The 114,028-nt window shown below is 73.6% G+C and carries 102 protein-coding genes (1 of these 102 running past the window's edge); 59 read left to right on the forward strand and 43 right to left on the reverse strand.

Annotated features, from left to right (window positions below; genetic code table 11):
- The first annotated feature begins 950 nt into the window (after positions 1 to 950).
- Positions 951 to 2,717: a ribonuclease Y gene (rny, locus tag GA0070562_RS11990; RefSeq protein WP_091420248.1), complete on the forward strand. Its 1,767-nt coding sequence runs from the start codon at positions 951 to 953 to the stop codon at positions 2,715 to 2,717.
- Between the two features lie 66 nt (positions 2,718 to 2,783).
- Here rny and GA0070562_RS11995 read toward each other — a convergent pair whose 3' ends face one another.
- The 4 genes from GA0070562_RS11995 to GA0070562_RS12010 form a co-directional block, all read right to left on the reverse strand.
- Entirely contained in the window at positions 2,784 to 3,659 is an 876-nt protein-coding gene (locus GA0070562_RS11995) for an amino acid ABC transporter permease (protein WP_091420251.1), read from the reverse strand.
- Positions 3,656 to 4,312 (reverse strand): amino acid ABC transporter permease, encoded by a 657-nt coding sequence (locus GA0070562_RS12000; RefSeq protein ID WP_091419857.1) that lies wholly within the window; start codon positions 4,310 to 4,312, stop codon positions 3,656 to 3,658. The genes GA0070562_RS11995 and GA0070562_RS12000 overlap by 4 nt, the downstream gene beginning before the upstream one ends.
- Positions 4,313 to 4,390: 78 nt before the next feature.
- Positions 4,391 to 5,323, reverse strand: coding sequence for a glutamate ABC transporter substrate-binding protein (locus tag GA0070562_RS12005; protein WP_091419859.1), 933 nt, complete (start codon positions 5,321 to 5,323; stop codon positions 4,391 to 4,393).
- Positions 5,324 to 5,373: 50 nt separating this feature from the next.
- Entirely contained in the window at positions 5,374 to 6,129 is a 756-nt protein-coding gene (locus GA0070562_RS12010) for an amino acid ABC transporter ATP-binding protein (RefSeq protein ID WP_091419861.1), read from the reverse strand.
- Between the two features lie 198 nt (positions 6,130 to 6,327).
- Between GA0070562_RS12010 and selD the strand changes: the two genes are divergently transcribed.
- Positions 6,328 to 7,317: a selenide, water dikinase SelD gene (selD, locus tag GA0070562_RS12015; RefSeq protein WP_091419863.1), complete on the forward strand. Its 990-nt coding sequence runs from the start codon at positions 6,328 to 6,330 to the stop codon at positions 7,315 to 7,317.
- A gap of 214 nt (positions 7,318 to 7,531) precedes the next feature.
- Entirely contained in the window at positions 7,532 to 8,011 is a 480-nt protein-coding gene (locus GA0070562_RS12020) for a hypothetical protein (RefSeq protein WP_091419865.1), read from the forward strand.
- Between the two features lie 78 nt (positions 8,012 to 8,089).
- Here the strand turns inward: GA0070562_RS12020 and GA0070562_RS12025 are convergent, their stop codons facing one another.
- On the reverse strand, positions 8,090 to 8,317 hold the full coding sequence (locus tag GA0070562_RS12025; protein ID WP_091419868.1) for a DUF2277 family protein: 228 nt from the start codon (positions 8,315 to 8,317) through the stop codon (positions 8,090 to 8,092).
- Between the two features lie 52 nt (positions 8,318 to 8,369).
- Between GA0070562_RS12025 and miaB the strand changes: the two genes are divergently transcribed.
- Positions 8,370 to 9,869 (forward strand): tRNA (N6-isopentenyl adenosine(37)-C2)-methylthiotransferase MiaB, encoded by a 1,500-nt coding sequence (miaB, locus tag GA0070562_RS12030; RefSeq protein WP_091419870.1) that lies wholly within the window; start codon positions 8,370 to 8,372, stop codon positions 9,867 to 9,869.
- Positions 9,870 to 9,916: 47 nt separating this feature from the next.
- Here miaB and GA0070562_RS12035 read toward each other — a convergent pair whose 3' ends face one another.
- Together GA0070562_RS12035 and GA0070562_RS12040 are read right to left on the reverse strand one after the other, a co-directional pair.
- The gene (locus tag GA0070562_RS12035) at positions 9,917 to 11,551 is read right to left on the reverse strand and encodes a cellulase family glycosylhydrolase (protein WP_091419873.1); all 1,635 of its coding nucleotides are present in this window, start codon (positions 11,549 to 11,551) and stop codon (positions 9,917 to 9,919) included.
- A 333-nt stretch (positions 11,552 to 11,884) separates the two neighbouring features.
- The gene (locus GA0070562_RS12040) at positions 11,885 to 13,093 is read right to left on the reverse strand and encodes a DUF349 domain-containing protein (protein ID WP_091419876.1); all 1,209 of its coding nucleotides are present in this window, start codon (positions 13,091 to 13,093) and stop codon (positions 11,885 to 11,887) included.
- A 205-nt stretch (positions 13,094 to 13,298) separates the two neighbouring features.
- Here GA0070562_RS12040 and GA0070562_RS12045 point away from each other — a divergent pair, with 205 nt between their 5' ends.
- Genes GA0070562_RS12045 through dapF form a run of 3 tightly spaced genes read left to right on the forward strand, consistent with a single transcriptional unit; the run spans position 13,299 to position 15,773 of the window.
- Entirely contained in the window at positions 13,299 to 14,018 is a 720-nt protein-coding gene (locus GA0070562_RS12045) for a class III extradiol ring-cleavage dioxygenase family protein (RefSeq protein ID WP_091419879.1), read from the forward strand.
- On the forward strand, positions 13,901 to 14,920 hold the full coding sequence (miaA, locus tag GA0070562_RS12050) for a tRNA (adenosine(37)-N6)-dimethylallyltransferase MiaA (RefSeq protein ID WP_372443395.1): 1,020 nt from the start codon (positions 13,901 to 13,903) through the stop codon (positions 14,918 to 14,920). Before GA0070562_RS12045 ends, miaA begins: the two co-directional genes overlap by 118 nt.
- 7 nt (positions 14,921 to 14,927) lie before the next feature.
- Entirely contained in the window at positions 14,928 to 15,773 is an 846-nt protein-coding gene (gene dapF / locus GA0070562_RS12055; protein WP_091419884.1) for a diaminopimelate epimerase, read from the forward strand.
- 180 nt (positions 15,774 to 15,953) lie between these two features.
- Here dapF and GA0070562_RS12060 read toward each other — a convergent pair whose 3' ends face one another.
- Complete coding sequence (locus tag GA0070562_RS12060; protein ID WP_091419887.1) at positions 15,954 to 17,426, reverse strand: NAD-dependent malic enzyme; 1,473 nt, start codon at positions 17,424 to 17,426, stop codon at positions 15,954 to 15,956.
- A gap of 196 nt (positions 17,427 to 17,622) precedes the next feature.
- Here GA0070562_RS12060 and hflX point away from each other — a divergent pair, with 196 nt between their 5' ends.
- Complete coding sequence (hflX, locus tag GA0070562_RS12065) at positions 17,623 to 19,086, forward strand: GTPase HflX (protein ID WP_091419890.1); 1,464 nt, start codon at positions 17,623 to 17,625, stop codon at positions 19,084 to 19,086.
- Positions 19,087 to 19,136: 50 nt separating this feature from the next.
- Positions 19,137 to 20,900, forward strand: a complete 1,764-nt coding sequence (locus tag GA0070562_RS30235; RefSeq protein WP_091419893.1) for a hypothetical protein — start codon at positions 19,137 to 19,139, stop codon at positions 20,898 to 20,900.
- Positions 20,901 to 20,955: 55 nt separating this feature from the next.
- Here the strand turns inward: GA0070562_RS30235 and lexA are convergent, their stop codons facing one another.
- The gene (lexA, locus tag GA0070562_RS12075) at positions 20,956 to 21,738 is read right to left on the reverse strand and encodes a transcriptional repressor LexA (protein ID WP_091419896.1); all 783 of its coding nucleotides are present in this window, start codon (positions 21,736 to 21,738) and stop codon (positions 20,956 to 20,958) included.
- Between the two features lie 489 nt (positions 21,739 to 22,227).
- Here lexA and nrdR point away from each other — a divergent pair, with 489 nt between their 5' ends.
- From nrdR to GA0070562_RS12100, 5 genes are all read left to right on the forward strand, one after another.
- Positions 22,228 to 22,728: a transcriptional regulator NrdR gene (gene nrdR, locus GA0070562_RS12080; RefSeq protein ID WP_091419899.1), complete on the forward strand. Its 501-nt coding sequence runs from the start codon at positions 22,228 to 22,230 to the stop codon at positions 22,726 to 22,728.
- A 34-nt stretch (positions 22,729 to 22,762) separates the two neighbouring features.
- A complete protein-coding gene (locus tag GA0070562_RS12085; RefSeq protein WP_091419902.1) occupies positions 22,763 to 25,660 on the forward strand; it encodes a vitamin B12-dependent ribonucleotide reductase in 2,898 nt (965 codons plus the stop codon).
- 100 nt (positions 25,661 to 25,760) lie between these two features.
- The gene (locus tag GA0070562_RS12090; RefSeq protein WP_091419904.1) at positions 25,761 to 26,696 is read left to right on the forward strand and encodes a DUF2332 domain-containing protein; all 936 of its coding nucleotides are present in this window, start codon (positions 25,761 to 25,763) and stop codon (positions 26,694 to 26,696) included.
- Positions 26,697 to 26,870: 174 nt separating this feature from the next.
- Complete coding sequence (locus GA0070562_RS12095) at positions 26,871 to 27,512, forward strand: class I SAM-dependent DNA methyltransferase (RefSeq protein WP_091419907.1); 642 nt, start codon at positions 26,871 to 26,873, stop codon at positions 27,510 to 27,512.
- 103 nt (positions 27,513 to 27,615) lie between these two features.
- Complete coding sequence (locus GA0070562_RS12100) at positions 27,616 to 29,043, forward strand: alpha/beta hydrolase (protein ID WP_091419909.1); 1,428 nt, start codon at positions 27,616 to 27,618, stop codon at positions 29,041 to 29,043.
- A 37-nt stretch (positions 29,044 to 29,080) separates the two neighbouring features.
- Here the strand turns inward: GA0070562_RS12100 and GA0070562_RS12105 are convergent, their stop codons facing one another.
- Both GA0070562_RS12105 and GA0070562_RS12110 read right to left on the reverse strand, forming a co-directional pair.
- Positions 29,081 to 30,034 carry a hypothetical protein gene (locus GA0070562_RS12105; RefSeq protein ID WP_091419912.1) on the reverse strand — a complete coding sequence of 318 codons (954 nt, stop codon included), beginning with the start codon at positions 30,032 to 30,034 and terminating at the stop codon, positions 29,081 to 29,083.
- Positions 30,031 to 30,627, reverse strand: coding sequence for an RNA polymerase sigma factor (locus GA0070562_RS12110; protein WP_091420253.1), 597 nt, complete (start codon positions 30,625 to 30,627; stop codon positions 30,031 to 30,033). The genes GA0070562_RS12105 and GA0070562_RS12110 overlap by 4 nt, the downstream gene beginning before the upstream one ends.
- Before the next feature lie 138 nt (positions 30,628 to 30,765).
- Between GA0070562_RS12110 and GA0070562_RS12115 the strand changes: the two genes are divergently transcribed.
- Together GA0070562_RS12115 and GA0070562_RS12120 are read left to right on the forward strand one after the other, a co-directional pair.
- The gene (locus tag GA0070562_RS12115) at positions 30,766 to 31,026 is read left to right on the forward strand and encodes a DUF5522 domain-containing protein (protein WP_091419913.1); all 261 of its coding nucleotides are present in this window, start codon (positions 30,766 to 30,768) and stop codon (positions 31,024 to 31,026) included.
- Between the two features lie 86 nt (positions 31,027 to 31,112).
- Entirely contained in the window at positions 31,113 to 31,658 is a 546-nt protein-coding gene (locus GA0070562_RS12120) for a hypothetical protein (protein ID WP_091419916.1), read from the forward strand.
- Positions 31,659 to 31,728: 70 nt separating this feature from the next.
- Here GA0070562_RS12120 and GA0070562_RS12125 read toward each other — a convergent pair whose 3' ends face one another.
- Positions 31,729 to 32,415: an iron-dependent transcriptional repressor DtxR gene (locus GA0070562_RS12125; protein WP_091419919.1), complete on the reverse strand. Its 687-nt coding sequence runs from the start codon at positions 32,413 to 32,415 to the stop codon at positions 31,729 to 31,731.
- A 97-nt stretch (positions 32,416 to 32,512) separates the two neighbouring features.
- Between GA0070562_RS12125 and GA0070562_RS12130 the strand changes: the two genes are divergently transcribed.
- The 3 genes from GA0070562_RS12130 to GA0070562_RS12140 are packed head-to-tail and all read left to right on the forward strand — an operon-like array spanning position 32,513 to position 37,180.
- Positions 32,513 to 33,370, forward strand: coding sequence for a sulfurtransferase (locus GA0070562_RS12130; RefSeq protein ID WP_091419921.1), 858 nt, complete (start codon positions 32,513 to 32,515; stop codon positions 33,368 to 33,370).
- A gap of 47 nt (positions 33,371 to 33,417) precedes the next feature.
- Entirely contained in the window at positions 33,418 to 34,599 is a 1,182-nt protein-coding gene (locus GA0070562_RS12135) for an acetoin utilization protein AcuC (protein WP_091419924.1), read from the forward strand.
- Between the two features lie 25 nt (positions 34,600 to 34,624).
- The gene (locus GA0070562_RS12140) at positions 34,625 to 37,180 is read left to right on the forward strand and encodes a bifunctional acetate--CoA ligase family protein/GNAT family N-acetyltransferase (RefSeq protein ID WP_091419926.1); all 2,556 of its coding nucleotides are present in this window, start codon (positions 34,625 to 34,627) and stop codon (positions 37,178 to 37,180) included.
- Between the two features lie 3 nt (positions 37,181 to 37,183).
- Here GA0070562_RS12140 and GA0070562_RS12145 read toward each other — a convergent pair whose 3' ends face one another.
- The 4 genes from GA0070562_RS12145 to sigB form a co-directional block, all read right to left on the reverse strand.
- Complete coding sequence (locus GA0070562_RS12145; protein WP_091419929.1) at positions 37,184 to 37,591, reverse strand: VOC family protein; 408 nt, start codon at positions 37,589 to 37,591, stop codon at positions 37,184 to 37,186.
- A complete protein-coding gene (locus GA0070562_RS12150; protein WP_091419932.1) occupies positions 37,588 to 38,079 on the reverse strand; it encodes an SRPBCC family protein in 492 nt (163 codons plus the stop codon). Before GA0070562_RS12150 ends, GA0070562_RS12145 begins: the two co-directional genes overlap by 4 nt.
- Entirely contained in the window at positions 38,076 to 38,411 is a 336-nt protein-coding gene (locus tag GA0070562_RS12155) for an ArsR/SmtB family transcription factor (RefSeq protein ID WP_091420255.1), read from the reverse strand. Before GA0070562_RS12155 ends, GA0070562_RS12150 begins: the two co-directional genes overlap by 4 nt.
- 109 nt (positions 38,412 to 38,520) lie before the next feature.
- Positions 38,521 to 39,507 carry an RNA polymerase sigma factor SigB gene (sigB, locus tag GA0070562_RS12160; RefSeq protein WP_091419934.1) on the reverse strand — a complete coding sequence of 329 codons (987 nt, stop codon included), beginning with the start codon at positions 39,505 to 39,507 and terminating at the stop codon, positions 38,521 to 38,523.
- 220 nt (positions 39,508 to 39,727) lie between these two features.
- Between sigB and GA0070562_RS12165 the strand changes: the two genes are divergently transcribed.
- Positions 39,728 to 40,516, forward strand: coding sequence for a sporulation protein (locus tag GA0070562_RS12165; RefSeq protein ID WP_091420258.1), 789 nt, complete (start codon positions 39,728 to 39,730; stop codon positions 40,514 to 40,516).
- Positions 40,517 to 40,522: 6 nt separating this feature from the next.
- Here the strand turns inward: GA0070562_RS12165 and dtd are convergent, their stop codons facing one another.
- On the reverse strand, positions 40,523 to 40,945 hold the full coding sequence (gene dtd, locus GA0070562_RS12170; protein WP_013474500.1) for a D-aminoacyl-tRNA deacylase: 423 nt from the start codon (positions 40,943 to 40,945) through the stop codon (positions 40,523 to 40,525).
- Positions 40,945 to 42,438, reverse strand: coding sequence for a DUF7782 domain-containing protein (locus GA0070562_RS12175; protein ID WP_175438705.1), 1,494 nt, complete (start codon positions 42,436 to 42,438; stop codon positions 40,945 to 40,947). Before GA0070562_RS12175 ends, dtd begins: the two co-directional genes overlap by 1 nt.
- Positions 42,439 to 42,619: 181 nt before the next feature.
- Here GA0070562_RS12175 and GA0070562_RS12180 point away from each other — a divergent pair, with 181 nt between their 5' ends.
- From GA0070562_RS12180 to GA0070562_RS12190, 3 genes are all read left to right on the forward strand, one after another.
- Positions 42,620 to 43,840, forward strand: coding sequence for a S8 family peptidase (locus GA0070562_RS12180; protein ID WP_091419936.1), 1,221 nt, complete (start codon positions 42,620 to 42,622; stop codon positions 43,838 to 43,840).
- A gap of 118 nt (positions 43,841 to 43,958) precedes the next feature.
- Positions 43,959 to 44,543, forward strand: coding sequence for an HhH-GPD-type base excision DNA repair protein (locus GA0070562_RS12185; protein WP_091419938.1), 585 nt, complete (start codon positions 43,959 to 43,961; stop codon positions 44,541 to 44,543).
- A gap of 72 nt (positions 44,544 to 44,615) precedes the next feature.
- Positions 44,616 to 45,848, forward strand: a complete 1,233-nt coding sequence (locus tag GA0070562_RS12190; RefSeq protein ID WP_091419941.1) for a low temperature requirement protein A — start codon at positions 44,616 to 44,618, stop codon at positions 45,846 to 45,848.
- A 21-nt stretch (positions 45,849 to 45,869) separates the two neighbouring features.
- Here GA0070562_RS12190 and GA0070562_RS12195 read toward each other — a convergent pair whose 3' ends face one another.
- Entirely contained in the window at positions 45,870 to 46,181 is a 312-nt protein-coding gene (locus GA0070562_RS12195) for a hypothetical protein (RefSeq protein WP_013284778.1), read from the reverse strand.
- Entirely contained in the window at positions 46,171 to 46,482 is a 312-nt protein-coding gene (locus GA0070562_RS12200; RefSeq protein ID WP_216932656.1) for a hypothetical protein, read from the reverse strand. Before GA0070562_RS12200 ends, GA0070562_RS12195 begins: the two co-directional genes overlap by 11 nt.
- Before the next feature lie 105 nt (positions 46,483 to 46,587).
- On the opposite strand from GA0070562_RS12200, the gene GA0070562_RS12205 reads away from it, so the two are divergent.
- Positions 46,588 to 46,944, forward strand: coding sequence for a DUF3099 domain-containing protein (locus GA0070562_RS12205; RefSeq protein ID WP_013284780.1), 357 nt, complete (start codon positions 46,588 to 46,590; stop codon positions 46,942 to 46,944).
- A gap of 39 nt (positions 46,945 to 46,983) precedes the next feature.
- Here the strand turns inward: GA0070562_RS12205 and GA0070562_RS12210 are convergent, their stop codons facing one another.
- Together GA0070562_RS12210 and GA0070562_RS12215 are read right to left on the reverse strand one after the other, a co-directional pair.
- A complete protein-coding gene (locus GA0070562_RS12210) occupies positions 46,984 to 47,880 on the reverse strand; it encodes a carbohydrate kinase family protein (RefSeq protein WP_091419946.1) in 897 nt (298 codons plus the stop codon).
- Positions 47,877 to 48,803: a pseudouridine-5'-phosphate glycosidase gene (locus GA0070562_RS12215; RefSeq protein ID WP_091419948.1), complete on the reverse strand. Its 927-nt coding sequence runs from the start codon at positions 48,801 to 48,803 to the stop codon at positions 47,877 to 47,879. The genes GA0070562_RS12210 and GA0070562_RS12215 overlap by 4 nt, the downstream gene beginning before the upstream one ends.
- Positions 48,804 to 48,891: 88 nt before the next feature.
- Between GA0070562_RS12215 and GA0070562_RS12220 the strand changes: the two genes are divergently transcribed.
- The 3 genes from GA0070562_RS12220 to GA0070562_RS12230 all read left to right on the forward strand — a co-directional run bounded on the left by GA0070562_RS12220 (position 48,892) and on the right by GA0070562_RS12230 (position 51,714).
- Positions 48,892 to 49,110: a DUF3039 domain-containing protein gene (locus GA0070562_RS12220; protein WP_091419950.1), complete on the forward strand. Its 219-nt coding sequence runs from the start codon at positions 48,892 to 48,894 to the stop codon at positions 49,108 to 49,110.
- Between the two features lie 40 nt (positions 49,111 to 49,150).
- Entirely contained in the window at positions 49,151 to 49,801 is a 651-nt protein-coding gene (locus GA0070562_RS12225) for a trimeric intracellular cation channel family protein (RefSeq protein ID WP_091419953.1), read from the forward strand.
- Positions 49,802 to 49,980: 179 nt separating this feature from the next.
- Complete coding sequence (locus tag GA0070562_RS12230) at positions 49,981 to 51,714, forward strand: DEAD/DEAH box helicase (RefSeq protein WP_091420262.1); 1,734 nt, start codon at positions 49,981 to 49,983, stop codon at positions 51,712 to 51,714.
- 105 nt (positions 51,715 to 51,819) lie between these two features.
- Here the strand turns inward: GA0070562_RS12230 and GA0070562_RS12235 are convergent, their stop codons facing one another.
- Together GA0070562_RS12235 and GA0070562_RS12240 are read right to left on the reverse strand one after the other, a co-directional pair.
- The gene (locus GA0070562_RS12235) at positions 51,820 to 52,053 is read right to left on the reverse strand and encodes a DUF7455 domain-containing protein (protein WP_013284786.1); all 234 of its coding nucleotides are present in this window, start codon (positions 52,051 to 52,053) and stop codon (positions 51,820 to 51,822) included.
- A gap of 244 nt (positions 52,054 to 52,297) precedes the next feature.
- Positions 52,298 to 53,899, reverse strand: a complete 1,602-nt coding sequence (locus tag GA0070562_RS12240) for an RNA polymerase sigma factor (RefSeq protein ID WP_091420265.1) — start codon at positions 53,897 to 53,899, stop codon at positions 52,298 to 52,300.
- A gap of 286 nt (positions 53,900 to 54,185) precedes the next feature.
- Between GA0070562_RS12240 and GA0070562_RS12245 the strand changes: the two genes are divergently transcribed.
- Complete coding sequence (locus GA0070562_RS12245; RefSeq protein ID WP_091419956.1) at positions 54,186 to 55,007, forward strand: inositol monophosphatase family protein; 822 nt, start codon at positions 54,186 to 54,188, stop codon at positions 55,005 to 55,007.
- A gap of 70 nt (positions 55,008 to 55,077) precedes the next feature.
- Here GA0070562_RS12245 and GA0070562_RS12250 read toward each other — a convergent pair whose 3' ends face one another.
- A complete protein-coding gene (locus tag GA0070562_RS12250; protein WP_175438727.1) occupies positions 55,078 to 55,593 on the reverse strand; it encodes a LytR C-terminal domain-containing protein in 516 nt (171 codons plus the stop codon).
- A gap of 439 nt (positions 55,594 to 56,032) precedes the next feature.
- Between GA0070562_RS12250 and GA0070562_RS12255 the strand changes: the two genes are divergently transcribed.
- Positions 56,033 to 56,329 (forward strand): DUF4193 domain-containing protein, encoded by a 297-nt coding sequence (locus GA0070562_RS12255; protein ID WP_013284790.1) that lies wholly within the window; start codon positions 56,033 to 56,035, stop codon positions 56,327 to 56,329.
- Between the two features lie 214 nt (positions 56,330 to 56,543).
- Complete coding sequence (locus tag GA0070562_RS12260; RefSeq protein ID WP_091419960.1) at positions 56,544 to 57,338, forward strand: hypothetical protein; 795 nt, start codon at positions 56,544 to 56,546, stop codon at positions 57,336 to 57,338.
- Positions 57,339 to 57,386: 48 nt separating this feature from the next.
- Here the strand turns inward: GA0070562_RS12260 and GA0070562_RS12265 are convergent, their stop codons facing one another.
- Positions 57,387 to 57,878 carry a DUF3093 domain-containing protein gene (locus GA0070562_RS12265; RefSeq protein WP_091419962.1) on the reverse strand — a complete coding sequence of 164 codons (492 nt, stop codon included), beginning with the start codon at positions 57,876 to 57,878 and terminating at the stop codon, positions 57,387 to 57,389.
- Between the two features lie 85 nt (positions 57,879 to 57,963).
- Here GA0070562_RS12265 and dut point away from each other — a divergent pair, with 85 nt between their 5' ends.
- The 4 genes from dut to GA0070562_RS12285 all read left to right on the forward strand — a co-directional run bounded on the left by dut (position 57,964) and on the right by GA0070562_RS12285 (position 60,333).
- Positions 57,964 to 58,461 carry a dUTP diphosphatase gene (gene dut / locus GA0070562_RS12270; protein ID WP_175438728.1) on the forward strand — a complete coding sequence of 166 codons (498 nt, stop codon included), beginning with the start codon at positions 57,964 to 57,966 and terminating at the stop codon, positions 58,459 to 58,461.
- A gap of 25 nt (positions 58,462 to 58,486) precedes the next feature.
- Entirely contained in the window at positions 58,487 to 59,107 is a 621-nt protein-coding gene (locus GA0070562_RS12275; protein ID WP_091419966.1) for a DUF3710 domain-containing protein, read from the forward strand.
- 168 nt (positions 59,108 to 59,275) lie between these two features.
- On the forward strand, positions 59,276 to 59,656 hold the full coding sequence (locus GA0070562_RS12280; protein ID WP_091419968.1) for an OB-fold nucleic acid binding domain-containing protein: 381 nt from the start codon (positions 59,276 to 59,278) through the stop codon (positions 59,654 to 59,656).
- Positions 59,653 to 60,333 (forward strand): DUF3159 domain-containing protein, encoded by a 681-nt coding sequence (locus tag GA0070562_RS12285; protein ID WP_091419970.1) that lies wholly within the window; start codon positions 59,653 to 59,655, stop codon positions 60,331 to 60,333. Before GA0070562_RS12280 ends, GA0070562_RS12285 begins: the two co-directional genes overlap by 4 nt.
- A gap of 10 nt (positions 60,334 to 60,343) precedes the next feature.
- On the opposite strand, the gene GA0070562_RS12290 is transcribed toward GA0070562_RS12285, so the two are convergent.
- Together GA0070562_RS12290 and GA0070562_RS12295 are read right to left on the reverse strand one after the other, a co-directional pair.
- Positions 60,344 to 61,033 (reverse strand): potassium channel family protein, encoded by a 690-nt coding sequence (locus tag GA0070562_RS12290; protein ID WP_091419972.1) that lies wholly within the window; start codon positions 61,031 to 61,033, stop codon positions 60,344 to 60,346.
- Positions 61,034 to 61,036: 3 nt separating this feature from the next.
- A complete protein-coding gene (locus GA0070562_RS12295; protein WP_091419974.1) occupies positions 61,037 to 61,702 on the reverse strand; it encodes a potassium channel family protein in 666 nt (221 codons plus the stop codon).
- A 158-nt stretch (positions 61,703 to 61,860) separates the two neighbouring features.
- On the opposite strand from GA0070562_RS12295, the gene GA0070562_RS12300 reads away from it, so the two are divergent.
- The 5 genes from GA0070562_RS12300 (at position 61,861) to GA0070562_RS30895 (ending at position 69,003) form a co-directional block, all read left to right on the forward strand.
- Positions 61,861 to 63,912: an APC family permease gene (locus GA0070562_RS12300; protein WP_091419976.1), complete on the forward strand. Its 2,052-nt coding sequence runs from the start codon at positions 61,861 to 61,863 to the stop codon at positions 63,910 to 63,912.
- A complete protein-coding gene (locus GA0070562_RS12305; protein WP_175438706.1) occupies positions 63,909 to 65,165 on the forward strand; it encodes a class I SAM-dependent RNA methyltransferase in 1,257 nt (418 codons plus the stop codon). Before GA0070562_RS12300 ends, GA0070562_RS12305 begins: the two co-directional genes overlap by 4 nt.
- A gap of 9 nt (positions 65,166 to 65,174) precedes the next feature.
- The gene (locus GA0070562_RS12310) at positions 65,175 to 66,341 is read left to right on the forward strand and encodes an anhydro-N-acetylmuramic acid kinase (protein WP_091419979.1); all 1,167 of its coding nucleotides are present in this window, start codon (positions 65,175 to 65,177) and stop codon (positions 66,339 to 66,341) included.
- 58 nt (positions 66,342 to 66,399) lie between these two features.
- Positions 66,400 to 68,343 (forward strand): 1-deoxy-D-xylulose-5-phosphate synthase, encoded by a 1,944-nt coding sequence (dxs, locus tag GA0070562_RS12315; RefSeq protein ID WP_091419981.1) that lies wholly within the window; start codon positions 66,400 to 66,402, stop codon positions 68,341 to 68,343.
- 153 nt (positions 68,344 to 68,496) lie between these two features.
- On the forward strand, positions 68,497 to 69,003 hold the full coding sequence (locus GA0070562_RS30895) for a GNAT family N-acetyltransferase (RefSeq protein WP_276526477.1): 507 nt from the start codon (positions 68,497 to 68,499) through the stop codon (positions 69,001 to 69,003).
- 192 nt (positions 69,004 to 69,195) lie between these two features.
- Here the strand turns inward: GA0070562_RS30895 and GA0070562_RS12325 are convergent, their stop codons facing one another.
- Positions 69,196 to 70,386 carry a hypothetical protein gene (locus GA0070562_RS12325; protein ID WP_091420271.1) on the reverse strand — a complete coding sequence of 397 codons (1,191 nt, stop codon included), beginning with the start codon at positions 70,384 to 70,386 and terminating at the stop codon, positions 69,196 to 69,198.
- Positions 70,387 to 70,770: 384 nt separating this feature from the next.
- Here GA0070562_RS12325 and GA0070562_RS12330 point away from each other — a divergent pair, with 384 nt between their 5' ends.
- Both GA0070562_RS12330 and GA0070562_RS12335 read left to right on the forward strand, forming a co-directional pair.
- Positions 70,771 to 72,492 (forward strand): DUF6311 domain-containing protein, encoded by a 1,722-nt coding sequence (locus tag GA0070562_RS12330; protein ID WP_254663787.1) that lies wholly within the window; start codon positions 70,771 to 70,773, stop codon positions 72,490 to 72,492.
- Positions 72,450 to 74,231: a hypothetical protein gene (locus GA0070562_RS12335; protein ID WP_091419985.1), complete on the forward strand. Its 1,782-nt coding sequence runs from the start codon at positions 72,450 to 72,452 to the stop codon at positions 74,229 to 74,231. Before GA0070562_RS12330 ends, GA0070562_RS12335 begins: the two co-directional genes overlap by 43 nt.
- A gap of 16 nt (positions 74,232 to 74,247) precedes the next feature.
- Here GA0070562_RS12335 and GA0070562_RS12340 read toward each other — a convergent pair whose 3' ends face one another.
- Positions 74,248 to 76,119, reverse strand: a complete 1,872-nt coding sequence (locus GA0070562_RS12340; protein ID WP_372443393.1) for a DUF6311 domain-containing protein — start codon at positions 76,117 to 76,119, stop codon at positions 74,248 to 74,250.
- A gap of 90 nt (positions 76,120 to 76,209) precedes the next feature.
- Between GA0070562_RS12340 and GA0070562_RS12345 the strand changes: the two genes are divergently transcribed.
- Both GA0070562_RS12345 and GA0070562_RS12350 read left to right on the forward strand, forming a co-directional pair.
- Positions 76,210 to 77,463 (forward strand): outer membrane protein assembly factor BamB family protein, encoded by a 1,254-nt coding sequence (locus tag GA0070562_RS12345; RefSeq protein WP_091419990.1) that lies wholly within the window; start codon positions 76,210 to 76,212, stop codon positions 77,461 to 77,463.
- Positions 77,460 to 78,752 (forward strand): outer membrane protein assembly factor BamB family protein, encoded by a 1,293-nt coding sequence (locus GA0070562_RS12350; RefSeq protein ID WP_091419992.1) that lies wholly within the window; start codon positions 77,460 to 77,462, stop codon positions 78,750 to 78,752. The genes GA0070562_RS12345 and GA0070562_RS12350 overlap by 4 nt, the downstream gene beginning before the upstream one ends.
- On the opposite strand, the gene GA0070562_RS12355 is transcribed toward GA0070562_RS12350, so the two are convergent.
- The gene (locus tag GA0070562_RS12355; RefSeq protein ID WP_254663781.1) at positions 78,753 to 79,958 is read right to left on the reverse strand and encodes a peptidase C39 family protein; all 1,206 of its coding nucleotides are present in this window, start codon (positions 79,956 to 79,958) and stop codon (positions 78,753 to 78,755) included.
- Between the two features lie 561 nt (positions 79,959 to 80,519).
- Between GA0070562_RS12355 and GA0070562_RS12360 the strand changes: the two genes are divergently transcribed.
- The 4 genes from GA0070562_RS12360 (at position 80,520) to GA0070562_RS12375 (ending at position 85,689) form a co-directional block, all read left to right on the forward strand.
- Positions 80,520 to 81,188, forward strand: coding sequence for a response regulator transcription factor (locus GA0070562_RS12360; protein ID WP_018788976.1), 669 nt, complete (start codon positions 80,520 to 80,522; stop codon positions 81,186 to 81,188).
- On the forward strand, positions 81,185 to 82,342 hold the full coding sequence (locus GA0070562_RS12365) for a sensor histidine kinase (RefSeq protein ID WP_175438707.1): 1,158 nt from the start codon (positions 81,185 to 81,187) through the stop codon (positions 82,340 to 82,342). Before GA0070562_RS12360 ends, GA0070562_RS12365 begins: the two co-directional genes overlap by 4 nt.
- Positions 82,343 to 82,547: 205 nt before the next feature.
- Positions 82,548 to 85,097: a malectin domain-containing carbohydrate-binding protein gene (locus tag GA0070562_RS12370; RefSeq protein ID WP_091419995.1), complete on the forward strand. Its 2,550-nt coding sequence runs from the start codon at positions 82,548 to 82,550 to the stop codon at positions 85,095 to 85,097.
- A gap of 205 nt (positions 85,098 to 85,302) precedes the next feature.
- Complete coding sequence (locus GA0070562_RS12375) at positions 85,303 to 85,689, forward strand: VOC family protein (protein WP_091419997.1); 387 nt, start codon at positions 85,303 to 85,305, stop codon at positions 85,687 to 85,689.
- A 57-nt stretch (positions 85,690 to 85,746) separates the two neighbouring features.
- Here the strand turns inward: GA0070562_RS12375 and GA0070562_RS12380 are convergent, their stop codons facing one another.
- The 4 genes from GA0070562_RS12380 to GA0070562_RS12395 all read right to left on the reverse strand — a co-directional run bounded on the left by GA0070562_RS12380 (position 85,747) and on the right by GA0070562_RS12395 (position 91,389).
- A complete protein-coding gene (locus tag GA0070562_RS12380; protein WP_091419999.1) occupies positions 85,747 to 86,520 on the reverse strand; it encodes a hypothetical protein in 774 nt (257 codons plus the stop codon).
- A gap of 188 nt (positions 86,521 to 86,708) precedes the next feature.
- Positions 86,709 to 88,772 carry a 3-hydroxyacyl-CoA dehydrogenase NAD-binding domain-containing protein gene (locus GA0070562_RS12385; protein ID WP_091420001.1) on the reverse strand — a complete coding sequence of 688 codons (2,064 nt, stop codon included), beginning with the start codon at positions 88,770 to 88,772 and terminating at the stop codon, positions 86,709 to 86,711.
- Positions 88,769 to 89,965 carry a thiolase family protein gene (locus GA0070562_RS12390; RefSeq protein WP_091420004.1) on the reverse strand — a complete coding sequence of 399 codons (1,197 nt, stop codon included), beginning with the start codon at positions 89,963 to 89,965 and terminating at the stop codon, positions 88,769 to 88,771. Before GA0070562_RS12390 ends, GA0070562_RS12385 begins: the two co-directional genes overlap by 4 nt.
- Positions 89,966 to 90,066: 101 nt before the next feature.
- Positions 90,067 to 91,389, reverse strand: coding sequence for a ribonuclease D (locus GA0070562_RS12395; RefSeq protein ID WP_091420007.1), 1,323 nt, complete (start codon positions 91,387 to 91,389; stop codon positions 90,067 to 90,069).
- Between the two features lie 234 nt (positions 91,390 to 91,623).
- Here GA0070562_RS12395 and GA0070562_RS12400 point away from each other — a divergent pair, with 234 nt between their 5' ends.
- Positions 91,624 to 93,099, forward strand: coding sequence for a S1C family serine protease (locus GA0070562_RS12400; RefSeq protein WP_091420009.1), 1,476 nt, complete (start codon positions 91,624 to 91,626; stop codon positions 93,097 to 93,099).
- Positions 93,100 to 93,186: 87 nt separating this feature from the next.
- Positions 93,187 to 94,002 (forward strand): hypothetical protein, encoded by an 816-nt coding sequence (locus GA0070562_RS12405; protein ID WP_091420011.1) that lies wholly within the window; start codon positions 93,187 to 93,189, stop codon positions 94,000 to 94,002.
- A gap of 82 nt (positions 94,003 to 94,084) precedes the next feature.
- On the opposite strand, the gene GA0070562_RS12410 is transcribed toward GA0070562_RS12405, so the two are convergent.
- Positions 94,085 to 94,657 (reverse strand): DUF3000 domain-containing protein, encoded by a 573-nt coding sequence (locus GA0070562_RS12410; protein WP_091420014.1) that lies wholly within the window; start codon positions 94,655 to 94,657, stop codon positions 94,085 to 94,087.
- Between the two features lie 138 nt (positions 94,658 to 94,795).
- Between GA0070562_RS12410 and hemE the strand changes: the two genes are divergently transcribed.
- Genes hemE through hemQ form a run of 3 tightly spaced genes read left to right on the forward strand, consistent with a single transcriptional unit; the run spans position 94,796 to position 98,004 of the window.
- Positions 94,796 to 95,887 (forward strand): uroporphyrinogen decarboxylase, encoded by a 1,092-nt coding sequence (hemE, locus tag GA0070562_RS12415; RefSeq protein ID WP_175438708.1) that lies wholly within the window; start codon positions 94,796 to 94,798, stop codon positions 95,885 to 95,887.
- 9 nt (positions 95,888 to 95,896) lie between these two features.
- Positions 95,897 to 97,306, forward strand: a complete 1,410-nt coding sequence (gene hemG / locus GA0070562_RS12420; protein WP_091420018.1) for a protoporphyrinogen oxidase — start codon at positions 95,897 to 95,899, stop codon at positions 97,304 to 97,306.
- Entirely contained in the window at positions 97,303 to 98,004 is a 702-nt protein-coding gene (hemQ, locus tag GA0070562_RS12425; RefSeq protein ID WP_091420020.1) for a hydrogen peroxide-dependent heme synthase, read from the forward strand. Before hemG ends, hemQ begins: the two co-directional genes overlap by 4 nt.
- Positions 98,005 to 98,050: 46 nt before the next feature.
- Here the strand turns inward: hemQ and GA0070562_RS12430 are convergent, their stop codons facing one another.
- From GA0070562_RS12430 to GA0070562_RS12445, 4 genes are all read right to left on the reverse strand, one after another.
- Positions 98,051 to 99,169: a lytic polysaccharide monooxygenase gene (locus tag GA0070562_RS12430; protein WP_091420022.1), complete on the reverse strand. Its 1,119-nt coding sequence runs from the start codon at positions 99,167 to 99,169 to the stop codon at positions 98,051 to 98,053.
- Positions 99,170 to 99,276: 107 nt separating this feature from the next.
- Complete coding sequence (locus GA0070562_RS12435; protein ID WP_091420024.1) at positions 99,277 to 99,720, reverse strand: GNAT family N-acetyltransferase; 444 nt, start codon at positions 99,718 to 99,720, stop codon at positions 99,277 to 99,279.
- Positions 99,721 to 99,808: 88 nt separating this feature from the next.
- Positions 99,809 to 100,486 (reverse strand): hypothetical protein, encoded by a 678-nt coding sequence (locus GA0070562_RS12440; protein WP_091420026.1) that lies wholly within the window; start codon positions 100,484 to 100,486, stop codon positions 99,809 to 99,811.
- 78 nt (positions 100,487 to 100,564) lie between these two features.
- Positions 100,565 to 100,825 (reverse strand): Prokaryotic metallothionein, encoded by a 261-nt coding sequence (locus tag GA0070562_RS12445; RefSeq protein ID WP_091420029.1) that lies wholly within the window; start codon positions 100,823 to 100,825, stop codon positions 100,565 to 100,567.
- A 155-nt stretch (positions 100,826 to 100,980) separates the two neighbouring features.
- Between GA0070562_RS12445 and GA0070562_RS12450 the strand changes: the two genes are divergently transcribed.
- Positions 100,981 to 101,256, forward strand: coding sequence for an isoamylase early set domain-containing protein (locus GA0070562_RS12450; protein WP_091420031.1), 276 nt, complete (start codon positions 100,981 to 100,983; stop codon positions 101,254 to 101,256).
- A gap of 8 nt (positions 101,257 to 101,264) precedes the next feature.
- Here the strand turns inward: GA0070562_RS12450 and msrB are convergent, their stop codons facing one another.
- Positions 101,265 to 101,675, reverse strand: a complete 411-nt coding sequence (msrB, locus tag GA0070562_RS12455) for a peptide-methionine (R)-S-oxide reductase MsrB (protein WP_091420033.1) — start codon at positions 101,673 to 101,675, stop codon at positions 101,265 to 101,267.
- Between the two features lie 47 nt (positions 101,676 to 101,722).
- On the opposite strand from msrB, the gene ligD reads away from it, so the two are divergent.
- From ligD to GA0070562_RS12480, 5 genes are all read left to right on the forward strand, one after another.
- On the forward strand, positions 101,723 to 102,748 hold the full coding sequence (gene ligD, locus GA0070562_RS12460; RefSeq protein ID WP_091420035.1) for a non-homologous end-joining DNA ligase: 1,026 nt from the start codon (positions 101,723 to 101,725) through the stop codon (positions 102,746 to 102,748).
- Between the two features lie 431 nt (positions 102,749 to 103,179).
- On the forward strand, positions 103,180 to 106,365 hold the full coding sequence (locus GA0070562_RS12465; protein ID WP_091420037.1) for an FtsX-like permease family protein: 3,186 nt from the start codon (positions 103,180 to 103,182) through the stop codon (positions 106,363 to 106,365).
- Positions 106,362 to 109,091, forward strand: coding sequence for an FtsX-like permease family protein (locus GA0070562_RS12470; protein WP_091420039.1), 2,730 nt, complete (start codon positions 106,362 to 106,364; stop codon positions 109,089 to 109,091). Before GA0070562_RS12465 ends, GA0070562_RS12470 begins: the two co-directional genes overlap by 4 nt.
- Position 109,092: 1 nt before the next feature.
- Positions 109,093 to 110,127, forward strand: a complete 1,035-nt coding sequence (locus GA0070562_RS12475; RefSeq protein WP_091420041.1) for an ABC transporter ATP-binding protein — start codon at positions 109,093 to 109,095, stop codon at positions 110,125 to 110,127.
- On the forward strand, positions 110,127 to 110,852 hold the full coding sequence (locus GA0070562_RS12480) for an ABC transporter ATP-binding protein (RefSeq protein ID WP_091420044.1): 726 nt from the start codon (positions 110,127 to 110,129) through the stop codon (positions 110,850 to 110,852). Before GA0070562_RS12475 ends, GA0070562_RS12480 begins: the two co-directional genes overlap by 1 nt.
- 82 nt (positions 110,853 to 110,934) lie before the next feature.
- Here the strand turns inward: GA0070562_RS12480 and GA0070562_RS12485 are convergent, their stop codons facing one another.
- Both GA0070562_RS12485 and GA0070562_RS12490 read right to left on the reverse strand, forming a co-directional pair.
- Positions 110,935 to 111,387: a GNAT family N-acetyltransferase gene (locus tag GA0070562_RS12485; protein WP_091420278.1), complete on the reverse strand. Its 453-nt coding sequence runs from the start codon at positions 111,385 to 111,387 to the stop codon at positions 110,935 to 110,937.
- 93 nt (positions 111,388 to 111,480) lie between these two features.
- Positions 111,481 to 112,629 carry an RsbRD N-terminal domain-containing protein gene (locus GA0070562_RS12490; RefSeq protein ID WP_091420046.1) on the reverse strand — a complete coding sequence of 383 codons (1,149 nt, stop codon included), beginning with the start codon at positions 112,627 to 112,629 and terminating at the stop codon, positions 111,481 to 111,483.
- Positions 112,630 to 112,801: 172 nt separating this feature from the next.
- Between GA0070562_RS12490 and GA0070562_RS12495 the strand changes: the two genes are divergently transcribed.
- Positions 112,802 to 114,028 carry the 5' portion of a YncE family protein gene (locus GA0070562_RS12495; protein ID WP_091420049.1) on the forward strand. The gene runs 48 nt beyond the window's last position, so the window shows 1,227 of its 1,275 coding nt (coding positions 1–1,227); its start codon is at positions 112,802 to 112,804; the stop codon falls past the right edge of the window.

A 114,028-nucleotide genomic window follows, 5' to 3' on the forward strand; every position in this document is an offset into this window, starting at 1 on the left:
GCCCGGCCCGGCCCGGCCCGGCCCGGCCCGTCGATCATGAAGTTGACGGCACTTCCCGTCCGTTTTGTCCAGGCCAACTTCATGATCGCACCCGTCAACCTCATGATCGTGCAGGGGGAGGCGGGGAGGGGCGGGCCGGAGGGTGTCGTGCCTCCCTGTGCCGGCGTGCCTGCGGCGGCCCGGTCGGCCCGGCGCGGTGATCAAGGAGTTTGTGTCACCGGAGGGCCCGTGGGGCGACGCCAACTCCTTGATCGTGCGGGGAGGTGGCGGGCGACGTCGATGGGGGAGGGGGCCTGAGCAGGTCGGGGGCGGCGAGAGGCGGCGCTGCGCGACGGGGTTTGTCCCGGCCTGTCCGTCATCTGATCACCAATGAGTGACGCTGCAACTTCTCTCCGTCCGGGTGGTTTGATCATGACTCCTTGACCGAACGGCCCCTCGCGACCTAGCCTCGCCATACAGGCTCACTTTGCCCGACCAGCGCAGGCTAAGCGCACAACATAGATCTCGTAACAGAACAGCATCACTTTGGCCAGCTACACCGGCCCTTGACGGGCGCTCCGGAGCCTCCGGAGCCTCCGACAACTGCAACCGGCCCGCCAGCGGTGCCCCGCAGGGGACACCGCCGACGGAAAGCTGCCCACAGCCAGCCGCTCCGGTCGGGCGTCCAGAGCCGCAGGCGCGTGTCCTTCGCGCGTGTCCTGCGGCGCCGACGTTCAGGGGGAGGCGGCCATGGCAGGGCGGCACAGGTTCACCGGCGGTCTGCCACACGGCCCCGATCCCTCCCGGGCGGGTGACAGCGTGACCACCGAGCCCAGACGGACCGGCGACGCCGCCCGGGCCACCGGAGCGGGGCAGCACAGCAACGCCGGTCGGGCCACCGGAGCAGGGCGGAAGTACGACGCCGGAGCCCGGCGGACGAGCGCGTCCGCGTACCGGTGCGGAGCGGCTCGATGAGCGCCTTCGACGTCGTCCTCCTTCTGGTCGTGCTGCTGCTGGTCGTGGTGGTGGTCGGCGCCGTGCTGTTCGGCGTGCGCACCCTCAAGCGGCTCAGCCTCGCGCCCGCACCGGAGGACCCGGCCTTCATCGCGGAGAAGGACCGGCAGGAGCAGTCCCTCGCGGCGTTGCGGACGGCCGCCGACGAGGTGAACAGCACCATCGACGTGGCGAAGTCCGCGGCGTCGGCGGCGCGGGCCGAGGCGGCTGCCGCCAAGGCGGAGGCGAAGGCGGCCCGGGCCGAGGCGCGGCGGGTGCTCGACGACGCCCGCACCGAGGCGGACACGGTGCTGGAACGGGCGCACAAGCAGGCTGAGGCGGACGCCGAGCAGTTGCGCGCCACCGCGCGGCGCAGCGGCGAGCGGGAGGTGGCGGTGCTGGCCGCCACCACCCGGGAGCAGGCGGCCGAGGTGGAACGCCGGGCCGCCCGGATGGACGAGCGGGAGCGGCTGCACACCGAGGAGGTGGAGCGGCTGGCCGAGCGGGAGCGGCAGCTCACCGCCGCGACCGCGGCGCTCGCCGACCGGGAGGCCGCCCTGGCCGAGCGCGAGCGGGCGCTGACCGAGGTGGAGGAGCAGCGCCGCCGGGAGCTGGAGCGGGTGGCCGGGCTGACCGCCGACGCGGCCCGTGTCGAGCTGGTCGAGTCGATCGAGGGGCAGGCGAAGCGGGAGGCCGCGCTGCTGGTCCGGGAGATCGAGGCGGACGCCCGGGGCAGCGCCGAGCAGCGCGCCCGCAACATCGTGGTGGACGCCATCCAGCGGGTGGCCAGCGAGCAGACCGCGGAGAGCGTGGTCAGCGTGCTGCACCTGCCCGGCGACGAGATGAAGGGGCGCATCATCGGCCGGGAGGGGCGCAACATCCGCGCCTTCGAGTCGGTCACCGGCGTCAACCTGATCATCGACGACACGCCCGAGGCGGTGCTGCTGTCGTGCTTCGACCCGGTACGCCGGGAGGTCGGCCGGGTCACGCTGGAGAAGCTGGTGCTCGACGGCCGGATCCACCCGCACCGGATCGAGGAGGTCTACGACCTGGCCCGGCAGGAGGTGGAGGAGCTGTGCCTCCGAGCCGCCGAGGACGCGCTGGTCGAGGTCGGCATCACCGAGATCCACCCGGAGCTGGTGACGCTGCTGGGCCGGTTGCGCTACCGGACGTCGTACGGTCAGAACGTGCTCAAGCACCTGGTGGAGACCGCGCACATCGCCGGGGTGATGGCCGCCGAGCTGCGGCTGGACGTGCCGACGATCAAGCGGTGCGCGTTCCTGCACGACATCGGCAAGGCGCTCACCCACGAGGTGGAGGGCAGCCACGCGATCATCGGCGCGGACGTGGCCCGCAAGTACGGCGAGAGCGAGGACGTGGTGCACGCCATCGAGGCGCACCACAACGAGGTGCCGCCGCAGACCATCGAGGCGGTGCTCACCCAGGCGTCGGACGCCTGTTCGGGCGGGCGGCCGGGCGCGCGGCGGGAGAGCCTCGAGGCGTACGTCAAGCGGCTGGAGCGGATCGAGGAGATCGCGGCCGGCAAGCTGGGCGTGGAGAAGGTCTTCGCCATGCAGGCGGGCCGGGAGATCCGGGTGATGGTCAAGCCGGACGACGTGGACGACATCGGCGCGGCGGTGCTGGCCCGGGACGTGGCCAAGCAGATCGAGGAGGAGCTGACCTATCCGGGTCAGATCCGGGTGACAGTGGTGCGCGAGTCCCGGGTCACCGAGATCGCCCGCTGAGCGGCGGCAAGACGGAGAACGGGCGGGTGGGGGAGAACCCCACCCGCCCGTTGCGTGTCCGTCGACTCACAGAGGCGTGACGCCGGTGCCGCCGTCGGTCTGCGTCGCCGGCAGCGGCTTGGCCGCGGTGCGCGGCAGCCGGGTGAGCCGCTTCTGCAGCCACCAGGCCAGCACCGACAGCAGGCCGCAGATGCTGATGTAGATGGCCGCGACGATCAGGTACGTCGGGACGTACGGCAGGCCGAACGCCAGCCGGCCGCCGATCTGCTTGCCCACGAAGAGCAGCTCGGGGTACGTGATGATGAAGCCGAGCGCGGTGTCCTTGAGCAGCACGACGAGCTGGCTCACGATCGCCGGGAGCATCGACCGGAACGCCTGCGGCAGCAGGATCAGCCGCAGCACCTGGTTCTTGCGCATGCCGATCGCGTACGCGCCCTCGGACTGCCCGTACGGCACGGCGTTGATGCCGGCGCGGAAGATCTCCGCCAGCACCGAGCCGTTGTAGAGCGTCAAACCGATGACCAGCGCCCAGAACTTGTCGATCGGCCAGCCGTACTGCAACGGCACGTAGTAGCCGAAGAAGATCAGGATCAGCAGCGGGATGGCCCGGAACAGCTCCACCACGAACGTGGCGGGCGCCCGGAACAACACCTTGTCGCTGAGCCGGGCGCTGGCGAAGAACGCGCCGAACAGCAGCGCCAGCACGGTGGCGACGGCGGCTACCTTCAGCGTGGCCCAGAGGCCGTTCAGCAGCTCCCGCTGTACGGCCGCGTACTGGAACTGTTCCCACTTGCGGGCCTCGAACTGGCCGGTCTGGTCGAACTTGTAGACCACGAAGGCGAGCAGCGCGACGATCGCGGCGATCGAGACGATGCCGAGGATCCGGTTGCGCAGCCGGGCCTTCGGGCCGGGGATGTCGTAGAGGACGCTGCTGCTGCTCATCGGGCCACCGCCCACTTGCGCTCGAGGATCCGCTGGAGCACCACCAGCGGGAGGATCAGGATGAGGAAGCCGATCACGATCCAGGTGAGCACGATGAACTGCGGCTCACCCCGTTCCGACATGTACGCCGGGATGGCGCCGGCCTCCAGCACGGAGAAGCCGGCGGCGATCGTGGTGTTCTTCAGCATGGCGATGAGCACGCTCATCATGGGCGGGACCATGGCCCGCAGTGCCTGCGGCAGCACGATCAGCGTCAGCACCTGGGCGAATGTCATGCCCAGCGCGCGGGCCGCCTCGGCCTGTCCGGTGGCTACCGTGTTCACGCCGGAGCGGACCACCTCGCAGATGAACGCCGAGGTGTACGCGGTCAGCGCGATGCAGGCGCTGTTGAAGTAGTCGATGTTGACGTCCAGCTTCGGCACCGCGAAGACGAGGAACGCGAACACCAGCGTCAGGGGAGTGTTGCGCACCAGGTTGACGTAGGTGGCGCCGAACGCCCGCAGCGCGGGGACGGGGGACACCCGCATCGCGCCGAGCAGCATGCCGAGGACGAGACTGCCGACGCCGGCGATCAGGAACAACTTGACGGTGTTGTAGAACCCCTCGCGGAACAGGCTCGCGTTGTCCGTCAGGACGCGGAAGAACTCGCCCATACCTCGCTCTCACTCTCTCCAGACGGGACCGGGCGGGGAGGAGGACCTCCCCGCCCGGTCCGACGTCGGTGCGGACCGTCAGTACCGCTCGAGCTGCGGCGCAGTGGCCGGCGAGCCGGACTTGCCGAGCGTGCCGTCGTAGATCTTCTTCCAGGTGCCGTCGGTGAACGCCGCCTCGATCTGGTCGTTCACGTAGTCACGCAGCGCCTTGTCGTCCTTGGGCAGGCCGATGCCGTACTTCTCGGTGCTGAACGGCTGGCCGACGACCTTGAGCTCGTCCGGGTTCTGCGCGGCGTAGCCCTTGAGGATGGCGTCGTCGGTGGTCACCGCGTCGACCTTCTTGTCGAGCAGCTGCGAGACGCACTCCGAGTAGGTCTTGAACTCGACGATGTTCTCGCCCTCGGTCAGGCCCTCGTCGCGGATCTTCTGGATCGGCGTGGAGCCGGTGGCCGAGCAGACCTTCTTGCCCTTGAGCGTGTCCTTGCCGGTGATCGACGACTCGTCCTTGCGGACCAGCAGGTCCTGGCCGGCGACGAAGTACGGGCCGGCGAAGGAGACGTCGTTCTTGCGCTTGTCGGTGATCGAGTACGTGCCGACGTAGTAGTCGATCTCGCCGCCCTTGATCGCGGTCTCCCGGTTGGCGGACGCGATCTCCTTGTACTCGATCTTCGCCGGGTCGACGCCGAGGGTGCTGGCGACGTACTGGGCGATCTCGATGTCGAAGCCGCAGCGCTTGCCCTGGGCGTCCTTGTAGCCGAGGTTCGGCTGGTCGAACTTGACGCCGATGACGACCTTGCCGGCCGACTTGATCTTCTCGAAGGCCGGGCTGCCGGCGACGTTGGCGTCCGTCTTGGGGGTGAAGGTGACGCCCGAGCTGCTGCAGTTGTCGCCCTGCGCTCCACCGCTGGCGTTGCCGCCGCTGGGAGCGGGGTCCCCCTCCTTGCCGCAGGCGGCCGCGGACAGGGCGAGCGAAGCCATCATGGCCACCGCAGCCACGCGCTTGTAACGCATACACATCTCCTTCTTCGACGGAGTCGACGGGACGACTCCACTACGGACGCTCAGTGGGTGAGGATCTTGGAGAGGAAGTCCTTGGCCCGCTCGCTGCGCGGGTTCGCGAAGAACTCGGTCGGCGGCGCGTCCTCGACCAGCTTGCCGTCGGCCATGAAAATGACCCGGTTGGCCGCGTGCCGGGCGAAGCCCATCTCGTGGGTCACCACGACCATGGTCATGCCCTCGCTCGCCAGCGACGTCATCACGTCCAGCACCTCGCCGACCATCTCCGGGTCCAGCGCGCTCGTCGGCTCGTCGAACAGCATCGCCTTGGGCTGCATGGCCAGCGCGCGGGCGATCGCCGCCCGCTGCTGCTGACCGCCGGAGAGCTGCGCCGGGTACTTGTCCGCCTGGTTGGCGATGCCGACCCGGTCCAGCAGGGCCAGGCCGCGCTCACGTGCGGCGGCCGGCTTCTCCTTGCGGACCTTGACCGGCCCCAGCGCGACGTTCTCCAGGATGGTCTTGTGCGCGAAGAGGTTGAACGACTGGAACACCATGCCGACCTCGCTGCGCAGCTTGGCCAGGGGCTTGCCCTCGGCCGGCAGCGGCTGCCCGTCGAACGTGATGGTGCCGGAGTCGATCGGCTCAAGCCGGTTGATGGTGCGGCAGAGCGTCGACTTGCCGGAGCCGGACGGGCCGATCACCACGACCACCTCGCCCCGGCCGACGGACAGGGACACGTCGTCGAGCACGTGCAGCGGCCCGAACCACTTGTTCACCCCGTCGAGCACGATCAGCGGGTCGCCCGTCGTCACGTCGTCCACCGTCCCTGTCGTCCATGGCGGAATTCGGGGGTCGGTCGACCCCCGGTTGGGCAACTGTAGGCGGGGTGACGTGGCAGAACGCAACTCAGATGGTCACGGAGCGGTAACACCGGTCACCGGCATACCGGCACGTCCGAATTTCGTCGTCGACGGGTGGGCCGATTGGCGTCGTCACCGCAGACCCGAGATCATGAGGGGATGACCGACGCGATCCGGCTGACCGACTACGCACGTGGTGGCGGCTGCGCCTGCAAGATCCCACCCGGCGAGCTGGAGGTGATGGTCGCCGGTCTCGGCGCCACCGGCGGCTCCGCCGACCTGCTGGTCGGCCTGGAGAACGGCGACGACGCCGCGGTGGTCCGGCTGGACGAGCGCACGGGCCTGGTGAGCACCGCGGACTTCTTCACCCCGGTGGTCGACGACGCCTACGACTGGGGGCGCATCGCCGCCGCCAACGCGCTCTCCGACGTGTACGCGATGGGCGGCACCCCGCTCGTCGCGCTCAACCTGCTCTGCTGGCCGCGCGGCGTGCTGCCGCCGGAGATGGCCCGCGAGGTGCTGCGCGGCGGTCTGGACGTGGCCCGGGAGGCGAACTGCCACCTGGCCGGCGGGCACAGCGTGGACGACGACAGCCCCAAGTACGGCCTGGCGGTCACCGGCGTGGTCCGGCCGGAAGAGTTGATCACGCTCGACGCCGGGCGCGCCGGGCTGCCGCTGTCGCTGACCAAGCCGCTCGGGGTGGGCGTGCTCAACACCCGCCACAAGCAGACCGGGCAGCGCTTCCCCGAGGCGGTCGAGTCGATGGCCCGGCTCAACCGGGACGCGGCCCGCGCGGCGGTGGCCGCCGGCATCCGATGCGGCACCGACGTGACCGGCTTCGGCCTGCTCGGGCACGCCTCGAAGCTGGCCCGCGCGAGCCGCCTGACGGTGGCGATCGACGCGGCGGCGGTGCCGTATCTGACAGGCGCGCGGGAGGCGCTGCGCGACGGGTACGTCAGCGGCGGCACCCGGCGCAACCTGGAGTGGGTCATGCCGTGGACCGACTTCGGCGGCGCGGACGAGGGGGAGCAGCTGCTGCTCGCCGACGCGCAGACCTCCGGCGGCCTGCTGGTCGCCGGTGAGGTGCCGGGCGGCACGGTGATCGGTGAGCTGCTGCCCGCTTCGGAGCACCTGATCCGGGTGCGCTGAGCCTCGGATGTCGCGGCGCGGCCGGGCCGTCGCCGCGGCACCGTACCCGATAAACTGTCATCTTCCAGCTACTCTGGGCAACGTCGCCCGAGGGAATTTTGCCCGGAATGGTCACAGACCGGTAACTTGCGCCCGGCTGAGGTCAAATGCACCCCACCATCGTCATTAAGGCCCGATCCGGAGGCCGGTGGAACGAGCGCAGCGAGGAGGCGGCATGACCGAGCTGTGGAACTGGAGAATCGACGGCGGCGAGCCGGTGGAGGTCTACCCGGCACTGGCCGAGGCGCTCGGCCGGGTGGTGATGCCCATGGCCGTCGCCGACCCGGTCCGGCTCCCCGCGTACGCGGTGGTCTGCGACGTGTGGGAGGCGCCCGGGCTGTACGGCACCGTGGTCGACTGTTACGGCGTGCCCGAGAGCCTGTCCGAGCTGCCCGCGATCGCGGCGCTGGCCCGGCTGCTGGGCCGCAACTGCCTGATGCGTGACGACACGCTCGACGCCGGCCGCCACCTGCTGGTCGCGCCGGACGGCACGATCCGGCCGGTGCACTTCGACGTGGCCGACACCGACGACGGCGAGGTGCTCAGCCACCACCGGCTCTGCACGGTCGCCGACGCGCGCTGCCGGGGCTGGTCGCAGTGCCACCGCTCCCGCTGGGCCCCCGACACGGTCGCCCCGGTGCTCGCCGCCGCCTGAGCGCGGACGCCGGCGGGCACCCCCGACAGGTGCTCGCCGCCGTGTCCCCTCCGGCGGCGAGCGGCGGCGGCCCCGGGCTCAGCCCTGGGCCGCCGGCTGCTGCCCCCGCACCACGAGCTGGTCGAGCAGCGTCGCGGTGGCGGCGGCCACGGCCTCCACCGCGGCGTCGAACGCGGCCGCGTTGTGCGCGGCAGGGGTACGGAATCCGGAGATCTTCCGGACGTACTGCAACGCGGCGGCGCGGATGTCCTCCTCGGTCACCACCGGGACGTACGGCTCACGCAGGGTCTTGATGCTCCGGCACACAGCTCCTCCTCGTTCGATCCGATCGGCTCCACCCGGATACGCTGTCCGGGTCATGACTACCGCAGCCGCGGGCAGCCCGCGCACCTATCAGGTGCGTACGTACGGCTGCCAGATGAACGTGCACGACTCCGAGCGCATCTCCGGCCTCCTCGAGGACGCCGGGTACGTGCGCGCCGCCGAGGCCGACGAGCAGCCCGACGTGGTGGTGTTCAACACCTGCGCGGTCCGGGAGAACGCCGACAACCGGCTCTACGGCAACCTGGGTCATCTGCGCCCCGTGAAGGCGAAGCACCCCGGGATGCAGATCGCAGTCGGCGGCTGCCTGGCCCAGAAGGACCGGGGCGACATCGTCCGCAAGGCGCCCTGGGTGGACGTCGTCTTCGGCACGCACAACATCGGCTCGCTGCCGGCGCTGCTGGACCGGGCACGGCACAACACCGCCGCCGAGGTGGAGATCCTGGAGTCGCTGGAGGTCTTCCCCTCCACGCTGCCGACCCGGCGCGAGTCGACGTACGCCGGGTGGGTCTCGATCTCCGTCGGCTGCAACAACACGTGCACGTTCTGCATCGTGCCCTCCCTGCGCGGCAAGGAGAAGGACCGCCGCCCCGGCGACATCCTCTCCGAGGTCCGTGCGCTGGTCGACTCCGGCGTGCTGGAGGTGACGCTACTCGGGCAGAACGTCAACTCCTACGGCGTCGAGTTCGGCGACCGGTACGCGTTCGGCAAGCTGCTGCGCGCCTGCGGGGACATCGACGGGCTGGAGCGGGTGCGGTTCACCAGCCCGCACCCGAAGGACTTCACCGACGACGTGATCGCCGCGATGGCCGAGACACCGAACGTCTGCCACTCGCTGCACATGCCGTTGCAGTCCGGCTCGGACGACGTGCTGCGGGCGATGCGCCGCTCGTACCGGTCGGAGCGTTACCTGGGGATCATCGAGAAGGTCCGGGCGGCGATGCCGGACGCGGCGATCACCACCGACATCATCGTCGGCTTCCCGGGGGAGACCGAGGCCGACTTCGCCCGCACGCTCGACGTGGTGCGGGAGGCGCGGTTCTCCTCGGCGTTCACGTTCCAGTACTCCAAGCGCCCCGGCACCCCGGCCGCGACCATGGACGGCCAGCTGCCCAAGCAGGTCGTGCAGGAGCGCTACGAGCGGCTGATCGCCTGCGTCGAGGAGATCACCTGGGCGGAGAACAAGAAGCTGGTCGGGGAGACCGTCGAGGTGCTGGTGGCAGTCGGCGAGGGTCGCAAGGACGAGCGCACCGGCCGGATGTCCGGCCGGGCCCGCGACGGCCGGCTCGTGCACTTCGCCACCGGTGAGCTGGCCGGGCGGATCCGCCCCGGCGACATCGTGCAAACCACTGTCACGTACGCCGCCCCGCACCACCTCAACGCCGACGGCGCGCCGCTGGCTCACCGGCGCACCCGGGCCGGGGACGCGGCCGAGGCGGGACAGGTTCCGCGTACCCCCGGGGTGCTGCTCGGACTGCCGACGGTCGGCGCGCCGGCCGCGGCGCCCGCCCCCGTCGGCGGCTGCGCCGCGAACTGAGCCGAGCGTGACGGCGGGGGCCGACCAGGGCCCCCGCCGTCACGGCCTCAGCAGGCGGTGCCGTTGAGCTTCACGCTGCCCGGCGTCGCGGCGGTGCCGTTGGCGGTGAAGCCGACGGTGACCGACGCGCCCGGCGCCAGCGACGACGCCCAGGCCGGCGCGGCCGCGGTGACAGTGGTGCCGGACTGCGTGACTGTGGCGTTCCAGCCGCTGGCCAGCGTCACCCCGGACGGCCAGGTCCAGGTGGCCGACCACGGGTTCACCGCGGCGGTGCCGGTGTTCTTGACCGTCAGCTCACCCTGGAAGCCACCCGCCCAGGAGTTGATCTGCTTGTAGCTCGCGGTGCAGCCACCGGTGGGCGGCGGCGGGGTGGTCGGCGCCGGGGTCGTGGGCGCCGGTGAGGTGTTCGGCGTGCCGGTCGGGGACGGGCTGCTGGTGCTGCCGCCACCGGTCGGCGGGATCAGGTACGGCGTCAGGATGTCCTGCTTCGGCTGGTTGATCGTGGTCCAGTCGTCGTTGGCGATGCCGCCGGTGTCACCGGAGTTCGGGTTCCACGACCAGTACGTGAACGACATGCCGTTCACGCCGGTGCCGGTGTACGCCATCAGGTTCTGCAGCCAGATCTTGTCCTTCGGGTCCTGGAGCGTGGTGCCGAACTCGCCCATCATGATCGGCGCGATGTTCTGCTTGTAGAGGTAGCCCCAGTACTTGTCCCAGATGGCCGGCATGTTCGCCGGGTACGACGGGTCGTCGAACCAGGCCTGCCGGTACACCGACGTGGCGTACTCGTGCGGCGAGTAGACCAGCCGGTTGGCCACGTTCAGCCGCACCGGGAACTGCCCGGCCTTGGACAGGTTGCCGCCCCACCAGCCGCAGTCCTCGTCGTTGCTGGGGTCGTTGTCCCAGACGTTCGACAGGCCGCCGCTCGGGCAGCTCACCCCCTCCACGAAGATCAGCCAGTTCGGCTGCACGCCGAGGATCGCGTTGCCGGCCCGCTCGGCGGCCAGCCGCCAGTCCCGGGCGGTGTCGCCGCAGCCCCAGCAGGCGCCGGTGGCGGCCGGGTTGGTGCCCTCGGCGTGCGGCTCGTTGTGCAGGTCCGCGCCGATCACAGTGGTGTTGCCGGCGTACCGCTGGGCGAGCATCTTCCAGTCGTTGATCCAGGTCGCCTCGGAGACGGTCGAGGTGTACCAGAGCGGCGACTGCCCGGCCGACGTCGGCCGGTGCCGGTCCAGGATGACCCGCATCCCCTTGCTGCCCGCGTAGTCGATGACCTTGTCGAGGATCTGCAACGGCGACAGCCCGATCAGGTCCGGGTTGACGAAGTCGTTGATGCCGGTCGCGGTCGCGCCGGCCTTGAGCGCGTCGTTCGAGTACGGGATGCGCAGCGTGTTGTAGCCCAGCCGGGCCATGGTGTCGAGCTGCGAGCGCCACGGGTTGCTCGACCACAGCCCGTGGAACGTCTTGTTGTCGGTCTCCATCCCGAACCAGTTGATGCCGGTCAGCCGGACGGTCGCGCCCGTACTGTCGACGATCTTGCTCCCGCTTGTGTGCAGGTAGCCGGTGCCGGTGCCACCGGCCGCCGCGGCGGCCGGTGCGGTGGAGACGGCGGCGGCGACGAGAACGCCGGCCGCTGCGGTGGCGAGCGCCGTCAGGGCGCCGCCGAGGGCGGTGCGTCGGTGCATGGAAGCTCCACTTCGGATGCCCGCGCCGCACGGGCGCCGCGGGCGGCAGGACCAGGAGGCACGAACCGCTCGTCATCGAGTACGCGCGCAGCGCGCGCCGGGCCGTGTCGTGTGGACGGCCACCCGCGAGAGATCGCACCGGCGATCGTCGACGGCGAGATCAGCCGTCGATGCCCTCGTGCCGGTGCCCGAACCTGGCTCCGACGCTCATTCTGATCAGCCCACCTCGATGCGTCAACCCGGGCGGTGGGAAGCCGGAGAGCCCCCGGCCGACCAGGCCGGGGGCTCTCCTTCAGATGTGTGTCCGCCGGCCGGCCGGCCGGGGTGCTGACGTCAGCCGGCCTGCTCGGCGAGCTGGAGGAACTGCCGCTTCGACGCGAGCGCCTGCTCGGCCTCCTTGATCCGGCGGGCGTCACCGGCAGCCTGGGCCCGGGCCAGCCGGTCCTCGGCCTCGGCGACCTGGGCGCGCATCTGCGCCAGCAGCGGGTTGTCCTCCTTGGAGGTGCGCCGCCACGCCGAGTCCATCACCTCGCGGACCTTGTCGTCCACGGCCCGCAGCCGGCGCTCCAGCCCGGCGGCGGCCTCGCGGGGCACCCGGCCGGCCTCGTGCCACTGCGCCTGGATCTCCCGCAGCTTCGCCTGGGCGCCCTTCGGGTCGCTGTCGACGTCCAGCGCCTCGGCCTCGGCCAGCAGCGCCTGCTTGCGCTCCAGGTTGGCGCGCTGCTCGTTGTCGCGAGCCGAGAAGACCTCGCTGCGGCGGGTGAAGAACTCGTCCTGCGCGGCGCGGAACCGTTCCCAGAGCTTCTGCTCGGCCTCCTTGGCGGCGCGCGGCGCGGCCTTCCACTGGGCCATCAGGTCCTTGAGCTGACCGGCGGTGACGCCCCAGTCGGTGGAGTCCTTGAGCTTCTCCGCCTCGGCGACCAGCTCCTCCTTGACCGTCTGCGCCTGCTTGCGCTGCTGGTCGAGGGAGGCGAAGTGGGCGCCCCGGCGGCGGGTGAAGCCGTCCCGCGCGGCGGCGAACCGCTTCCACAGCTCACCGTCGCTCTTCTTGTCGACGCCGCGGATGGTCTTCCACTCGTCGAGGATCTCCTTGAGCCGGTCACCGGCGGTCTTCCAGCCGGTCGACTCGGCGGCCAGCTTCTCGGCCTCCTCGACCAGGGCGGTCTTGCGCGCCAGCGCCTCGCCCCGGGCGGCCTCGCGGGCCGCCTTGGCCTCGCCGGCCTTCTCCTCGGCGACGGTGGCCAGCTTGTCCAGGCGTGCGGCCAGAGCGTCGATGTCACCGACCACGTGCGCCTCGGCCAGCGACCCACGGATCCGGCGGATCGTGGTCAGGGAGTGGCCGGCATCGGCCGCGCCCGAGTTGAGCCGAGCCTCGGTCAGGTCGACCTCGGTCACCAGGTCGGCGAAGCGCCGGGCGAAGTGGGCGAGCCCTTCCTCCGGTGCCCCTGCCTGCCAGGATCCGACCACCCGCTCGCCCTCGGCGGTCTTGACGTAGACGGTGCCGTCCTCGTCGACCCGTCCGAAGGCAGTCCAGTCGCTCATGTGCCCATCCTCGTTCTCCCGGCGTCGGGGGGACAGCCCTCCCGATCGCCGCCACGGCGCAGCAAACTTTCTCCCGGCATTGTCACAGGTCCGCCCCCGTCCGTGTCGAGCGCCTGTCGCCGACCGTGACCATACGGTGTTGTACGCCCCCGATGACCGGATCGGCGCGGGGACGCACCGGGGGATCGGCGATAGGTTTGGGGGCGTGTCCCTGGTCGCCGCCGCCGTCTGCCCCCACCCGCCGTTGATCGTGCCCGAGCTGGCCGGCGCCGCCGCGCCGGAGCTGGACGATCTGCGCGCCGCCGCCGACGCCGCGATCGCGCGGCTGCTCGCCGCCGCACCGGAGGCGATCCTGCTCGTCGGCGGCGGGCCGGAGACCGTCCGGTTCAACGCCGCCGATCACGGCTCGCTGCGCCCGTACGGGCTGGACCGCCACGTGCGGCTCTGGAAGGTCAACTGCGCCGGTGGGGACCGCCTGCCGCTGAGCCTGACCATCGGTGCGTGGCTGCTGAACCGCTCCGGCACCGAGCTGCCCCGCCTGGCCCGGTCGGTGGCGCACGACGCCACACCGGCCGAGTGCGCGGCGTTCGGCGCGAGCCTGATCCTCGACGACGATCCGCGGGTCGCGCTGCTCGTGCTCGGCGACGGGTCCGCCTGCCGGGGCGTCAAGGCGCCGGGGTACGACGACCCGCGCGCCGAGGCGTACGACGAGGGGGTCGCCGCGGCGCTCGCGGGCGCGGACGCCGACGCCCTGCTCGGCCTGGATCCGGAGCTGTCGGCGGAGCTGCGGGTCGCCGGGCGGGCGCCGTGGCAGGTGCTGGCCGGCGCGGTCGGCGCGGCGGGCGGCGACTGGCGCGGCGAGCTGAGCCACCACCGCGCCCCCTACGGCGTCGCCTACTTCGTGGCGAACTGGGAGCGGTCGTGACCGTCGTGGCGGTGGTCGGGCCGACCGCGGCCGGCAAGTCGGCGCTGAGCATCGCGCTGGCGCACGCGCTCGACGGCGAGGTGGTGAACGCCGACTCGATGCAGCTCTACCGGGGCATGGACATCGGCACCGCCAAGCTGACACCGGCCGAGCGGGAGGGCGTGCCGCACCACCTGCTGGACATCTGGCCGGTGACCGAGCCGGCCAGCGTCGCCGAATACCAGACGCTGGCCCGCGCGGCGGTCGACGACATCCTGGCCCGGGGACGGGTGCCGCTGCTGGTCGGCGGCTCCGGGCTGTACGTGCGGGCGGTGCTGGAGCGGTTCGAGTTCCCCGGCACCGACCCGGCGCTGCGGGAGCGGCTGGAGGTGGAACTCGCGGCGGTCGGCCCCCTGCCGCTGCACGCGCGGCTGACCGAGGCCGACCCGGGCGCGGCGGCGAGCATCCTGCCCACGAACGGCCGGCGGATCGTCCGGGCGCTGGAGGTGATCGAGCTGACCGGCGCGCCGTTCACCGCGTCGCTGCCGTCGCCGACGCCGTACTACCCGTCCGTGCAGCTCGGCGTCGACCTGGACACCGCCCTGCTGGACGAGCGGGTCGCGCTGCGGGTGGACCGGATGTGGGCCGACGGACTGGTCGACGAGGTGCGGGCGCTGGTCGCCGAAGGGCTGCCCGAGGGGCGGACGGCGAGCCGGGCGCTCGGCTACCAGCAGGTGCTGCGGTTCCTGGCCGGGGAGCTGACCGAGACCGAAGCGCACGAGGAGACGATCCGCGCCACCCGCCGGTTCGTGCGGCGGCAGCGCTCCTGGTTCCGGCGTGACCCGCGCGTCCACTGGCTGGACTCGGCGTCGCCCGCGTTTCTCGACACTGCCCTGCGGGTGGTCGCCGAGCATCGGCGATGATGGGGGCGTGGAGTTCACCAAGGGTCACGGCACCGGCAACGACTTCGTCATCCTGCCCGACCCGGACGGCACCCTCGACCTGACACCCGGCCTGGTCGCCGCGCTCTGCGACAGGCGGCGCGGGCTCGGCGGCGACGGCGTGCTGCGCGTCGTACGGGCCGCCAAGCACCCCGAGGGCGTCGCGCTGGCGGGCGAGGCCGAGTGGTTCATGGACTACTGGAACTCCGACGGCTCGTTCGCCGAGATGTGCGGCAACGGGGCCCGGGTGTTCGTCCGCTACCTGCTGGACCGTTCGCTGGCCGCCCCGTCGGGCGGGACGCTGCCGATCGCCACCCGCGCCGGCCTGGTGCGGGCCCGGGTCGAGGGCGCGGACGTGGCGGTCGAGATGCGCCGCCCCCGGCTGTACGACACGGCCACCGCCACCCTCGGCGGGCTGACGCTGCCCGGCACCGCCGTGGACGTCGGCAACCCGCACCTGGTGTGCCCGCTGCCCGCCGCGCTGGAGCTGACCGGCCTGGATCTCACCCGCGCGCCCGAGGTGGACGCCTCGGCGTTCCCGTCCGGGGTGAACGTCGAGTTCACCACGCCCGGCGAGCCGGTCACCGGCACCGACGGGCACGTGCTGATGCGGGTCTACGAGCGCGGTTCCGCCGAGACGCTCTCCTGCGGCACCGGCGCGTGCGCGGTGGCGGCGGTGGCGTTGCGCGACGCCGGCCTGGACACCGGCACGGTATCTGTGGACGTGCCCGGCGGTCGCCTCACCGTCACCGTGACAGCCGACTCCTGCTGGCTGTCCGGCCCCGCCGTCCTGGTGGCGACAGGCACCCTGACCCCCACCGCCCTGTCCCACTGACCCGCCTCCCGCGCGCCCGGGGCGCCGCCGGGGTCCGCCACGCCCGCCCGCCGGCGGGTTGATCAAGGAGTTTGCGGCGGATTCCAGGTGTCCCGGGGACGCGAACTCCTTGGTCAACACCGTGACGAGCGAGCGGGGCGCGGCTTCGCGCGAAGGCTCGCGCGAGCGGGTGGGAGCGGGTCAGGGGGTGGCGCTGGCGTTGGCGGCGATCTCGGGGAGGTCGGCCGGGCCCGGGTCGGCCGCGGGGGCCGGCGTCGCGGCCGGGTTCTGGGCGGCGGCGCGCACCGCGGCGGCCACCGCCGGGGCGACCCGGGAGTCGAAGACGCTCGGCACGATCACCGTCGGGTTGATCTTCTCCTCGCCGACCACGTCGGCGATGGCCCGGGCGGCGGCGAGCGCCATCTCCTCGGTGAACTCCTCGGCGTGCGCGTCGAGCATGCCGCGGAACACGCCGGGGAAGGCGAGCACGTTGTTGATCTGGTTCGGCTGGTCCGAGCGGCCGGTGGCGACCACGGCGGCGTACTTGCGCGCCTCCCGCGGGTCCACCTCCGGGTCGGGGTTGGCGAGCGCGAAGACGATCGAGTCCTTCGCCATCTGGGCGACGTCCTCGCCGGTGAGCAGGTTCGGCGCGCTCACGCCGATGAACACGTCCGCGCCGCGTACCGCCCCGGCCAGGTCACCGGAGTAGTTCTCCTTGTTGGTGTTCTCGGCCAGCCACTGCCACGCCGGGTTGAGGTCCGGCAGGCCGCGGTGCAGGGCGCCCTGGCGGTCGTACGCGATGATGTCGCCCACGCCCTGGCGCAGCAGCAGCTTCATGATCGCGGTGCCGGCCGCGCCGGCGCCGGAGACCACGACCCGGACGTCCGCGAGCTGCTTGCCCACGACGCGCAGCGCGTTCGTCAGCGCGGCCAGCACGCAGATCGCGGTGCCGTGCTGGTCGTCGTGGAAGACCGGGATGTCCAGCGCCTCGCGCAGCCGGGCCTCGATCTCGAAGCAGCGCGGCGCGGCGATGTCCTCCAGGTTGATCCCGCCGTACGCGGGCGCGATGGCCTTGACGATCGCCACGATCTCGTCGGTGTCCCGGGTGTCCAGCACGACCGGCCAGGCGTCCACCCCGCCGAAGCGCTTGAACAGCGCGGCCTTGCCCTCCATCACCGGCAGCGACGCGGCCGGCCCGAGGTTGCCCAGGCCGAGCACCGCGGTGCCGTCGCTGACCACGGCGACCGTGTTGCGCTTGATGGTGAGCCGGCGCGCGTCGGCCGGGTTCTCCGCGATGGCCATGCAGACCCGGGCCACACCGGGGGTGTACGCGCGGGACAGCTCGTCGCGGGTGCGCAGGGCGACCTTCGGGGTGACCTCGATCTTGCCGCCGAGGTGCAGCAGGAAGGTGCGGTCGGAGACCTTGCGCACGTCCACCCCGTCGAGCCCGGTGAGCGCGTCGACGACCTGGTCGGCGTGGCCGGCGTCGGCGGTGTCGCAGGTGAGGTCGACGATCACGTGCGCGGGGTCGGAGTCGACCACGTCCAGCGCGGTGACGATGGCCCCGGCCTCGCCGGCGGCGGTGGTGAGCCGGCCGATGGAGGAGGCGTCGGCGGGTACCGCGATCCGGATGGTGATGGAGAATCCGGCACTCGGCAGTCGTGTGTTGGCCACGAGAAACTCCTCCGTCGGCGCTGAGCGGCTCGACTGGCATTTCTACTCGCCCGCCCAGGTCGCCCGGCATCCGCCCCCGCTACCAGTGGGTAGCGTCGCGGGCATAACACACGTGCGCCCGGCGTTGTCACATGTCAGGATTGCTGTCACGCGCCGAAAATTCTCGGCATTGCACATAACGGACAGGAGACGCAGTTTGCGCGAGCAGGAGACCTTCCATCCCTACGAGGACGACGAGCTCGACGCCACCACGGGTGAGTACGAGCTGTCGGAGCGGCAGGCGCTGCGGCGGGTCCCCGGCCTCTCCACCGAACTCACAGACATCACCGAGGTCGAATACCGCCAGCTGCGGCTGGAGCGGGTCGTCCTGGTGGGGGTCTGGACCGAGGGCACCCAGTCCGACGCCGACAACAGCCTCACCGAGCTGGCGGCGCTGGCCGAGACGGCCGGCTCGCAGGTGCTCGAAGGGCTGATCCAGCGCCGCAACCGGCCCGACCCGGCCACGTACATCGGCCGGGGCAAGGTCGACGACCTGGGCGCGGTGGTGCTCTCCACCGGCGCCGACACGGTCATCTGCGACGGTGAGCTGTCCCCGTCGCAGCTGCGCAACCTGGAGCAGCGCACCAAGGTCAAGGTGGTCGACCGCACCGCACTGATCCTCGACATCTTCGCCCAGCACGCCAAGAGCAAGGAGGGCAAGGCGCAGGTCGAACTGGCCCAGCTCGAATACCTGCTGCCGCGTCTGCGCGGCTGGGGTGAGTCGCTGTCCCGGCAGAGCGGTGGTAGCGGCCGCGGCGGTGGCGCCGGCGGCGGCGTGGGCCTGCGCGGTCCCGGTGAGACCAAGCTGGAGACCGACCGGCGGCGCATCCGCCACCGCATCGCGCGGCTGCGCCGCGAGATCAAGAGCATGGCGACCGTACGCCAGACCAAGCGCGCCCGGCGTACCCGTAACGCGGTGCCCGCGGTGGCCATCGCCGGCTACACCAACGCCGGCAAGTCCAGCCTGCTCAACCGCCTGACCGGTGCGGGCGTGCTGGTGGAGAACGCGCTGTTCGCCACGCTGGACCCGACCACCCGCCGGGCCACCACGTCCGACGGGCGGCTCTACACGCTGTCCGACACGGTCGGGTTCGTCCGGCACCTGCCGCACCAGATCGTCGAGGCGTTCCGCTCGACGCTGGAGGAGGTCGCCGACGCGGACCTGGTCGTGCACGTGGTCGACGGCACGCACCCGGATCCGGAGGAGCAGGTCCGGGCGGTACGCGAGGTGCTCGCCGAGGTGGGCGCCGACCGGCTGCCGGAACTACTGGTGGTGAACAAGACCGACGCCACCGACGAGGAGACGATGCTGCGGCTCAAGCGGCTCTGGCCGGACGCGGTCTTCGTCTCCGCCCACAGCGGGCGCGGTATCGACGAGATGCGTGACGCCGTCGAGCGGCGGCTGCCCCGGCCGGCCGTCGAGGTGCGCGCGGTGCTCCCGTACGACCGGGGTGACCTGGTCGCCCGGGTCCACCGTCAGGGTGAGGTCCTCAGCACCGCGCACCTGCCCGAGGGCACGCTGCTGCACGTGCGGGTCAACGAAGGGCTGGCCGCGGAGCTGGCGCCGTACCGGGCGGGTGACCGGCTGACCAGCGACGAGCGGGTGGGCGCCGGGCGGTGAGCCGTCCGGCGTCACCCGCCGGAAACCCGCGCCGTGCGACACTGACCGTCATGCGGCACGTTGTCTCCTCGGTCACGCTCGCGCTCGGCCTGGTCGGCGCGGTCGTGGCGCCGGCCGGGCCGGCCCCGGCGGCTCCCGCCGCGGCCCCCGTGCTGGCCGCGGCTCCCAAGAAGAAGTGCACGGTCGAGGACGACCGGCTCCGCGAGCTGTCCGGGCTCGTCGCCACCAGCAACGGCTACGTCGTGATCAACGACGGTTCGGACGACCCCAGCCGCAAGCGGGTCTTCTATCTGGACACCAAGTGCAAGGTCGACAGGGAGGTCCGTTACTCCGGTGACGGGCCGTTCGACACCGAGGACCTGGCTCTCGGTCCGGACCGCAAGACGCTCTGGATCGCCGACACCGGCGACAACGTGGAGAAGAAGACCCGCCGGGAGCGGGTCGCGGTCTGGACGATGCCGCTGAGCGGCTCGAAGCAGCCGGTGCTGCACCGGCTCAGCTACCCGGGCAAGGAGCCGCACGACGCGGAGGCCCTGCTCGTCGGCGACGACAACATGCCGCTGGTGATCACGAAGGAGCTCTCCGGCAAGTCGGAGATCTACACCCCGACGGTGAAGCTGAAGGTGAGCGGCGACACCGAGGCGATCCCGATGAAGAAGGTCGGCGAGGTCACGCTCCCGAAGACCAGCACCGAGAACAAGCTCGGCTCGCCCGGGCGGGCGCTCGTCACGGGTGCGGCCCGCTCACCCGACGGCAGCAAGGTCGTGCTGCGCACGTACGCCGACGCGTTCGAGTTCGACGTGGCCGGCGGTGACATCGTCAAGGCGCTCACCACGGGCAAGCCCCGGGTCACGCCGCTCGCCGACCCGTTCGGCGAGGCGATCTCCTACACACCGGACGGCAAGTTGTTCGTCACCGTCTCCGACGGCGGCACGCTCGACGAGTCGGACCCGATCGACATCCTCACCTACACCCCGTCGACCACCGGCGCCGAGGCGTTGCCGAACGGCGGCAAGGCCGACACCAAACCGGCCGCCCAGAAGTCCTGGCTCGAAGGGCTGTCGCTCGACGAGATCACGTACCTGATCGCGGCCGTCGGCGTGCTCGGCGCGCTCCTGGTCGGCGCGGGTGTCTTCGGCATCCTGCGGGCGCGGCGCAAGCCAGTGCCGCGGGCGCCCGCCGACGAACCCGAGCGCAGCGGCGAGTTCCCGGTGAACAACGGCTTCCCGTCCGGCGAGCGGCCGGACGCCCCGCGCGGCGGTGTCTACGGCGGCGGTCAGGGCGGCGTCTACGGCGGCGCGGCCAGCGGCGACCGCCCGGCCTCCGGCGGTGTCTACGGCGGTGGCCGGCCGGGCGGCGGCGTGTACGGCGGCGGCCCTCAGGAGGGTGGCCGTGGTCAGGGCGGTGGCCGTCCTCCGGGCGGAGCCCGTCCGCAGGGTGGTGGCGGCGTCTACGGCGGCGGCGGTGCCCCGGCCGGCGGCGGAGGGCGCGGTGGCGGCGTCTACGGCGGCGGAGGTCAGGGCGGACCGGGCGGCGGCGCGGGCCAGGGTGGCCCCGGTCGTGGCGGCCCGGCCGGCGGCGGCCAGGGCAGTCCGGGCCGTGGCGGCCCGGGTGGCGGCTACGGCGGCGGGCCGGGCGGGGCCGGATATCGCGGGCAGCCGAACGGCGGTGGGCCGCGGGGAGACGGCGGCCGGGCCGAGCCGCCGCGCCGCGGCCAGGAGCCGCGGGGCGGGCGCCGCGACGGTTACGACGACCAGGGCCGGTACGGCCCGGTGTCCGGCGGTGGCCGGGAGTACCGCGGCGACCGCTACTGAGACGACACGACGAAGGGGTGACCGGCCACCGGTCACCCCTTCGTCGTCGCTGTCGTCAGATGCGGCGCAGCACCGCCACCACACGACCCATGATGGTGGCGTCGTCGCCGGGGATCGGGTCGAAGGCCGGGTTCTGCGGCATCAGCCAGACGTGCCCGTCGCGCCGCCGGTAGGTCTTCACCGTCGCCTCACCGTCGAGCATGGCGGCCACGATGTCGCCGACCTCGGCGTTCGGCTGCTGCCGGACGACCACCCAGTCGCCGTCGCAGATCGCCGCGTCGAGCATCGAGTCGCCCTTGACCTGGAGCATGAAGACCTCGCCCTCACCGACCAGCTCGCGGGGGAGGGGGAAGATGTCCTCCACCGCCTGCTCGGCCAGGATCGGCCCACCCGCGGCGATGCGACCCAGCATCGGCACGTACGCCGGAGTGGGCCGCTGCGCGCGGGCCGCCTCGTCGTCCGCCTCGCCGGGCGCGCGGACGTCGACGGCGCGCGGCCGGTTCGGGTCGCGGCGCAGGAAGCCCTTCTTCTCCAGCTCCTTGAGCTGGTAGGCGACGCTGGACGGGGACACCAGCCCGACCGCCTCGCCGATCTCGCGCACGCTCGGCGGGTAGCCGTGGCGCTCGACCCAGGTGCGGATGAACTCCAGGATCCGCCGCTGCCGGGCGGTCAGGTCGACTGTCGCCGGGTCGGGGAAGCTGCTCACCACCGGGGTGACCGGACGCACCGCCGCGGGGGCGGTGCGGCTGCGGGCGGTGCGGGGGCGACGGGTCGCCGGAGGACCCGCCCCGTCGTTCGGCTGCGGGTTCTTCTGCCGGCTGGCCCGGTCCTCGGTCACGTCCGTCCCTCCCTGGTCGGCGCTGGGGTGCCTCGTCGGCTCGTGGTGCGTGTGGTCTGACCGTATAGGTGAGATCGGCCATTTTCAAACATCTGTACGACCTGCTGTCGGCGTGTCGCGCCGAATTCCTGGATTTCCGAACTGGTGTTCTGATAGAAGGGTACGCCGCTCGAACGGATGTTCTATCCCGGCTGCCCGTGACTAGCACGGGAGGCCGTCCGTTGGGCTCCTCGGCGGCGTCGCGCCGGGCGTGATCCTGATGACGCGCCGGACACGCCCGCCAACTTGACCTCGCTTGGGGTTCGGCATACGGTCGACCCCTAGATGTAGTAGTCACACGGGCGTAAGTTGCCTACAGGTTGGGTTCAACTACCGAACGCGCTCCCGCACCGCGCACTCGGCGACGGTCATCGGACGATGGCCCCGCCGTGTCGACGCGTGCCCGGGAGCCGGTAGGTGTGCCCGCGATCGACGGAGGAGGTCGGGCGAATGCGGTGTCCGTACTGCCGGCACGCCGACTCCCGGGTGGTCGACTCGCGGGAGGCCGACGACGGCCAGCTCATCCGGCGGCGACGGTCGTGCCCGGAGTGCGGCAAGCGGTTCACCACTGTCGAGGAGGCGGTGCTCGCGGTGGTCAAGCGCAGCGGGGTGACCGAGCCGTTCAGCCGTACGAAGATCATCGGCGGGGTGCGCAAGGCGTGCCAGGGGCGGCCGGTCGACGACGACTCGATCGCGCTGCTGGCACAGAAGGTCGAGGAGACCGTGCGGGCCAAGGGGGCGGCCGAGGTTCCCAGCCACGAGGTGGGCCTGGCCATCCTCGGCCCGTTGCGTGACCTCGACGAGGTGGCCTACATGCGGTTCGCCAGCGTCTACCGGTCCTTCGACTCGCTCGCCGACTTCGAGCGCGAGATCGAGACGCTGCGGGCCGCCGCGCGCGCCCGGGAGGGCGCCGGTGCCGGTGCGGCGGACGCCGCCGGCGCGATCAGCTGACATTTTCGGGTTTCTGACAGGTACACGAGGCGCGGTGGGTGACCGTGCCGACGAGGGGGGCGAGGGCGTGACGACCAGCAAGTCACGGAACAAGGCCGGGGCGGGGCTGAAGATCGAGCGCGTCTGGACGACCGAGGGGGTGCATCCCTACGACGAGGTCGCCTGGGAGCGCCGCGACGTCGTCATGACGAACTGGCGGGACGGCTCGATCAACTTCGAGCAGCGCGGGGTGGAGTTCCCCGAGTCCTGGTCGGTGAACGCGGCGAACATCGTGACCACCAAGTACTTCCGGGGCGCGGTGGGGACCCCGGAGCGGGAGTGGTCGCTGCGGCAGCTGATCGACCGGGTGGTCGACACCTACCGCACCGCCGGTGAGGAGTACGGCTACTTCGCCACCCCGGCCGACGCCGAGGTGTTCGCGCACGAGCTGACCTGGATGCTGCTGCACCAGGTGTTCAGCTTCAACTCGCCGGTCTGGTTCAACGTCGGCACGCCGTCGCCGCAGCAGGTCAGCGCCTGCTTCATCCTGTCGGTCGACGACTCGATGGACTCCATTCTCGACTGGTACAAGGAGGAGGGGCGGATCTTCCAGGGCGGCTCCGGCGCCGGGGTCAACCTGTCCCGCATCCGTTCCTCGAAGGAGCTGCTCTCCTCCGGCGGCACCGCCTCCGGCCCGGTCAGCTTCATGCGCGGCGCGGACGCCTCCGCCGGCACCATCAAGTCCGGTGGCGCCACCCGGCGCGCGGCCAAGATGGTCATCCTCGACGTGGACCACCCGGACATCGAGGAGTTCGTGGCGACCAAGGCGCGCGAGGAGGACAAGATCCGCGCGCTGCGCGACGCCGGGTTCGACATGGACCTGGGCGGCGCCGACATCGTCAGCGTGCAGTACCAGAACGCCAACAACTCGGTCCGCGTCTCCGACGAGTTCATGACCGCCGTGGAGAACGGCGGCGGCTTCGACCTGCGCGGCCGGCTCGACGGGCAGACCATCGAGACGATCGACGCGAAGAAGCTGTTCCGCACCATCTCCCAGGCCGCGTGGGAGTGCGCCGACCCGGGCCTGCAGTACGACGACACCATCAACGACTGGCACACCTGCCCGGAGACCGGGCGGATCACCGCGTCGAACCCGTGCTCGGAGTACCTGCACCTGGACAACTCCTCGTGCAACCTGGCCTCGCTGAACCTGATGAAGTTCCTCCGCGCCGACGGTGGCTTCGAGGTGGAGAAGTTCGTCAAGTCGGTCGAGTTCGTCATCACCGCGATGGACATCTCGATCTGCTTCGCCGACTTCCCGACCGAGAAGATCGGGGAGACCACCCGCGCCTACCGGCAGCTCGGCATCGGGTACGCCAACCTGGGCGCGCTGCTGATGGCCACCGGCCTGCCGTACGACTCGGAGCAGGGCCGGGAGGTGTCCGCCGCGATCACCTCGCTGATGACCGGCACCGCCTACCGCCGTTCCGCCGAGCTGGCCGGCATCGTCGGCCCGTACGACGGCTACGCCCGTAACGCCGAGCCGCACAAGCGGGTCATGCGCAAGCACGCCGCCGCCAACGACGCGATCAAGCCGACCGGCACCGTGGGCACCGCCGTGCAGCGCGAGGCGACCAAGCAGTGGACGCTGGGCAACAAGCTCGGCGACAAGCACGGCTGGCGCAACTCGCAGGCCAGCGTGCTCGCCCCGACCGGCACCATCGGCCTGATGATGGACTGCGACACCACCGGTGTCGAGCCGGACCTGGCGCTGGTGAAGTTCAAGAAGTTGGTCGGCGGCGGCTCGATGCAGATCGTCAACCAGACCGTGCCGCGCGCCCTGCGCAGCCTCGGCTACCCCGAGGAGCAGGTCGAGGCGATCGTCGAGCACATCGCCGACCACGGGCACGTGGTGGACGCCCCGGGCCTCAAGCCGGAGCACTACCCGGTCTTCGACTGCGCCATGGGCGAGCGCTCGATCGCGCCGATGGGTCACGTGCGGATGATGGCGGCGGTCCAGCCGTTCATCTCCGGCGCCATCTCCAAGACGGTGAACATGCCGGAGCAGGCCACCGTCGAGGACGTCGAGAAGATCTACTTCGAGGGCTGGAAGCTCGGCCTCAAGGCGCTGGCGATCTACCGGGACAACTGCAAGGTCGGCCAGCCGCTGTCGGCCGCCAAGACGAGCAAGGGCACCGTCGCGACCCAGACCCCGGCCGCCGAGCCGGAGAAGGTCGTGGAGAAGGTCGTCGAGTACCGCCCGGTGCGCAAGCGGCTGCCGAAGAAGCGCCCGTCGGAGACCATCTCGTTCTCGGTCGGCGGCGCGGAGGGCTACCTCACCGCCTCGTCGTACCCGGACGACGGCCTCGGCGAGGTCTTCCTCAAGATGTCGAAGCAGGGCTCGACCCTGGCCGGCGTGATGGACGCCTTCTCGGTGGCCATCTCCATCGGTCTGCAGTACGGCGTCCCGCTGGAGACGTTCGTCAGCAAGTTCACCAACATGCGCTTCGAGCCGGCCGGCATGACCGACGACCCGGACGTGCGGATGGCCGCCTCGGTGATGGACTACATCTTCCGTCGCCTGGCGCTGGACTTCCTGCCGTACGACCGCCGCGCCGAGTTGGGCATCTTCACCGCCAAGGAGCGGGCCGCCCAGCTCGCGGCCGAGGCGGAGGCGGAGGCGAGCGGTGCGGACCTCACCGCGATGGCCTCCTCCGCCCCGGTCGAGGCGCCCGAGCCGAAGACCGGCCCGGTCGCGCAGCCGGCGCAGGAGATGGCCGACGTCGCCGCGGTCAAGCCCGCGCCGTCCGTGGGTTCCAGCACCGAGCTGCTGGAGGCCGTGATCGGCAAGGCCGCCGACGCGCCGCTCTGCTTCACCTGCGGCACGAAGATGCGACCCGCCGGTAGCTGCTACGTCTGCGAGGGCTGCGGCTCCACCAGCGGCTGCAGCTGACGACCGACCGAAGACGCGAGCGCGGCAGGGACTTCCCTGCCGCGCTCGCGCGTGCTCACTGTCACACCCCATCGTGTACGCGAGCTGGAATGCTCGGGGGATGAGCACGGCAGACATCTATCGGGTCTTCGCCGAGCGTGAGACGCGCGGCGTGTCCCCGGCGTACGAGCGGTTGTCGCGGGCGGTGGCCGGTGACCCGGAGCTGCTCGCCCTGCTCGACACGCTGCCGCCGGCCAAGCGTCAGCCGAACCTGCTGTTCGGGGTGGTGCGGCTGCGCGGCGGGCCGGTGGACGACCCGGCGGCGTTCCGGGCGTACGTGATCGCGCACTGGCGCGACGTCGCGGCGCAGATGCGCGTGCGGGCGACGCAGACGAACGAGGCGGGGCGTTGCGCGGTGCTGCTGCCGCTGCTCGCCGCGTTGCCGCAGCCGCTGGCGTTGCTGGAGGTGGGCGCGTCCGCCGGGCTGTGCCTCTACCCCGACCGGTACGCGTACCGCTACGGCGACCGGCTGGTCGGCGACGGCGGGCCGGTGCTCGACTGTGACCTGACGGGCACCGAGCCGCCGGAGCGGCGCCCGGAGGTGGTGTGGCGGGCCGGGCTCGACGTGAACCCGCTCGACGTCACCGACCCGGCCGACGTGGCCTGGCTGGACGCGCTGATCTGGCCGGAGCACCGGCACCGCCGGGAGCGGCTGCGCGCGGCGGCTGCGGTCGCGGCGGCCGACCCGCCGCTGCTGGTACGCGGTGACCTGGTCGACGACCTGCCGGCGCTGGCGGCGCAGGCCCCGGCCGGGGCGACGCTCGTGGTGTTCCACAGCTCGGTGCTGTACCAGGTGCCGCCGCCACGGCGGGAGGCGTTCACCGCGCTGGTCCGGACCCTGCCCGGCCACTGGATAGCCAACGAGGACCCGTCGGTGCTGCCCCACGCCGACCTGCCCGAGCCGCCCGCCCAGGGCTTCCACAACGTCTTGGCCCTCGACGGCCGTCCCGTGGCCTGGACGACAGGCCACGGCCAGTCCCTGACCTGGTTCGCCTGACCCGCCCCACCCCCACCCACCCGGCCCGCCCGTCCGGGCGCCCTGTCCCCGGCGATCATGAAGTTGACGGCGCGACACGCCGACGCGGCGACCGTCAACTTCATGGTCAACGAAGGCGGGCCGGGCGCGGGCCGGCGGGGCGAGGGCGGACACGCGTGACTAGGGTCGGCGGGTGTGACTGAACCTGCCTGGCTGGTCGAGACGCGTGCCGCCTATGACACAGTCGCCGAGGACTACGCGCTGCTGCTGCCCGATGTCGTGGAACCGCCCCTGGACCGGGCCCTGCTGGCCGCGTTCGCCGAGACGGTCGGGCCGGGCCGACCCGTGCTGGAGGTGGGCTGCGGCACCGGCCGCGTCACCGCCCATCTGCACCGGCTCGGCCTCGACATCGGCGGGGTCGATCTGTCGCCCGGCATGGTGGCGGTGGCCCGCCGCGCGTACCCGGACCTGCGCTTCGAGGTCGGCTCGCTGACCGGGCTGACCACGCCGGACGGATCGCTGGCCGGGCTGGTCTCCTGGTACTCGGTCATCCACCTGCCACCGGAGCTGTTACCCGAGGTGTTCGCCGGTTTCCACCGGGTGCTCGTCCCGGGCGGTCACCTGCTGCTCGCGGTGAAGGCCGGCGACCGGCACGACCGACGGGAGCAGGCATACGGCCACTCCGTCGCCTTCGACGTCTACTGGCTGTCGCCGGATCGGCTGGCCGCACAGCTCACGGCGGCCGGGTTCGAGGTGTCGGCGACGACGGTCCGCGCGCCGGTCGGCAGGGAGCGGCAGTCCCAGGCGTTCCTGCTCGCGCAGCGTCCGGCCGGCTGAACATTCACCACCGCCGACACCCGATCCGTACCGCACGTGAGGACGGGACAGCGAAGAGTGGCCGCTCTGGCTAGGGTTGACGATCTCGGCGGAGGGAGACGTCATGCGCACCCGGATGCTCCTCGCGTCGACGCTGCCGCTGCTCTGGGGTGCGGTCGCCGGCTGGTGGACTCCGCGCGGGCCCGGCACCGTGGGCGCGGCACTCGCCTCCGTCGCGGTGAGCCTCGCCGTCGGGCTGGCCGCCGGCTGGCTGGGCCGGTCCCGCTGGTTCATGCTCGTCGCGCCGGTGATCTTCGCGGTGGCTGTCGAGCTGGTCCGGCTGCGGCTGCGCGGGCCCACCGTCGACCGTCCGCACCTGTCCGGCTTCGGTGTCGTGGCGCTGCTCGCCGGCCGGGGCGTACACGGGCTGCTGACCTTGTTGCCGCTGCTGGTCGGCGCCGCCTACGGCGCCGGCCTGGCACGTCGCCTCGGCGCGGTGCCGCCGCGCCGGCTGGGCCGGGTCGGCGTCGGCCTGCTGGCCGCGTTGCTCGCGCTCGTCACCGTCGGCGCGGCCGTGCCGGGCCGCACCGACCCGATCCCCGGCGGCATCGCCCGCTTCGACACCGTCGACTCGTCCGGGCGCGAGCTGGGCCTGCTGATCCGGGGTACGGACCGCAGCGCTCCGGTGCTGCTCGTGGTACCCGGGCCGCCCGGCGGTTCGGAGATCGGCGCGGTCCGTCGCCACCTTCCCGAGTTGGAGCGCCGATTCGTGGTGGCCGTCTGGGACCGTGCCGGCGGGCCACGCTCGTGGTCGGGATTCCGCGCCCCGTCCGGCTGGCACCTGGACGACGAGGTGGACGACCTGGTCGCGGTGGCCCGGCACCTGCGGGCACGGCTGGGCCGGGATCGGATCCACCTGGTCGCGCACTCCGGTGGCACCATCGCCGGCCTGCTCGCCGTGCGACAGCACCCGGAACTGTTCGCCGCGTACGTGGGCGTCGGGCAGGTGGTGAGCCTGCGCGAGGCCGACCGCAGCCAGTACGCCGACACCGTGGCCTGGGCCCGCCGCACCGGCCGGACGGCGCTCGCGGACCGGATGACCGCGCAGGGTCCGCCGCCCTACCGGGACGTCTGGGCGTACGAGCCGTTGCTGGCCAACGAGGCCGGGGCCTTCCCGGTCGACCGGGAAGGCGCGAGCGAGGACGAGACCGGGACCGTCGGCAACCTGGGTGTGTCCGAGTACAGCCTGCTGGAGAAGGTGCACCTGTTCGGTTTCCTGGACGGCTGGGACGTGCTCTACCCACGGTTGCAGGAGGTCGACTTCCGGCGTGACGTGCGGCAGCTCGCGGTGCCGGCGTACTTCGTGGACGGTGCGCAGGAGGTGCCGGGCCGGCTGCGCCTGTTCGACGAGTGGTACGCGCAGCTCCAGGCGCCCCGCAAGGACCACCTGGTGATCCCGCGCGCCGGGCACCGTTCGATGTTCGAGCGTCCCGAGGCGTTCGTGCCGTACCTGGAACGCCTCGGGACCGACGGCGGCCCGGGCGGCAACTAGGCAGGAGGCCGACCGGACAGGTGCCGGCAGGGGTCGGTCAGGGGCGGCGCGGGGTCACCGAGATCTGCTCGGCGATCGCGACGACCTGGTCGACGGAGAGCCGCAACGGCAGCTGCAGGTTGACCACCGCCCCGCCGGGCACCTCGGTCTGCAGGAACCAGATCTTGTCGGCGCGGATCAGGTGGGCTTCCCGGCCGCCCACCGTGACCCGTCGCTCCTCCCGGGCTCCCATCACGTTGCGCAGCAGGTCCGGGTCACGGTGCGGCACCACCTGCACGGTGAGCGTCTCGTCGGGGGAGTCGCCCCGCAGGGTCAGGATGGTGTCGTCCTTGAACATGTCGACCCGCCAACCGCGCGGCGCCAGCCGGACCCGCAGCGGCACCTGCTGCGGTTCGTCGACGACGTGCTCGGCCAGCCGGAGCAGCGCCGCGTCGTCGGCGAACATGCCGTGGCCGGTCAGCGACACCCACTGACCGGGCCTGCGTTCCCACGACATGGCGAGCCGGCGCGGTCCGCCGGGGTTCGGCTCCTCGTAGATCTCGGCCGGGCGGCCTGCGACGGCCACCGGACGCGACGTCTTCGCGATCCGTGCCGGTCGGCTGTCCCAGACGGAGAGGTAGACGTCGTCGGTGGCGCTGCGGGACAGGTACACGGCGAGAAACTGGCCCGGAGCGTAGCTGTAGCGAGGTGGGCTCAGCGTCGCCGGCCGCGACCGCAGGGTCAGCGGAAACTCCGGGATCGTCGCCGCCACCAGCGTCAACGGCTCCACCGGCCGATCGAGCGGACGCACCGCGAGGCCTACGCCCGCCCCGGCTACCACCGCGGCCCCGGCTGCCACCAGGAGCGTGCGCCGCCGCAGCGGCGGGACGGTCCGGCGTGCGGGTGCGGCGGTGAACTCGGCGGCGAGGCGGTCCCTCGCGAGGCGGAGCGTCTCGGTGGACGCTTCCGGGGCGTCCGGCCCGTGCGTCCGTAGCAGGTTGATCTCGTTCATGTCGGCTCCTCGAGGGCGAGCGCGAGTCGGGTGAGTCGGCGGGCACGGTGCAGGCGGGAACGGACGGTGCCGATCGGGATGTCGAGCACGGTGGCGATCTGCTCGTACGACAGGTCCGCCCACGCGGTGAGCAGCAAGACGTCCCGGTCCCGCCGGTGCAGCGAGGCCAGCGCCAGGGCCAGGTCCCGGCGTAGGGCGCCGGCGTCCAGCCGGTCGATCGCGTCCTCGATCACCGACGGTGTCGACTCGCCGGCGGCGAGCCGGGCCAGCGCGCGGTAGCGGCGTTCCTCGGTCCGCACGTGCCGGCGCACGAGGTTGGTGGCGATCCCGAAGAGCCACGGCCGTACGCCGACGTCCGAGGTGTACGACGCCCTCCGCCGGAATGCGACCAGGAAGGTCTCGGCCAGGAGGTCGTCCGCCGGCGGACCGACGCGGCGAGCCAGATAACGGTGCACGGGGACGGCGTGCCGGTCGAACAACGGCGCGAACCGCTCCGGCTCGGCGAGGGACGCGCGTATCACGTCGTCGTCCGACGGCTCGTCGGGCGGCCCTACCCCGGGATGTCCCCGCTCGTGGGCCTCGGCCCGGCGCATCTTGTTCGTCACACCCGTTCATGCCCGGTCGGCGCGGACCGGTTCACGGCGGAACCGCATCCGGTCGTAGTGTCCCCTCCCGGACGGCCGGCGCGACGGGAGGCGCCAGCGTGGGCACACAGGGCACCGCGTGAGGGTATGGGGGCCACTCCTTACACTCCAGCGGTGAGTGAGGAGCTGGCGGACCGGCCGCTTACCGAACCGCACCGGTCGCGGTTGTCGCCGGATCATCCCGGGCGGGAGCGCATCCTGGCCGTGCACGCCGCCGCCCTGGCCGCCGGGGAGGCCGGTTACCTGGATCCGGAGACCGGGCTGTTCGTGCTCAGCGCCGGCTTCCTGGCCCGGCGCGGCACGTGCTGCGGGCGAGGGTGTCGGCACTGTCCGTACGTGGCCGATTAGGGGCTTCCGTCCCCGCTGGGGCACGCCGTACGGTGTCCGACGGAACTCCGGCGGGTCGGACCCGCCGCCGACCGCGGAGGTCTCCCGTGCGTGCCCGTATCTGGCTGGCCGTCCCGGCCGTCCTGCTCGCCGCCGGCTGCACCGAGGCGCCGACCGAGTCCGGGCCGCCGGCCCCGCCCCCGCCGGTGCCGGTCGCGGCGGCGTCCTCGGGCGGGGCGTGCCGGCTGCTCGACTTCGCGGTGATCGCCGAGCACACCGGCGGCACGTTCGACGTGGCGGCAGCCACCGAGCGGGGCGACACCCACACGTGCGTGGTCCGCGCGGCCGGGGCGGTGCTGCCGGAGCTGACGCTGTCGGTCACCGAGACGTCGATCGACGCGGCCACGTTCGCCCTGGACGTGCAGCCGAGCGGCGCGGCGAAGATCAGCAAGCTGGGCAAGGCCGCCTACCGGCGCACACTGCCCAAGACCGCGAAGTCCGGCCCGGCCGCCGAGGTCGGCTGGCTGGCCACCGAGGGACGGCTGGCCACCCTGCGCTGGACCGCCCCGGCCGGCACCGCGAAGGCGGAGGCGGAGAAGACGGCCGGCAAGCTGGTCACGCTGGCCAAGGTGATCGACACCAGGCAGCTCTGACCGGAGGTCGCCAAAGCAGCTCTGACCGGAGGTCGCCAAAGCAGCTCTGACCGAAGGTCGCGAGATCGCCTCAGCGGGCCGCGACGAACACCCGGGAGGCCACCTCGCGGGGCAGGCGGACCCGGTCGCCGGAGCGGTCGATGAAGACGGCGTCGCGTTCCTGCGCCACCGTCACGGTCGCGCCCGGGTCGACGCCGGCGGCGTGCAACTGCCGGAGCACGTCCGAGTCGGTCTGCACGCTCTCGCAGATCCGCCGCACCACGACCGGGCCGGACAGGCCGGGGAAGGCCAGGTTGCGCTCGCCCTCGACGGCGTCGGCAGGCAGCTGGCCCGGGTCGCCCAGCTCCGCCAGGCCGGGAATCGGGTTGCCGTACGGCGAGCGGGTCGGGCGGTTGAGCAGGTCGAAGACCCGCTTCTCCACCGCGTCGCTCATCACGTGCTCCCACCGGCAGGCCTCTTCGTGGGCCTCCTCGTAGGGCATCCCGATCACGTTCACCAGCAGCAACTCGGCCAGCCGGTGCTTGCGCATCACCGACACGGCGGTGTTGCGGCCCTGCGGCGTGAGAGTCAGGTGCCGGTCGCCCTCGACGGTGAGCAGGCCGTCACGCTCCATGCGGGCGACGGTCTGGCTGACGGTCGGACCACTCTGCTTCAGCCGCTCGGCGATGCGGGCACGAAGCGGCGGCACCCCCTCCTCCTCGAGTTCGAGGATGGTGCGCAGGTACATCTCGGTGGTGTCAACAAGGTCGTGCTTCACGTCTGCGGCCTCCTGGGCTCCGATGGTACCCGCTCCCACCGACCATCGACGCCGGCGAAGCCGGAGGTGGCGGGCCGAATGGTGTTGACTGGGCCGCATGCCCGTCACCGCAGACCTGCTGGTCGAGCCCGACCGGCTCGCCGCCGAACTCGATCACGCCGACCCGCCGACGCTGCTCGACGTCCGCTGGCGGCTGACCGGCCCGCCCGGGCGCGACGACTACGCCGCCGGCCACCTGCCGGGCGCCGTCTTCGTCGACCTGGACACCGAGCTGTGCGGGCGGCCCGGCGCCGCCGGGCGGCACCCGCTTCCGGACCCGGCGGCGTTGCAGGCCGCGCTGCGGGCCGCGGGCGTCCGCGCCGGTCATCCCGTTGTGGTGTACGACGGCGGCGACGGCATGTCCGCCGCCCGCGCCTGGTGGACGCTGCGCTGGGCGGGGCACCGCCAGGTGCGGGTGCTGCACGGTGGCTTTCCGTCCTGGACGGCCGCCGGTCTGCCGGTCGACACGAGCGTGCCCGCCCCGGCGCCGGGCGACGTGACAGTGGCGCCCGGCGCGTTGCCGGTGCTGGACGCCGCCGCTGCCGCCCGGCTCGCCGCCGCCGAGCCCGGCGTGCTGATCGACGTACGGGCCGCGCCGCGCTACCGGGGCGAGCACGAGCCGGTCGACCCGGTCGCCGGGCACGTGCCGGGCGCGGTCAACCTGCCCGCCCCGGAGTACGTCACGCAGGGCCGGTTCCCCGGCGCCGAGGCGCTCCGGGAGCGGTTCGGCGCCGCCGGGGTGGACGCGGACGCGCCGGTCGGCGCGTACTGCGGCTCCGGGGTGACCGCCGCCCAGGCGGTGCTCGCGTTGCACCTGGCCGGTCGTCCGGACGCCGCGTTGTACGTCGGCTCGTGGAGCGAGTGGGTGGCCGACCCGGACCGTCCGGTCGCGACCGGCGGCCCGTCCGGCCGGTGAGCGCACGACTGGTGGGCGCGTCCCGGCCCACGTGCGACGATGGCCGCATGGCCGACGACACGGTGGTGGTGTGGGACGAGGGTCTCCTCGCCTACGACATGGGCGACCATCCCCTCGACCCGGTCCGGGTCGAGCTGACCATGGCGCTCGCCCGCGAGCTGGGTGTGCTGGACCGGCCCGGCGTGCGGCTGGTCAAGCCCGAGCCGGCCGACGACGCGCTGCTCACCCGCGTACACGATCCGGCCTACCTGGACGCGGTCCGGTCCGCGCCGCGCGACCCGCTGTTCGCCGGCTTCGGTCTGGGCACGTCGGACAATCCGGTCTTCGACGGGATGCACGAGGCGAGCGCGCTGATCGCCGGCGCCACGACGGCCGCCGCCGAGGCGGTGTGGCGCGGCGACGCCCGGCGCGCGGTGAGCGTGGCCGGCGGGCTGCACCACGCGATGCCCGCCCGGGCCGCCGGGTTCTGCGTCTACAACGACCCGGCCGTGGCCATCGCGCGGCTGCTCGACCTCGGCGCGGAGCGGATCGCGTACGTGGACGTGGACGTGCACCACGGCGACGGCGTGCAGGAGATCTTCTACCGCGACCCGCGGGTGCTCACGATCAGCCTGCACGAGACGCCGCTCGCGCTGTTCCCCGGCACCGGGTTCCCGGACGAGACCGGCGGCCCGGGCGCGGAGGGCACCGCCGTCAACGTGCCGCTGCCGCCGGGGGTGGGCGACGCCGGCTGGCAGCGGGCGTTCCACGCGATCGTGCCGTCGGTGCTGCGCGCGTTCCGGCCGCAGGTGCTGGTCACCCAGTGCGGCGCCGACGGGCACCGCAAGGACCCGCTGGCCGACCTGCACCTGTCCGTGGACGGGCAGCGGGCCACCTACCGCACGCTGCGGGCGCTCGCCGACGAGCTGTGCGACGGCCGCTGGGTCGCCACCGGCGGCGGCGGGTACGCGCTGGTCGAGGTGGTGCCCCGGGCCTGGACGCACCTGCTCGCGATCGCCACCGGCGAGCCGGTCGACCCGGCCACGCTGACCCCGCCCGGCTGGCGGGAGCTGGCCGCGCGGCGGCGACCCGGGCACGAGGTGCCGTTGCGGATGACCGACGACGTGGATCCGTCGTACCAGCCGTGGCAGCCCAGCGGCGAGCCGAACGCGGTGGACCGGGCCGTCGCGGCCACCCGCAAGGCCGTCTTCCCGCTGCTCGGGCTCGATCCGCACGACCCGCGCGACTGAGCCGGCGGCAGGGGAGGACCGACCGGTGACCACCGTCGAACAACCGCTGGACGTGCTGCTCAGCGACGGCACGACCGTCCAGCTGCGACAGATCCGTCCGGAGGACGCGCCCGAGATCGTGGCCATGCACGGCCGTTTCTCGGAGCGCACCCGATACCTGCGGTACTTCTCGCCGTACCCGCGTATCCCGGAACGCGACCTGAAGCGTTTCGTCAACGTCGACCACCGCGACCGGGAGGCGTTCGTGGTGCTGGCCGGCGAGCAGATCGTCGCGGTCGGCCGGTACGAGCGCCTCGGCCCCGCCTCACCGGAGGCCGAGGTGGCGTTCGTGGTCGAGGACGCCTACCAGGGCCGGGGCATCGGCTCGGTGCTGCTGGAGCACCTGGCCGACGCGGCCGGACGCAACGGCATCGTGCACTTCGTCGCCGAGGTGCTGCCCGCGAACGGCACCATGCTGCGCGTCTTCGCCGACTTCGGCTACCAGGTCCAGCGCCAGTACGCCGACGGCGTGGTGCACCTGAGCTTCCCGATCGCGCCCACCGAGGCGACGCTTGCGGTGCAGCGCGGCCGGGAGCACCGCACCGAGGCCCGGTCGATCGCCCGGCTGCTCGCGCCGCGCGGCATCGCCGTTTACGGCGCCAGCACCACCGGCCAGGGCGTCGGCGCGGCGTTGCTCGGGCACCTGCGCGACGGCGGCTTCGCCGGGGCGATCGTGCCGGTGCACCCGAGCGCGTCGACGGTGGCGGGGCTGTCCGCGTACCCGTCGGCGGCCGACGCCGGGCAGGACGTCGACCTGGCGGTGGTGGCGGTCCCGCCGGACTCGGTGACCGACGTGGTCCGGGACGCGGCCCGCGCGGGCGCGCACGGCCTGGTGGTGATCTCGGCCGGGTTCGCCGAGTCCGGCCCGGCCGGCGCGGCGGCGCAGCGCGCGCTGGTCCGCGCCGCGCACCTGGCCGGCATGCGGGTGGTCGGCCCGAACTGCCTCGGCGTGGCCAACACCGACCCGGCGGTACGCCTCAACGCCACGCTCGCGCCGGTGCTGCCCGCGGCGGGGCGGGTCGGCGTGTTCAGCCAGTCCGGCGCCTTCGGGGTGGCGCTGCTGGCCGAGGCGTCCCGGCGCGGGCTCGGCCTGTCCAGCTTCGTCTCGGCCGGCAACCGCGCCGACGTGTCCGGCAACGACCTGTTGCAGTACTGGCAGGACGATCCGGCGACCGACGTCATTACGCTCTACCTGGAGACGTTCGGCAACCCGCGCAAGTTCGCCCGGCTGGCCCGGCGCATCGGCCGCAGCAAGCCGGTGGTGGCGCTCGCCTCGCTGGCCCGGCCGCCGGGGGTGGGGGAGGCGCCCGCGCTGGACGCGGCCGCGGTGAGCGCGTTGTTCGCCCAGTCCGGGGTGATCCGGGTGGACACCGTGTCCGAGTTGCTCGACGTGGGTGTGCTGCTGGCCCACCAGCCGCTGCCGGCCGGGCGGCGGGTGGCGGTGGTGGGCAACTCGTCGGCGCTGACCGGGCTGGCCGCTACCGCCTGCGCCGCCCAGGGACTGGCCGTTGCCGACGGCTACCCGCAGGACGTCGGGCCGAGCGCCGGGGCCGCCGCGTACGCCGCCGCGCTCGGCGAGGCGGTCGCCGACGAGCGGGTGGACGCCGTGGTGGCCGTGTTCGCTCCGCCGTTGCCGGGCCAGCTCGCCGATCCGGTGGCCGACTTCGCGGCGGCGCTGCCCGACGCGCGGGTCACCGGTAAGCCGGTGGTGGCGACGTTCCTGGCCGGGCTGGTGCCGGCCGGGGTGCCGGCGTACCCGAGCGTGGAGGAGGCGGTGCGCGCGCTGGGCCGGGTGACCGCGTACGCGGACTGGCTCCGCCGGCCGGCCGGTGTGCTGCCGGAACTGGCCGACGTGGACCGGGCGGCGGGGCACGCCGCGCTGCGGCCCGACGGCGCCGACTCGGCGGCGTTGCTGCGCGCGTACGGGATCGACGTGGTGGACTCGGTGCCGGCCCGCTCGGCCGAGGAAGCGGCGGCGGTGGGGGAGCGGCTCGGCTGGCCGGTGGCGCTCAAGGCCGCCGCCCCCGGGCTGCGGCACCGCCTCGACCTGGGCGCGGTACGCCTCGACCTGGCCGACGCCGCCGCGCTGCGCCGCGCGTACGCCGAGATGGCGCCGGTGTTCGGCGCGGAGGTGCTGGTCCAGCCGATGGTCGCGCCGGGCGTGGCGTGCGTGGTGGAGCTGGTGGAGGATCCGGCGTTCGGGCCGGTGGTCGGGTTCGGGCTGGGTGGCGTGGCGACCGAGCTGCTCGGCGACCGGGCCTGGCGGGCGGTCCCGCTCACCGACCGGGACGCCGCCGAGCTGGTCGACGAGCCCCGCGCGGCGCCGCTGCTGCACGGGCACCGGGGCGCCGCACCGGTGGACCGGGCGGCCCTGGTCGACCTGCTGGTGCGGGTCGGCCGACTCGCCGACGAGCAGCCGCGGGTGCGGTCGCTCACGCTCAACCCGGTGCTGGCCCGGCCGGACGGCATCTCGGTGCTGCACGCCACGGTTCGCACCGGTGCCGAGGCCGCCCGCCCGGACACCGGCCCGCGAAGGTTGTAGACCTCAGCCGCGCTCGGAGATCTGCTGCACCGCCCACTCGTTGCCGTCCGGGTCGCGGAAGAAGACGAAGCCGACGTTGTCCAGCGGGTGCGGCACCGGGCGCGGGTTCTGGCCCATCACCTGGATCTCGCTCACCTCGACGCCCCGCTCGACCAGTTCGGCGTGCGCCCGCTCCAGGTCGGGCACGACGAGTTGCAGGCCCTTGAGGGAGCCCGGCGGCATCTCCGGTACGACGCCCCGGCCGAGGACGATCGAGCACCGGGAGCCCGGGGGAGTCAGTTGGACGATCCGCCCCGCGCCGCCCAGATCCGTGTCGTGGTCGAGGGCGAAGCCGAGCCGCTGCGCGTAGAACTCCTTGGCCCGGTCCAGGTCGGAGACCGGTACGACCACCACTTCCAGCGTCCAGTTCACGTTGTCGCTCCTGTCGTCGAATCGGTGTGCAGCGCTGCCGCGAGCCGGTCGAACGCCTCGTTCAGGCCGCGGGTCATCGGATAGCGCAGGACCGTGTCGCGGCCCTGCGCGGTGGCGTACCGCAGGTGGGTGACGACCGTGGTCCGGTCCGCCGAACCGGTGAAGTCGTGACGCACCAGCGTCTCGCCCGGATAGGACTGGTCGTCGAACAGCTCGGTGCAGACCAGCCGCGCGGGCGGGTCGACCTCCCGGTACGTGCCGCCCTGGGCCATCAGGTCGCCGTCCGGCCCTCGGGAGACGAACCGCCAGTGCCCGCCGACCCGCAGGTCCACCTCGCACTCGACCAGGTGCCAGCCCCGCGCGCCCCACCAGCGGACCAGCAGCTCGGGGCGGGTGAAGGCGGCGAACACGAGACGGCGCGGGGCGGCGAAGTCGCGGCTGAGCCGGATCTCCCGGTCGCCGTGCAGCGTGACGGTCAGGCCGGTCACCGCTGCTCCCCGGCGGTCAGGTCGGCGAGCACCTCGTCCAGCCGCGCGTAGCTCTCCGCCCAGTAGCCCCGGTAGTCCGCCAGCCACGCGACGGCCTCCCGCAGCGGCCGGGCGTCGAGCCGGCAGGGGCGGCGCTGGGCGTCCCGGCCCCGGGTGACCAGGCCGGCGCGTTCGAGCACCTTCAGGTGCTTGGAGACGGCCGGCTGGCTCATCGCGAACGGCTCGGCCAGCTCGGTGACCGTCGCCTCACCGGCGGCCAGCCGGGTGAGGATGGCCCGCCGGGTGGGGTCGGCGAGCGCGGCGAAGGTGGCGTCGAGCAGATCCGCGGACACGTTCATAACCTCCTGGTTGTGTAACCATTCGGTTCTACACGGCGGGAGCGCCCGGGTCAAGCGCGACAGGCCCCGGCGAACCGCCGGGGCCTGTCGGGGTAGAGGTGGATCAGCAGGCGTACGCCTCCAGCCGGTTGGCACGCTCCGGGTCGCGCAGCTTGAGCAGCGTGACCTTCTCGATCTGCCGAATCCGCTCCCGGGACAGGCCGAACTCGCGGCCCACCTCGTCCAGCGTGCGCTGCCGGCCGTCGTCCAGCCCGAAGCGCAGCCGGATCACCGCCTGCTCCCGCTGGGACAGCGTGGCCAGCACGATGCGGACCTCGTTGCGCAGCTCGCCGTTCGTGGCGGCGTCGCCCGGCTCGGCGCGCGGGTCGACAGCGGCGACGAAGTCGCCGAGCGCGCTCTCGCCGTCCTCGCCGACGGCCTGGTCCAGGCTGACCGGCTCCCGGTCGTAGGAGATCAGCTCGATCACCTGGAACTCCGGGATCTCCAGCGCCTTGGCGACCTCGCTCACGGTGGGCTCGCGGCCCAGCGACACCGACAGCTCGCGGCGCACCCGGACCATCCGGTTGACCTGCTCGACCATGTGCACGGGGATGCGGATGGTGCGGGCCTGGTCGGCCATGGCGCGGGTGATGGCCTGGCGGATCCACCAGGTGGCGTAGGTGGAGAACTTGTAGCCCTTGGTGTAGTCGAACTTCTCGACGGCGCGGATGAGGCCGAGGTTGCCTTCCTGGATGAGGTCGAGGAAGGCCATGCCGCGACCGGTGTAGCGCTTGGCGATGCTCACCACCAGCCGCAGGTTGGCCTCCAGCAGGTGGTCCTTGGCGGCGCGGCCCTCGGCCGCGATCAACGCCAGGTCCGCGCGCAGCTCGGCGGAGACGGGGGTGCAGGTGGCCAGCTTCTCCTCGGCGAAGAGGCCGGCCTCGATCCGCTTGCTCAGCTCGACCTCCTGCGCCGCGGTGAGCAGCTTGGTGCGGCCGATGCCGTTCAGGTACGCCCGGACCAGGTCGGTGGAGACGCCGCGCTCGTCGGTGGCGTCGAGGTCCGTGAGGGTGACGTCCATGTCCTGGTGCTCGATCATCTGCTGGGTCATCTCTGTTCTCCCCGTGTCCGACGTGCCTACCGGTCCCGTGCCGCCCACGCGGTGGTGGCCGATGACAAACAGCTTGGCGGTCGGGGCGTGAGACGGGAGTGAGGCGATCGGAGACCCGACAGGAATCCTCGCGGGAATCCGGCATCCGCTTGCCCGGCGCGGTTACCGTGCCACCGACCGGCCGTCGGAGCCGGCCCGGCACTGATGATCGGAGAACGTGGTGGTCTTCAAGCGGCTCATGCAGGCGATGGGTGTGGGCGGACCGTCGGTCGAGACGGTGCTGGCCAACCCGAACTGTCGCCCGGGCGGCGTTCTGGAGGGCCGGATCCAGGTGGTCGGTGGCGACCACCCGGTGGACGTGAGCTACGTCGCACTCGGTCTGGTCACGCGGGTCGAGGTGGAGAGCTCCGATTCGGAGTACGACGTCAACCAGGAGTTCGGCCGGGCCCAGATGACCGGCCCGTTCCGGCTGGAGCCGGGGCAGCGTCACGACGTGCCGTTCCGCTACCAGGTGCCGTGGGAGACGCCGCTGACCGACCTGTACGGCCAGCACCTGCACGGCATGACGATGGGTCTGCGTACCGAGCTGGAGGTGGCCCGGGCGATGGACAAGGGCGACCTGGACCCGGTCGCGGTGCACCCGCTGCCGGCCCACGAGCGGCTGCTGGAGGCACTGCTACGGCTGGGCTTCCGCTTCGCGCGCGCCGACGTCGAGCGTGGACACATCTACGGCCTGCACCAGCAGTTGCCCTTCTACCAGGAGATCGAGTTCTACCCGGCGCCGCAGTACGCGGGCGCGATGAACCAGCTGGAGGTCACCTTCGTGACCGATCCGCGTCAGATCCACGTGGTGCTGGAGCTGGACAAGCGGGGCGGCCTGTTCACCGAGGGCCGCGACGCGTTCGGCCGGTTCACAGTGGACCACGCGACGGCGGACCGCACGGACTGGGCCGCCCAGCTCGACGGCTGGCTGCGTCAGTCGCTGTCCCGCCGGGGGTTGTTCTTCTGATCCTCTTCAGAGGTCCAGCACGAGGGTCCGGGGACCGACGTTGACGCTCTCCACCAGCATGTGGGCGCGGAAACGGCCGGTCTCCACCTTCGCGCCCCGGGCGCGCAGCTGTTCGACCACGGCGTCCACCAGGGGCTCGGCCACCTCGGCCGGCGCGGCGGCGGTCCAGCTCGGCCGCCGGCCCTTGCGGGCGTCGCCGTAGAGCGTGAACTGGCTGACCACGAGCAGCGGCGCCCCGACGTCGGCGGCGCTGCGCTCGTCGTCGAGGATCCGCAGCTCGTGCAGCTTGCGGGCCATGGTGGCGGCCACCTGCGGGGTGTCGGTGTGGGTGACGCCGAGCAGCACCAGCAGCCCGTCGGCGATCTCACCGGTCACCTCGTCGTCGACTGTCACCCGGGCCCGGCCGACGGTCTGCACCACCGCCCGCATCAGTCGGTCACCGGCTCGACGATGCCGCGCTCGACCAGGTGCGCCACGATCGGCCCGGCCGCCTCGGCCGCCTCGGCCAGCTCGTCCGGTGCCACGTCGTGCGCGGCGGCCAGCAGGGCGAGCTGGTCGCGCAGCGCCAGCCGGCCGTCGGCGCCGCCGACCAGGGCGAGCACCAGCGGGTCGATCTCCTCCGACCAGCGCAGCCCGCGTAGCATGGCCAGGACCTGCCGGTCGACGGCCCAGCCGTCGTCGCCCATGGTGGCCTCCTGCCGCAGCTGGAGCCCGTCGGCGGCGCGGTAGCGGGCGGCGAGCAGGCCCTCGGTGTCCCGGGCGCGCAGCCAGTCCTGCCGGGCGAACCACTCGCCGATCCGGTCGCCCAGCGGCGGCTCGACCCGCTGGCGCAGGTCCTCCACCCGGACCACCGGCTGGTCCTGGCCGGAGCGGCGCAGCGAGACGATGCCGAAGCCGATCGCCTCGACCTTGTGCGCGTCGAACCAGTCCAGCCAGGCCGCCATCCGCTGCGGGTCGGCGCTCTCGCCGACGTCGGTGAGCCAGAGGTTCACGTACGCCATCGGGTCGGCCACCTCGCGCTGGATCACCCAGGCGTCCAGGCCGGTGCCGGCGAACCAGCCGGTGACCCGCTCGGCCCAGTCCTCGCCGGTGACGTGCACCCAGTTCGCCAGGTACTGCATGGTGCCGCCCTCGGTGAGCAGGCCCGGCGCGGCGGCGGCCAGCTCCGCGCCGATCGCGTCGCCGACCCGGCCGGAGTCGCGGTAGACGTGCGTGGTGGTGCCCGGGCCGACCACGAACGGCGGGTTGCTGACCACGAGGTCGAAGCGGCGCCCGGCCACCGGTGCGACCATGTCGCCGCGCAGCAGCTCCCAGTCCTGCCCGTTGAGCGCGGCGGTGGTGGCGGCGAACCGCAGCGCCCGCTCGGAGACGTCGGTGGCGGTGACCCGGCGGGCGTGGGTGCCCAGGTGCAGCGCCTGGACACCGGAGCCGGTGCCGAGGTCGAGCGCGGTGTCCACGGTCGGGCGTACGGTGGCCGAGATCAGCGTCTGGGTGGCGCCGCCGATGCCCAGCACGTGCTCGGCGTGCAGCGGTCGCCCGGGCCGGGCGCTGGCCGGCACGTCGGCGAGCACCCACCACTCGTCGCCGTACGGCTCCAGGTCGACCCCGGCACGCAGGCCGTCGCCGTGCCGCTCCACGATGCCCCCGGCCAGCGCCTCGTCCACTGCGAGCGGGGCCAGCGCGGCGGCCACCGCCGCCTCCGGCTCGGTCTGGTCGCAGATGAACACCCGGATCAGCGTGGCCAGCCGGTCCCGGTCCTCGGTGGCGCGCAGCGCGGCCCGGTAGTCGTTGCGGGCCACCGCGCCGGTGGCCTGCGGGCCCAGGCGGTCGGCGATCCCGTTGGCGGTGAAGCGGGCGAGCGTCAGCGCGGTGCGCAGCGCGTCGACCCCGGCGGGGGAGAGCAGCATGTCGTGACGGTCCACGTGCTCATCCTGCCCCGGGCGCCGTCCGGCGTGGCGCGGCACCCGCCGAATCCATAATGTCGACCGCATCTATCGGCGGCTATCTCTTTCATGTTTATCGATCTCTGGCTAGCATTCCTGCCAACATCCGTCGATGGGGCGATCCGGCCACAAACCGGGCCGCCCGGTAGGGAGCCAGACGATGCCCGACGTGTCCCTTCCCCGGCGGCGCGCGCTGCGTGCGCTCGCCGTCACGGCCGCCGCCGCGGCCTTCGCCGCCGCCGCCTCCACGCCCGCTCTCGCCGCGCCCACCGGGGAGATCCGGTACGCCGGCGCCGCCGACGCCGTCAGCGGCAGCTACGTGGTCGTGCTCAAGGGCGACGCGGTCGGCACCGCGAACACCCTCGCCGCCCGTACCGCCGTGCCGGACCGGGCCGCCGGCCTGGCCAAGCGCTACGGCGGCAACGTCGGCACGGTGTGGAGCTCCGCTCTCACCGGCTACAGCGCGAAGATGACGCCCGCCCAGGCCCGCCGGCTCGCCGCCGACCCGGCCGTCAAGTACGTCGAGCAGGACCGCGTCATGACCACCCAGGGCACCCAGACCGGCGCCACCTGGGGCCTCGACCGGATCGACCAGCGCAACCTGCCGCTGAACAGCACCTACACCTACCCGAACACCGCCAGCAACGTGCGCGCCTACATCATCGACACGGGCATCCGCACCACGCACAGCGACTTCGGCGGCCGGGCCACCTGGGGCACCAACACGGTCGACACCAACAACACCGACTGCAACGGCCACGGCACGCACGTCGCCGGCACCGTCGGCGGCACCAAGTACGGCGTGGCCAAGAGCGTGCGCCTGGTGGCCGTCAAGGTGCTCAACTGCTCCGGCAGCGGCACCACCGCCGGCGTGATCAGCGGCGTCAACTGGGTCACCTCGAACGCGGTGAAGCCGGCCGTGGCGAACATGAGCCTCGGCGGCGGCGCCAGCACCACGCTGGACAACGCGGTGGCCAACTCGATCAACTCCGGCATCACGTACGCGCTCGCGGCCGGCAACTCCAGCGCCAACGCGTGCAACTCGTCGCCGGCCCGGGTCGCCTCGGCGATCACTGTGGGTGCCACCACCAGCACCGACGCCCGTGCCTCCTACTCGAACTACGGCTCCTGCGTGGACATCTTCGCCCCGGGCTCGTCGATCACCTCGGCGTGGCGGACCAGCGACACCGCCACCAACTCGATCAGCGGCACCTCGATGGCGTCCCCGCACGTGGCCGGCGCGGCGGCGCTCGTGCTGTCCGCGAACACCTCCTACACCCCGGCTCAGGTGGCCAGCTACCTGACCAGCAACGCCACCACCGGCAAGGTGACCAGCCCGGGCTCGGGCTCGCCGAACCGGCTGCTCTTCGTCGTCAACTGACGACACGGGTGACCTGACCACACCGTGGGCCGCGGCCCGGTGGACCTCGCAGAGGTTCGCCGGGCCGCGGCACGTCGTCGGGGAGCCGGCGCCCGCGACCGCCGGGCGGGACGGCACTATGGTCCTCATGACGCTCTCCCTGCCCATCGACCCGCAGGCGAACGAATTGCTGGCGCGCAGCCCGCTGGCCCTGCTCCTCGGCATGGTGCTGGACCAGCAGGTGCCGATGGAGAAGGCGTTCTCCTCCCCGCACGTGCTGGCGCAGCGGCTCGGCCACGAGCCGGACGCCGCGGAACTGGCCGGGTACGACCCGGAGGCGCTCGTGGAGATCTTCGCCCGGCCGCCCGCGCTGCACCGCTTCCCCAAGGCGATGGCGGCCCGCGTGCAGGAGGTGTGCCGGGCGCTCGTCGAGCGTTACGACGGCGACCCGGCCCGGCTCTGGTCCGACGTGACCGACGGCCGGGAACTGCTGCGCCGGGTGGGCGAGCTGCCCGGGTTCGGCCGGCAGAAGGCGCAGATCTTCGTCGCGCTGCTCGGCAAGCGGTTCGGGATCACCCCGGACGGCTGGCGCGAGGCGGCCGGTGACTACGGCGACGCGGACGCCCACCGGTCGGTCGCGGACGTGACCGATCCGGAGTCGCTGCGCCGGGTACGCGAGTTCAAGCAGCGGATGAAGGCGGAGGCGAAGGCCGCGAAGGGCTGATCCGCCGCGCGCCGCCGCAACCGGCCCGCCGCCGCTGTCGTTTGTTGCCAGGACGGGGGACGGGGGCGGACGATGACCGAGCAGCGGGGCGGGGCGCTGCTGCGTACCGCGTCCAGTCCCGGGCGGGCCACCTTCCTGGAGCTCTTTTTCGACCTGGTCTTCGTGTTCGCGCTGACCCGGGTCTCGCAGCGCCTGATCAACGGCATCGACGGCTCCGCCGGCGCGGTGGCCGCCGACGTGGGCAAGACCCTGCTGCTGTTCCTGGTGCTCTGGCAGGTCTGGACGATCACCACCTGGGTCACCAGCCGCTACGAGCCGGAGCGCGCCGTCATCCAGGTCGTCGTGGTCGGCACCATGTTCGGCAGCCTGGTGCTGGGCGTGACGCTGCCCCGTGCCCTGGAGGAGCGGGCGCTGCCGTTCGCGCTCGCGTACGTGGTGGTGATGGTCGGCCGGCCGCTGCTGATCGCGGCGGCGTTGCGCGGCCACCCGCGGCGTCTGGTCCCGGTGCGGCTGGCCGCCTGGGCGGTGGCCAGCGCCCCGCTGTGGATCGCCGGCGCGCTGCTGCCCGGTCCCCGCCTGGCGCTGTGGGTCGCCGCGCTGGCGGTGGACCACCTCGGCACCTTGCTGGGCTGGCCGCTGCCGTGGATCGGGGCGTCGCCCATCCGGCAGTGGCTCGTCGCCGGGGAGCACCTCGCCGAGCGCTACCAGCAGATCTTCCTCATCGCGCTCGGCGAGTCGATCCTGGTGATCGGCGTGACCTACAGCGGGAAGGAGTTCTCCGGCGACGCGGCGGTGGCGTTCGCCATCTCGTTCGTGATCACGGCGTTGCTCTGGCGCATCTACTTCTACCGGGCCGGTCACCTGCTGGCGGAGGCGCTGCGGATGGCCGGCACGCCGGGACGGCTGGCCGAGTCGGCGGCGCAGACCCATCTGTTCATGGTGCTCGGCGTGCTCAGCGCCGCTGTCGGCTACGAGCTGGTCATCGCCCACCCGTACGACACGGCCCGGCCGAGCTGGCTGGTCTTCGTGGTGGGTGGCCCGGCGCTGTTCCTGGCCGCCCGGTCCCGGTTCGAGTACGAGATCTTCGGCCGGGTGTCCCGCCCCCGGCTGGCCGGGCTGCTGGTCCTGGTGCTGCTCCTGCCCGTGCTGGCGGCCGTGCCGGCGATGTTCGCGCTCGGCGCGGTGGCCCTCGTGCTGGCGCTCGTCGCGTTCGCCGACGCCCGCCGGGCCTGGCACCGGCCGCCGGAGCCCTCCGCCTCGCCGATCGGGCGGGAGACGCTCGGCGAGGCCGGCCCGGAGGCGTGAGCGGTCAGGCGGCGTGAGCGGTCAGGCGGCGGTCGGGCGGGACAGCGACGCCAGCGCGCGGCGTACGTCGGCCAGCGAGACGGTGGCGGAGTCGTCCAGGTCGGCCAGGCCGGCCTCGATCCACTGCCGCATCAGCGTGGTCACCCCGATGCCGCGCGCGTCGGCGGCGGCGCGGACCCGCTCGTACGTCTCCAGCGGGAGCCGGACCGACCGGCTGACCATCGGCACGTCGGTGTCGGGGGTGGGCAGCTGCGCCGGTGACGTGTCGTCGATCAGGTCGGCGAACGCGTCGCCTCCGGCGTGGAACCGCTTGGTCGCCTCGTCACGGTGCATCGTGACCGCCTCCTCGTCGGCGTGAGTTCCGCACCGCCTCGTCGTAGCGCTTGGCCTCGACGTCGCTCAGTTCGCGGGCGGAGAGGATGTCCCAGTCGTTGTCGGTGCCGTCGGCCTCGGCCAGCAGCACGGCGAGCCGCCGGCCGCGGTGGTCGGTGGCGTAGACCACCATGACGTCGTCCCCGAGGTGGCGGATGACCCGGCGGTTGCTGTGCAGGGCCTCCCAGACTTCCCCGGGTGTGACGTCGTAGACCCGCAGGTTCGCCAGCGCCTCGTCGGTGAAGCTGAACCGGTTGGCCACGGGCGAAGCGTACCACGCACGTAACACGCACCCGCCTGTCACGATTTTCGCCGATCATCCGTCCGGAGTGACAGGATGGCCCTATCCCCTCGTAGGAGGTCCGTGGTGAAGCGTCAGGCGTACCAGCCGATACTGATCACCGACGCCCCGCGCAGCCAGGACGACCAGCTCAACAGCCGACAGAAGCGTTACGTGCTGATGATGGCCATCCGGGTCGCGTGTCTGGTGGCCGGCGCGATCCTGGTCGGCGCGAAGGCCCCGCTGCTCTGGCTCTGGCTGCCGCTGTGCGCGCTCGGCATGGTGCTCGTGCCCTGGCTGGCGGTGCTGCTGGCGAACGACCGGCCGCCCAAGGAGGAGCACCGCCTGGCGAACCGGTTCCAGAACCGGCGCCGCGAGGAGCCCGCGCCCACGGCCCTCACCGCCGAGGAGAACCCGCACAAGATCATCGACGCCGAGCCCTGACCGGCCCGGGCGGAGCGCCGCCCGGACCGGCCGCCGGCGTCAGGGAGCCGGACGGGCGCCCACGGTCGTCACGGCGAGCGCGCCCAGGTCACCGGCCCGGGCCAGCGCGGCACGCGGGTCGGCGCCGGCCAGCCACGCGGTGAGCAGCCCGGCCGCGAACGCGTCCCCGGCGCCGGTCACGTCCACCACGTCCACCCCTGGCGCGGGCGCGAACTCCACCACACCGCCGCGCTCCACCCACACCGCGCCAGCCGCGCCGCGCTTGACCACCACGCGGTGCGCCACCGCTGTCAGCGCCCGCGCCTGCGCCGCCGGGTCCAGCCCGCCGGCCAGCACCGTCGCCTCGTCCGTGTTGACAAGCAGCAGGTCGACGTCGCGTACCCAGGTCAGGAACGCCCCGCCGACGCGCCGCAGCGGCGCCGCGGACGCCGCGTCGACGCTGACGGTCAGCCCGCGCTCGCGGGCCGTGGCCAGCGCGCGCAGGCCGGCGCCGCGCGACCCGACGTCCAACAGGGTGTACGCGGACAGGTGCAGATGCCCGGCGTCGGGCGCGGCGGTCAGCGCCGCGTCCACGTGCCCGGCGGTCAGCCGCAGGTTCGCGCCCCGCTGGCTGATCATCGTGCGCTCCCCGTCGTGGGCGAGCACGATGACGGTGCCGGTCGGGTAGCCCTCGTGCCGCTCGACCGCGCAGTCGACACCGATCCGGGTCAGCTCGGCCACCCGCTCCCGGCCGGTCTCGTCGTCGCCGACGGCGGCGACGAGCGTCACCGCCGCGCCCTGCCCGGCGAGCCAGGCGGCGGTGTTCGCCGCCTGCCCGCCGCCGCTGAACCGGATCCCGGCCGCGGTGTCCGAGCCGGTCGCGAGCGGTCCGGAGAGCACCGCGAGCACGTCGGTGATCACGTCGCCGACGACGACGATGCGCGGCGTCGCGCTCACGGGGTGCGAGGGGTCGCCGCGGCGACCGCGATCCGGGCCGCGAGGTCGGCGTTGCGCAGGATGATCCGGACGTTCACGGCCAGGCTCGCGCCCTCGGTCGCGGCGTGGAAGTGCGACAGCAGGAACGGGGTGACGGCCTTGCCGGTGATCCCCTCGCGGGCCAGCGCCGCCAGTCCTTCGGTGAGCGTGCGGTCGTGCAGCGCCGGGTCGAGCTGCTCGTCGGCGGGCAGCGGGTTGGCCACCACCAGCCCGCCGTGGTGCACGCCGTGCGCCGTGCGCGCGGCCAGCACGTCGGCCACCTGCTCCGGGGACTCGACCGACCAGTCCAGGTCGAAGCCCGCGTCGGTGAGGTAGAAGCCGGGGAAGCGGCGGGTGCGGTAGCCGACCACGCCCACCCCGAGCGTCTCCAGCCGCTCCAGCGTGGCGCCCACGTCGAGGATCGACTTCACCCCGGCGCAGACCACAGCGATCGGCGTCCGGGCCAGCGTGACCAGGTCGGCCGACTCGTCGAACGTCTGCGCCGCCTCGCGGTGCACGCCGCCGAGCCCGCCGGTGGCGAACACGCCGATCCCGGCCGCCGCCGCGACCGCGCTCGTGGCCGCGACCGTGGTGGCGCCGTCCGCGCCTGTCGCCGCAGCCGGGGCCAGGTCGCGGACCGAGAGCTTGCTCACGCCGTCGACGGTGGCGAGCCGGGTGAGCTGGGCGTCGTCCAGCCCGACCCGCAGCTCACCGGCGACCATGCCGACGGTGGCCGGCACCGCCCCCGCGTCCCGTACCGCCTGCTCGATCTCGCGCGCCACGCGCAGGTTGTCCGGCCGGGGCAGCCCGTGCGAGACGATCGTGCTCTCCAACGCCACGACCGGGCGGCCGTCCCGCAGGGCGTCGGCCACCTCACTACCGAGACTGATGTGAAATTTGGTCACGTCGGTTACCGTACGGGCCGCATCCTGCCGGGGCCCAGGTGGACCGGGGCGGACCGACCTGCAAAACTGGAACGCCGGAGGTGTAGTCGTGAGTACAGAGATTCTCGAGCGTCCCGAGCTGAAGGACGCGGACACTGGTCCGGAGATGTTCCACTACGTCCGCAAGGAGAAGATCGCCGAGAGTGCCGTGATGGGCACCTACGTGGTCGCGCTCTGCGGCGAGACGTTCCCGGTCACCAAGGCGGCCAAGCCTGGTTCCCCGGTCTGCCCGAAGTGCAAGGAGATCTACGACTCGTACCGCGAGTGATCCCGGGCGGCTCCGCGGCCCGCGCACGTAACCTGCGGCGGTGACCACCTCCACCGCCCTCCTCCTCGCCGACCTCACCGGCGTGGCGGTCTTCGCCGCCTCCGGCGCCTCCGCGGCGGTGGCGAAACGGCTCGACCTGTTCGGGGTCGTCTTCGTCGGCATGGTCGCCGCACTCGGCGGCGGCATCTTCCGCGACCTGGCGATCGACGAGGTTCCCCCGCTGGCGTTCGCCGACTGGCGCTACGCCGCCACCGCCTCCCTCACCGCCGCCGCCGTGTTCTGGCTGCACCCCCAGCTCGCCCGGCTGCGCACCACGGTGCTGGTGCTGGACGCCGCCGGCCTCGGCCTGTTCACGGTCACCGGCACGCTCAAGGCCCTCGACGCCGCCGTGCCGCCGGTCGGCGCCTGCATGATCGGCATGCTCACCGCGATCGGCGGCGGGCTGGGCCGTGACCTGCTCACCGGCGAGATCCCGGTGGTGCTGCGCCGGGAGATCTACGCCCTCGCCGCGCTCGCCGGGGCGGTAACGGTGGCGCTGCTGTCGGCGTGCGGGCAGGCGACCGCCGTGCCGCTCACCGCCGCCGTCCTGCTCGTGTTCGGGCTGCGCCTGATCGCGCTGCGCCGGCGCTGGTCCGCGCCGGTGGCGACGCTGCGGCCGCCGCGCACCGGCACCCGGGGACCACTGGCCTGACCCGCCGCACGCCGGGGTGGGCGGATGTGACAGGCGTGGCGTCGAGTGGGGCGTACGGCCCGCGCTGGTTATGCTGAGTCCGCCTTCGCGGCACCGGATGCGCGAGGGCGTTTTCATGGGCGGCGGCTCCCGTGGCCCCGGTCGGGCCCGCCGCCGTCCGCGGCGGAGAGGAGCTACGCGTGCCACCGCGGATGCCGACGCTCGACACGTTCCCGCCCCTGCGCGCCTGGCAACGCAAGGCGCTCGTGGAATACCTGCGCCGCCGCACCGATGACTTCACAGCGGTCGCCACGCCCGGCGCCGGTAAGACCACGTTCGCGCTGCGCATCGCCGCCGAGCTGCTCGCCGACGGCACCGTCGAGGCGGTCACCGTGGTCGCGCCGACCGAGCACCTGAAGACCCAGTGGGCGCAGGCCGCCGCCCGGGTCGGCATCCAGCTCGACGCCGCGTTCCGCAACGCCGACCTGCACTCCGCCGCCGACTTCCACGGCGCGGTGGTCACCTACGCCCAGGTCGGCATGGCGCCGCAGGTGCACCGGCGGCGCACCATGACCCGCCGCACGCTGGTCATCCTCGACGAGATCCACCACGCCGGTGACTCGCGCACCTGGGGCGACGGTGTGAAGGCGGCGTTCGAGCCCGCGGTACGCCGGCTGATGCTCACCGGCACGCCGTTCCGCTCCGACGACAACCCGATCCCGTTCGTCAGCTACGAGCGCGGAGGCGACGGGCTGCTGCGCTCCCGCGCCGACTCGGTCTACGGCTACTCCGACGCGCTGCGCGAGGGCGTGGTCCGCCCGGTGCTGTTCCTGGCGTACTCGGGGGAGACCCGGTGGCGCACCAACGCCGGGGAGGAACTGGCCGCCCGCCTCGGCGAGCCGATGACGCAGGACCTGATCGCCCAGGCGTGGCGTACCGCGCTGGACCCGGCCGGCGACTGGATGCCGCAGGTGCTGCGCGCCGCCGACGCCCGGCTCAGCGTGCTGCGCGCCAACGGCATGCCTGACGCGGGCGGCCTGGTCATCGCCAGCGATCAGCAGGTGGCCCGCTCGTACGCGAAGCTGCTGGAGCAGGTGACCGGTGAGAAGGCCGCCGTGGTGCTCTCCGACGACCAGGGCGCGTCCGCGCGGATCGCGACGTTCGCCGCCTCGCAGCAACGGTGGCTGGTCGCGGTGCGGATGGTGTCCGAGGGCGTCGACATCCCCCGGCTGGCAGTCGGCGTGTACGCGACGAGTGCCAGCACCCCGCTGTACTTCGCGCAGGCGATCGGCCGGTTCGTCCGGGCCCGCCGGGCCGGCGAGACCGCGTCGGTGTTCCTGCCCAGCGTGCCGCACCTGCTCGGGCTCGCCAGCGAGATGGAGGCCGAGCGGGACCACGTGCTCGGCAAGCCGAAGGACCGCGAGGGCTTCGACGACGACCTGCTGGAGCGCGCCCAGCGCGACGACGGCGCGAGCGGGGAGCTGGAGAAGCGTTTCGCCGCCCTCTCCGCGACCGCCGAGCTGGACCAGGTGATCTTCGACGGCGCGTCGTTCGGCACCGCCGCCCAGGCCGGTACGCCGGAGGAGGAGGAGTACCTCGGCCTGCCCGGGTTGCTCACCGCCGACCAGGTCTCGCTGCTGCTCACCAAGCGGCAGGCCGAACAGCTCGCCGCGCAGAAGCGCCGGGCCGCCCAGCGGACCGCTGAGCCGGCCGCTGCGGCCCCGGCGGCGGCGCCCCCACCGATGAGTGCCGCCCAGCGCCGGGTGGCGCTACGGCGGCAGCTGAACGCCCTGGTGGCCGCCCGGCACCACCACACCGGCCAGCCGCACGGCAAGATCCACGCCGAACTGCGCCGGATCTGCGGCGGCCCGCCCAGCGCGCAGGCCACGATCGAGCAGCTCGAGGAGCGCATCGCCACCGTGCAGACCCTCTGACGGTCCGGCTGGGCACGGGTCGACCGGGCACGAAAAACCGGCCGGAGGCTCCCCTTGCGGGTGCCTCCGGCCGGTCATGTCGGGTTATGGACTTCCTGTCGGACCTCAGTTCGCCATCAGATCGGCGCCACGCCAGCTGAACTCCGGGTCCGACGCGTAGCGCACGGTGATCTTCACGAGATCCTCCGCGTACTTGTTCGCGTGGTGCCCACAGAACACCAGCTCGCTCCCACCCGCCAGAGTGATCCGGAGCTTGCCGGCAGCATTGCAGCGGTCGCACCGTTCATCGGCGGCCGGGGGGCTCACCGTCTCGGGCGGCGGCGTGAGGGTCGGGGTCATCGCCTTCCTCCTCTGGTCGTCACCGATGAACACTCTCTTCGGTTGCTCACCTATCGTGCAACACCCATCTCGGGCCCTGCCTTCCCTGTGTGCCCGCGGGGGACCGAGGTCACACCTGGCGTGGAGGACAGTGTGCCGTGCACCAAGGGTGCCACGTCAACGATCACAAACAGGCAACCGACCGATCACCAAAGAGTGTTGTACGGCTGGTGATCAAACCGGCACGATTTGTTGACGTGCGCGGTCAGTCCAGGTAGTCGCGGAGCACCTGGGAACGCGAGGGGTGCCGCAACTTGGACATGGTCTTGGATTCGATCTGCCGGATGCGTTCCCGGGTCACGCCGTACACCTGGCCGATCTCGTCCAGGGTGCGCGGCTGGCCGTCGGTGAGGCCGAAACGTAGCCGCACCACGCCCGCCTCACGCTCGGACAGCGTCTGGAGGACCTGCTGGAGCTGGTCCTGGAGCAGCGAGAACGACACCGCGTCGACCGCGACGACCGCCTCGGAGTCCTCGATGAAGTCGCCGAGCTGGCTGTCACCCTCGTCGCCGATGGTCTGGTCGAGCGAGATGGGCTCCCGGGCGTACTGCTGGATCTCCAGCACCTTCTCCGGTGTGATGTCCATCTCCTTGGCCAGCTCCTCCGGGGTGGGCTCGCGGCCCAGGTCCTGGAGCAGCTCGCGCTGGATCCGGCCGAGCTTGTTGATCACCTCGACCATGTGCACGGGGATGCGGATGGTGCGGGCCTGGTCGGCCATGGCGCGGGTGATGGCCTGGCGGATCCACCAGGTGGCGTAGGTGGAGAACTTGTAGCCCTTGGTGTAGTCGAACTTCTCGACGGCGCGGATGAGGCCGAGGTTGCCTTCCTGGATGAGGTCGAGGAAGGCCATGCCGCGACCGGTGTAGCGCTTGGCCAGCGAGACCACCAGGCGAAGGTTGGCCTCCAGCAGGTGGTTCTTGGCCCGCTCGCCGTCCCGGGAGATCCACATCAGGTCGCGCTGGAGGTCGCGGACCAGCTTCTCCTCGCCCTCGTCGGCGGCGCGCAGCCGCTCGGCGGCGTACAGGCCGGCCTCGATCCGCTTGGCCAGCTCGACCTCCTGCTCGGCGTTGAGCAGCGGCACCTTGCCGATCTGCTTCAGGTACGCCCGCACGGAGTCGGCGGAGGCGGTCAGCTCGGCGTCCCGGCGCGCCTGCTTGAGCGCCTCGGACTCCTCGTCGTCCCACTCGAAGTCGTTGTCGGTGGCGGAACTGGCCGCGTCGGCCTCGGCGGCCCGGGTCAGCTCGGCCGGCTCCTCGACCACCACGTCCTCGATCGCGGCGGCCAGCTCCTCCGGGTCGATCTCACCGTCGGGGCCCTCGGCCTTGCCGCCGGCCTTGGCCGGCTTGGCCGCGGCGGTCTTCGCCGCCACCGTGGCCTTGGTGGCGCGGGTCGCCTTCGTGGCCTTCGCCGGGGCCGCGGCCTTGGCCACGTCGGCGGTGGTGGCCTTGCGCGCGGTCGCCTTCCGGGGGGCCGGGGCGGGCGACTCGTCGGCGGCGGGCGCCTGCTTCGGGGCGGGCGCGGCGGCCTTCTTGGTGGTCTTGGCGGTGGTGGCGCGGGAGGCGGGGGTGGCGGACCGGGCGGCGGCGACGCGGCGGCGGGTGCTCGCCGAGCCGTCCACCACCACCGTCACGCCCGCCTCGGAGAGCGCGCGGAGGATCTTCTTGGCCTGGGCCGGGGTCACCTCAGCGGACTCGACGGTGCGCGCGAGCTGGGCCGACGTGAGCTGGCCGCCGGCGCTCTGCGCGTGGGCGATCAGGGTGTCGGTGAGCGAGCGAACGTCGGCGCCGGTCTGGCGGGGATCTGTCACGAAGACCTTCCGGAGGCGAAAGAGCGAGCACGGCCGGGTCGTCCGGCGCAGCATGGGACGGCCGCGCCGGGCGAGTCGTTGAGGACCCCCGTGTCCCGGGCCGTCCGGTCGCTGGCGGTCCGTGGCGCGTGGGCAGGGTGAATTGTAACGCCGTCTGCCGCGATCATCCCGCGCCGCACGGCGGACCTGCGGTCCGGGACCGCAGATTCGGCGCAGATGTGGACTTTGTAAGGATGATACCCGCGCACGAGACGGCCGCTCCCGATCGTGCCGGAAGGGGAGAGACATGATCACCTCGACGCCCACGGCGCGGGAGTTGCTCACGATCGCTGTCGACGTGGCCCGGGAGGCCGCCGCCACCGCGCACCGGATGCGGGTCGAGGGCGTCTCGGTGGCCGCGACCAAGAGCACGGTCACCGACGTGGTCACCGCCGCCGACCGGGCGGTGGAGCGGCAGGTGGTCGCCGCGCTGCGGCAGCGGCGGCCCGGCGACGCGGTGCTGGGCGAGGAGTACGGCGCGGGCGAGAGCGGGCCCGCCGACCCCGACGGCGTGCGCTGGATCCTCGACCCGATCGACGGGACCGTGAACTACCTGTACGGACTGCCGTACTGCGCCGTCTCGCTGGCCGCCGAGGTGGCCGGTGAGGTGGTCGCCGGGGTGGTCCGCAACGTCGTCACCGGCGAGGAGTGGACCGCGACGCTGGGCGGCGGCGCCTGGCGCGACGGGCAGCGGCTGCACGGCTCCACCGCGACCGACCTCGGGCAGGCGCTCGTCGCCACCGGGTTCGGCTACGACGCCGGCCGCCGGGCCCACCAGGCGCGGGTGGTGACCGAGCTGATCCCGCACATCCGGGACATCCGCCGGATGGGCGCCGCCGCGCTCGACCTCTGTCTGGCTGCCGAGGGGCGGGTGGACGCGTACTACGAGAAGGGTCTGGCCGACTGGGACCTGGCCGCCGGCGGGCTGGTCGCCCGCGAGGCCGGGCTGCTGGTGACCGGCCTGTCCGGCCGCCCGCCCGGCCCGGACCTGGTGCTCGCCGCGCCGCCGGCACTGCACGGGCCGCTGCACGACCGGCTGGTCGACCTGGACGCCTCCGGAGGGCCGTGACGGCGCCGCACACGCGACAGGGCGGCCTCCCCGGAGGGAGACCGCCCTGTGCCGTCGTCGCGTCCGCCGCCTACTTCTCGATCGGCATCGGGCAGGTCTCGGGCGGCGCCTGCGGCGCGCCCAGATCGCCGAGCGACTGGTTGACCTCGGTGGTGGTGGCGAGCTGCTGGAACTGGTTGCCCAGCACCACGTCGACCACGTCGTCCTTGCGATTCGCGTCGAACTTCTGGTCGGCCTCGTTGAGGAAGTACGCGCGCAGCAGGTGCGCCGAGCCGACGGCCTTGGGCCCGAACCGCAACTGGGCCACGCCGTCGAACGCCTTGGCCTCGTTGCCGACCTTCTTGACCTGGAACTTGCGGTTGCGGAAGTCGTCCGCGACGCTGCCGGCCCGGCCGGCCTCGTCGGTGGCGTTGTAGACGTTGATCTTGACGTCCTTCTGTTCCCGCAGTCGCAGGTCGACCAGCGGCCAGCCGTCCGGGCAGGCGGCCGCCGTACCGGCTGTGCCCTGACTGTCCTTCACCACGGCGATGACCACGAAGACCAGGGCGACGACCGCCAGCAGTCCGACGACAACGAGTGCCCGCACTCGCGCAAAACTCATCCTGGGCGCTCCCCGGACAGTGATTGGGTGGTGGCGGGCGACGCGGTCGGGCCGCGACCTGTCGGCCGTCCAGTACGCCGCTGAGGTTAACGCTTGTCCGGCTCAGGCGTGGAAACAGTCCGACATACCGGCGCGCCACGCGGTGAACCGGTAGGACTACCCCTATCTTCGTGTCGCCTGAGTCACATTGGGAACAACTTCGGGCGCAGAGGCGTACATCTCTCCGGCAAGGGCGGTATACATGCCTCGCCCACAGGGGGGGTAAGGTTCCGCGCTCACCGGGGGCATTTCGCACCGGCGAGCCCGGCCCACCGCTCGTCGGGTCGGGTGCCCGACAGAGATGGTGGCCGGTCAGGGGAACCGAAACGGCGTCGTCCGGCGTTACAACCGGCAGCGACAATATCGATATTGGAGAGTGAAACCGATGGCCACCGACTACGACGCCCCGCGTCGCGACGAGGTCGACCTCGGCGAGGACAGCCTGGAAGAGCTCAAGGCCCGGCGGGTCGACTCACAGTCGGGCGCCGTGGACGTCGACGAGGCCGAGGTGGCCGAGAGCTTCGAGCTGCCCGGCGCCGATCTGGCCGACGAGGAGCTCACGGTCAAGGTCCTCCCGATGCAGCAGGACGAGTTCCGGTGCGCCCGCTGCTTCCTGGTCCACCACCGCAGCCAGCTGGCGGTCGAGCGCAACGGCGACCTGATCTGCCGCGAGTGCGTCTGATCCCGAGAGAGGACACCAGCGGCGGCCTCATCGACGGGGCCGCCGCTGTTCGAGCCGCCGCCGTGCGCGCGCGGCCGATTGCTGCTTGACTCGTTACGGGCGGCTGCCACGCCGCGCGAAGCGGGAGGGCGGACGGGTGAGCGAGCGCAGCGAGGGGACCGGCGCCGACCGGACCCCGGCTCCAGCGGCGAGGCCGGCACCGACCGGGCCGGACGTGACAGCGGCAGGACCGGCCGGCGCGGGCACGACACCCGATCCGACCGGCCCGGACACCGACGAGCTGGGCGCCACCGTCGCCGCTCTGACCGCCGACGACATCGCCCCGGCCCGCCGGCGGCAACTGCTGACCCGGCTGGTCGGGCAGGCCCGCGCCCGTGGGATCACCGACCTGTTCAAGCCCCGCGCCGCGGTGCGCTGGATGACCGACACGGTCGCCGAGGTCGCCCCGCACGTGCCGATCCGCGACCTCGCCACGCTGCGGCGGCACTTCCCCGGCCTGGACGACGACGCGCTCGCCGACCGGCTGGTGCGTAACGCGTCCCGCGCCACCGCCGGGGTCGGCGCGGCCGGCGGCGGGGTGGCCGCGGTCGAGTGGGCGGTGACGCCCACCCTGCTCTCCGCACCCGTCCTGCTGGCCGCCGAAACGGTGGCCGTGGTGGCGATCGAGCTGAAGCTGATCGGCGAGCTGCACGAGGTCCACCGGGTACCGCTGCCGGTCGGCGGCACCGGCCGTGCCGTGGCGCTCGTGCAGTCCTGGGCCACCCAGCGGGGGGTCAACCCGATGATGCCGGGCGTCGGGGTGAGCGCGGTGCTCGGCACCGCCGCCCGCCGTGAACTGCGGGACAGCCTGATGCGCCGCTTCGGGCGCAACCTCACCACGCTCGGGCCGTTCCTGACCGGCGCCGCCGTGGCCGGCTACCTCAACCGCCGGGCCACCCGCGCGCTCGGCGAGCAACTGCGCAAGGACCTGCGGCGCACCGCGCGTGCCCTGCCGGAGGCGCCGTCCTGACCGACCGCGCCGGGACCGGGCGAGGGCAGGTCAGGCCGCGCCGGACCGTCAGCCCGCGTCGCGGGCGGCCAGCAGGGCGGTCGCCAGCTGGACCGGGTGCCGCGTGCTGACCACCCAGAACGGCGTCGGGTCGGCCGGGTCGTCCAGCACCACCTGCACGGCGCCGCCGATCCACGGGCGCTGCACCACGAAGGCGAGCGGGTCGGAGCCGACGCCGAGCACCTCGCGCCGGCCGGCCGCGTCCAGCGGCACCACGTCCGCGACGTACCGCACCGGCAGGTGGGCGTCGTCCACCCGCAGCTCGCCGTCGCGCACCTCGACCCGGATCCGGCCCAGCCACCACAGGGCGGCCGCCGCGGCGGGGATCAGCAGCACGAACGGCAGCCACGCGCGCACCCCGGTCGCGCCCATCCAGAGCTCGACCGCGAGCAGACCGGCAGTGGCCAGCCCGAGCGGCCACGCCCACCAGGGCAGCCCGAGGCGCTCCGCGTACGGCCCGGCGGTGGCCGTCGGGGCGGCCGGAGATGACGACTGACGCACACAGACGAGGGTACGGCGCGCCGGCGGCCCGGCAACCGGCAGGATGGCAGGGGCACCCCGCAGGACCGGACGGAAGAGGATGACCGTGACAGACGTCGTACCCGTGGCTGTACGGCTGCTCGACCCGGAGCTGCCACTGCCGGCGTACGCCCATCCCGGCGACGCCGGTGCGGACCTGGTGGCCGCCGCCGACGTCGAGCTGCCGCCCGGCGGCCGGGCCCTGGTGCCCACCGGCGTGGCGGTGGCGCTGCCGGACGGCTACGTCGGGTTGGTGCACCCGCGATCCGGACTTGCGGCCAGACTCGGCGTGACGGTGCTCAACGCGCCCGGTACGGTCGACGCCGGCTACCGGGGTGAGATCCTGGTCAACCTGATCAACCACGACCGGGACACACCGGCGAAGATCAGCCGGGGTGACCGCATCGCGCAGCTCGTGGTCCAGCGGGTCGCGCGGGCCGAGTTCCGGCCGGTGGCCGAGCTGCCCGGGTCCCGGCGTGGCACCGGCGGACACGGGTCCACCGGCGGGCACGCCGGGCTGGTCCCGGCGCCGTCCGGCGGGCAGAGCGAAGAGGTGGCAGGGTGAGTGTGAACAGCGGAGGGTGGGCGCAGTGATCTTCTCCCGGAAGCGGGCCGACGAGGCGCGTGACAATGGGATCCTCGACGCCGAGGAGACCCCGTCGGCGCCGGACCGCGGCCCGTACGACGTCAGCGAGGCCCCCGACGCGCCTCGCCTCGACCTTGGCAGCCTGCAGATCCCGGCGGTGCCGGACGTCGAGGTACGGGTCCAGGCCGACCCGCAGGGCGTGATCCAGCAGGTCGTGCTGGTGCACGGGCAGAACGCGCTCCAGCTCGGCGTCTTCGCCGCGCCCCGCTCCGACGGCATCTGGGACGAGGTGCGTGAGGAGATCCGCCAGTCGCTGGTCGACGACGGCGCGACCGCCCAGGAGGCCCAGGGGGAGTACGGGCCCGAGCTGCGCGCCCGGGTGCGTACCCCGGACGGGCCGACCGACCTGCGGTTCGTCGGCATCGACGGCCCGCGCTGGATGGTGCGCGGCGTCTTCCAGGGCGCGGCCGCCACCGACCCGGCCGCCGCCGGCCCGCTCACGGCCTGCCTGGACGGCCTGGTCGTCGACCGCGGCCAGGAGGCCAAGCCGGTGCGCGAGCCGCTGCCGCTGCGGCTGCCCCGCGAGGTCGCCGAGCAGCAGGCCGCCGACTCGCAGGAGGTCTGATCCACACGTGCCCGGGCCCGGCGTCGTTCGGCGCCGGGCCCGCGGCGTGCCCGGTCCCGGGCGGCGGTACGCGGCACGCCGCTCCCGTCGGCGGGCCGCTGCGCGTACGCTGGCGGGACGGTTCCGCTGCCCGCGGGGCCCCGCTGTGGAGAGGGTGACGCGGAGGTCATGACGACCGACGAGAGCCGGGGGTCGCTGCGGCGGCTCCTGCACCGGCTCACCGCGAGCGAGGCCGAGATCGAGGCTCAGGAGCTGCGCCGGGAGAGCGCCGAGTCCGGCGGCACGCCCGCCCACCAGTGCAACAGGGGTCAGGTGGTGTCGGTGGCCGGGCGGTTGCGTACCGTCGTCTACACGCCCCGCACGAACCTGCCCACGCTGGAAGCCGACCTCTACGACGGCAACGACGTGGTGACCCTGGTCTGGCTGGGCCGCCGGCACATCGCCGGGATCGAGCCGGGCCGGCACCTGAGCGCGCGCGGCCGGGTGGCGGTGCGCGACGACCGCAAGGTGATCTACAACCCGTACTACGAGCTGGAGTCGCCGAAGTGACGACCGGACAGCAGCACACCCCGTCGGGCCTCGGCCCGCAGGACGAGGAGCGGCTGCCCAGCCTCGCCGAGCAGATGGCCGACCAGCTCGGCGGATGGCGCGGGCTGGTCGAGTCGAGCATCCCGGTGGTGGTCTTCGTGGTCGCCAACGTGATCGGCGAGCTGCGCCCCGCCGTGTACGCCTCGGTGGCGGTGGCGCTGCTGATCGCCGGGCTGCGGCTGGCCCAGCGCAAGCCGGTGCGGCACGCGGTCAACGGGCTGTTCGGCGTCGGTATCGGCGCGCTGCTGGCGCTGCGCACCGGTGACGAGCGCGACTTCTACCTGCCGGGGATCCTCTACGGGATCGGATACGGCCTGGCGCTGCTGCTGTCGGCCGCGATCCGGCAGCCGCTGGTCGGCTGGATCTGGTCGGTGCTGGTGGCCAAGGGCCGCTCCGAGTGGCGCGACGACCCCAAGCTGGTGCGTACCTTCACCCAGCTCACCGTGCTCTGGGGCGTGGTGTGGCTGGCCAAGGTGGGCGTACAGGCCGGGCTCTACCTGGCCCACCAGGACACCGCCCTCGGCGTGGCGCGGCTCGCCCTGGGCTACCCGCCGTACGCGCTGCTGCTGCTGATCACGGTGTGGGTGGTGCGCCGGGTCACCCGGGAGACCGCACCCACCCCGCTGCCCGGCTCCTGACGCCGCCGCCTCAGGCCCTGCCCCGGTGCCGGTCCGCGCTGGACGGGCCGAGGATCACCGCGCGCACGTCGTCCTCCACCGCCGCGGTGCAGACGAAGACCAGCTCGTCGCCGGCCTCGATCGGGTCGTCCGGCGTCGGCACCAGCACCCGCTTACCGCGCACGATCGCCACCAGCGCCGCGTCCCGGGGGATCGGCACCGCGTGGATCGGCTGCCCCACGTAGGGCGCGGTCGGCGGCAGCGTGATCTCGACCAGGTTCGCCTCGCCCTGCCGGAACGTCATCAGCCGGACCAGGTCGCCGACGGTGACCGCCTCCTCGACCAGCGCCGCCATCACCCGCGGCTTGCTCACCGCGACGTCCACGCCCCACTGCTCGGTGAACAGCCACTCGTTCTCCGCCCGGTTGACCCGGGCCACCACGCGCGGTACCGCGAACTCGGTCTTGGCCAGCAGCGACACCACCAGGTTGACCTTGTCGTCGCCGGTGGCGGCCACCACCACGTCGCACCCGGCCACGTTGGCCTCCTCCAGGCTGGCCAGCTCGCACGCGTCGGCGAGCACCCAGTCGGCGGTCGGCACCCGGTCGGGCCGCAGCATCTTCGGCTGCCGCTCGATCAGCATCACCTGGTGGCCGTTGTCGATCAGTTCCTGGGCGATCGAGCGGCCCACGTTGCCGGCGCCGGCGATGGCGATCCGCATGGCTCAGTGCCCCCCTTCCGGCGGCGCCGCCGCCACCGACGTGACCGGGCCGTTGATGTCGTCGGTCACCAGCATGTAGACCTGGTCGCCCTCCTGCACCACGGTGGAGGCGGTGGGCAGGGTGCCGATCCCGAACCGGTTCAGGTAGGCCACCCGGGCGCCGACGGCCTGCTCCAGTTGCCGCAGCGGTCGCCCGATCCAGTCCTTGTGCACCGGCACCTCGATGATCGAGACGGTGCTGGTCGGGTCGCGGAAGATCTCCACGTTGCCCTCGGGGACCAGGTGGCGGAGCATCCGGTCGGCGGTCCACCGGACGGTGGCCACGGTGGGGATCCCGAGCCGCTCGTAGACCTGGGCGCGGCGCTGGTCGTAGATGCGGGCCGCGACCCGGGACACGCCGAACGTCTCCCGGGCCAGCCGGGCCGAGATGATGTTGGAGTTGTCGCCGCTGGACACCGCCGCGAACGCGTCGGCCCGCTCGATGCCGGCCTGGCGCAGCACCTCGCCGTCGAAGCCGGCGCCGGTGACGGTGATGCCGGCGAAGTCGGGCCCGAGACGGCGGAACGCGTCCGCGTCCTGGTCGATCACCGCCACCGAGTGCCCACGCGCCTCCAGGCTGTGTGCCAGGGTCGAGCCGACCCGGCCGCAACCCATGATCACCACATGCACGGTGTCCGCTCCTCCCACGGCGCCGCCCGCCGACCCGTCGTCTGCGAGCCTGCCACGTCCCCCTGCCGGGCGGGGGATCGAACCGTACCGCGCCGCCGCGCGCGGGGGAGATCGACCACCCCCACGCCCCGGACCCGGTGGTCGTACGCTTGGCGGTTGTGGCCCGACCCACCTCGCTGCTGAAGCGACTCCTCCTCGGTCGACCGTTCCGGTCCGACCGCCTCCAGCACACGCTGCTGCCGAAGCGCATCGCGCTGCCGGTCTTCGCCTCGGACGCGCTCTCCAGCGTCGCGTACGCCCCGGACGAGATCCTCCTGACGCTGTCCATCGCCGGCGCCTCGGCGTTCTTCTTCTCGCCGTGGGTCGCGCTCGCGGTCGTCGTGGTCATGCTGACGGTGGTGGCGAGCTACCGGCAGAACGTGCACGCCTACCCCTCCGGCGGCGGCGACTACGAGGTGGCGACGGTCAACCTCGGTCCCAAGGCCGGCCTCGCGGTGGCGAGCGCGCTGCTCGTCGACTACGTGCTCACCGTCGCAGTCTCGGTCTCCTCCGGAGTGGCGAACCTCGGCTCGGTGGTGCCGTTCGTGGCCACCCACAAGGTGCTCATCGCGGTCACCGCGGTGGTGCTGCTCACCGCGATCAACCTGCGCGGCCTGCGCGAGTCGGGCACGGCCTTCGCCATCCCCACGTACGGCTTCGTGATCGTGATCGGCGGCATGCTGCTGACCGGGCTGGTCCGCGTCTTCGTGCTCGGCGACGACCTGCGCGCGCCGAGCGCCGGCCTGGAGATCCAGGCCGAGCACAGCGTCACCGGGTTCGCGCTGGTGTTCCTGCTGCTGCGCACGTTCTCCTCGGGCTGCGCCGCGCTCACCGGCGTGGAGGCGATCTCCAACGGCGTACCGGCGTTCAAGAGCCCGAAGTCGAAGAACGCGGCGACCACGCTGCTGCTGCTCGGCGGCATCTCGGTGGCCATGCTCGTCGGCATCATCTGGCTGGCCCGCCTCACCGGCCTGCAGTTCGTCGAGGACCCGCGCACGCAGATCATCTCCGGCCCGGACGGGTACGTGCAGAAGACGGTCACCACCCAGCTCGGCGAGACCGTGTTCGGCGGCGGCTCGGTGCTGCTCTACGTGGTCGCCGGGATGACCGCGCTGATCCTGTTCCTGGCCGCGAACACCGCCTTCAACGGCTTCCCGGTGCTCGGCTCGATCCTGGCGCAGGACCGCTACCTGCCCCGCCAGCTGCACACCCGCGGCGACCGGCTGGCGTTCTCCAACGGCATCCTCTTCCTGGCCGTCTTCGCGGTGGTGCTGATCATCGGTTTCCAGGCCGAGGTGACCAAGCTCATCCAGCTCTACATCGTCGGGGTGTTCGTCTCGTTCACGCTCTCCCAGGCCGGCATGATCCGGCACTGGAACCGGCACCTGCGCCGCGAGCGCGACCCGGAGGCGCGCCGCCGGATGATGCGCTCCCGGGCGATCAACACGTTCGGCATGGTCATGACCGGCGTCGTGCTGATCATCGTGCTGGCCACGAAGTTCCTGCTCGGCGCCTGGATCGCGATCGTCGCGATGGCCGTGATGTACGTGGTGATGCTCGGCATCCGCCGCCACTACGACCGGATCGCCGAGGAGCTGGAGCCGACCGAGCAGCGGGCCGTCCTGCCCGCCCGCAACCACGCCATCGTGCTGGTCAGCAAGCTGCACAAGCCGACGCTGCGGGCCGTCGCGTACGCCCGGGCCACCCGGCCGGACACGCTCACCGCGGTCACCGTGAACGTGGACGAGCAGGACACCCGTGACCTGCAGGCCGACTGGGAGCGCCGCGAGCTGCCGGTGCCGCTCACCGTGATCGACTCGCCGTACCGGGAGATCACCCGCCCGATCCTCGACTTCGTCGCGTCGGTGCGCCGGGAGTCGCCCCGCGACGTGGTCACCGTCTTCATTCCGGAGTACGTGGTGGGCCGCTGGTGGGAGAACCTGCTGCACAACCAGAGCGCGTTGCGGCTCAAGGGGCGGCTGCTGTTCGAGCCGGGCGTGATGGTGACGAGCGTGCCGTGGCAGCTCGCCTCCACCGCCGGCAAGAACCTGGACCGGCTGGACGCCACGCTGACCCGGGGCCCGGCGCGCGGCCCCCGGGTGGCGCCGCAGAGCACGCTGCCGCCGCCGGTGGCGGCCACACCCTCGACCGAGCGGGAGGAACGGTTGTGAGCACGGCGGAGCACCCTGGGCACGTGTCGGCGGAGCGACCCGGGCTGGAGGAGGCCGAGCGGGTCGAGCTGACGGTCGACGCGGTCGCGCCGGGCGGGCACTGCGTGGCCCGGGTCGGCGGGCAGGTGGTCTTCGTCCGGCACGCGCTGCCCGGTGAGCGGGTCGTGGCCGAGGTGACCGAGCTGCACCGGGGCTTCGCCCGCGCCGACGCGGTGGAGATCCTGGACGCCTCGCCGGACCGGGTCACCCCGCCCTGCCCGTACGCCCGGCCCGGCGCGTGCGGCGGCTGCGACCTCCAGCACGTCGCCCCGGCCGCCCAGCTCGACTGGAAGCTGGCTGTGGTGCGCGAGCAGCTCACCCGGCTGGGCGGCCTCACCGCGGAGCGGATCGACGCACTCGGCGTACGCATCGAGGCGCTGCCCGGCGGGCCGCTGGGCTGGCGTTCCCGGGTCCGCTACGCGGTCGACGCGGCCGGGCGGGCCGGGTTGCTCAAGCACCGCTCGCACGAGGTGGTGCCGATCGAGCGGTGCCTGATCGCGCACCCGGCGATCCAGGAGCTGCCGGTGCTACCGCCGACCGGCGCCCGCTGGCCGGACGCCGACGCGGTGGAGACGGTCGCCAGCACCGGCGGGGACGTCGCCGTGGTCGCGTACACCGATGGGGTTCCGACGGCCGTGAGCGGGCCGGAGCGGGTCCGGGAGACGGCGGCCGGGCGGTCCTTCACGCTGCCCGCCTCCGGGTTCTGGCAGGTGCACCCGGCCGCGGCGGACGCGCTGACCGGCGCGGTCCTCGACCTGCTCGACCCGAGGCCCGGCGAGACGGCCTGGGACCTGTACGGCGGGGCCGGCCTGTTCGCCGCCGCGCTCGCCGAACGGGCCGGCGGCGCCCGGGTGACGCTCGTCGAGTCGGCGCCGGACGGGGTGGCCGCGGCCCGGGAGAACCTGGCCGACCTGGCCGGCGTCGAGGTGGTGGCGGCCCGGGTGGAGGCCGCGCTGTCCCGGCGGCGGATCACCGGCCCGGTCGACCTGGTGGTGCTCGACCCGCCGCGCTCCGGCGCGGGCGCCCCGGTGGTCCACGGCGTGGTGGCCGCCGCGCCGCGTGCGGCCGCGTACGTGGCATGTGACCCGGCCGCCTTCGCCCGGGACGTGCGCACGTTCACCGAGGCGGGCTGGCGGCTGGCCGCGCTGCGCGGGTACGACCTGTTCCCGATGACCCAGCACGTGGAGCTGGTGGGCCTGTTCCTGCCTGGCTAGCCTGACCCGATGAAGATCGTCGGGCTGATGTCGGGCACGTCCTACGACGGCGTGGACGTGGTCGCGGCCGAGTTCACCGCCGACGGCGACACGCTGCGGCTGCGGCCGCTCGGGCACCGGGAGCTGGCGTACCCGGACGACCTGCGGGCCGAGATCGGCGCGCTGCTGCCCCCGGCGGCCACCACCGTCGAGGCGGTCTGCCGCCTGGACAACCGGCTCGGCGAGGTGTTCGCCGAGGCGGCGGCGGCCGGCGTCGAGCTGGCCGGGGGCACTGCGGACGCGGTCGTGTCGCCCGGGCAGACGGTCTTCCACTGGGTCGAGGACGGCCGGGTTCGCGGCACGCTCCAGCTCGGCGCGCCGGCCCGGGTGGCCGCCCGGGTGGGCGTACCGGTGCTGCACGACCTGCGTTCGGCGGACGTGGCGGCGGGCGGCCAGGGCGCGCCGCTGGTCCCGGCGTTCGACGCGCTGCTGCTGGACCCGGCCACCGGTGCCGCACCCCGCGCCGCGTTGAATCTGGGCGGGATCGCGAACCTCACAGTGGTCGCGCCCGGCGCGCCCGTCCTCGGGTACGACGTGGGCCCGGCCAACGCGCTGCTGGACGCCGCCGCCCGGCGCTTCCTGGACCGGCCCTGCGACGTCGACGGCGCCCACGCCGCGGCCGGCCGGGTGCACGAGGCGCTGCTGGCCCGGCTGCTCGCCGAGCCGTACTACGCCGCGCCGCCGCCCAAGTCGACCGGTAAGGAGCTGTTCCACGGCGGCTACCTGGACGCCGCGCTGGCCGCCCTGGGTGAGCCGGTGGCCGCCGACGACGTGCTGGCCACGCTCACCGAGCTGACCGCCCGCACCGTGGCCGACGCCTGCGACCGGCACCGGGTGACCGAGGTGGTGGCCGCCGGCGGGGGAGTGCGCAATCCCACACTCCGGGCGCGGCTGGCGGCGCTCGGCGAGGGGCGCTGGCGGCTGCGCACCACCGACGAGCTGGGCGTGCCGGCCCAGGCCAAGGAGGCGTACGCGTTCGCGCTGCTGGGCTGGCTGTCCTGGCACGGGCTGCCGGGCGCGGTGCCGTCGGTGACCGGGGCGTCCCGGGCCGCCGTGCTCGGCTCCTGGACCCCTGCGGGCCCGTCCGTCGCCGCGCCGCGCCCACCCGCGCCCCGGCGGCTGGTGGTGGACGCCTGACCTGGGTCGATGCACGGCCGGGCTGCGGACTGTTCCGCGGCCGATAGACTCTCCGGTCATGAGTGTTGAAGAGGGCACGGCCAACCACGGCCGGCTGCTGGGCACCGTCCACGGCCCGCAGGACGTGAAGCGGATGACCGCCGAGCAGCTGGACATCCTCGCCGCCGAGATCCGTGACTTCCTGATCGCCAAGGTCTCCCGCACCGGCGGGCACGTCGGTCCCAACCTCGGTGTGGTCGAGCTGACCCTGGCGATGCACCGGGTCTTCGACTCCCCGCGCGACCGGCTCCTCTTCGACACCGGCCACCAGGCGTACGTGCACAAGATCCTCACCGGCCGGCAGGAGGGCTTCGACAAGCTCCGCCAGCGCGGTGGCCTCTCCGGCTACCCCAGCCAGGCGGAGAGCGAGCACGACCTGATCGAGAACTCGCACGCCTCCACCGCCCTGTCGTACGCCGACGGGCTCGCGAAGGCGTACGCGCTGCGCGGCGAGAAGCGGTCCGTGGTCGCCGTGGTCGGCGACGGCGCGCTCACCGGCGGCATGTGCTGGGAGGCGCTGAACAACATCGCCACCGCCGGCAACCCGCTGGTGATAGTGGTCAACGACAACGGCCGGTCCTACTCGCCGACCATCGGCGGCCTCGCCGACCACCTGTCGTCGCTGCGGCTCAACCCCGGCTACGAGAAGGTGCTCGACACCGTCAAGGACGCGCTCGGCAACACCCCGTTCGTCGGCAAGCCGATGTACGAGGTGCTGCACGCGGTCAAGAAGGGCATCAAGGACGCGGTCGCCCCGCAGGCCATGTTCGAGGACCTCGGCATCAAGTACGTCGGCCCGGTCGACGGCCACGACGTGCCGGCGGTCGAGGCGGCGCTGCGCGCCGCGAAGAACTTCGGCGGCCCGGTGATCGTGCACGCGGTCACCCGCAAGGGCTACGGCTACCGTCCCGCCGAGGACGACGAGGCCGACTGCCTGCACGGCCCCGGCGCGTTCGACGCCGAGACCGGCAAGCTGCTCGCCGTGCCGTCGGTGAAGTGGACGAACGTCTTCGCCGACGAGCTGGTCGCGATCGCCGACGAGCGCCCCGACGTGGTCGGCATCACCGCCGCCATGGCCGAGCCCACCGGCATCGCCACGCTCGCCCGCAAGTACCCGGAGCGGGTCTACGACGTGGGCATCGCCGAGCAGCACGCGGCCACCTCCGCCGCCGGCCTCGCCATGGGCGGGCTGCACCCGGTCGTGGCGGTCTACGCCACGTTCCTCAACCGCGCGTTCGACCAGGTGCTGCTGGACGTGGCGATGCACAAGCTGCCGGTCACGTTCGTGCTCGACCGGGCCGGCATCACCGGCCCCGACGGGCCGAGCCACTACGGCATCTGGGACATGTCGGTCTTCGGCGTGGTGCCCGGCCTGCGGATCGCCGCGCCCCGCGACTCGGCCACGCTGCGCGAGGAACTGCGCGAGGCGATCGCCGTGGACGACGGCCCGACCATCCTGCGCTTCCCGACCGGTACCGTCGCCGCCGATCTTCCCGCCGTGCGCCGGGTCGGCCCGGTCGACGTGCTGGCCGAGTCGGCGCGTACCGACGTGCTGCTGGTCGCGGTCGGCTCGTTCGCCGGCCTCGGCGTGGAGGTCGCCACCCGGGTCGCCGAGCAGGGGTACGGCGTGACTGTGGTCGACCCGCGTTGGGTGCGCCCGGTGCCGGCCGAACTCGTCGAGCTGGCCGCCTCGCACCGGCTCGTGGTCACCGTGGAGGACGGCGTGCGCATCGGCGGCGTCGGTTCCGCGCTGGCCCAGGCGATGCGCGACGCCGACGTCCGCGTACCGGTCAAGGACATGGGCGTACCGGCCGACTGGCACCCGCACGGCACCCGCGCGCAGATCCTGGCCGATCTGCGGCTGACCGCGCAGGACGTGGCACGCGACGTCACCGGCTGGATCTCCGGCCTGGACGCCGCCCCGGTGGACCCGGCGACGAACGGAGCCCGAGCCCAGAGCTGACCCGCCCGCGCGCGCCTCGCGCCTGCCTCGCGCCTGCCTCGCGCGTGACGCCCGCGTTGATCTTGCACTTGCGGCCCTCCTGATGTCGGTTTCGCCCGATTGCGGAGGGCCGCAACCGCAAGATCGCGGGGTCTGACACGGAGGGAGGGTCTGGTGGAGGTGCGGGAGGCGGGGCTCGGGGATCTGTCGGGGATCGTCGAGTTGCACAGCCGGGCGCGGGTCGCCTACTACGGGGCCGGTGGGCTGCCGATCGGGGAGATCCTCACTCCGGAGCTGGCCCGGGAGCAACGAGAGGGCTGGGCCGCGGCGATCACTTCGGCGCGCAAGCGGGTGCGAGTCGCCGTCGTGGACGGCGCCCTGGCCGGGGTGCTCGCCATGGGGCCGCCGCACACGTCCGGCCTGGATCCGCGGACGACAGCGCAGCTCTACCAGATCCACGTCGATCCGGAACTCTGGGGCCGAGGCGTGGGTGGTGCGCTGCACGCGCTGTTCGTGCGCCATCTGGCGGACGAGGGGTTGGCGCTGGGCGTGCTGGAGGTGTGGGAGCGCAACACCCAGGCCCGCGCGTTCTACACGCGCCACGGTTGGCGCCCCGACGGCACCTCCCGCCCCGGCCCAGCCCAAACCCCCTACCTCGGCATGCGTCGAACCACCCCCTAGCCCACCCAGCCCTCGGCCTCGGCCCGTCCCCGGCTCCCCCCGCAGCTCGCGTCGCCTCCGGCCCGATCCCGTCGATCTTGCACTTCCGGCCCCCAGGTTGCCGGTTTTGCCCTGATCGACGGGGGCCCAACTGCAAGATCGCCGAGCCGGCCGAACCCGGGGCGGGGCAGGGCGGGCGGGGGGAGAGCAGGGTCAGGGGGTGGGGAGGGAGCGGTACCAGGTCTTCTCGGTGTCGGCCAGGCTGAACGTCTGCCTCTGGTCGGTGTGCTCGACCACCACCAGGCCGGGACGGTCGACCAGGCGGGTCGTGCCGGGAGGGGCGGAGAACGAGGCGTCCCGGGTACGCCAGGACAGCACCGCCAGCGGCCGGCCCGGCATCGGCAGGTGGTACGCCTGAAGCGTGGTGGAGCGGTCGGCGGGGGACACCACCGGCGTGCCGCCGTCGGCCGGACGGTAGACCACCGCTGTCATCGTCCCGGCCGGCGTCTCCCAGCTGAGCTGCTCCAACTCGCCCGGCTCGCCCTCGCCGAGAGCCACCGAACCGAGCGAGCGCGTCGCGATCTTCGCCATCGGCCAGGACTCCGGCGCGGAGCGGGGCGCCTCGCGGTCGCCGATGCGGCGCGGCTCGCTGCCGAACGGACCCCGCTCACCGGCGAGCACGCAGGTGTCCAACCCGGTCAGCGCGCGCCTGCCGGCGCCCGTCTCGTCGCGTACCAGGGGGTAGCGGGGCGCTTCGGTGGCCGTACCCAGGTCGAGGACGCGGTCCGCGGCCCGGCCGCGCGGCAGCGACGGCGTGGACCGCAGCGTCGCGGTCAGTTCGACGGCCCGGCAGGCCGGTACGGCGACCGGGTCGGTGACGCCGTCGGTGCTGCCGAGCACCTTGCCGTCGGGCCCGGTCAGGCGTTCGACGCGGGCCGAGGTGAGGTAGCGGCGGCCGGCCGGCTCCCGCACCGGCAGCACGTCGGAGTAGACCAGGTAACCGGGGTCGGTGTACTCGGTGGCGTGGACGACCCGCCAGCGCTGCCCGTCCCGGTCGAGTTGCAGCAGCCAGGACGCGGCCTCACCGGGCACGTCGGCGGCGACGAGCGCGAGCGCCGAACCGGCGACCTGACCGGAGAAGAGGATGCCGGAGGTGGGCACGTGCACCCGGTCGTCCACCGGGGAGCGCCAGTCGCGTACCGCTGTGGTGATCGCGGCGGTGGCTTCGGCGTCCCGGGCCAGGCTTCCGCGCGGCGGCCACACCGCGAGGGCGCCGTCCAGGCTGTCGTAGCCGACCCGCAGGTCCGCCGGCCGCCGTTCGGCGACCGGTCCGCAACCGACAGTGACCAGCAGCAGAGCTGCCAGCGCGGTGCCCGTCGTAGCGCCTCGGCGGGCTGAAAGCACCCTGATCCCCTCGCCGGTCGTCGGTCGGAAGCCCACATGGTACGAGACGACCGGTCACCCGGCCGCGCCCGGCTCACCCCTTCGGCCGATCGGCCACTGCGGAACGTGACGGGCGATTCGGGTACCAATATCCGGCTCCGGTAGACTCCGCCGACTGTGACGCCTGCCGAGACCCGCGGCGCCTCGACGCCGGACGCCGCCGCCCCGACGGGCCACCGCGCCGTCACCCTCGACCCACCACCGGTCACCGTCGCCGACGCGCCGGAGCGGGCGACCACGACCACGCCGGAAGCGCAGGCCGAGCCGGAAGCGCAGGCCGAGCCGGAGGCGCCGGCCACGCCGGGCGCGCGGCGCGCGCGCCGGTGGCGGTGGACCCGCCGCCGGATCGACCTCACCGTGTACGGCGGATTCCTGCTCGCCGCGATCTGGGTCACCAGCGGCATCTGGGTCGACCCGGCCGGACGGGTGGCCGCGCTCTACAGCAGCGACCCGGCGCAGGTGCAGTTCTTCCTGGCCCACTCGGTACGGGTGGTGCTGCACGGCGAGTTCCCGTTCTTCACCGAGCAGTTCAACTACCCCGACGGCGTCAACCTGATGGCGAACACCGCCATCCTGGCGCTGGGCATCCCGATGGTGCCGGTGACCCTCCTGTTCGGACCGGCGGTCTCCTTCGTCACGCTCGTCACGCTCGGCCTGGCCGGCACCGCCGCCGCCTGGTACCGGGTACTGTCCCGGCACCTGATCCGGCACCGCCCGGCCGCCGCCGTGGCGGCCTGGTTCTGCGGGTTCTCACCGGCCATGCTGTCGCACGCCAACTGGCACCCGAACATCATCAGCCAGTTCCTGCTGCCGTTCATCGTGTGGCGGGTGCTGGTGCTGACCCGGTCGGCCCGGCCGGTCCGCGACGGCGTGCTGCTGGCGCTGCTGGTCACCGCGCAGGCGTTCGTCAACGAGGAGATCCTGCTCTTCACCGCGATGGCCCTGGGCGTGTTCCTGATCGCCGTGGTGGTGCAGCAGCGCGAGCGGTGGGCGGCCGCCTGGCGGCCGCTCGGCGCCGGGCTGGCGGTCTGCGCGGTGCTGGCCGGAGCGCTGCTGGCGTACCCGCTGTGGGTGCAGTTCGCCGGGCCGATGGCGTACCACGGGCTCAGCGACGCGGTGCGCGACTACGGCAACGACATCGCCGCGTTCTTCGCGCCCGGCTCGCCCACGTTCGGCGGCAACGAACGCGCCAACGTCAACCTCGCGCCGAACTACTCCGAGGAGAACGCGTTCTTCGGCTGGAGCCTGTCGCTCCTGGTCGTGGGCATCGTGGTGTGGCTGCGGCGGGACGTGATCGTCCGCGCGCTCGCCGCCACCGGGCTGTTCTTCGCGGTGCTCTCGCTCGGCGAGCGGATCTCCTGGTGGGACCGGGAGATCGCAACCGGCCCGTGGGAGCTGCTGGTGCGGCTGCCGCTGCTCGACGCCGTGGTGCCGACCCGCTTCGGCCTGATCACCGGCGTGACGGTGGCGATCCTGCTCGCGTACGCGGTGCGTCGCGCCTGGGCGCTGCGCGGCGTGGACCGGCGTACCGCCCGCAGGCTCACCGCCGCGGGCCTCGTCCTCGCGCTGCTGCCGATCGCGCCGATGCCGTTGCGGGTCACCACGCGGGAGCCGGTGCCGGAGTTCATCACCGCCGACCGGTGGCGCAAGTACGTCGGGCCGGACCAGACGCTCGTGTCCGTGCCGGTGCCCGCGATGGGCAACACCGACCCGATGCGCTGGGCGGCCAGCACCAACCTCGACTTCAAGATCCCCGGCGGCTACTTCCTCGCGCCGCGCAACGGCGTCACCGGCGACCCCGGGCGCTTCGGCGGCCGGCCCAGCGGCATCGGCGAGATGCTGCGGGAGGTATCGTCCACCGGCCGTACGCCGAAGCTGGACGATCGGCAGCGCCGTCGCTACCTGGACGAGCTGCGGCACTGGAACGCGGCGGTGGTGGTGCTGCCGCGCGACGAGCAGAACGCCGAGCCGCTGCGCCGTACCGTGGAGCAGCTGGTCGGCCCCGGACGGCAGGAGCTGGACGTGTGGCTGTGGGACGTGCGGAAACTGACCAGCCGGTCCGCCTGACCGAACCGGCGGTCCCCGCCGCCGCGCCCCGCCGCCGGCCCCGCCCGGCCGACGTGCTGGTCGTGGCCGGCTACCTCGGTCTCGCCGTGCTGCTCACCACCGGCCAGTGGCGCCGGACGGAACGGCTGTTCCACCAGGCCGGCGACCAGATGCTGTTCGAGTGGATGCTGGCCCGGGCCGCCCGCGCGGTCACCGGCGGCGAGAACCCCCTGTGGAGCGGCGCGCTGAACGCCCCGGACGGGGTGAACCTGATGGCGAACACGTCGGTGCTCGGGCTGGGCGTCCCGCTCACCCCGGTCACCGTCGTCTTCGGCTCCCAGGCGGCCTTCCTCGTCGCCGTGACGCTCAGCCTCGCCGGCACCGCCACCGCCTGGTACGCGCTGCTCGCCCGCCGGCTGGTCCGCTCCCGGGCCGCCGCCGCGGTGGGCGGCCTGTTCTGCGGCTTCGCCCCGGGCATGGTGGCGCAGGCCGGAGCGCACCTGCACATGGCCGCCCAGTTCCTGGTGCCGGTGATCCTCGCGCTGGTGTTCCGCCCGGCCACCGACCGGGTCCGTCGCGACGGCGTGCTGCTCGGGCTGGCCGTCGCGTACCAGGTGTTCCTCGGCGAGGAGGTGCTGGTCTTCCTGGCGCTCGCGGCCGGGGTGTTCGCCGGGGCGTACGCGCTCGCCGACCGGGCCGCCGCGCGTCGGTTGGCGCCGGTGGTGGCCCGCCGGCTCGGCATCGGCGCGCTGGTGGCGGGCGTGCTGCTGGCGTACCCGCTGTGGTTCCAGTTCGCCGGGCCGGGCCACTACCGGGGGATGCCGTTCCACACCGAGGGCTACCGGCTGGACGTGGTCTCGTTCGCCGCCACCGCCCGGCAGACGGTCGCCGGGGACGCCCACCGGGCCGGGCTGCTGTCGCCGAACCCGACCGAGCAGAACTCGTTCTTCGGGCCGTTCCTGCCGCTGCTGGCCGTACTCGTGGTGGTGCGGCTGTGGCGGCGGCCGCTGGTGCGCGCGCTCGCCGCCTGCGGCCTGCTGTTCGCGCTGCTGTCGCTCGGCTCCCCGGTGGTGGTGAACCGGCACGACACCGGGTTGCCCGGCCCGTACCGCCTGCTCGCCGGCGTGCCGCTGCTGGACCTGGTGGTGCCGGCGCGGTTCGCCCTGGTCTGCGTACCGGTGCTCGGGGTGCTGCTCGCGCTGGCAGTGGACCGGGTCCGGCGCGGCGGCGTGCGCACCTGGGCGCCGTGGGCCGGCGCGGTCGCCGCCGCGCTGCTGCCGCTGGCGCCGACGCCGATCCGCACGGTGCCGGTCCCGCCGGTCCCGGCCGTGGTGTCCGGCGGCGGCTGGCGGGAGTACGTGCCGGCGGGCCGGACGCTGGTGCCGGTGCCGCCGGTGACCGGGGCGGCGGTCAGCCCCGCCATGTTCTGGTCGGCGCGCACCGCGCTGGCGTTCGACGCACCGGGTGGCTACTTCATCGGCCGGCGGTCGGCAGGCGACCCGGCCGCCCGCTGGGGTGCGCCGGACCGGCCCACGTCGCTGCTGCTGCGCCGGGCCGCCGAGACCGGCCGGGTGCCGCCGGTCGGTGAGACGGAACGCCGGCAGGCGGTCGACGACCTGCGGCACTGGCGGGCGGCGGCACTGGTGCAGGCCGACTCGTCACCCGGCGACCCGGTACGCGCCACGGTGGACGCGCTGGTCGGCCCCGGCCGGGACGTGCCCGGCGGGTACCTGTGGGACGTCCGCCCGCTCGTCGGCTGACCGGCGGCGCCGGGCGTCACACCCGGTCGCGGACGTCCCAGATCCACACGTCGTCCACCCGCTGCGGCGGGCCGAGCAGCTCGGCCATCAGGTCGCGCAGCACCGCCTCGCGCGGGCCGGCTCCGAGCACCACCACCGAGGCCCGCCAGAAACGCAGGTCGTCCACGGCCTGGCGGCGGTTCTCCTCGGTGATCTCCGGCACCTCGTTGGCGTCCATGGTGGAGTAGATGAGCGTGCTGGTGGGGCGATTCGGGGCGCCGAAGACGCCCTCGCCGCGCTCGTTCGGGCCGATGAAGTAGCCACCCGGGACCGGGAACTCCTGGCCGGTCAGCGCGCTCCAGCGCAGCGTGTGCAGCCCGTGCACGTTGCTCGGGATCGGCACCGGTACGAGCGTGCGGCCCTCCGGCACGTACGGCCGCCAGCCACCCGCGGTGATGAAGTGCGGCGGCGGGTCGATCCGCTCGGCCGGCAGCGGACGCGGGATCAGCGGCACCACGGCAGCGGCGATGGCGACGAGCCCGGCCAGGCGCAGCACCCGGCGGCGCGTGTCGCGCGCGGCCGTCTCGCCGTCGGCGTCGTCCCCGCCGTCGTCGGCGCCGGAGCGGGGGGCGGGCACCGGCGGGCGGCCGGCACCGGCGAGCGTGTCCCACGCCAGGGCGAGCAGTACGCCGACGGCAGCCACCACGACCAGGCTCAACCGGGTCGGCATCATCATCTCGACCAGCGGCAGGTCGTCCGGCACGTACGCCCACGGCCCGTCGATGTCGGTCTCCGCGCCGTTGAACCGCACGACCGGGCCGATCGAGGCGATCGTGAACACGACCACCAGCACGGCCAGGATCCGGGCCGGCACCGACCGGCGGACCAGCAGCACCAGCGCGGCCAGCGCCACCAGCACCAGCGGCCAGCCGAACCAGGTGTTCTGCTCGGTCAGGCCGATGGTCTTCTCCACCGCCTCGTCACCGGCGATCGTGTCCCGGGCGAACGTGACGAAGGCGACCAGGTCCTCGCCCCAGTTGTGGAAGACGCCGCCCTGCAATCCCCGGTAGGACTGCGGACCGTTGAACTGGAACCAGATCGGGTACGCGGTCAGCAGCAGCGCCAGCCCGCCGCCGAGACCGAGCGCGGCGACGAACGACCCGGCCCGCTCGCGGGTCGCGCGGGGCCGCTGCACCGCGTACGCCACCACGACGACCAGGCAGGCCAGCGCGGTGAGCAGCAGCATCTCCTCGTTGATGAAGATCTGGTACGCCACCAGCAACCCGAGCGCCAGCCCGTTGCGCCGCCAGCGGCCCGGCTCGCCCAGCCGCAGCACCCGGGCCACGATCAGCGGCAGCAGGAAGTTCGACACGAAGTTGGGCTGGCCGTTGGCGTGGTGCACGATGCCCGGCGCGAAGCCGAGGAACGCGCCGCCGACGAACGCCGCGGCCCGGGAGCGGACCAGGTGCCGGGACAGCACCCAGTACGACGTGGCGGCGGTCGCGGACAGCGCGGCGCCCAGGTAGAGCGCGTACATCACCTGCGGGCCGAACAGCAGCGTCAGCGGCGCCAGCGGCAACGTCACCCCGAGCAGCGAGGTGTTCGCCATCATGTTCACCCCGTCCGGCGCGTTCTGCCGGGTGGTGAACAGCGGGTTCTCCAGGTGCTGCACCGAGTACGCGCCGTGCGCGAACAGCCACTCGAACCAGCTGTGGTCGGTGGGCAGGTGCGAGGAGACCCGGTGCTCCACGTCGCCCCAGTAGTTGAGGCAGACGAGAACGCCGAGGAGCACATAGGCTCCGATGGCCAGCACGTCGGCGCGGGCCGGCCGGCGACGGGCGCGGCGTGGCGGGTCGGCCACGACGGCGTCCGCCTCGACGGACGAGGGGTTCAACGAGGGGTCCACCACGGGCACGGCCACGACGCGCCATCGTACAGGCGGTTCGTCACGCGGCCGGTCACGGTCGGGCGGCGGCCCGGCGCGCGGGAGAGGATGGTCGTGACCGTCATCGATCTGGGGGAGCTGCGCGACGACGCCTCGCCCGGTCCGGCGCCCCGCCCGCCGCTTGCGGTCGGGCGGCCGTTGCGCAGCATGCTGGTGCTGCTGGTGGCGTTGCTCACGCTCACCGCCGCGGCGCCGCCCCGACGCCCGGCGGAGTGGACGCTGCCCGGCGGGCTGGGATCGGCCGTGTTCGTCTCCGGCGACGTGGTGTACGTGGTGCAACCGGACCGCGGAGGTGCCGGCGGGCGGGAACTCGTCGCGTACCGGGGCGACCGGGAGCGGTGGCGCAGTCGGCTGCCCGGCACCGGCACCGCCGTGTCGGTGTGGGAGCAGGACGGCCGGGTGATCGTGGCCGGCCAGGGCGTCGACGACACGGACTGGCAGACGGTGGCGTACGACGCGGCCACCGGCGCGGACGTCTGGCGCCGGCCCGGAATCGCGTTCGCGGTGGGCCGGGTCCTGCTGATCCAGTCGGCCACCTCCGACACCACGACGTCGATCATGGGGGTGGACCCGGCCGACGGCCGTCCGCTGTGGACGGTGCCGATGGCGGGCACGGTGGGGTTCGACTTCGAGCCGGCCGGGCCGGTACGCATGGTGTTGTTCCCGGCGACCGGGCAGACGGTGGTCGTGGACGCGCGCACCGGCGCGCGGCTCGTGGCCCGCGACCTGTACCCGGTACGACCGCCCGGCCCGCGCCGGTTTCAGATCGCCCGCGGGCTGCTGCTGGAGTTCCGCGACGGAGACGGGGCCATCGAGGCGTACGACCTGGACACGCTCCGGCCGCGCTGGACCGTCGCGCGGAAGCTCGTCGGCCACGTCGAGAGTTGCGGCGCCCTGCTCTGCGCCGCCGGGCTGGCCGGCGGCACGACAGCGCTGGACCCGGCAAGCGGCACCGTGCGCTGGAGCGTGGACCGGTGGGCGGGCGTGTCGGCGGAGCGCGGCGGCCGGCTGCTCGTCGGCGTCCCCGACACCGACCTCGACGCCGGCCTGGCGGTGCTCGACCAGGACGACGGGCGGCTGATCGCCGACCTGGGCGGCTGGACACTGGTCCCGCAGCACGAGTCGGGCGGCCCGCTGCTGGCGACACGCCCGCTGGGCGGCGGCAGCAGGCTCCTGGCCGAGGTGGGCCTGTCCGGCGATCCGCCCTCGATCCGGGGCGCGCTCACCGGCACCGACTGCACCACCGGCGTGACGCTGCTGGTCTGCCGCCGGCCCGGTGGCGACTACATGGTGCGGCGGCTGCCGTGAGCCCCGTGATCGAACTGGGGGAGATGCGGCACGGCGAGTCCGCCGACGAGCCGGCCGACCGGCCGCCCCGCCGGCCGCCGGGCCCGGCGGCACGGGTGGCGCTGCTCGGCTGCCTGGTGCTGCTCGTGGTCACCGCCGCCGCCGGGCCGCCGCGCCGGCCCGAGCCGATCCGGGTGCCCGCCCCGCAGGGCGCCGCGTTCGTGCTCCTGCCCGGCCGGGTGGTGGTGGCCGACGGCCCGGGCGCGATCGGCCGGGACGGGCGGGTGGTCGCCGCACACCGGCTGCCCGGCGGGGAACCGGTGTGGCGGTTCGCGCTGACCGCCGGTGACCACGTGCTCGGGCTCACCGTCGTGGGCGGGGGGCTGCTGGTGACGAGCAGCCCGGCCGGGGACGGCGACTCGGTGTCGGCCATGCTCGACGCGGCGACCGGCACGCTGCGCTGGCGGCATCCCGGCTACCCGGTCCGGACCGCGTCCGGCGGGTTGCTGCTGGAGAATCCCCGCCCGCCCGGTGCGGGCACCGTGCGGGCCGTGGACCCGGCCTCCGGCGCGGTGCGGTGGACGCTGCCCGTGCCGGGTCAGGAGGTGGGATACCGCCACGACGCCCACGGGGTGACGCAGCTGGTGCTGGTCACCCCGCAGGGCCGGGTGACGGTGTACGACGCGGACTCCGGCGCGGTCGCGCACACCGGCCGGGTGGCGCCCGCCTCCGACCGAGCCGCCTACCGGTACGCGCAGGTGGTGGCCGATCTGCTGCTGGTCGAGGACGCCCGGGGCACCGTCACCGGGTACGGGCTGGACCGGCTCGACGAGCGATGGAGCCTCCCGGTCGGCTCCCGCGCCGGGCTCTGGTTCGCCGACTGCGCCGGGATGGTGTGCCTGCGCGACCAGGTCGGCGGCGCGCAGGCACTCGACCCGGCAACCGGCCGTCCGGCCTGGTCGGACGAGCGCTGGCTGGGGATGGGCCCGGTGGGCGACCGGCTGATCGCCGCCGAGCGCGGGGTCGGGGAGGAACTGGAGCTGTCGGCGCTCGACCCGTCGACCGGCCGCGTGCTGGCCCAGTTGGGACGCTGGCGCGTCTCCGGCAATGACCTCTCGCCCGGGCCGCTGCTCGGGCTGCGCACGCTCACCGAGGGCCGGACGCTCGTCGGCACGCTGGACGTGACGGCCGGGCAGGTCCGGATCCGGGGGATCCTGCCCGGCGCCTGGTCCGAGTGCGCGGACACGGGTACCGAACTGGTGTGCCTGCGCCCGACCGGCGGCATGGCCATCTGGCCGGTCGGCCGCTGATCACCAGTTGGCCTGCGCCGGTGGCGGCGGCAGCGGCGTCGACTCCGGGCGCAGCACGTACGCGATCCCCCCGCTGCCCGCCTGCCAGGCGCTCTCGAACGGCGCGCGCGGCACGGTGCGGCGGACCCGCTCGTCGTCCGGCGCGTACGGGTCGTTGAGCACCGGGTCGCCTTCGGCGGTGAAGCCGGCCAGCACCATGAGGTGTCCCCGGGTGTCGTAGTCCAGGCCGGGTACCTGACCGGCGGTGAACGCCGCCGAGACGATCAGCGGGATGCCGGCGGCCACGAACCGTTCCGCCTCCGCCAGCGAGCGCAGCCGGGTGACGAAGGCGTCCACCCCGTGCGTCGCCGCGTACGCCGTGTTGAACGGCCAGTTGCCCGGTCCGCCGAAGGCGTGGTCGTAGCAGTGCCGGGCGGCGTGCACCACCTGCGGGCGCGGACCCGGCGGCGCCACCCAGGCGTACCGGTCCGGGGTGGGCCCGGCGCCCCAGTAGTCGAGCACCATCGACACGCAGGTGGGGCTGCACCAGGAGTCGCCGCCGCCACCCCAGCGGGTCTCCCCGGAGGCGTGCAGCCGTTGCGCGTACCGCGGAACGTCCAGCACCCGTCCCCACGCGCCCGTATCTCCGACGCCGGCCTTCGCGGTGCTGGCGTCCGCAGTGCCGGCGTCCGCGGTGGTGGCCGGGTCGGTGGAGGCGACCACGCCCACCGTGCGCAGCACCGGGTCGGCGGGCGCGTCGAGCCGTCGCAACAGCGTCACCCGAACCTGCCAGGCGGTCACCGTCGCGCCGGTCAACCGCAGGGTGTCGGCGGCGACCCGCGCCCGGTCGTCCTCCTGCCCGGGTACTGACGCGCGATGCACGGCACTGTCGTCGGCGGCCCAGTGGCCCAGCTCGTACCAGCCGGTGGTGGCCGTGCCGTCGGCCCAGCCGCGCAGCTCCACCCGTAGCCAGCAGCCGGGCGGGGTGTCGGCCGTCCAGGAGGGCACCAGCTCGGTGACGGCGAAGCCGACGGGCGTCACGGGGGAGGTCCAGGTGCCGGCGGCGTACTCGGCCGTGGTCCCGGAGTGCGGGTCGGTGTGCGTGACCCGGCCGGCATCGCCGTCGGGCGTCAGCCCGTCCGGCCCGGCGCGCAGCCCGTCCGCACGACCCCCGTCCCGGTCCGCCGGGAAGCGGAACCGGTGGTACGTGATGTCGCGGCCGCTCATCGGGAACCCGCCCGGCACGGCCGTGACCAGTGGCTGCTGCGCTTGTCGATCATCGCCGCCGAGCATCGCGTACCCGAAGGTTTTCTGCAACGGCGGCCGTGCCACCCCACGCGGCGATCAACCTGGCGTCCTGTCACCTACCGTAACCGCGGCGCGCCCGCGGCATGGTCACCCCCGCGCCCTTTGCTCTGCAGCCATCGACGCATCGGTGACCCACGGCTACCGATGCGCATGGGGCTGCAGAGCAAAGGGCGCGGAGGGGTATCTCCGCCGGCGGATGCCGGTTCAGAGTCTTTCCTGGTCAGGACGATGTGGCCCGCTGGTCGCCCCGTTTGGCCGAGCGAGCGCCCATCACGGTGTGTGACGCAGCCGTGAATCGGTGTCAACGTTACGAAGGGTCACAACCCCCGGGTTCCGGGCCGGGTGTGGTGGCCCGAGCGCGCACCACGGGCGCTCCCCGTTGGTGCGCTCGTCGACGGCCGTCTCGGGTGGACGGCTCCTCCGGCGGCGGGTTTTGCCTGCCGCACTAGGTTGTCAGGGGTCACGAGGTGGGAGGCCGGGATGCGGGTACTGGTGGTCGAGGACGAGCGCAACCTCGCCGACGCGATCGCGCGCGGGCTGCGCAAGCGCGGGATGGCGGTCGACGTCGCCTACGACGGCGACGCCGGGCACGAGGCGGCGTTCGTCACCCGCTACGACGTGGTGATCCTGGACCGCGACCTGCCCGGCGTGCACGGCGACCGGATCTGCGCCGACCTGGCCGCCTCCGGCGCGCTGACCCGGGTGTTGATGCTGACCGCGAGCGGCACGGTCGCCGACCGGGTCGAGGGGTTGCAGCTCGGCGCCGACGACTACCTGGCCAAGCCGTTCGCGTTCGACGAGCTGGTGGCCCGGGTGCAGGCGCTCGGCCGCCGGGCCACACCGGCCGCGCCGCCGGTGCTGGAGGTGGCCGATCTGGTGCTCGACCCGGCCCGCCGGGTGGTGAGCCGGGGCGGGGTGCCGCTCGACCTCACCAACAAGGAGTTCGGCGTGCTCGCCGAGCTGCTCAAGGCGCGCGGCGCTGTGGTGTCCAGCGAGGAGCTGCTGGAGCGCGTCTGGGACGCCAACACCGACCCGTTCACCACGATCGTCCGGGTCACCGTGATGACACTGCGCAAGAAGCTCGGCGACCCGCCGCTCATCGACACGGTTGTCGGTGCGGGCTACCGCATCGGCGGGGTACGGCAGTGAGCGCGCGCCGGCTGCGGCCGACGCTGCGGCTACGGCTGACCCTGCTCAACGGCGTGCTGCTGGTCGGCGCCGGGGCAATCCTGGTGCTGCTCGCCTGGCTGCTGGTCCGCGACGCGCTGCGACCCACCGACGAGCTGCTACCGGGCACCAGTGTGGTGCTCAGCGACGGGCGCACGCTCGACGCCGGGCAGTGGCAGCGGCAACTGGTGGACGCCGCGTCACAGGAACTGCTGGTCAAAGGGCTGCTCGCACTGGTGGCGATCAGCGTGGTCGGGGTGGCCGGGGCGTACCTGGTGGCCGGCCGGGCGCTGCGCCCGCTGCACCAGGTCACCGCCACCGCCCGCCGGCTCGGCGAGGCCACGCTCGACGAGCGCATCGGCTGGTCCGGCGCCGACGACGAGGTGGCCGAGCTGGCCGAGACGTTCGACGCCATGCTCGACCGGATCAGCGGCGCGTTCGAGACGCAGAAACGGTTCGTCGCGAACGCCTCGCACGAGCTGCGGACGCCGCTGGCGGTGATGCGTACCGAAATCGACGTGACGCTCAGCGACGACGACGCCGACCTCGCCGAGTACCGCCGCATGGCCGGGGTGGTGCGCGACGCCTCGGAGCGCGCCAACGGCCTCGTCGACGCGCTGCTGGTGCTGGCGAGCAGCGAGGCACAGACCGGACGGCGGCTCGCCCGGCGCGCCGAGTCGGACCTCGCCATCGGCACCGCGAACGCGCTGTCCGCTGTCTCCCGGGAGGTGGAGCGCATCGGCCTGAAGGTGCACACCTCGCTGCGCCCGGCGCCGGTGGTCGGCGACCCCGGGCTGCTCGACCGGCTCGCCGGCAACCTGGTGGAGAACGCGGTCCGCTACAACCACCTGCACGGCCGGATCTGGGTACGCACCGGCACCGACGGGGAACGGTCCTGGCTGGTGGTGGGGAACACCGGCTTCGAGGTCGCCCCGGCCGACGTACCCGGGCTGTTCGAGCCGTTCCGGCGCGGCGGCCAGGAACGCACCGGCGCGCGCGGCTCCGGTCTCGGCCTGTCGATCGTGCGGGCCGTCAGCGACGCGCACGGCGGCACGGTCAAGGCGGTCGCCCAGCCCGGCGGCGGCCTGGAGGTGACAGTCACGCTTCCGTCGGCCGACCCGCCGGCGTCCACCTGACCGCCCACGTCCGCCCGGCCAGGCGGTGAGACGACCTCACCTTTTCGTGCGGACGGCCTCGGCTGTCCTGGCCGGACCGGACGGTGGTCGGCCCCGGTGGCACGGTGGTCGGGCAGAATGCGCCGCCCACGCTGGACGCGGAGCCGGTGATCAACGGAGAGTAAGCGCAGCGACGCCTCACCCTGCTCACCCACCGGAGCTGCCCGTGACCCACCCCTCGGCCCCGCGCCGCCGCCGTCTTCTCGCGGTCCTCACCGCCGGCGCCCTCACCGTCGCCGGCCTGTCGCCGGCCACGCCCGCGGCCGCCGTCGCCGCACCGGGCCACGACAAAGTGGTCCACACCGTCCCCTCCGCCGCCTCGCCCGACGTCCAGGACGGCTCGGTCGACGCGATCCACGACGCCGGTACGAAGATCATCGCGGGCGGCTCGTTCACCCGGGTGCAGAACCGCAACTCCGACGTCGACATCCCCCGTAGCTACCTGCTCGCCTTCGACAAGGCGACCGGACAGGTGGACACCGCGTTCGCGCCCACGCTCGACAACGAGGTCACGGCGGTCGTCGCCGGCCCCACGGCGGCCACTGTCTTCGTGGCCGGCAAGTTCAACACCGTCAACGGCGTGACCCGGCGCAAGGTCGCCCTGCTCGACGTCGCCACCGGTGCGGTCGTCACCAGCTTCGCGCCGCCCGCGTTCAACGGGCTGATCAAGGACATCGCGCTGGTCGGCGACCGGCTGCTGGTCGGCGGCATCTTCACCACCGCCGGCAACCCCAACCCGCGCGGCGGGCTCGCCTCGCTCAACGCCACCACCGGCGCGGTCGACGGCTACCTCACCACTACGCTGACCGAGAACCACAACTGGGACGGCGTCAGCGGCGCCAAGGCCGGCGTGGGCGCGGAGAAGCTGGCCGTCTCCCCGGACGGCACGCAGCTCGTCGTCATCGGCAACTTCAAGAAGGCCGACGGGGTGCTGCACGACCAGATCGTCAAGCTCGACCTGGGGGCCACCGCCGCCACCGTCGCGGACTGGAACACCGCCCGGTACACGCCGCGCTGCAAGTGGCAGTCGTTCGACTCGTACGTCCGCGACGTCGCGTTCTCCCCGGACAACAGCTACTTCGTGGTGGTCACCACCGGCGCCCCCTACAGCGGGACGCTCTGCGACACCGCGGCCCGCTGGGAGGCCGGTGCGACCGGCACCAGCCTCCAGCCGACCTGGTTCGACTACAGCGGCGGCGACACGTTCCTGTCCGTCGGCATCAGCGAGCAGGCAGTCTACGTCGGCGGCCACCTCCGCTGGCTCAACAACACCACGGGCACCGACAACGCCCGGGCCGGCGCGGTCGGCCGGGCCAGCATCGCCGCGCTCGACCCGGTCAACGGCCTGCCGCTGTCCTGGAACCCGGGCCGGCACCCGCGCGGCATCGGCGCGTCCGAGATGCTCGTCACCGAGTCCGGGCTCTGGATCGGCGGCGACACGCTCTGGATCGGCAACTTCCAGTACCGCCGGGAGCGGATCGCGTTCTTCCCGCTCGCCGGCGGCAAGGCTCCGCACCCGACCACCGCTGCGACGCTGCCCGGCAACGTGTACCAGGCCGGCCTGCCGCAGCCGACGAACGTGCTGCACCGGGTGAACGCGGGCGGCTCGGCCGTCGCCGCCACCGACGGCGGGCCGGACTGGGCGGCCGACACCAACTCCAGCCCCAGCCCGTACCGCAACACCGGCAGCAGCACGTCCAGCTACACCACCGCCCCCACCGTGGACTCGACGGTGCCGGCCGGCACCCCGGCCGTGCTCTACAACGACGAGCGGTACGACCCGTCCGGCGGGGCGGAGATGACCTGGCAGTTCCCGGTGGCCACCGGCACCGAGGTGCACGTGCGGCTCTACCTGGCCAACAGGTACGCCGGCACCGCTAACGCCGGCACGCGGGTCTTCGACGTCGCGCTGGAGGGCGCCGTCGTCCTCGACGACCTCGACCTGTCGGCCACCGCCGGGCACAACGTGGGCACCATGCGCGAGTTCACGGTGGTCAGCGACGGCTCGATCGACATCGAGTTCCGCCACGTGCGGGAGAACCCGCTGGTGAACGCCATCGAGATCGTCAAGACCGGGCCCCCGCCCAGCGGCGCCGGCTCGCCCGTGCAGGTGCGCTCGTACGACGGGCAGAGCGCAGTCGGCGCGCCGGACCCGGTGGCCGACCCGGACGGGACCGTCTGGGCGGGCGCGCGTGGCGCGTTCTGGGTCGGCGGGACGCTGTTCTACGGTGCCGACGGCGCGCTCTACCGGCGTACGTTCGACGGCACCACGTTCGGCACGCCGGAACTGGTGGACCCGTACCACGACCCGTACTGGGACACCGTGGTGACCAACTCCGGTCCGGCCGGGCAGACGTACGTCGGCGCGACTACCGGCTTCTACGCCGAGATCCCGAACGTGACCGGCATGTTCTCCACCGGCGGGCGGCTCTACTACACGCTGACCGGGCAGAACGGCCTGTTCTGGCGCTGGTTCACGCCGGACAGCGGTGTGGTCGGCGCCGACCGGTTCTCCGTGTCCGGGGCGAGCGGTTTCGCCGACGCGGGCGCGCTCTTCGTGGCCGGCTCCACGCTCTACAAGGTGAACCGGAGCACCGGTGACCTGTCCGCCGCCGACTGGGTGAACGGCGCTCCGTCGGGGACGTTCACGGTGCGCAGCGGCCCGGCGGTCGACGGCGTCGACTGGCGCGCCAAGGCGGTCTTCGTCGGCCCGTGACGCGGCAGTGCCCGCCGGCCCGGTCCCGCACCCGCGGGGCCGGGCCGGCGGCTTGTCCCGGCCGGACGGCGGTGGCATGATCATCGGGTCAGCCCGAGAGGTGGAAGGGGGTGTGGTCGATGTCCGTCGTGAACCGTCCCGCGCCCCGCGTTCCCCGCTGACGTTCCCACTCCGTCGGGGCGCGCTCCCCACAGGAGGAAGCACCATGAGTGCACAGATCCACTGCGTGACCGTCGAGTCCGACGACCCGTACACCCTGGCCGGCTGGTGGGCCCGGGTGCTCGACCGCCGGCTCGCCGACGACGACCACCCGGGCGACCCGGAGGCGGTCCTGGCCGCACCCGGCGGCCACGGCCCCGACCTGCTGTTCGTCGAGGTGGGCGAGCGGCACGGCAAGGGCGCGTTCCATCTCGACCTGCACGCGGCCGAGGGCACCCGGGACGAGGAGGTGGCGCGGCTGCGTGAGCTGGGCGCCACGCTGGTGGCCGACCGGCGCCGGCCGGACGGGACCGGCTGGGTGGTGCTGGCCGACCCCGAGGGCAACGAGTTCTGCGTCTGCCGCAGCCCCGCGGAACGGGCCGCGTCCGCCTGATCCGGAAACGACACCGGGCCCCCGCCGTCACGGCGGGGGCCCGGTGCGTGACGGTTGTCAGTCCTGCTTCTCGATCTCGCCGCGCATCGTCACGAACTCCGACTGGAGCTCGGCCGCGGACTTGAAGTAGACGACCACCATGCCGAGGCTGCCCCGGTCGACCCAGATGCAGACGGCCACCGGCACGTCCGACGCCTTGCCGTCGGAGCACTTGGCGTCGCCGCCGAGCGGGCCCGCGTCGACCGTCTTGAAGTCCTTCGTGGCCAGGTCCGGGGTGACCGCCGCGGTGGCGTCGGCCAGCTCCTTCTTCGGGTCCGCCATGACGCCGGACACCGCGACGATCATGACCAGGTCCTTCTTGGCCGGGTCGCCGTAGAAGGCGCCGACAGTGCTGGTCGCGTCCGGCACGTCCTTGCTGAGCTCGGACTTCATCTGCGCCGCGGCGGACTGCAGCTGCGGGTCGGTGACCTTCGCCCGGCCGCCGAGCGTCTGCGGCTCGACCACCCGGGTCTTGGTGGCGGTGACCACCTCGTCGACGGTGTCCTTCGTGGCGAAGTAGGCGGCGACACCGCCGCCGACGCAGAGCACCAGGACCACGGCGAGGACGATCAGCAGGACCTTGCCGACGCCGGACTTCTTCGGCGGGACCGGCGCACCGAGCTGGCTGCCGTACTGCGGCTGCTGCGGCGGGTAGTCGCCGCCGTACTGCTGCTGGGGAGCCTGCGGGTAGTCACCGCCGTACTGCGGCTGCTGCGGCGGCTGGTAGCCACCGGGCTGTTGCTGGGGAGAGGGGTAGTTGCCGGAGTAGGGACTGGACGGCGGCTGGGACATGTAGGCAGCTCCTGTGAGAAAACTGGACGCGTGATCGTAGCCAGCACCACCGACAGCCCGCTGTCCCGCCCAAGGGCGACGACGGAAAACCGCGACCTACCCGTGACCTGGGCCGCAGACGCCGATCGCGGTGGCCGGACCGTCCGGAACGGACAGCCCGACCACCGCGATCGATGCGTTGCGGCCGGTCAGCGCAGGCTTGCCGCGCCGCGCGGCAGGAACCGCTTGCCGGTCACCCGCTCGGAGGTGCCGGTCCGGTCCAGGTACGGCGTGACGCCGCCCAGGTGGAACGGCCAGCCGGCGCCGAGGATCATGCACAGGTCGATGTCCTGCGCCTCGGCGACGACGCCCTCGTCGAGCATGAGCCGGATCTCCTGCGCCAGCGCGTCCAGCGCGTTCTGCCGGACCTGCTCGGCGGTCAGCGGCTCGTCACCGACCACGAGCAGCTTCGCCACCTCGTCGTTGATCTGGTCGTCGACCACGATCGGCTGACCCGAGTCGGCGATCCGCTTGAGGTTCTCGCTGACCCCGAACCGGTCCGGGAACGCCTCGTGCAGGGTGCCGCCGACGTGGTACGCCACGGCCGGCCCGACGAGCTGCAGCAGCGCCAGCGGACGCATCGGCAGGCCCAGCGGGTCCAGCGCGCTGTTCGCCACGTCCAGCGGGGTGCCCTGGTCGACGGCCGCGAACACGGTGCCGAGGAAGCGGGTCAGCAGCCGGTTCACCACGAACGCCGGGGCGTCCTTCACCAGCACCGACGACTTCTTGAGCTGCTTGCCGACCGCGAACGCGGTGGCCAGCGTGGCGTCGTCGGTCCGCTCGCCGCGGACGATCTCCAGCAGCGGCAGCACCGCGACCGGGTTGAAGAAGTGGAAGCCGACCACCCGCTCCGGGTGCTCCAGCTCGGCGGCCATCTCGGTGATGGACAGCGAGCTGGTGTTGGTGGCGAGCACCGCCTCCGGCTTGACGATCTTCTCCAGCTCGGCCCAGACCTGCTTCTTGACGCCCAGGTCCTCGAACACGGCCTCGATGACGAAGTCGGCGTCGGCGAACACGGACTTGTCGACCGAGCCGGACACCAGGCCGTACAGCTTGGCCGCGGTGCCCTTGTCCATCCGGCCCTTGCTGACGGCCTTCTCGATCTGGGTGTGCACGTAGCCGACACCCTTGTCCACCCGGGACTGATCCAGGTCGGTCATCACGACCGGCACCTGGAGCCGCCGGGCGAACAGCAGCGCGAGCTGGCTGGCCATCAGGCCGGCGCCGACGATGCCCACCTTGGTGACCGGACGGGCCAGTCCCTTGTCCGGCGCGCCGGCCGGGCGCTTGGCCCGCCGCTGCACCAGGTCGAAGGCGTACAGGCCGCTGCGCAGCTCCTCGGAGAAGACCAGGTCCGCCAGGGCCTCGTCCTCCGCCGCGGTGCCGGCGGCGAAGTCGGCGTCCTTCGCCGTCTCCAGCAGGTCCAGCGCCTTGTACGCGGACGGGACCGCGCCGTGCAGCCGCTGGTCCAGGGTCTGCCGGGCGAAGTAGAGCACGCCCGCCCACATGTCCTTGTCGACCTCGGGACGGGTCACGGTGACCTCGCCCCGGACCACGCCGGCGGCCCACTCCAGCGACCGCTCCAGGAAGTCGGCCGGCTCCAGCAGCACGTCCGCGATGCCCATCTCGGCCGCCTGCTTCGGCTTGAGCATCTTGTTCTGCATCAGCGGGTTCTGGATGATCACCTGCGTGGCGGCCGGGATGCCGATCAGGTTCGGCAGCAGCTGCGTACCGCCCCAGCCGGGGATCAGGCCGAGCGAGACCTCGGGCAGCGCCAGGGCCGCCGCGCCCGCCGACAGCGTCCGGTAGTGGCAGTGCAGCGCCAGCTCCAGGCCGCCGCCCATCGCCGCGCCGTTGACGAACGCGAAGGTGGGGACGCCGCTGTCCTTGAGGCGGGCGAAGACCCGGTGGCCCAGCCGGCCGATCTCCAGCGCCTGCTCCCGGTTCTCCAGCGCGGGCAGGCTGGTGATGTCCGCGCCCACGCAGAAGATGTACGGCTTGCCGGTGACCGCGATGAACGCCGGCTCGGCCGCCAGCGCGGCGGTGATCGCCTCGTCCAGGCTGGTCAGACCGGCCGGGCCGAAGGTGTTCGGCTTGGTGTGGTCGAAGCCGTTGTCCAGCGTGATGAGGGCGGCGGGCCGGTCCAGCCCGGGTACGGCCACCTGGCGCAGCAGCGCCTTGGTGACGACCTCGTTCGGTGCGGCGAGGCTCACTTGTCTCCACCCTCCCAGTGCGGGTTCTCCCAGATCACGGTGCCGCCCATGCCGATGCCGATGCACATGGCGGTGAGGCCGTAGCGGACCTCGGGGTGCTCGGCGAACTGGCGGGCGAGCTGGGTCATCAGCCGGACGCCGGAGGACGCGAGCGGGTGACCGATGGCGATCGCGCCGCCCCACGGGTTGACCCGCGGGTCGTCGTCGGCGATGCCGAAGTGGTCCAGGAAGGCGAGCACCTGCACCGCGAACGCCTCGTTCAGCTCGAACAGGCCGATGTCGTCGATGCTCAGGCCGGCGATGCGCAGCGCCTTCTCGGTCGACGGGATCGGGCCGACGCCCATCACCTCGGGCTCGACGCCGACGAAGCCGAACGACACCAGGCGCATGCCGACCGGCAGGCCCAGCTCGCGGGCGGTCTCCTCGGCCACCAGCAGGGCGGCGGTGGCGCCGTCGTTCAGGCCGGCCGCGTTGCCCGCGGTGACCTTGCCGTGCGGCCGGAACGGGGTCTTCAGGCCGGCCAGCTTCTCCATCGAGGTGTCCCGGGGTGCCTCGTCCACGCTGGCCAGGCCCCAGCCCGCCTCCGGGTCGCGGACCGCCACCGGCACCAGGTCGCCCTGGAGCTTGCCGTTGGCGTACGCCTTCGCGGTCTTCTGCTGCGACGCCAGCGCGAACGCGTCGGTGCGCTCCTTGGTGATGTGCGGGACCCGGTCGTGCAGGTTCTCCGCGGTGGAGCCCATCACCAGGGCGGACGGGTCGACGAGCTTCTCCGCGACGATGCGCGGGTTGGGGTCGACGCCCTCGCCCATCGGGTGGCGGCCCATGTGCTCGACGCCGCCGGCGATGGCCACGTCGTACGCGCCCATGGCGATGCCGCTGGCCACTGTGGTGACAGCGGTCATCGCGCCGGCGCACATCCGGTCGATGGCGAAGCCGGGCACGGTCTTGGGCAGGCCGGCCAGCAGGGCGGCGGTGCGGCCGATGGTCAGGCCCTGGTCACCGATCTGGGTGGTGGCGGCGATGGCCACCTCCTCCACCTTCTCCGGCGGCAGTTGCGGATTGCGGCGCATCAGCTCGCGGATGCAGCGGATCACCAGATCGTCGGCGCGGGTGTTGGCGTACATCCCACCCGCCTTGCCGAACGGGGTACGGACGCCGTCGACGAAGACGACATCCCGGACTTCACGGGGCACTTGGAGCCTCCCTCGGCACGGGCATTTCCCCGGATGCTACTCGCCAGTAACCAAACGTGGCACCACCCCCCGCGTGGCCCACCTCACACCTGTCGTCGACGTTACTGCTGGGGGGTGCGCAGCGCCTCGGTAAGAGCAGGCAGCAGCAGTCCGATCTGCCACTCGCGGGCGCCGAACCCGCGCAGCGCCTCCGCGACCGTCTCGTCGGTGATCTCCGTGGGCGGCTGCCACGCCAGCCGGCGGATCGAGTCCGGCGCGATCAGGTTCTCCGCCGGCAGCCGGTGCGCCCCGGCGGTGCCGACCACCACCTCCCGGGCGCGGGCCAGCCGGCCGGCCGCCACCGGGTCGCGTTCGGCCCAACGGTGCGGCGGAGGCGGCCCCTCCACCGCCGGGCTCACCGGCAGCGCGTCGTCCGGCAGTTGCCGCGCGTCGTCCAGCGCCGCCAGCCAGGTACGCGCCAGCCGGCGCACCGACCGCCCGCCGAACCCGGGGAGCGTGAGCAGCGTCTTCTCGTCCTTCGGGTCCAGCTCGGCGGCGGCCACGATGGCCGAGTCGGGCAGCACCCGGCCCGGCGCGGCGTCCCGGCGGGCGGCGATCTGGTCCCGCGCGTACCAGAGCGAACGCACCCGGGCCTGGGCGCGCGCGCCGCGTACCCGGTGGATGCCGGACGTACGCCGCCACGGCTCGGCGCGGACGCGCGGCGGACGGGCGCCGTTGCGTACGAGCGCGTCGAACTCCTCCGCCGCCCAGGCGGACTTGCCCTGCCGCTGCAACTCCTCGTCCAGCGCGTCGCGCAGGTCCACGAGCAGTTCCACGTCGAGCGCCGCGTACGTCAGCCAGGACTCCGGCAGCGGCCGGCTGGACCAGTCGGCGGCGGAGTGGTGCTTCTCCAGGCTGAACCCGAGCAGCTGTTCGGTCAGCGCGGCCAGGCCGACCCGCTCGAACCCGGCCAGCCGGGCGGCCAGTTCGGTGTCGAACAACCGGCGCGGGCGCAGCCCCACCTCGGCCAGGCAGGCGAGATCCTGGCTGGCCGCGTGCAGCACCCACTCGGTCTCGGCGATCGCCGCGTCCAGGGCGGACAGGTCGGGCAGCGGCAGCGGGTCGATGAGCGCGGTGCCGGCGCCGCCGCGGCGCAGCTGCACCAGATAGGCGCGCTGGCTGTAGCGGTAGCCGGAGGCGCGTTCGGCGTCGAGGGCCACCGGGCCGGTGCCGGCCGCGAAGCGGGCCACGACCTCGTCCAACTCGGCGGTTGTGGCCACCGGGGCGGGCGTGCCGTCGCGCGGCGCGGTCAGGGGGACGGCCGCGTCCGGATCGGTCTCGGTCCCCGCGTCCGCCGGCTCCGGCAGGGCCGACGTCGGATCGGTGGAGACCTCTCCCGTACGGCTTTCGGCGGCCCGACGGCGCAGGGGTGGTTCGTCGGTCACCTGACAACCCTAGTGGGCCGGACGATCCGGTGTGCGCAGCCGGTCCGGCGCGTGTCGGCGCGACGGCCCTCAGGTGACCGGAAAGGTGCGGGTTGCGGGGCCGTGAGAGGGTCGGACAAGAGGGAAGACAAAGCCCGTTCCCGCCGGTACGGTCCATCGAGCCGCGAACGGCGTACGGGCCGTGCCACAGCGGTCGGGGGGCGTCGGCGAAGCCGACGGGGAGGACGGGCGAGCATGACAGGCGGGTACGGAACCGGCGACGACGTGCCGGGGCAGGGCGGCGGCGAGACGGCGGCCGACCGGCCGGGGCCGCTGCCGCCGCGCTTCGCCCCACCCGCCGGCTCGGCCCCGGTGCCGTTCGCCGGTGGATCCGAGTGGGGCGGCACGCCCGGCTATCCGGCGCCCTCGGCGCGGGCCGCCGTCCAGCCACCCGCCGTCCAGCCGACCGCCGTCTACCCGGGTCGCCCGGACCCGGCCGGCACGCCGCAGTCGACGCCTTACGCCGCCTCGTCCGGCGTCGCGACCCCGCCCGCCACGGCCCAGCCGTCGTCCTACGGAACCGCACCTTCCCAACCGGGCCAGTCGTCCTACGGCGCCGCGCCGGGCCAGCCGTCCTACGGCGCCGTACCGGCGCAGACCTCCCGGTCCGCCGCTCCGGCGTACCCAGGTCAGCCGGGCGGGGCGCCGTCGTACCCGGGCCAGCCGGTGTCCGCGTCGCCGTCGTACCCGGGCGGGCCGGGGTCGTCGTCGTACCCGGACCGGCAGCCCGCCGCACCGTCGTATCCGGGTCCGTCCGGCAGCGGTCCGGCCTACCCGGGCCGGCCCGTGTCCGCGCCCGCCTACCCGGGCCAGCCGGTGTCCGGGCCGTCGCAGCCGGGCGCCGCGTACCCGGGTCCGCCGGCCCCCATGGGCGGCCCGGCCGGCCCGGCGTCCCGGCGCAGCCGGGTGGCGGTGGTGGCGCTGGCCCTGGCCGCCGTGCTGACGGTGGTCACCGGCGTGCAGGCGTACCAGATCTACCGGCTCGACGACCGGCTCGCCGCCGCCGACAAGCGGATGGCCGAGGGGCAGGGCGCGGACGCCGGCCGGCTCGACGGCCTGGAGCAGCGCGCCGGCAGCCTGGAGAAGCAGGCCGACGCGGCCTTCAACCCGGAGGCCGTGGCCAGCGCGGTGCTGCCGAGCGTGTTCCGGGTGCGGGCCGGGCAGTTCACCGGTACGGCGTTCGCCGTCGGCAAGGCGCCGTCCGGCGGTGGCACCACGCTGCTGACGAACTTCCACGTGGTCGAGTCGGTCTTCACCGCGGGTGAGCGCAAGGTGTTCCTGGAGCGCAAGGACCAGCGGTTCGAGGCGACCATCATCGCCACCGACAAGGACAAGGACCTGGCGCAGCTGCAGACCACCGCCAAGTTCACCGGGCTGGTCGCGGCCCGCGCCCCGGTGCGGTCCGGCCAGCAGATCATCGTGGTCGGCGCGCCGCTCGGACTGCAGGACAGTGTCACCACGGGCGTGGTCAGCGCGTTCCGCGAGGACGAGCGCGGCGGCGGCCCGGTGATCCAGTTCGACGCTCCGATCAACCCGGGTAACTCCGGCGGCCCGGTGATCAACGGTTCGAAGGAGGTCGTCGGCATCGCCACGGCCAAGGCCCGCAACGCCGAGGGCATCGGGCTCGCGGTGCCGATCAAGACCGCCTGCGACCGGTTCCGGCTCTGCTGACCGCTGGCCGGACCGGCCCGGCCGCACCGCATCGACCCCGGTCCATCGGGCCACCCCGCGGGGGACCAGCACATCTGGAGGAACGACATGTCCTACCCACCGGCCGGAGGCGACAACCAGCCCCCGGCGCCGGGGGGCACGGTCTACGGCAACCCGTACGGCAGCCGGCCCGCGCCCCAGCAGTACGACCCGAACCAGCCCTCGCCGACCCTGCACCAGCCCACCGTGTCCGGCGGGGCTCCCGGGTACGGCGGATATCAGCCCGCCGCGCCGGGACAGCCGGGATACGCGCCCGGCGCCGCCCCGGTGCCCCCGCCGGCGCAGCCGATGTCGGCGCCGCCGGTATCCGTCCCGCCGGTCTCCGCCCCCGGCTACGCGCAGCCGATGTCGGTCCCGCCGGCGTCCGCTCCGCCGGTGTCCGGCCCCGGCTTCGCGCCGCCGCCGATGTCCGGGCCGCCCGGCCCGTACGGCCCGCCGGGCGCCGCGCCGGCGACCGGCGGCGGCAGGAAGTGGGCCGCGGTGGTGCTCGGCCTCGTCGCCGCGTTGCTGTTCGTCTTCGGCGGCGTGATGACGTTCCTGTACGTCTCCACGAACGGCGAGCTGGACAAGTCCCGGCAGACGGTCAGCCAGCGTGACGGCACGATCTCGGCGAACCAGCAGGAGATCGAGAAGCTCAAGGGTGAGCTGAAGACGGTCCAGGAGCGGCTGTCGAACACCCAGCAGGACCTGACCGGCACCAAGAACGACCGGGACGAGCAGGCCCGGCAGAAGAAGGTCATCGCGAGCTGCCTGGACAAGCTGACCACCGCCATCGCGGCGGCGTCGCGCGGCGACCGGGCCGCCTTCGACGCGGCCAACAAGGGCCTCGACAAGGTCTGCGACGAGGCCGAGAACTACCTCTGACCGGCGTCCGTCCGAAGGCCGCCCCGGATCGCCCGGGGCGGCCTTCGCGCATCCCGCGATTCGCCCCGCGAACGAGCGACGGTCAGGCGGCGCCTGCCGAGCGGCGGGTGGGCAGCGCGGTGACGCCGGGCGGCGGCAGGCCGGCCGTGGAGGCCAGCAGCGTGCACCAGCCGAGCAGATGCGGACCGAGGTCGGCGCGCAGCGGCGTCCAGGAGGCGCGGATCTCGATGTCACCGGCGGCGGGCGGCCCGGCCAGCTCGCCGAAGCGGGTGGAGAGCGTCTGGGTGACGGTGCCGCCGATCGCCCGGTGCCCGGCGCCCTGCGCGTCGAGCGCGTCGGTCAGCCAGGTCCAGCCGACGCCGGGCAGCAGCGGATCGCTGGCGAGGTCGACCTCCAGCTCGGCGGTGACGTACGTGACCAGCCGCAGCGTGCCCTGCCAGGCCTCGTGCCCGGCCGGGTCGTGCAGCAGGATCAGCCGGCCGGTGGCCACCTCGTCGTCGTCGCGCAGCACGGCGGCGGAGAGCGCGAACGCGTACGGGGCCAGCCGCTGCGGCGCCCCGACCTCCTCCAGCTCGATCTCCGGGCGGGGTGTCACCGACCGCAGCCCCGCGACCGCGCGAGCGAACGTTTCCGGGAGCGCGATCGGGGGGGCCATGCGGGCAGCCTATGCCGCGCTCACCGCGCGGCGCGCGACGGCGCGCCGGGTGATCGCCGGTTGAGGGGCCTTCCTTCTACGTCACAAATGCGGACGGTGAGCGCGGGCGCGCACCGGGGGCGTGGCACGATTGCCGCGATGACCACCGACACCACGGGCACTGCCGCCCGAGACGGAGAACCCCGCCGTGGCGGGCCGGCCGACTCGCCCTTCCTCCGGGCCTGCCGGCGCGAGCCGGGCCCGCACACCCCGGTCTGGTTCATGCGCCAGGCCGGCCGGTCGTTGCCGGAGTACCGGGAGATCCGGGCGAACGTGCCGATGCTGGAGTCCTGCCGCCGGCCCGAGCTGGTCACCGAGATCACGCTCCAGCCGGTGCGCCGGCACGGCGTGGACGCGGCGATCCTGTTCAGCGACATCGTGGTGCCGGTCGCCGCGGCCGGCGTCGACCTGGACATCGTGCCCGGCACCGGCCCGGTGGTGGCCGAACCGGTCCGTACCGCCGCCGACGTCGAGCGGATCACCCCGATCGGCCGCGACGACGTGTCGTACGTGGACGAGGCGGTCCGCCGGCTCGTCGTCGAGCTGGGCGACACCCCGCTGATCGGCTTCGCCGGCGCCCCGTTCACGCTCGCCAGCTACCTGGTGGAGGGCGGCCCGTCGCGCACGCACGCCAAGACCAAGGCGCTGATGTACGGCGACCCGGACCTGTGGCACGCGCTGTGCGCGCGGCTGGCCGAGGTGACGCTTGCGTTCCTCCAGGTGCAGATCGACGCCGGGGTCTCCGCGGTGCAGCTGTTCGACTCGTGGGCCGGCGCGCTCTCCGAGGCCGACTACCGCCGCTTCGTGCTGCCGCACTCGACGTACGTGCTGGGCGGGCTCGCCGACGCGGGCGTACCCCGGATCCACTTCGGGGTGGGCACCGGCGAGCTGCTCGGCGCGATGGGCGAGGCCGGCGCCGACGTGGTGGGCGTGGACTGGCGGACGCCGCTGGACGTCGCCACCGGCCGGATCGGGCCCGACAAGGCGGTGCAGGGCAACCTCGACCCGACAGTGCTGCTCGCCCCCTGGCCGGCGGTGGAGGCCGAGGTGCGGCGCATCGTCGAGCAGGGCCGGGCCGCTCCCGGCCACGTGTTCAACCTCGGTCACGGCGTCCTGCCGGAGACCGACCCCGAGGTGCTGACCCGGGTGGTCGCGCTGGTGCACGAGCTGACCGCGCGACCGGAGCGCTAGGAGGAGACAGTGGTGCGACCGTGGCGGGTGGCGATCGTCGGTGGCGGGATCACCGGGCTGGCCGCCGCCGTCCGGTTGCGCGACCGGGCTCCCGAGGGCACCGAGATCACCGTGTACGAGCAGTCCGGCCGCCTCGGCGGGAAGCTGTTCACCGGTGAGCTGGCCGGTGGCCCGGTCGAGTTCGGCGCGGAGTCGTTCCTGATGCGCGACCCGGCCGGTGGCGAGTCGGCAGCGGTGACGCTGGCCCGCCGCCTCGGCCTGGACGAGGAGATCGTGCACCCCACGGTCGGGCAGGCGGCCCTGCTGGTCGACGGCACGTTGCGACCGGTGCCGGGCGGCACGCTCGTCGGCGTACCCGGGGATCTGGACAAGGTGGCGGCGGTGGCGCCGCCGGCCGCGGACGCCGACCGCGACGCGGGCCGGCCGCTGCTGGCCGACGGCGAGGACACGTCGGTCGGTGAGCTGGTCCGCAAGCGTCTCGGTGACGCGGTGGTGGAGCGGCTGGTCGATCCGATGCTCGGCGGTGTGTACGCCGGGCGGGCCGACGACCTGTCGCTGGTCACCACGATGCCGGCGCTGGCTCGCGCGGCCCGCTCCGAGCACACGCTGGTCGGGGCGGTACGCGCCGCGCAGGCCGCCGCGCCGCGCGCGCCGGGCGCCCCGGTCTTCGGCACCCTCGCCGGCGGGCTGAGCACGTTGGTCGAGGTGGCGGCGACGGCGAGCGGTGCGACGATCCGCCGGGGCGCCGCGGTACGCGAACTGCGCCGCACCCCGGACGGCTGGCGGCTCACCGTCGGGCCGACCCGCGACGCCGAGCACGTCGAGGCCGACGCGGTGCTGCTCGCGGTGCCGGCCCGCCCGGCCGCGCGGCTGCTCGCCGCCGCCGCGCCCGAGGTGGCCGACACGGTCGGCGCGCTCGACTACGCCAGCGTCGCCCTGATCACGCTGGCACTGCCAGGCCCGGCCCTGCCGGAGCTGTCCGGCTTCCTGGTGCCGGCCGGCGAAGGGCTGACGATCAAGGCGTCCACGTTCTTCACCACCAAGTGGGGGCACCTGCGGCGGCCGGACGGGCTGGCGCTGGTGCGCGCCTCGGTCGGCCGGTACGGCGACGAGACGTCGCTGCGGCTCACCGACGACGACCTGGCCGACACGGTGCACCGGGAGCTGTCGGCGGTGCTCGGCGCGCCGCTGCCGGCCCCGGTGGTCCGGCACGTGCAGCGGTGGGGTGGCGCGCTGCCGCAGTACACGCCGGGGCACACCGGCCGGGTGGCGGCGGTCCGGACGGCGCTGCGCGCCGCCCACCCGACGCTTGCAGTGGCCGGGGCCGGCTATGACGGCGTCGGCATTCCGGTCTGCGTCCGCTCCGGCGAGACGGCGGCCGAAGAGATCATCACGGCACTGGGAGGATCGGCAGCATGACCGAGCAGACCAACGCGGCGCGGCTGCGGGAGCTCAACGAGACCATCCGCTACACCATGTGGTCGGTGTACCGGGCCACCAGCCCGCTGCCGTCGCTGCGGGAGAACGTCGTCGACGAGGTCGAGTCGCTCTTCACCGAGCTGGCCGGCAAGGACGTCACGATCCGGGGCACGTACGACGTGGCCGGGCTGCGCGCCGACGCCGACCTGATGATCTGGTGGCACTCGTCGTCCAGCGACGCGCTCCAGGACGCGTACCTGCGGTTCCGCCGCACCACGCTGGGCCGGGCGCTCACCCCGGTCTGGTCGCAGATGGCGCTGCACCGCCCGGCCGAGTTCAACAAGAGCCACATCCCGGCGTTCCTGGCCGACGAGCAGCCGCGCTCCTACCTGTGCGTCTACCCGTTCGTGCGCTCGTACGAGTGGTACCTGCTGCCCGACGCCGAGCGGCGTGAGCTGCTGTCCGAGCACGGCAAGATGGCCCGCGGCTACCCGGACGTGCGGGCCAACACCGTCGCCTCGTTCGCGCTCGGCGACTACGAGTGGATGCTGGCGTTCGAGGCCGACGAGCTGCACCGGATCGTGGATCTCATGCGCGACCTGCGGGCCTCCGGCGCCCGCCGGCACGTGCGGGAGGAGATCCCGTTCTACACCGGCCGCCGCCGCCCGGTCGCCGACATCGTCAACTGCCTGGTCTGAGGGGTGCCCGGCCGGGACCGCGCTCGCGGTCCCGGCCGGATCCCGGTCAGGCGGTCGTCGTGCAGGACAGGATGCCGGGCACCGGGTTCGTCGCACCGGCCGAGCCGGTGAAGCCGAACGAGGTGCTCGCACCCGGCGCGAGCGAGCCGTTGTAGGCCACGTTGCGTGCCGTCACCAGCGTTCCGCTCGTGGTCACAGTGGCGTTCCACGCCGAGTTGACCTGCTGGCCGTTCTGGTAGTTCCAGCTCACCGACCAGCCGCGGATCGGTGAACCGCTGCCGTTGGTCACCTTCACCTCGGCCTGGAAGCCACCGCCCCACGAACCGGTGATCGCGTACGTCGCGGTGCAGCCACCGGCCGGGTTCGGCGTGCTCGGCGGCGGGCTGGTCGGCGGCGTGCTCGTCGGCGGGGTGCTGGTGGGCGGCGTGCTGGTCGGCGGGGTGGTCGGGGACGTCGTCGGCGACGGGCCGGACCCGCCGAAGTCCACGTCACTGCACAGGTAGTAGGACTGGTCCAGGTGGCTGGCCTGCCAGATGGTGTAGACGATGTGCCGGCCGGTGCGGCCCGGCGCGTTCGCCGGGATCTGGATGGACACGCCGTCCACCTCACGCGTCCACTGGCTGGCCGGGGTGTTGCCGATCTGGCCGACCAGTTCCAGGTCGCTCCAGCGCAGCGGCGAGGTGAGCGCGTTGAAACCCTGCTTGGTCACGTACACCCGGATGTAGTCGGCGCCGTGGCTGGCCTGGTCGAAGAACTTGACCCGGAAGCTGTTGGTGACCGGCACGGTCTTCCAGGCGCCGACGGTGTCGAGCGCGTTGTAGCGGCCGCTCTGGGTGCGGCCGCCGCTGCACAGCTGCCCGTCCGGGATGGCGCCCTGGTGGTTGCCGGCCACGCCCTCGCGGAACAGGCCGTTCCAGTTCCACATGGCGTTCGGGTCGGCCTGCCACGCCTGCCAGCACATCGGGTCCTGGGTGGCCATGGCCGGGTTCTGGAAGTCACCGCCCCAGCGCTGCCAGCAGCTGTAGGCGCGCGAGGCCGGGTCGACAACCGACCCGTGCGCCGAGGCCGGGCCGGAGAACGCGGTGGTGAGCAGCGCCGCCACCACCGCGCAGACGGCGATGATCGCCGCCGCGAGCGGCAAGGGGCGGCGGTACGGAGTGGACATGGAAAGCCTCCGGGATGGGGTGTCGGTGCACGACGCCCGGACTGTCGGGAGTTGCCCTCTCCCGCGTGGCGGCTCCGCCCGCACGCTGCCACAAAAAGCGACAAACGTCAATTAGTCGGGTCACGGCGCATCGGGGTGTGCGGGATGCCGTCCTCGACGTAGCCGGGGCCGCTGACCTCGAAGCCGAGCCCCGCGTAGAAGCCGACCAGGTGCGTCTGCGCGTCGAGCACGCACGGCCGGTCACCCACCACGGCCAGGGCCTCGGTCATCAGCGCGCCGGCCAGGCCCGCGCCGCGGGCCGCCGACGCCACCACCACCCGCCCGATCCGCGCCACGCCGCCGGGGTCGGCCAGGATCCGCAGGTACGCGACCACAACGTCGTCGCTGCTCAGCCACAGGTGGCGGGTGCCGGGTTCGACGTCCCGGCCGTCCAGCTCCGGGTACGGGCAGGACTGCTCGACCACGAACACGTCGATGCGCAGCCGGAGCAGGTCGTGGAAGGTGCGGGCGTCCAGGTCGGCGAAGCCGGCCAGGTGGGACTCGACGGGCATCGGCCCAGGGTAGGCGGCGCGTCTCCGGCTGCTCGTGCTCCCCCTGGCGCGACATGTCGACCCGGCGCGCGCCGGGCCGGCGCGGTTGTCAGTCCCTGGACGCGCGCAGCCCGGCGGCGGTGGCGGTGACGGCGCGCTCGAACCAGGTGCCGGTGTCGGCCGCCGAGCGGGTCCAGACCGCGACGCACTGGGTCACCCGGCCCCGGTGCAGGCAGCCGTAGCGGTGCGGGAAGCGGGCGCCGTCGGGCACCGTCATGGTCGCCGACACCACGCGGCCCGGCACGCCCAGCCCGGCGGGCAGGTCCGCTGCGGTGTGGCCGGCGGTCACCTGGCCGTCCTCCTCGTCGCGCTCGCACGCCTCCAGCACGCCGAAGATCTGCCGTACCGCGTCCGCGGCCGTCGGCTCGTCCGGGTAGACCACGGTCTCCTGGGCGATCTCGACGAACTCGGCGGCCGGGGTTCCCTGCGGCGTGACGAAGACCCGGGTGGACACGACCAGCCGCCGGTCGAGCAGGGGCAGCGGGCGACCGCACACGACACCGTCGGAGTCGAGCCGCTCACTGGCGTGCTCGGGTTCCTCGGCCAGGCCGGCCAGGCTGCCGGTCGCGGCGTACCGGTCGCGCAGCGCCGCGGCGGCGCCGCCGTCGGTGGGCGAGGGCGCGGCGAGCGCCGGATCGGGGGCGGTCGTGGCGCTCGGCTCGGTGGCGGGAGAGCAGCCCGCGAGGACGGCGACGAGTGCCGCCGCGATGATCAACCGTCGGGTCACGGATGGATGCTAGTCAGAGATCGACTCCGACGGTGTCCCCGGAGCACGGCCCGCCCCTGGGCGTGGCCGAACCACGCGTCAGGCGGGGCGGGCGCCGACCGCGTCGCGTACCTCGGCGCCCTGCTCGCCCTCGACGGCGCGGGCGCAGTGGGCGCAGCAGAAGAAGCGGCCGGAGACCTCGACGCCGTGCCCGACGATCTTGATCTGGCAGTGCTCGCAGATCGGCGCCATCTTGTGCACCGCGCACTCGAAACAGTCGAACGTGTGCCGCGACCCGTCGACGGTGCGCACCTCGAACGCCATCCAGTAATCGTTGCCGCAAACCTCGCAGGCAGTCATGCGAAACCCCCCGAAAACGGACCTGTCATCCGAGAGTCGCGCAGACGACACCTTCGAGCAACCGGAACCGGCGAACCTGATCCGGCCCCACGGCGAGTCGCTCCCGGCGTGTCGCGCGTTGACTCCTGTGACCGCCGAAAATCCCCGGAGGATTCGTGATCAAGCGCAACAAGCTCTTCGGCAACCAGACCCGGGTGACGTTCTCGCTGCCCCGGGACACGCCGGCCGGCGCGGTCAGCGTGGTCGGCTGCTTCAACGGCTGGGAGCCCGGCCGGCACGAGCTGGTGCCGCGGCGCGACGGCACCCGTACCGTGACGGTCCGGCTCGCGCCGGGGGAGTACCGCTTCCGTTACCTCGCCACCGGCGGGGTGTGGCTGGACGACGAGGCCGCCGACCAGGTGGACGAGGCCGGCGGCCTGCTGCGGCTGTGACGCCGCCGTCAGCCGGCGCCGGGCTCCAGCCGCACCGAGATCGAGTTGACGCAGTGCCGGGTGTCCTTCGGGGTGAAGCCCTCACCCTCGAAGACGTGCCCGAGGTGGCTGTCGCAGCGCGCGCAGCGGATCTCTACGCGCCGCATCCCGAGCGTGTTGTCCGGGATCTCCTTGACCGCTCCCGGGATGGCGTCGTCGAAGCTCGGCCAGCCGCAGTGCGAGTCGAACTTGTCCTGGCTGCGGAACAGTTCCAGCCCGCAGGCCCGGCAGTGGTAGACGCCGGGGGTCTTGGTGTCGACGTACTCACCGGTCCAGGGCGCCTCGGTGCCGGCCTCGCGGAGCACCCGGAACTCCTCGGGGCTCAGCCGGACGCGCCATTCGTCCTCGGTACGGGGCAGTTCGTTGTCGGAAAGACTCACCGCTCCACGGTACGTCGGGTGTCGGTGGCATCGCATATGGTCGCGTGATGGCGGGCAGGAGCGCGGTCGAGGAGATCGAGGTAGCCGGGCACACGGTGCGGCTGAGCAGCCCCGATCGGGTGATCTTCCCGCAGCGCGGCTTCACGAAGGCCGACGTCTTCCGCTACTACCTCGCAGTCGGCGACGGGATCATGCGCGCCCTGCGCGACCGGCCCACCACGCTCCAGCGCTTCCCCGAGGGCATCGAGGGGGAGATGTTCTTCTCCAAGCGGGTGCCGCAGCGAGGCGTGCCCCCGTGGGTCCGCACCGCGCGGATCACCTTCCCCAGCGGCCGCCCGGCCGACGAGCTGTGCCCGGCCGACCTGGCGCACGTGGCCTGGGCGGCGCAGATGGGCACCGTGGTGTTCCACCCGTGGCCGGTGCGCGCTGCCGACACCGACCGCCCCGACGAGCTGCGCGTCGACCTCGATCCGCAACCCGGCACCGACTTCGCCGACGCGGTGACCGCCGCCGGTGAGCTGCGCGGGCTGCTCGACGAGCTGGGCGTGCCCGGCTGGCCGAAGACCTCCGGCGGCCGGGGCGTGCACGTCTACCTGCGGATCCAGCCGCGCTGGACGTTCGTGGAGGTGCGCCGGGCCACCATCGCGCTGGCCCGGGAGCTGGAACGCCGCCGCCCCGAGCTGGTCACCACCGCCTGGTGGAAGGAGGAGCGCGGCGAGCGGGTCTTCGTCGACTTCAACCAGACGGCGCGGGACCGCACCATCGCCTGCGCGTACTCGCTGCGCGCCAACGCCCGCGCCACCGTCTCCACCCCGGTCGACTGGGACGAGCTGCCGCAAGTCGACCCGGACGACTTCCACCTGGGCACGGTGCCGGCCCGGTTCGCCGAGCGCGGCGACCCGCACGCCGGCATCGACGACGCCCCGTGGGACATCACGCCGCTGCTGGAGTGGGCCGAGCGGGACGCCGCGGACGGGCTGGGCGACATGCCGTACCCGCCGGAGTACCCGAAGATGCCCGGCGAGCCGAAGCGGGTCCAGCCCTCCAAGGACCGCGACCGCCCCCGCCCCTGACGCGCCGTCCCCTTGTCGGCGAGTGCGCGCGGCGTGCGCCGTGCTCGGGTGACTGGGGCTCAGCCGGAGGCGGTGAGCAGGGCCCGGACCGAAGCGACGACGTGCCGAGGGCGGCGGTAGAGGTCGGTGGCCGTGTGTACCGCCACACCCGCCCACCCTCCCGCCCCGCCGCCCCTCCCGTCCGCCCCTGTGGACAGCCCTCGCCCGCTACCCCGGTGGATCCCGTCGATCTTGGAGTTGTGGTCGTTCCCAAAAGGCGCATGGAGCGCGTTCGAGGTGCCACAACTCCAAGATCGACGGGGAGGTGGGCGGGTGGGGCGGGGAGGGGGTGGGTGGGGACCGATAACGATCATGTAACGGGCGCGAACCTTTTGGTGGGCGTCACTGCTCTCTCTCGGCATCGGCCCGCCGGGGCCAGGAGAGGACGTCGGATGAAGCTGGTGTGGAGGCGGGCGATAGAGGCTCGTGGGCTGCTGCTCGCCGCCGCTGTCGCGGCACTCGTCGCGGTCGCGTTGGTCACCGGGCTCTCCGACTACAACCGCCGGGCGGTCGAGGCGGGCGCCCGCGCGGTGCTCGACGCCGCCCCCGCCGAGGAACGCAGCCTGCTGATCAGCGGCTCCGGCGGCGCCGACGCCGCCGCGTTCGCCGAGCGGGACCGGGCGGTACGGGAACAGTTCGCCAACGGGCTCGGCGGCGCCCCGGTCACCGTGGCCGGGACCCGCTCCGGGACCGGGCGGGAGTTGACCGGCGACGTGGGCGCCGCCCGTACCGACGACGACCCGATGTTCGCCAACCTGGCCACGCTCGACGATCTGCCCGCGCACGCCGAGCTAGCCGCCGGGGCGTGGCCGGTGCCCGGCAGCAACCCGTTGCAGGTGACGTTGCCGGAGAAGGTGGCCGCGCAACTGAGCCTGGAGGTCGGGGAGCGGGTGCCGCTGTACGACAGGGGCGCGGAGCGCGCCGGCACCGTGGTGGTCGTGGGCACGTGGCGGCCCCGGGACGCCGCCGAGGCGTACTGGCGTCTCGCCCCGGGGGTGGGGGAGAGCCAGGGCGACGCGGAGATCACCTCGTACGGGCCGTTCGCGCTCGACCCGGCCGACTTCGCCCGCACCTTCCCGGGCTCCACCTCGGCGGCCTGGGTGGTCGACCCGGATCTGGTGGCGGTCGAGCCGGCCCGGCTACCCGCCGTGACCACAGCGCTGGACGAGATCACCGGGAAGCTGCCCGGGGCCACCGGCCTGGGCTCCTCGACGCAGCAGGTCAGCCACCTGGACCGGCTCGTCGACCGGCTCAGCCGGGCCGACCTGGTGGGCCGGTCCGCGCTGCTCACCCCGCTGCTGCTGATCGTGGTGCTCGGCGGGTACGCGCTGGTGCTGGTGGCCGCGCTGCTCAACGAGGACCGGCGGGCGCAGACCGCACTGCTACGGGCCCGGGGGGCCGCCCGGGGGCAGATCGCCGGGCTGGCCGTACGCGAGGCGACGCTCGTGGTGGCGCCGGCGCTGCTGCTGGCCCCGGCGCTGACCGGGCAGGCGATCCACTACCTGGGCGCGGACCTGGGGCTGGCCGACGGCGACCTCGCCCGGGTGTGGGTGGTCGCGGTCGGCGCGGCGGTGGGCTGCCTGCTCGCCATGGTGCTGCCGGCGATGCGCCGGGCCGGCACCTACGTGGCCGACATGGCGGCCCGATCCCGCCCCTCCCGGGGAGCGGCGGTGCAGCGCGCCAGCGTGGACGTGGCGCTGGTGGCGCTCGCCGTGCTCGCCTGGACCCAGCTGCGGCAGTACTCCTCGCCGCTCGCCGGCGCGAACGGCAGCCTCGGCATCGACCCGCTGCTGGCCGCCGCGCCGACCATCGGCGTGCTGGCCGGCGCAATGATCGCGTTGCGGCTGCTGCCGCCGACCACCCGGATCGCGGAACGCTTCGTCGACCGGCGGACGTGGAACGCCACCATGTTCGGCATGTGGCAGGCGGGCCGCCGCCCGCACGCCGGCCCGGTGCTGCTGCTCGCGCTCGCCGTCGGCGGCAGCACGCTCGCCTGGTCGCTCGTCGCCTCCTGGGAACGCTCGCAGCGCGACCAGGCGCAGCACACGGTCGGCACGGACCTGCGGCTGACCGAACGGGACGGCACCGCGCCCGCCGACCGGGCCGCCCAGCTGGCCGCCGTGCCCGGCGTGGAGCGGGTGCTGCCCGCCTGGCGCGACGACGTGCGGGTGGGCCGTGAGGCCCGGCCGGCGACGGTGGTGGCGCTGGACGCCGCCGCCGCGAAGGGGATGATCCGCCTCGACGACGCCGGCGGTGACGCGTCCACCGGGGCCCTGCTGGACCGGCTCGCGAACGGCCGGACCGCGCCGGCCGGCGGCGTCCTGCCCGAGGGGGCGAAGACACTGTCCGGCACCGTCCGCACGCCTGTCGACAGCATGTTCGACCGGCCCCGGGTGGCGGTGACCGCGTTGTTCACCACCGACGCCGGGGCCACCTGGCGGGTCCGGCTGGCCGAGGCCGGCGGCGACGGGAAGCCGATGCGCTTCTCGGTGCCGCTGCCCGACAGCGGCGGCGCCCCGCTGCGCCTGGCCGGCTTCGAGGCCGACGGCGGCGACGCCACCGGCAGTTCCTACCGGCTGCTCCTGGACGAGCTGCGGCTCACCGACGCCGACGGAGCGGTCCTGCCGGTGCCGGTGGAGGGATCCTGGCGGGTGATCGACCCGGGCTCCGGGCCGCGCGGCACCGCCAAGGCGAGCCCCACCCGGATCGACGGGACGCAGGGCTTCGACGTGCCGGCCGGGCTGCTGCAGTTCGCCCGGGTGCCCTCGTCCCGGTTCGCGCTGGTGCCGCAGGCGCCGGACCGTCCGGTGCCGGTGCTCGTCACCCCCGGCGTGGCCGCCGCGATGAGCCTCAAGACCGGCGACACCGTCAAGCTGTCGGTCGCCGAGGTGACTGTCGAGGTCACAGTGGTCGGCCAGGTCGCCGCGATCCCCGGCACCGGGGGCGACGGCGTGCTGCTGGACCTGCCCACCGCCACCACGCAGCTCCTCGAACGCAGCGGCGGCGTCCGGCCGGTGGCCGAGTGGTGGCTGGGCACCACGCCCGGCGGGCACGCCGCCGCCGCTGACGCGCTCGCCTCGACCGGCGGCACGGTGCTGCTTGACCGGCGGGCGGTGGCCGCGGAGGCCGCCCAGGATCCGTACTGGCAGGGTGCGCGCACCGGGCTGCTGGCCGCCGCGCTCGGCTCGGTGCTGCTCGCCCTGGTCGGCCTGGCGGTCGACGTGTGGGCCACCACCCGGCGCCGGCTCACCGAGTTCGCCGTGTTCAACACGCTCGGCGCGAACACCCGGCTGCTGGCTCGCGCGTACCTCGCGGAACAGACGTTCCTGGCCGCGATCGGCGTCGGCGTCGGCATGCTCGTCGGCGCCCTCGTCGCAGCCACCATGGTGCCGTTGGTGATCCTCACCCCGGCCGCCGGACGGCCGGTGCCCGAGGCGGCCTTCACAGTGCCCTGGGTGCCGATCGGGGCGACCGCCGCCGGGCTGCTGCTCGCCGCGCTCGCCTTCGCCGCCCTCATCACCACCGGCATCCGCCAGCGGGTCGCCGCCGCGCAGCTCCGGATCGGAGGAGAACGATGAGCCTTCCTGGTGCCGCGCGCCGGGTTCGCGCGTACGGGGGGCAGTTCCTGCTGCTCGCCGTCCTGACCCTGGTGACCGCGCTGTTGATCACGGGCGTGCCCCGGGTCGCCGACCGGCTGACCGGGCAGGGCCTCACCGAGTACGTGGCCGGTCAGCCGGTGGCCCGCCGGGATCTCGCGTACAGCGCCGGACCGGACGTCGTGCCGGCCTCGGACCAGCCCGTCGCCGCCAGCCGGGGAGCCCTGCTCGCGGCGATCGAGGAGAAGATGCCCGCCGAGGTGCGCGACACGATCGGCGAGCGCTGGTTCGCGGCGCAGACCGTCCCCGGGCGACTGCGCGGTCCGACGCTGAGCGACGACAAAGGGCTGATCGACCTGCACCTGCGCGCCGGCACCGGCATCCGGGAGGCGGCCACCCTGGTCGGTGGGCGGTGGCCGGAACGCGGCGTCACCCCGGCCGGCGCGATCGAGGTGACGCTCGCCGAGACGATCGCCACCAGGCTCGGCGTCGCGGCCGGCGACCGGTTCCGCCTCTCCCTGCTGGACCGCGACAACAACGTGGTCAACTCCCGCCCGGTCGACCTGGTCGGCGTGTGGCGACCGAACGACCCGGCCGGCGGTGTCTGGGACACGCTGCCGTCGATGCTGAACCTCAGCCCGCCCGAAGGCGACGGCGACCCGTTCGTGGCCGTCGCGTACACCGCCGACGCGGGCCTGAACTCGATCACGGCTCGCGAATGGCCTGTGACGTTCGGCTGGCGGTACCGGATCGCCCCGGACCGGCTCGAACCGGGCCGCCTCGACGCGCTGATCGCCGGGGTCGACGGGCTGGACGGCGCCCTGCCCACCGAGGTCAAGATGACCCTCAGCCAGGGCGTGGACATACCGCTGCGGCGCTTCGCCGACTCGCTCGCCGCCGCGCGTACCCTGCTCGCGGTCATCGCGGCCGGACTGCTCGCCACGCTGGCCGGGCTGACGCTGCTGGCCGCCCGGCTGGCCGCGCGCCGCCGCCGCGCCGAGTTCCACCTGATCCGGGCGCGCGGCGGTTCGACCGGTGACGTGCTGCGTCGCGGTCTGGCCGAGTCGGCGCTGGTGCTGCCGGCCGCGGCCGGGATCGGCTGGCTGCTCGGCGGGCTGCTGCCCGGCACCGGTGCGTCATGGCGCTGGGTGGTGATCGCCGGGCTCCTGGCCACGCTGCTGCCGCCCCTGGCCGCGCTCGCCGTCGGCCGCCGGGTCGGTGGGCGTTCCGACCTGGGCGGCCGGTCGCCCGCCGTCCGGCTCACCGTCGAGGTGGCGGTACTCGGGCTCGCCGTGCTCGGCGCGTTCCTGCTGCGCCGGCGCGGGCTCACCGCCGGTTCGGTGGACCCGCTGCTCGTCTCGGTGCCGGTGCTGCTGGCGATCGCGGCGGCGCTGCTGGCGCTGCGCGCGTACCCCTGGCCGTTGCGGCTGGTCAGCCGCGTCGCCGCCCGGGCGCGCGGCAGCGTCGCGTTCCTCGGCACCGCCCGCGCGGGCCGGGCCGCGACCACCGGGCCGCTGGTCGTGGTGGTGCTGGCCGTCGCCACCGCCGCGTTCTGCGGCGTGGTCGCGTCCGGCATCGAGACCGGCCGGGACACCGCCGCCGCCCAGGCCGTGCCCGGTGACCTGCTGGTACGCGGGGAGCGCTTCACACCGGACACGGCCGAGAAGCTGGCCGGGCTGCCGGGGGTACGCGCTGTCGCGCCGCTGCTCACGGTGCCGGCTGAACGCCCCTACGCCGACCGCGCCGGACGCCCCGCCCCGATCACCGAGATGCGTGTGGTGCTCGTGGACGGGGAGCGGTTCGCCGAGGTGGCACGGCAGGCCGGCGTACCGGTGAGCGTGCCCGACCCGGTGCGGGCCCGCGCCGACGGGAGCACGCCGCTGCCGGCGCTGGTGTCCCCGGCGGTGGCCGAGGAACTGGCCGACGCCGGGCTCGCCGACGCCCGGGGTGAGCGGCCCGCCTGGCTGGACGTGCAGGGCAACCGGCTGCCGGTGCGGACCGCCGCCACCGTCGACGAGTTCGCGCTGGTCGGCAAGGGCGTACGCCGGTTCGTGGTGCTGCCGTGGCCGGCGTTGCCGGCCGACGCGCCGCATCAGCTCGCGCCCACCGGGTTCGTGCTGGCCGGCGCGGGCGTGGACGCCGCCGAGGTGGACCGGGTCGCGCGTGAGGGGCAGAACCGCTACCTGCGCATCGGCGGGGTCGGCACCGGGGACAAGGCCCGCGCGCCGGAGGTGACGACCCGTTCGGCAGTGCGCGCCGACCTGGGCGGCAGCGGCGTGAACGGCCTGCTGGTGTTCGGCTTCGTGCTCGGCGCCGGAGGCGGCGCCGCGCTGGGGCTGCTCGGGCTCGCGCTCGCGGTGCTCGCCGGGGCCCGCTCGCGCGGGCAGGTGCTGTCCCGGCTGCGCACCATGGGCCTGTCCCGCCGGCAGTGGCGCGGACTGCTGATGGTCGAGCTGACGCCGCTGGTGCTGGTGTCGGTGCTCACCGGAGCGGTGGTCGGCGCGTTGCTGCCGCTGCTGCTCACACCGGTGCTCGGGCTGCCCGCCTTCACCGGCGGTGTGGACGTGCGCCCCAGTTTCGAACCCGGCCTGGTGGCCGGGGTGTCGGTCCTGGCCATGCTGGCCCTCGGCTTCGCGATCACCGTGGAAGCCGTCAACAACCGCCGGTTGCGCCTCGGTGAGGTGCTGCGGCTCGGAGAGGAGAGCTGACATGACCGCGACCGCTTCCGGCCATCCGGGCCCGGCGCGTCTCACGCCACGCGACGAACCGTCGTCCGCCGTACCGGACCTGGCGTCGCTGCAACAGCGTGCCGCGCAGCGCGCCGCCGAACGGGCCGGCGGGCGCGACCGGCTGCGCGGGCACATCGTCTGCGACGGCCTGGTGCGCATCTTCAAGACCGAGGGCGTCGAGGTCGTCGCCCTCCAGGGCCTCGACCTGGTCATCGACCGGGGTGAGCTGGTCGCGATCGTCGGCGCCTCCGGCTCCGGCAAGTCGACGCTGCTGAACATCCTGTCCGGACTGGACACCCCCACCGCCGGCATCGCCCGGGTCGCCGACTACGACCTGCTGTCGCTGTCGAACAAGCGGCGGCTGGCGTACCGGCGGGACGTGGTCGGGTTCATCTGGCAGCAGACCGGCCGCAACCTGCTGCCGTACCTGACCGCGTTGGAGAACGTGGAGCTGCCGATGAAGCTGGCCGGTCGGGCCGGCGGCGGGCGCAAGCGGCGGGAACGGGCCCGCGAGCTGCTGGACATGGTGGGCGTCGGCTACTGCGCGGACCGCCGGCCGGGCCAGATGAGCGGCGGCGAGCAGCAGCGCTGCGCGGTGGCCGTGGCGGTGGCCAACGACCCGGAGATCCTCTTCGCCGACGAGCCGACGGGCGAGCTGGACGAGGCGACCGGGGCGGAGGTGTTCGCCGCGCTGCGCACCATCAACGCCGAGCTGGGCGTCACCATCGTGGTGGTCACCCACGACCAGGCCGTGGCCGGCCAGGTCCGCCGTACCGTCGCGATCCGCGACGGCCGGACCGCCTCCGAGGTACGCCGGACCGCGCGCGCCACCGCCGACGGCGGCACCGAGATGGTCAGCGAGGAGTACGCGGTGCTGGACCGCACCGGCCGGATGCAGTTGCCGGCGCAGTTCGTGGAGGCGCTGTCCCTGCGCGACCGGGTCCGGCTCAACCTGGAACCCGACCACGTCGAGGTGCGCCCCGGCGACCGGGCGCACGGCGAGGAGAGTGAGTGATGACCGACCAGACAGTGGTGCTGCCGGCGGGGCCGGCGTCGGCCGTCGAGGACGTGGTCCGGGTCGAGGGGGTGAGCCGCACCTTCGGCAAGGGCGAGCACGCCGTGCACGCCGTGCGGGACGTCTCGTTCGCGGCGGGGCGCGGTGAGCTGGTCGCCGTCCAGGGCCGCTCCGGCGCCGGCAAGACCACGCTGCTGAACCTGGTCGGCGGCCTGGACCGGCCGGATGCCGGCCTGATCCGGGTGGCCGGTCACGACGTCACAGCGGCCGGCGAGCGGGAGCTGCTGTCGCTGCGCCGGGGCACGATCGGGTTCGTGTTCCAGACGTTCGGGCTGGTGCCGATCCTGTCCGCGGCGGAGAACGTCGGGGTCCCGTTGCGGCTGGCCAAGGTGCCGGCGGCCGAGCGGGAGCAGCGGGTGGCGGTGCTGCTGGAACTGGTCGGGCTGGGCGGGCACGCCGCGCAGCGCCCGTACGAGCTGTCCGGCGGCCAGCAGCAGCGCGTGGCGGTGGCCCGGGCGCTGGCGAACGAGCCGGACCTGCTGATCGCCGACGAGCCGACCGGTCAGCTCGACTCCGAGACCGGACGGTCGATCATGGACCTGCTCCGGGCCGTGGTGCACGCCCGGGGCATGACCGCGCTCGTGGCCACGCACGACCCGGCGCTGATCGAGCTGGCCGACCGTACGCTCACGCTGCGCGACGGCCGGCTCGTCTCGGAGGACTGACCCGCCCGCCGGGCCGCCACGGGGCGGTCCGGCGCCGGGCAGCGGCGGTCCGGCGGAGGGTTGGCGCCTGGTCGCGGCCGGGTCAGAGCGCCAGCTTCATGCCCTCGTGGCTGGCCACGAAGCCCAGGTCGCGGTAGAACCGGTGCGCGTCGGCGCGCTGCTTGTCGGTGGTGAGCTGCACCAGCGCGCAGCCGCGCTCCCGGGCCTGGTCGATCGCCCAGCGCATCATCGTCCGGCCCAGCCCGCGGCCGCGCCGGTCGGAGCGGACCCGCACCGACTCGATCAGGCAGCGTTCGGCACCGTGCCGGCCCAGCCCCGGGATGTACGTGAGCTGGAAACAGCCGACGAGTTCACCGCCGTCGTCGGCGACGATCAGCTGGTTACGCGCGTCGGCGTCCAGGTCGGCGAAGGCCCGCTCGTACGCCTCGTCCACCTCGGGCAGGTCGCGGGTACGCCCCAGCACGTCGTCGGCGAGCAGCGCGAGCACGGCGGGCAGGTCGGCGCGGACCGCCTCCCGGAAGATCACCTCGGTCACCCGGCCAGCCTGGCACAGTGCCGCGCGCCGTTGCGGCCCGGGCGGCGGCCGGTTGCGCCGTCCGGCCACGGCGGCCGGTTGCGCCGTCCGTGGTCAGTCGCCGTCCAGCCAGCTCCGCAGCGCCCACCACCAGTGCACGGTCTCCGGCACCGTGCACCGCGCCCCCTCCTCGACCGGTGGCCCGCCGGTCAGCTCCCGCAGCCGCCGCAGCCGGTACCGCACCGTGTTCGGATGGACGTGCAGCGCGGCGGCGGTCTGGTCCAGCCGCTGCCCGTGGTGCAGCCAGGCGAGCGCGGTGCCGGCCAGCTCCCGGTGGAAGCCGTCGGCCGGGTCGAGCGCGCCGAGCAGCGCGCCGCGCAGCAGCTCGGCCAGCAGCGGGTGGGCGGCCAGCGCGGTCTCCCCGGCCAGGTCGGTGACCTGACGCAGCCCGCGCAGCCGCCGGTTGGCCGCCGTGGCCAGCGCCGCCAGGCAGAGCGCGTACATGGCCGGGGCCCGCTCCAGCGGCTGGGCGGGGGACACGAGCGTCAGCAGGTCGGCCGGCGCGGCGTCGGGCGGTCGCGGGAGCAGCCCGGCCAACCGGTCCCCGACCGTGCCGAGCAGGCCGCCCCGCGCGGTGAGCTGCCTGCGCAGCGCGTACGCCCGGACCGGGTCCGGCGGCGCGGCGACCAGGCAGTGGTAGCGCCCGTCCGGCCGCAGCCCGAACCGGATCAGCTCGGTCGGGGGCAGGCCCGCGGGGCCGTCACGCAGCAGCCGCCGCAGCAGGTGCGCCCGGGCTGCCGCACCGGTGCGTACCAGATCCCGCTCGGCGCTGCGGTGCCCGTCGACCACCGCCCGCTCCACCGCCGCGGCGTACCGGCCGATGGTGAGCAGTCCTTCCAGCAGCACCTCGTCGGGGATGCCGGCGGCCCGGCCGTGCCGGACAACCAGCTCCACCGCACGGTCCCGCCCCGCCTGCACCCCGCGCAGCAACCCGGCGACGGAGACGCCCTGCGCTGCCCGGTCCGCGCCCAGCCGGCGGGCCTCGGCGAAGTCCCGCCCGGCCGGATCCTCGCGGCGTTCCAGCGCGCCGAGACCGCTGGTCAGCAGCAGGACGACCTGGCGGCGTACCTCGTCGGCGGGCAGCCGGGCCACCTCGGGGGAGTCCGCGCGGGCCGCCCGCGCCACTTCGTCGACCGCGGCCGGATCGGCGGACAGGTCGCGCAGCAACGCGCCGAACGTCGGGGCCTGTCCGGTCCGGGTCATCGGCGTCCGCCGCCCTCCCGTTGTCGACGCGGCACAACCGGGCCGCGCGGGCGTTGGCGTCAGCTCCCTAGCCCCGGCGGCCGGCCGGTTGCTCTCCTGGTTGTTACCGCAAGGTAACACCGCTCGCGCCACTGAGAAACGTCGATGTTCCACCGGCTGCCAGGAGGCGTCCATGACACCCGTGCCACAGCGCCCGTCCCGCTCCCGCCGCCGCGCCGGCCCGGCCGTGCTGGCCGCACTCGCCCTGGTCGCGCCGGCGCCGCTGGTGACGGCCCCCGCGCCGGCCGCCGCCGCGGCCGCGCTCCAGGAGGTGATGTTCGTCGGCAACAACTGGGACGGCACCGCCGACGTCATCCGGTCCCGTGGCGACTACGCCAGGATCGGCCGGATCAACGTGATCCCGGACCGCGCCGCGCGGCTGCGGGAGATCTACCTCAACCCGATCAAGCTGGCGTTCTTCCTCGGCATCCGGCAGGGCCCGGGAGAGGGCCACGACCAGCTCATCGACGACATGTACACCACGCCGGACGGCACCGCGCTCGTGGTGTCCCGGCCCAGCTTCGCCGACGTCGTCTCGATCGACCTGGCCACCGGCGCGCTGCGCTGGCGGTTCCCGGTCTCCGGCTACCGCGCCGACCACATGGCCGTCTCGCCCGACGGCACCCGCGTCGCGGTCTCCGCCTCCACCTCCAACACGGTGCACGTGCTGGACATCCGCACCGGCGCACAGCTCGGCTCGTTCGGCGCCGGCGACAAGCCGCACGAGAACGTCTACACCGACGGCGGCACCCGGCTGTGGAACATGTCCATCGGCGAGGTCAACACCGACCTGGACGCGCCGTGGCTCGACTGGACCAAGGGCGACCGCCGGATCACCGTCGCCGACACCAGCACGTACCAGGTGGTCAAGGTGATCGACATGCGGGACCGGCTGGACGCCGCCGGCCGCCGGGACCTCTCCGACGCGGTCCGCCCGGCCGTGTTCACCCCCGACGGCAGCCGGCTCTACTTCCAGGTGTCCTTCTTCAACGGCGTGGTCGAGTACGACGTGGCCACCGACCGCGTCACCCGCGTCGCCACGCTGCCGAAGAACCCGGCCACCAGCGAGGACCGCACCACCTGGGTCAACGACTCCCGGCACCACGGCCTGTCGATGAGCCCCGACGGCACCCGGATCTGCGTCGCCGGCACCATGGACGACTACGCCACCGTGCTGGACCGGGCCACGTTGCGCGAGGGCCCGCTGGTGTCCGCGAGCAAGCCGTACTGGGCCACCGTCAGCGGGGACGGCCGGGACTGCGTGATCTCCGAATCCGGCGCCGACCAGGTCACCGCGATCAACTTCGCCACCGGGCAGAAGGTCGCGAGCGTCCCGGTCGGCGACCACCCCCAGCGCGTC

This window comes from Micromonospora tulbaghiae, from assembly GCF_900091605.1.
Lineage (GTDB): Bacteria > Actinomycetota > Actinomycetes > Mycobacteriales > Micromonosporaceae > Micromonospora > Micromonospora tulbaghiae.

What these genes read in the sequence shown, in the direction of transcription:
- rny (WP_091420248.1), top strand. Translation starts at nt 951, where the DNA reads ATGAGCGCCTTCGACGTCGTCCTCCTTCTGGTCGTGCTGCTGCTGGTC.
- GA0070562_RS11995 (WP_091420251.1), bottom strand. Translation starts at nt 3,659, where the DNA reads ATGAGCAGCAGCAGCGTCCTCTACGACATCCCCGGCCCGAAGGCCCGG.
- GA0070562_RS12000 (WP_091419857.1), bottom strand. Translation starts at nt 4,312, where the DNA reads ATGGGCGAGTTCTTCCGCGTCCTGACGGACAACGCGAGCCTGTTCCGC.
- GA0070562_RS12005 (WP_091419859.1), bottom strand. Translation starts at nt 5,323, where the DNA reads ATGCGTTACAAGCGCGTGGCTGCGGTGGCCATGATGGCTTCGCTCGCC.
- selD (WP_091419863.1), top strand. Translation starts at nt 6,328, where the DNA reads ATGACCGACGCGATCCGGCTGACCGACTACGCACGTGGTGGCGGCTGC.
- GA0070562_RS12020 (WP_091419865.1), top strand. Translation starts at nt 7,532, where the DNA reads ATGACCGAGCTGTGGAACTGGAGAATCGACGGCGGCGAGCCGGTGGAG.
- miaB (WP_091419870.1), top strand. Translation starts at nt 8,370, where the DNA reads ATGACTACCGCAGCCGCGGGCAGCCCGCGCACCTATCAGGTGCGTACG.
- GA0070562_RS12035 (WP_091419873.1), bottom strand. Translation starts at nt 11,551, where the DNA reads ATGCACCGACGCACCGCCCTCGGCGGCGCCCTGACGGCGCTCGCCACC.
- GA0070562_RS12040 (WP_091419876.1), bottom strand. Translation starts at nt 13,093, where the DNA reads ATGAGCGACTGGACTGCCTTCGGACGGGTCGACGAGGACGGCACCGTC.
- GA0070562_RS30235 (WP_091419893.1), top strand. Translation starts at nt 19,137, where the DNA reads ATGCGGCACGTTGTCTCCTCGGTCACGCTCGCGCTCGGCCTGGTCGGC.
- nrdR (WP_091419899.1), top strand. Translation starts at nt 22,228, where the DNA reads ATGCGGTGTCCGTACTGCCGGCACGCCGACTCCCGGGTGGTCGACTCG.
- GA0070562_RS12090 (WP_091419904.1), top strand. Translation starts at nt 25,761, where the DNA reads ATGAGCACGGCAGACATCTATCGGGTCTTCGCCGAGCGTGAGACGCGC.
- GA0070562_RS12100 (WP_091419909.1), top strand. Translation starts at nt 27,616, where the DNA reads ATGCGCACCCGGATGCTCCTCGCGTCGACGCTGCCGCTGCTCTGGGGT.
- GA0070562_RS12105 (WP_091419912.1), bottom strand. Translation starts at nt 30,034, where the DNA reads ATGAACGAGATCAACCTGCTACGGACGCACGGGCCGGACGCCCCGGAA.
- GA0070562_RS12110 (WP_091420253.1), bottom strand. Translation starts at nt 30,627, where the DNA reads ATGCGCCGGGCCGAGGCCCACGAGCGGGGACATCCCGGGGTAGGGCCG.
- GA0070562_RS12115 (WP_091419913.1), top strand. Translation starts at nt 30,766, where the DNA reads ATGGGGGCCACTCCTTACACTCCAGCGGTGAGTGAGGAGCTGGCGGAC.
- GA0070562_RS12130 (WP_091419921.1), top strand. Translation starts at nt 32,513, where the DNA reads ATGCCCGTCACCGCAGACCTGCTGGTCGAGCCCGACCGGCTCGCCGCC.
- GA0070562_RS12135 (WP_091419924.1), top strand. Translation starts at nt 33,418, where the DNA reads ATGGCCGACGACACGGTGGTGGTGTGGGACGAGGGTCTCCTCGCCTAC.
- sigB (WP_091419934.1), bottom strand. Translation starts at nt 39,507, where the DNA reads ATGACCCAGCAGATGATCGAGCACCAGGACATGGACGTCACCCTCACG.
- dtd (WP_013474500.1), bottom strand. Translation starts at nt 40,945, where the DNA reads ATGCGGGCGGTGGTGCAGACCGTCGGCCGGGCCCGGGTGACAGTCGAC.
- GA0070562_RS12180 (WP_091419936.1), top strand. Translation starts at nt 42,620, where the DNA reads ATGCCCGACGTGTCCCTTCCCCGGCGGCGCGCGCTGCGTGCGCTCGCC.
- GA0070562_RS12185 (WP_091419938.1), top strand. Translation starts at nt 43,959, where the DNA reads ATGGTCCTCATGACGCTCTCCCTGCCCATCGACCCGCAGGCGAACGAA.
- GA0070562_RS12190 (WP_091419941.1), top strand. Translation starts at nt 44,616, where the DNA reads ATGACCGAGCAGCGGGGCGGGGCGCTGCTGCGTACCGCGTCCAGTCCC.
- GA0070562_RS12195 (WP_013284778.1), bottom strand. Translation starts at nt 46,181, where the DNA reads ATGCACCGTGACGAGGCGACCAAGCGGTTCCACGCCGGAGGCGACGCG.
- GA0070562_RS12235 (WP_013284786.1), bottom strand. Translation starts at nt 52,053, where the DNA reads ATGACCCCGACCCTCACGCCGCCGCCCGAGACGGTGAGCCCCCCGGCC.
- GA0070562_RS12245 (WP_091419956.1), top strand. Translation starts at nt 54,186, where the DNA reads ATGATCACCTCGACGCCCACGGCGCGGGAGTTGCTCACGATCGCTGTC.
- GA0070562_RS12255 (WP_013284790.1), top strand. Translation starts at nt 56,033, where the DNA reads ATGGCCACCGACTACGACGCCCCGCGTCGCGACGAGGTCGACCTCGGC.
- GA0070562_RS12280 (WP_091419968.1), top strand. Translation starts at nt 59,276, where the DNA reads ATGACGACCGACGAGAGCCGGGGGTCGCTGCGGCGGCTCCTGCACCGG.
- GA0070562_RS12290 (WP_091419972.1), bottom strand. Translation starts at nt 61,033, where the DNA reads ATGCGGATCGCCATCGCCGGCGCCGGCAACGTGGGCCGCTCGATCGCC.
- GA0070562_RS12310 (WP_091419979.1), top strand. Translation starts at nt 65,175, where the DNA reads ATGAAGATCGTCGGGCTGATGTCGGGCACGTCCTACGACGGCGTGGAC.
- dxs (WP_091419981.1), top strand. Translation starts at nt 66,400, where the DNA reads ATGAGTGTTGAAGAGGGCACGGCCAACCACGGCCGGCTGCTGGGCACC.
- GA0070562_RS12355 (WP_254663781.1), bottom strand. Translation starts at nt 79,958, where the DNA reads ATGAGCGGCCGCGACATCACGTACCACCGGTTCCGCTTCCCGGCGGAC.
- GA0070562_RS12360 (WP_018788976.1), top strand. Translation starts at nt 80,520, where the DNA reads ATGCGGGTACTGGTGGTCGAGGACGAGCGCAACCTCGCCGACGCGATC.
- GA0070562_RS12375 (WP_091419997.1), top strand. Translation starts at nt 85,303, where the DNA reads ATGAGTGCACAGATCCACTGCGTGACCGTCGAGTCCGACGACCCGTAC.
- GA0070562_RS12380 (WP_091419999.1), bottom strand. Translation starts at nt 86,520, where the DNA reads ATGTCCCAGCCGCCGTCCAGTCCCTACTCCGGCAACTACCCCTCTCCC.
- GA0070562_RS12400 (WP_091420009.1), top strand. Translation starts at nt 91,624, where the DNA reads ATGACAGGCGGGTACGGAACCGGCGACGACGTGCCGGGGCAGGGCGGC.
- GA0070562_RS12405 (WP_091420011.1), top strand. Translation starts at nt 93,187, where the DNA reads ATGTCCTACCCACCGGCCGGAGGCGACAACCAGCCCCCGGCGCCGGGG.
- GA0070562_RS12410 (WP_091420014.1), bottom strand. Translation starts at nt 94,657, where the DNA reads ATGGCCCCCCCGATCGCGCTCCCGGAAACGTTCGCTCGCGCGGTCGCG.
- hemE (WP_175438708.1), top strand. Translation starts at nt 94,796, where the DNA reads ATGACCACCGACACCACGGGCACTGCCGCCCGAGACGGAGAACCCCGC.
- hemQ (WP_091420020.1), top strand. Translation starts at nt 97,303, where the DNA reads ATGACCGAGCAGACCAACGCGGCGCGGCTGCGGGAGCTCAACGAGACC.
- GA0070562_RS12430 (WP_091420022.1), bottom strand. Translation starts at nt 99,169, where the DNA reads ATGTCCACTCCGTACCGCCGCCCCTTGCCGCTCGCGGCGGCGATCATC.
- GA0070562_RS12435 (WP_091420024.1), bottom strand. Translation starts at nt 99,720, where the DNA reads ATGCCCGTCGAGTCCCACCTGGCCGGCTTCGCCGACCTGGACGCCCGC.
- GA0070562_RS12445 (WP_091420029.1), bottom strand. Translation starts at nt 100,825, where the DNA reads ATGACTGCCTGCGAGGTTTGCGGCAACGATTACTGGATGGCGTTCGAG.
- ligD (WP_091420035.1), top strand. Translation starts at nt 101,723, where the DNA reads ATGGCGGGCAGGAGCGCGGTCGAGGAGATCGAGGTAGCCGGGCACACG.
- GA0070562_RS12465 (WP_091420037.1), top strand. Translation starts at nt 103,180, where the DNA reads ATGAAGCTGGTGTGGAGGCGGGCGATAGAGGCTCGTGGGCTGCTGCTC.
- GA0070562_RS12470 (WP_091420039.1), top strand. Translation starts at nt 106,362, where the DNA reads ATGAGCCTTCCTGGTGCCGCGCGCCGGGTTCGCGCGTACGGGGGGCAG.
- GA0070562_RS12475 (WP_091420041.1), top strand. Translation starts at nt 109,093, where the DNA reads ATGACCGCGACCGCTTCCGGCCATCCGGGCCCGGCGCGTCTCACGCCA.
- GA0070562_RS12480 (WP_091420044.1), top strand. Translation starts at nt 110,127, where the DNA reads ATGACCGACCAGACAGTGGTGCTGCCGGCGGGGCCGGCGTCGGCCGTC.
- GA0070562_RS12490 (WP_091420046.1), bottom strand. Translation starts at nt 112,629, where the DNA reads ATGACCCGGACCGGACAGGCCCCGACGTTCGGCGCGTTGCTGCGCGAC.